A 114,311-nucleotide genomic window follows, 5' to 3' on the forward strand; every position below is an offset into this window, starting at 1 on the left:
CTGAAGGTTTCGGCCTTCGTTTTCATCATCATTTTGGGCGCGGTCTTAAGGCGCATCGGCTTTTTTAAGGAAAGTGACTACAGGCTCATTGCGCAGATCGTTTTTAAAGTGATGCTGCCGTGCGCCGTGATTTCTTTCTTTTCAAAGATCACGGTGGACCGGTGAATGTCAAGTGAGCTTTCGCCGATTTTGTTCTTAAAAAGTAGGTTGTAGTCTGAGCTCAGTGAGGGCTTTGCCCTCTCCGCCTTCGGCGGATTCACCCAGAGTTTTTTGGCCCGTAGAAAAACCTTTGATGCAGCTGTGCAGCACCGTTCGCGCGAGAGGTCGGCAGGCCGGTAGAATGAGCCTCTTCATGCAGGAGGAGTCCGAGCCTGAGGCCCGCGGGAAACCGCCGAACGCCCTGTTGCAGCAACAGCGGGGCGTTTGTTCAAGCTGCCTTGGCATGCTTTTCCTCCAACTGCCCATTTTCGGGGTTAAGCCACACCTCTTTGATCGGCGTACAGTTCAGCACTCTCCCGGTGATCCAGCGCTCCGGATGGCGTCTGCGAGCCTCCAGCATCGTCTCCCTGCGTCGGCGCAGCACCTCCGCGTCCTCGCCGCGTTGGCGCTGCCCCGGCGTTAACATGCGGATGCCGCGGTGTCTGTGGCGCTCGTTGTAGTGGTCTACAAAGCCCTGCACCCATTGCTCAGCTTCCTCAGCATTGTCGAAGCCGTCACGGGGGTACAGGTAATCGCCGCTGTACTTGAGCGACCAGCTTGCTCTCTGGCAATCTTGAGCCAGTACGAGATCGTTGATTTGCCGATCGAGTACTGCTCCACGGCTTCAGAGATACTGAGCTCCTTGCTCAGCAGGCACGCTACGACGTTGTCTTTGAACTCCTGCGAATATCGCATGTTTTACCACTCCATGAAAAGTTGAAGGGGTGGCGAAAGGTAGTATGACATCTAATGGATCCCGAGCGGTTCTAGACAAGTCTTCGAGAGCATGTGAAGCCGCACGCAAAATGGCCGTGCGGCTGTGCCGTTTTTTCGGAATCCGTAAGAAGGAAAACCGTTAGTCCGCTTAAGGACTTGTTTATGAGCAATTTCTTCGTGGCCGTTGGGTGCGGATCTTTTGCCCAGAAGCTTCGAGGTGCGCATGCGTGCGGACTTGCACTGCGATTAAGCATTGAAAATGCCGTTCTTGAACAGCTGCAGCCGTGCATTCGCGCCGCGATGACGCAATTGTTTGCCGCATGACAGGCGACAATGCTGGGGCCTACGATCAACAAATGTTTCACTTGCTTCGTATTTTGCGTTAAGCGAAAAATAGTTTTGCACTTTATGCATTGACAAATTGTCTCAATGCGCGCAAAGTGCTCCGGAATGTCCGCGCGACTGGCATTGTTCGGGTTGCTGTACAGACAGATGCCATCATTTTGGAGAGAGAAAACAAGTTATGAAGAAATTTGCTCTTGGCCTTTTGGCCGCTGCCTGCGCGTCCGCTCTGTGGGCCTCAGATACGGTACGCGATGAATTTTTCTGGCTTGGCGAAATGAACAAAGCCACGACCGTCATCAACACCGATGAGAAGCTGCTCGACAAGGCTGTTGTCAAAAAGGTTGCGCATGGTCTGCAGACCGTGATTGCAAACGGCAATAAGCAAGGCGGTCCGCGCCCGAAGGAAGTCATCAAATTTGAGCCCTTCCTCATTAAGGAAGCCGGCATGGACGTCACCATGCTGCATATCGGCCGTTCCAGCCAGGACATGCACGCAACGTATCGCTCTGCCATCATGCGCGACAATGTGCTTGCTCTTTCCGAGAAGCTGGCAGAAGTGATGAGCGTCATCAACGACATTGCTCGCAAAAACCAGACGACGATTGTGCCCAACTACACCAACGGAGTAGCCGCTCAGCCCAACAGCTACGCGCACTACCTCATGGGGTATCAGGCTTCGTTTGAACGTACCCAGCAGCAGCTCAGGGATTTCTACGAAAGGCTCAACTGGTGTTCGATGGGAACCACCGTTCTCAATGGCACGAGCTGGCCGCTTAATCGTGAGCGCATGGCCAAGTATTTGGGCTTTAACGGCCCTGTTCCCAACGCATATGATGCGAGCCAGATGAAGTCTGTCGATGAACCGATCGAGCTGGCCGGCATCATTACCGGGATGGCAGTGCGAGTCAGTTCCTTCATTGAAGATGTCTTCGTGCAGTATGCTCAGCCGCGTCCCTGGATTCTCCTTGTTGAGGGAGGCGAAAACACATACGTTTCTTCAGCCATGCCGCAAAAGCGCAATCCCGGCATTATGGTGAACACGCGCAAGGCTGCCAGCAAGGCCATTGCGCAGGCTCAGTCTACCGTGTGGCTTGCGCACAATATTCAGCCTGGCATGTCTGACAATAAGAGCGTTGCAGACAACAACAAGATGGCTCAGGCAGCCATCGAGATGCTCGATAAGTTCGAGCGCGTCCTGAAGGCTCTCAAGATCAATCCGGAGCGCGCGCTCGAAGAGCTCAACAATGACTGGACGGCAAGTCAGGAAGTGGCCGACGTGCTCATGCGCGAATACAAGCTTCCATTCCGTGTTGGACACCATGTTGCCAGCGGCATGGTTTCTTATGCGCGCGCCAACAACATCCAGCCTCTTGACTTCCCTTACGCTCAAATGCAGCGCATCTATGCTGAAGTGATTGCCAAGGAATATCCGCAGGGACCGGCACAGTGTCCGATGAGCGAAGAGCTCTTCAAGAAGACTCTCGATCCTCGAGCCATTGTGGCAAACCGCAAGACTGCAGGTGGTCCGCAGCCCAAGGAACTTGCAAAGGCTGTCAAGGCAATGGACAAATCGATTGCCGGTCAGCGCGAATGGGTTCAGGAAAAGCGCGAACATATCGACAAGTCGCTCAAGAAGCTCGATCGCGATTTTCAAAAGCTTCTCTAAAGAAGTCCCTGTGACGCTGAGCCGGTAGTTTTTCGATTGCCGCCGGCAGCGACGAATTGCCCGCAGGCACGCTTTTGCCTGCGGGCAAATTTCATGAAGCTTCAGCACCTGCTTTGCGCCGATCGATTGTGCTTCGGCACTTCTTGCTTTGGGATTCGAAGTGCAGTCAGCAGGCCGGCAATGATTTGGTTGATCAGTTGCCGGAAAAGCCGGCAGGAAAGTTCTCTAAAGGAAGCTGTGATAGATCTCGCGTCCATTAGATGTCATACTAACTTTCGCACAGACGAGCGACGGCATCAAAAAGGCGGGATGGCAGATTAAGTCCGAACGCTTTAAAGGCTAGAATGACCGCAGTAACGGAGACAATCCCCGTTTCTGCGGTTTTTTCTGTCGGTCGGGCAAAAGGAGTGAGGCGTGTTTACATTTTTTGAGTCGGCGGCACACCGCCGCCTGATCGTCTCGCGTGTGCGGCGCCTGATGCGCTTTGCCCGGGACCGGGTCGCGGAAATCGATATTGCCGAAGTCGCCTCATCCATGGCGCTTGCCACGCTCCTTGCGATTGTGCCGGTGCTCGCGCTCTCGCTTGCGTTATTTGCCGCTTTCCCGAGTTTTGCCGATTCCCGCAAGGCGCTTGAGGACTTCATTGTGTCGGGGTTTCTGCCGGCGCAGTACAGTGAGCTTCTGATTAATTATCTGAGAGACTTCGCTACTCACGCAGCGGGCCTTACGACCTTTGGTCTTGCGGGTTTGGCCGTGACGGCACTTCTGCTGATTGACAAACTTTTTGTGACGGTGAACCGCATCTTTAAGGTCCGCGTGATGCGCCCCTGGGTGCAGAGAACCCTCATCTACTGGGCGCTCATGACCGTGGGGCCCGTTGCGGTTGCCTTAAGCGTGACGCTGACGGGCCGGGCCGCGGCCGCCGCTTTGTCCGGCATTGACAGCGAAACGGGCGGATTTCTTTTCAGCCTCGGGCAGATTCTGCTGCAGGGGTTCGGCTTTGCCGTGCTCTATAAGTACATTCCGAACTGCCGCGTTCCTGCGGCGCATGCCTTGATCGGCGGCTTTACCGCGGCGCTTGCCGGGTTTGTCGTGAAGTTCGGCTTTGAGTATTACGTCACGGCCGGGACCCTCACGAATATCTACGGTGCCTTTGTCGCGCTGCCCGTTCTCATTCTCTGGATTTACGTCGCGTGGTTTCTCTTTTTTGCGGGAGCCGCCGTCACGGCCACCATTCCGAAACTCACGGCCGGACGCTACATGGACAGCTACCGCACCGGCAACGACTTTCTCACGGCGCTTTTAATCCTGAAGCTTTTTGCCAAAAGGTGGACGATGAGTGAACGGCCCGTGATCGGTTTGGCTGAACTCTGTGATGCCGCGGACACCTATCCGGAAAGCTGTGACCGGGTGCTCTCGCGTCTGGCGCACATCGGGTTTGTGGCCCCGATGGCTGAAGACAAGCACCAGAGCTGGGTGCTCACGGTGGATCCGGCGCGTGCCGTGCTGCAGCCCGTTTTTGAAGAGTTCTGCGCCGACCCCAAGGTGAGCCTCGTGAACGCCGGGCCCGCGGCGGGCGGGGAGAGCGCAGGGGCGCTTAAGGGCTTTTGGAGCCGCATGACGGAAAGTACCGTGCTCATAATGCCCTTAAGAGACGCGCTCGCTGACTGAGATTATTTCTTAAGAAGATTCGTAATAAGCCCGCCGATCTGCTCAACGGTTTCGCGGCTCACGTTCCCGATATTAACTGTTGGCAGCAGGTTGAGCGTCTTCGATTTGATTTCTTCCGTGAGAAGTTCCTGCGCGAGCGCCACAGCCGTGTTCTGAAGCCCTGTCTTGGGTTCGTTGATCATCAGCTGCGCAAAGGGCTTTGCGCAGGCGCCGGTCGTGAGGTTTGTGACGAGTTTCTTCGCCTTGTCTTCCACGGCCTTGGTTTTGGCGGCCGGTATGGCCTGCACTTTTTTGGCGGCGTCCGTTTTCCCGAGCGTCACGTAGGCCCACTGCGTCAGTGTGTCGCGGTCTGAGGCAGAGGTGTTGGTGAGAATGCACTGCGCCATGGCATCGGCATACTGACCGGCCTGAACGCCAGTGCTGAGGGCCGCGGCGAGGGCGGCAAAAAGAAGGGCTTTCGTACGCATTGTATGTTTGATTATTGTTGTTTTTGAGGGTGGGGATTTTAAGCGGATTCGGGTTTGCCTCGGTCCCGCTTCGTTACAATTCCTGCCGAACGGGCGCTTTCGGGTGCTCATGATTGGTTAGGGATTTTGCAAAGAACAATGACGCAGACGGAACACGCGGCCGCTACCGGCCTCATCCTTGCCGTGGATACGGCAGCCGACAGTGTGTCGGCCGCCCTGATTGACGCCGCGGGCGGGGTGCTTGAGCTCGTTGAGCGGGAAAAGAACAAACACACCGAACGGCTGTTGCCTTTGGTGGACGCCGTTTTAAAAGAAAGAAGTGTCACGGTCGCTGACTGCGCGGCCGTTGCCTTCGGCGCCGGGCCCGGGGCCTTCACGGGGATCCGGACAGCCTGCGCAGCCGCCCAGGGCCTGGCGTGGGCCGTTGACAGACCTGTCATCTGTGTGCCGACGCTTACTGCCGCTGCTGTTCTTTTTTTCCGTGAACAACCGGACGTCAGGCGCGTTCTGATTGCTCTGGACGCCCGCATGCACGAGTGTTACGTTCAGGCCTTTGAAGCGGGGCATCCGGATGCCCCGGCGGCACTCAGTGAGCCCGCGGCCGTCAAGCCCTCAGAAATCGGAAACCTCGTCCGTGAATTTAACTGCGGCGCAGCGGCTGGTTCTGCCTTTGCCGTCTATCCGGAAGCAACGGAGTCTGCGGGATGCCCCGTTTTTGCGGGACTTGAAGTGACGTCCCGCGGCGTGGCGCTTCTGGCGCGCACCATGTTCATGAAGGGCGAAGTGGTCACGGCGTCGCTTGCCTCTCCGATTTATGTCCGCAACCGCGTGGCGCTCACCATTAAAGAGCGTCAGGCGGGCGAAAAACTCTGAGGAAGGCGGTATGCAGCGCGTCACGATTTCGCTTGATGATGATTTGGCCCAAGCCTTTGACCGGCTCATTGAGGAAAGGGGCTACAGCAACCGCTCCGAAGCCGTGCGGGACCTTGTGCGCAATGAACTCGCGCGCCGGGAAGTCAGTGACGATGCGGGGAGCTGCGTGGCGGTTGTGAGTTACGCCTTTGACCACCATGAGCGGCAGCTTTCCAAACGTATGGCCGAGCATCAGCATGCGCACACGCATCTCGTGATTTCCACCATGCACGTGCATATCGATGAAAAGCGCTGTGCCGAGGCCGTTGTCATGCGCGGCAGACTCTCTGAAGTAAAACCCCTTGCGGAAGCGCTCACCGCGGAAACCGGGGTCGAGCACGGGGCCGTGAATTACATTCCGCTCAGCAAAACCTCTGAGCACGACCACCATCATCATGAATGATCTCAGTTTCCGCCCCATGGCAACGGCCGATATCGAAAGCGTTGCGGCGCTCTCCAAGCGCGCTGATCCCTTCGGCTGGACGGTTGCCAACTTTCAGTCGGCTCTCGCCGCAGGCTACGACTGTGTGGTCGCACTTGCCGCAGGCAAGATTGCGGGCTACCGCATCGTCATGCAGGTTTTTGATGAGACAGAACTCCTGGAAATCGCGGTGGATCCCGAGTTTCAGGGCAGGGGGTTCGGCCGGGCGCTGCTCATGAATGCCATGACAGACGCCCGAAAGCGCGCCGGGCGCCTCATGCGGCTTGAGGTGAGAATCGGCAACACCCGGGCACTCCGGCTTTATGAATCAGCCGGTTTTAAGCGTGTGGGTGTGAGACGCGGCTACTATCCGGCCGAAAAAGGCAGGGAAGACGCGGTGCTCATGGACTGCGGGCTCACGGAATTTCCTGCGGGAAGCCACGGCCTTTAAGCTGTGGAGGAATGCGGGCTTTCGATTTTTTTAAATTTTGGCTGTACCGCAACTAAACCATGTACATAGTTTTCGCTTAAGGTATATTCAGCCGCTATGAAATCGCGCACACCGTCCTTTGTCATCGAGCTGGGCCTGAAAACCGGAGAGGATCCGGAAAGCGCGCTGGAGACCTGCTTCTCCGATGCACGCCAGCTCTTCAATGCTGTTCTTGGAACGGCAAAGAAACGCGTGCGCGCCATGAAAGCTTCGGAAGAGTGGAAGCTGACGGCCGCGATGCCCAAAGGCAAAGACCGTAACAAGCGGTTTAAGGAAATTCAGAAGTCCGCCCGCCTTTCCGAGTATGCCCTGCATGATGTCGTAAAAGAGCACCGTGCCAAGGGCGGCTTTACAAAGCGCATCGGCATCAACGAAGCGCAGAAAATTGCCACACGTCTCTGGCAGGGCATTGAGCGCTGGCTGCTTCATCAGGGCGGTCAGCCGCGGTTTAAGCGTGCTAAACGGGGCTTGCACAGCGTTGAGGGAAAATCAAACAAAACAAGGCTGCGTTGGAAGGCCAAGACGTGGACGCTCGAGGTTCTGGATCTGGTGATAAAGGCTGAAGCGCCGGATGCCTGGCAGAAAGAAGCTCTTCTTTCAGCAACAGATCCGTCCGGCTTTAAGCGTGTCAAATACTGCCGTCTTCTCTGGCGGATGATCCGCGGCCGTATGCGCTACTTTGTTCAGCTCATTGTCGAAGGCGTACCGCCCGTCAAGCACGTTTATGCTCCCAAGGATCTCAAGGTGGCTGTTGACCCGGGCCCGAGGACCATGACTTTTTACAGCCCCGAGTGGCAGCAGAAGATTTTGGTGAGCGCGGGCACTGTCTCTCAGGAAAAGGAGATTGCGCGTCTTTTACGTGCCATGGACCGCGATGTCGCGGCCGCCATGAACCTGTATTTTGCGGATCCCGCCACTGACAGCTACGATCTGAAGGCTGAGCAATCAGCGCTTGCGAGGCTCAAACAAGTCTCAGGGAACGCCGGATCGATAGTGCAGTACAAACCAGCGAATCGGCAAGACGAAGCAGACCTTCGCCGGAACCGACGGATCGAGCTGATGAAGCCCGTACCCGTAGAGCGGTTGCGTTTTAATTGTTCCTGTGGTGCAGGAGACGCCTGGGCAGACGAGGCCTTAAAACCTTTGCCTGTTGCGGGAAAGCCTGCACCGTGTCAGGAAACCCCGCGCCTTAGACGCGGGTTGTTTAGTGCCGCGGTAAACTAAGCGGACTCAAGCTCACAATCAAACCATGGCTCTTACCCGCGAACAAAGCTTACTGTGGCAGGCAATGGATATCGGACCGCAGTGGCTGCTGCGCTCGTCCGAGGATCCGCTGCTCGCTTCTGAAGCGCCTCAAACCGGCGTAAAGGCACAGGCGGCAGTGCCGGTCGCACGCGCTCAGCCGAGGACAGCGCCTACGGCAACACTGAAACCGGCTGCGAAACCCGCGCCTTTTGCGCGGCGTGTGCCGGCCGCTTCCGAAGTTTCCACTGAGCCCAAGAAAGTGATTGCGGTGCAGGATGCCGCGCTTGCTGCGGCCGCCAAGACCGCGGGCTGGGACGAATTAAAGGGGCTGATTGCCCGGTGTCACGCCTGTGCCATGGCCGAGCACCGCATGCAGACCGTACCCTCTGACGGAGCGCCCGGCTGTCCTTTGGTCATTATCGGTGAAGCCCCGGGGCGCGATGAGGATTTGGAAGGCATTCCCTTTGTCGGTAAAAGCGGACAGCTTTTAACGGCCATTCTCAAGGCGAGCGGCATTGAGCGCGGCAAAGATGCCGCGGTCATCAATGTGCTTAAATGTCGGCCGCCCGGAAACCGTGATCCGCTGCCGGAAGAAGCCGCAGCCTGCCGTGTGTTTTTAGACAGGCAGCTTGAGCTTTTGCAGCCCAAGGCGCTGCTTTTGATGGGGAAATGCGCGGTGGCGGCGATGATGCCCGAGGTTGCTCAGACTTCAATCAGCCGCTTACGGGGCTCGGTGCATGAAGTGATGTGCGCCGGCCGCACTGTGAAGGCTGTTGTGTCTTATCACCCGTCGTACCTTTTGAGAAACCCGGCAGCCAAAGAAGTGAGCTGGCACGATATTCTCACAGCGAAGAGCCTCTTGGCTAAGGATTGAGCACGAATTAACCTGGAAGAATTTTCTGATGGACTTTGAACTTTGGTATCTCGCGGCTGTGCCGCTTTTGTTCGGTGCGGGCTGGTGGCTCAGAGGCGTAGACGGCCGGCAGCGCAAGGAAGAAACGCACGGCCTGGACGACAACTACTTTAAGGGCCTGTCGCTTCTGTTGTCCGACAAACCCGATAAGGCAATCGACCACTTTATGGAAGTGGTGCGCCTTGACCCCGAAACCGTGGATCTGCACCACGCTTTGGGTAACCTCTTTCGTTTCCGTGGACAGTTTGATCAGGCAATCCGCATTCACGAAAACCTCGTTAAGCGCGGGGAACTCTCCGAAAGCGAAAGGATGCTTGCCTTGTCTGAACTTGCCCAGGACTTTCTCAAGGCCGGGATGTACGACCGCGCCCAGGCTGCCTACGAGATGCTTGCGCAGAGTAAAGACCGCAAACTCGAAGCGCTTGACGCGCTGATGCACATCTTCTGCACGGAGCGCGATTGGGTCAAGGCCGCGGAAACGGCCGAGACGCTTGAGAAAGACTTCGGGCGTGACCTTTCGCACGAAATCTCACACTACTGGTGTGAGCGCGCGGAACTCGCGCGTAAATCCGGAGACATTGCCCGCGCCCGCGAGTTTCTCAAGAATGCCCTTACGGTTAAGGCCGACAACGTCCGTGCGCTGGCGCTTACCGCGGACGTAGCGCTTTCTGAAGGAAAGACCGACGAAGCGCTTGCCGCGTGGAAGCGGATCGAAGACGACAATCCCCGCTACCTCTCGCTTATTGCCGCCAAAAAAGCCGATGTTCTGGCGGTCCGAAACCGCGGGGAGGCCCTGGCGTTTCTGAAGAAAGCGTTTGCCGAAACCGGAAGCGTTGATATTCTCGCCGCAACCGTGAACCGCCTGGATAACTGGGAGGGCCCCGCGGCCGCCGGCGCCTTTGCAGTGGCTGCCTTAAAGCAAAAGCCTTCGCTTTCGGCGTTCAGTGTCCTTTGCGCCATGCGCCGCAAGGAAAATCCGGAAAGCGAGGAGGCCGCGCTTTTAGCCGACATCACCGCCAAACAAGCCAAAAAGCTCGGGCGCTATCAGTGCCGCCACTGCGGCTTTTTGGCGCATACCTTCCTGTGGCAGTGCCCGGGGTGCGAAACCTGGGACGCGTTCCCGCCGCAGCGTATTGAAGAGTCTTAAGAAAACGGCCCGTCAGAGAAAACTTCCGGCGGGCCGAACTGTCAGCGCTTTGAAAGAACCTTACTTTTTCCAGAAGCCCTTTCTCAGTACAACGCGGTAGCCGTCGGGGTCCTCGAAGCAGGCCGAAGCCCCGTCGTTATAGAGTTCCGGAACCGGAACCTGGGTAAAGCCCGCATCAAAGAGGGCCTTAAGACGCCGCTCCCAGTGCTCGGCCTCAGGGAGCGAAAAAACGAGGAAGTGGTTGACGGTGGCGTTTCTCGGTACCGGATCAGTCCCTCTCTTTTGCGAGATCTCAATCTGATAAGGCCAGTCTCTGTGGCCGAAGATCACGCCGTCCCATCCCTGCTGCTCGGTGTAGCGGTCCAGAATTTCAAACCCGAGACCGTCGCGGTAAAAGAAAATGCTGCGCTCCAGATTGTCGGTGGGATGCGCAAATCTGAGCTTCGGGATGTTTTCCATAGTGTTCCTCTTTTGGCGAAAAACCGAATCGGCCGGGGGAGACTGGTTCAATACAGATCTCACATCAGCCATTCATGGATTATGGCACTGCGGGCGGCAAATTCAAGATGCCGCAGAAAGCCGGGACGGGCGGCAAAGTGCAATGGTTGGCAACAAAGCCGGTTTTTCGCTCGCCGCGGGCTCTAAAATGCCCGGCAACAAACATCGGGCCGCTGTCCCAGTCGGTCCCGGCAAAAAGGAAATTAAAAAATGAAGACGGAAGTTCAGACAACGGCAGCCTCAAAAGTTAAAGGTGCCGCACTCATCGTGGGTGTGTACGAAGGCAAAACCGCAAAGACCGTCACCTGGACGGCCGCAGGCGAAAACGCCGCTGCAAAACTCACGAATGCCGCAGCGCTTATTAAGGCGGGCGACATCAGCACCACGCCCGGTAAAACAACGGTCCTGCTGCAGCCCGCGGGCCTTGGCGTCAGCCGCCTTGTGATTGTCGGGCTCGGCAAAGCGGGCGCGATGACGCAGGATGACTATGTTGCTGCCGTTAAGGCTGCCGTCAAAGCCGCGGGCACCAGCGAAGTAATTCTTGCTGCCGAGGACTGGACCGTCACCGACAGAGATGAAGCCTGGAAGGCGCTTACCGCAGCCCGCACGGCGTTTTGTACACTCGCACCCAAAATTACCCTGAAGAGCGCGCACACCGAAGGCGCTGTGCTTGAAAAGCTCGTGTGGGTTTCCGATAAAAAAACCAAGGCCGTGGCCGACGCGCTTGAAGCCGGCCGCATTGAAGCCGAAAACATTCACTGGGCGCGGCACCTCGCGGAACTCCCGCCCAATATCTGCACGCCGCACTATATTGCGCAGACCGTAAAGGAACTCACCCGCAAGCGCGGTACGGGCCTCAGCGTCAAGATCCTGGACCGTAAGGCGATTGAAAAAGCAAAGATGGGCGGCGTCCTGGGCGTTTCCAAAGGCTCTGCCGTTGAACCCGCCTTTATCGAATTTTCGTATAACGGCGCCGGTAAAGCCGCACCCGTGGTGCTCGTGGGCAAGGGGATCACGTTTGACGCAGGCGGTATTTCTCTGAAGCCCGCGCGCGGCATGGATGAGATGAAGTTTGACATGTGCGGCGCAGCCGTGATGCTCGCGGCAGTCAAAGCCGCGGCTGAACTTAAGCTCCCCGTGAACGTCACGGCCCTTGTCGCTGCCTGCGAAAACATGCCTTCGGGGACGGCACTGAAACCCTCTGACGTCATCACGATGTCCGACGGCAAGACCGTGGAGATTTTAAATACCGATGCCGAAGGGCGCCTCATTCTTGCCGACGCCCTCGTGCGTGCCGCAGCCTTTAAGCCGGCGGCAGTCGTGGACGCCGCTACGCTCACGGGCCACATCATTGTGGCGCTCGGAAGCGCACACTCCGGCCTTTTTGCCAATGATTCGCGTCTGGCGGCAGAGCTTAAGGCTGCGGGCGACACCGCCTGCGACAGCGTCTGGCGCATGCCGCTCGGAAAAGACTACACGGAGGCCCTGAAGTCCGATGTGGCCGACATGGCCAATATCGGTGCAGCCGCAGGCCCGGGCGCAAGCATCGCGGCGGCTTTTCTAGAAGCGTTTGCTCCGAAGTGCCCCTGGGCGCACCTGGATGTCGCAGGTACCGCCAACACCCACAGCGGCCAGAAAAAAGCGACGGGCCGGCCGCTGCCGCTTCTTTTGGCTTGGCTCAGAAGCCGTACCGCAGGGGAATTTAAGGATGCGGTCCCCGCTGAGAAAGCTCAAAAAACTTCTGCCCGCAAAGGCAGAAAGGCAGCCAAATGAGCGCCTTAAAGCTTGGGGTGGTCACCGCTGCCGCAGCGCTCATGCTGGCGGGCTGCGGCAAGGGTGACGTGGCGGACGTCTCGCTCGGGATCTTTACCTTCAAGGACATCACCGTGAACGCCTTTGTCGATCCCGAAGTGCCGGGCGTCACCTGCCACGTCGCTTCCATTGAGTCTCCGTTAAGCCTTACGGACCCTTCCGAGAGCGCGGTTTCCTGCCGACAGACCGGGGAGATCACACCCGCGATGATTGAGCGCATCAAAACCTCAGGCAGCGACGGCGACGTGATTTTCTCCAAGAGTAAAAGCGTCTTTTTAAAGCGCCTGAAGATCCGCCGGATCTTTGATGCCAAAAATCAGACGCTTATTTACATCTCGTACGCCACGAAGGAAACCACCGGAAGCTTTGAGCACAGCATCTCCACGATTCCGCTCTGGGGAACGGCGGCGTACGTAAAGCCTGTTTCTGCCGCAGGGGAAAGCGGGGGAGCTCAAAGCCGCTTTTAGTTTTCAGGCCGAGTCGTTAAGATGACGGGATCATGGAACAGATCGACTTTCACTTCGGCGTTGCCAACCGCTCGCTTTATGCCTGCCGCCTTATTAAAAAGGTGCAGGGCATGGGGCTTTCTGTTGCCGTCTGGAGCCGCGATCCCGTTCTTTTAAAGCGTGTCTACGATGATCTCTGGCGTTTTGAGGATCTCACCTTTATCCCGCACAGCTGGGCCAAGGACGCCTATGCCTCAGAATGCAGCGTGCATTTCAGTTCGGTCTTTTCCGACCTGCCGCACGACAAGGTGCTGATTCTTTTAGACGAAGCGGTGCCTGAAAACTGGCAGGACGCGTTAAAACCGTTTGAGCGTGTGGTTGACATCGTCACAAGCAACGCGGCGGAACTCACCGCCGCCCGTGCACGCTACCGTATTTACCGGGCTGCGGGCGTTGTGCTCAAAGCCTATGACAGGAGCAAATCCAAGTGAACCCGACTTTTTCTTCGCCTGTGCTGCAGGAACGTGTGACGTACACCTGGGAAGACCTTCAGAAGGCAGCGGCCGGCGTTTTCACGGATACGCTCACAAACGAGAAGGCACGGCTTGAGTCGCTCGCGCAAAAAGGGATTCCGCTGCAGGATATGCCGCCCGCAGAGCCCGCTGCCCCCGTGACGCCAACCGATCAGCCGCGGACACCGGTTTTTGAAGAGCCTGAGGCAGCCCGGCCTGCGGGCGAGCCCCAGGTGCAGGCCGCTTGTGCGGTGCCCGATGCCGCTGCGCCCCGGACACAGGCCCCTGCTGCGCCTGCGTCCGCCTGCATGCATGCGGGTTTCCGTATGGCCAAAAATGCGCAGGCCGTGGAGTCCGCCCCGCGCGCGAAGGCCTCTGAAACACCGGCAGCCGCAATGCAGGGGGCATCACCCGCAAAGACCGTTGACGAGCACATGATTGAAGAAATGACCCATGAGGTCACCGCACAGCTTTGTGAGCGCCTTGCAGGCAACATCGACATCATCGTGGAAATGGCGCTGCAGACCGCCGCGGGCCGCATCCGAAAGGACCTCGGAAAGGCCGTGGAAGTCGCTGTGGAGCAGACCGTGCGGCAGACGCTCGGCAAACTCTGAGAGCAAAGAAAAGCCGCCCGCAGGACGTTTCCCGGGCGGCCTTGACGTAAAAATCCGTCTGCTTTTAAGCCGTCGCCCCGCTGACGGCTTTTTTCATGCTCGCAATTGCTTCGGCGTAACCGGCTTTGGTTTTCTTGCCGTAGACGGCGCTTCCCGCGACAAATACGTCGGCACCGGCGAGGGCACACTGAGCGATGTTTTCGGGCTTGATGCCGCCGTCCACCTCAATGAGAATCCTCCGGCCGCTTTCTTTTTCGTACTGATCAAGCATCGTGCGCGCGGCGCGGATCTTTGTAAGAGCCGAGGCAATGAACTTTTGGCCGCCGAAACCGGGATTGACGCTCATCAGAAGAATCACGGCCACCTTGTCCATGACATAGGTGAGGTAATCGAGGGGCGTTGCCGGATTAAAGACAAGGCCCGCGAGACACCCGTTGTCGTGAATAAGGCTTAACGTGCGGTCAATGTGCCGGCTTGCCTCACAGTGAAAGGTGATGATGTCGGCACCGGCCTTGGCAAACATCGGTACGAGCGCATCAACGGGCTCGACCATCAGATGCACGTCAATCGGAACCGAGCTGTGAGGGCGCACGGCTGAACACACCAGGGGCCCCACCGTGAGGTTGGGCACATAATGGTTGTCCATCACGTCAAAGTGAATCCAGTCGGCTCCGGCATCGATGACGTCACGGATTTCTTCGCCGAGACGGGCAAAGTCCGCGGAAAGAATAGAGGGGGCGATGAAACACGCGCCTTTTTCAGGAAATTGTGTGACCGGCATAGCGGGTGGGGTTCTGTCAGGAATTGATGGTGATGAGCACGGTGAAAACGACTTCCGGGCTCGTTGCCGGTCATTGTAATGAGATTGGGCTCAGCCTTCGATGAATTCACGCACAACGCGGTCTTTAACCGAGAGACGTTCGGCAAAAGCGGGCGGGAAAAAGCCGCACCGCAGTTTGCCCCGTGAGCTCACAAGCGTGATGTTGCCGCGGTGAGCCAGCTGGGCGTTCGTGGAAAACTGATGGTAGGCGTCCGTGGCGTTTAAGACGCGGCACGTCTTTTTTCCGGTTCATTCAGAAGCGACACGGGGCCGATGAGGCACCAGGGCTGTGAATGAAACGTCACGAGCACGGCATTGCCTTTGGCTGCAGCGTTCGCATACATCGAAAAATTGTGCAGGACAACGGTAGCGGTTGCACGGATCATGGTTAAAACTTCCTCCTAACGGGCGGGCTGAAACGCCTCGATTTCTTCCTGTTTCAGGGCATATGTCCGGGACAGATCAGCACCACCGAGACAAGGCATTGTAGTCAAAAGTTACTCAGTAAAAACCCTAGATTACCCCAAAACGTAAAGATTTCTAATGGGAGTTCTAAAAAACTTTACCTATCCGACGTATTGCCTAAGTTTTTTCTCTCCTGCTGCTTGTCAGTTGTCAAGATACCGAGAGGTTTATGGGCAAAAACGTGTCTCACGGGTCCGAAACGGGCCCCTTTCTGACAAAATCAGAAACGATTTCACAGACCGCGGCAGCGCTGAAGCTATCAGCTCTGCCGCACCGACAAACTCACTCAGAATTAGGCCGAGCTATATGGCAATAATCGTTCACAAGTACGGCGGAACGTCCATGGGCAGCGTGGAGCGCATTAAAAATGTCGCGCGGCGCGTCGCCAAATGGCACAAAGCCGGATATCAGATGGTGGTTGTGGTTTCGGCCATGAGCGGAGAAACGAACCGCTTGATCGGGCTTGCCAAGGAAATCATGCCCAATCCCGATCCCCGGGAACTCGATGTGATCGCCAGCACCGGCGAGCAGGTCTCCATCGGGCTGCTTGCGATGGCGCTTAAATCAATCGGCGTGGATGCCGTGAGCTTTAACGGCTCGCAGGTGGCGGTTCACACCGACAGCGCCTTTACCAAGGCGCGCATCGAAAGCATTGACTGCGAACCGGTAAAGCGTGAGCTTGACGCCGGCAAAGTCGTGATCGTTGCGGGCTTTCAGGGCAGAGACACCGCCGGCAACGTCACCACGCTCGGCCGCGGCGGGTCCGATACCTCGGGCGTCGCGATGGCCGTTGCCTTAAAGGCGCAGGAATGCCTCATCTTTACGGACGTGGACGGCGTCTATACGACGGACCCCCGTATTGAGCGCAAGGCCCGCAGGCTTGACGCGATCAGCTTTGAGGAAATGCTCGAGCTTGCGAGCCTCGGATCCAAGGTTCTGCAGATCCGCAGCGTCGAATTTGCCGGCAAATACAAGGTTCCCCTGCGTGTTTTGTCGAGCCTGACTGATCCGGATATCCCGGTTGAAAAAGAAGCCGTAAGCGGCACATTGATTTCGTTTGAGGAAGATCCCAAGATGGAAAAAGCCCTTGTCACCGGTATTGCCTGCACCCGCGATGAATCGCAGGTCACCCTTTCTCATGTGCCCAATACCCCGGGCATCGCTTATAAGATCCTGGGACCGGTTGCGAGCAACAATATTGATGTTGACATGATCGTGCAGAACACCGGTAAGGACACGACGGACTTTACGTTCACGGTCCCCAAGGGCGACCTTGAAAAGACAGTGAAGGTATTAAAGAGCGGAGTGCTGCCCGTCACAGGCCCCTGCGACATCACGACGTCCTCGAACATCGCCAAGGTGAGCGTTGTGGGCGTTGGCATGCGCACCCACGCCGGTGTTGCCTGCAAGATGTTTGAAACGCTTGCCAAAGAGGGCATCAACATTCTCATGATCGGCACCTCGGAAATTAAGGTGAGCCTTGTGATCGAAGAGAAGTACATGGAGCTTGCCGTGCGGGCGCTGCATGACGCCTTCGGCCTGGATAAGGCACCTGCGACGGAACTTTAAACAACCGTCAGGCACAAAAAAAGCGGCCCGGAAAAAATCAGACGGCCGCTTTTTTGTATCCGTAAAACCTCAGGCTTTGATTTCGCCGTAGACCGCGTCGATTGCGTCTGCAAAGCGTGCCTTGATCGGGCCGCGCTTTAATTTAAGCGTGGGGGTTAAAAGCCCGTTATCAATCGTCCAGGGCTCAAGCATAAGTTTGACGGAGCGGGGCACGGCGTAGTTGGGAAAGCGCTTAGCCGCGGCCTTCACGCGCTTTAAGACAGCCTGGCGTGCAGCACGGTCGTTAAGTGAAGCGGGATCGTCGGCATTGAGCTTAAGCTCAGTTGCAAGTTCCTTCCAGCGCTCGGGGTTTAAGACCACAAGCGCCCCGATAAAGGGCTTATTTTCACCGAAAACCATCGCCTGACTGATGAGATGGTCATTTTCAAGCGCCTGCTCAAGGTCCGCGGGCGGCACCTTCTCTCCGGTACTCGTCACAATGATTTCCTTGATGCGGCCCTTGATCCGGACGTGACCGTCGGCGTAGATGTCGGCCTGATCGCCCGTCTTAAGCCAGCCGTCATCGGTAAAGACGGCCTTGGTGTCGGCGGGGCGGTTCCAGTAGCCGAGCATCACGGAGGGGCCGCGCACCTGCAGCTCATCGTTTTCGCCCAGACGGATTTCAACGTTGGGAAGCGCTACGCCAACCGTTGCCGGGTGATTGAAGCCCTCTTTGTTGACGGCAATGATGGGGCTTGTTTCCGTCATACCGTAGCCCTGCATGATGTTCACGCCGAGCCCCAAAAACGTTTTACTCACCTGGGGGTTAAAGGCTGCGCCCCCGGCAATAAAAATATGCGGACGGCCGCCGAAGACGGAGCGGATACCGGCGCCGACCTTTTTATCCAGGAATCCCGCAAAGAGGGGATCAAGGAGCGCGAGAAGGCCGCCCGACTCAACGGGCAGCCCGTTTTCACGGCAAAAGCGCCGGTAGCCGCAGTCCACGGCCCACTGAAACAGAAACTGAATGAATTTCGGCTTTTTGGCGAGCTGATCCTGGATTTTCTCGTAAATCTTTTCGTAAATCCGCGGCACGCTCATCATCACGGTCGGACGGATCTGCTTTAAATCATCCTGAATGAGACTGATGTTGCGGTTAAAGGCAACGCGGTTGCCGCAGCCCAGGGCCGTGTAGTACGTGGTCGTGCGCTCAAAGGTGTGCGAAAGCGGCAGGAACGAAAACCAGACGTCTTCGGGTTCCGGGCAGACGTTTTGCAGCACTCCGGTCACGTTGGCAAGAATTGCGCGGTGCGTGAGCATCACGCCCTTGGGTTTGCCGGTCGTTCCCGAGGTGTAGACAAGCGCCGCAAGATCCGTGGGTTCGGGTCCGGCGGGAAGTTCTGCCCCTGCGCCGCCCGCAAGCCACGCTTCAACCCCCACGACGCGGATTCCGTCTTCCTTGTGATCTTGCACTTCATCGTCCGTGATCACCACGGTCTTTAAGAAGGAATGGGGTTCGGTATCGCGGATCGCTTCCCACTTCGCCTTTTTGGCGGTCACCAGGACGCGCGCCTGGCTGTCGTTCATGATGTAGGAGGAAGACCCCGCCGTATCCACGGCGTGAAGCGGCACAGGCGTCAAAGCACAGGCAAGCGCAGCCTGGTCAAAGACGACGGCCGTGAAACAGTTGGGCAGCAGCATTGCCACGCGCTCGCCCCGGTTTAAGCCTTCGGCGGCAAGCGCATGACGCCAGACATTGACCCGATCAACGGTCTCTTTGACCGAATAGGTTTTCCAGGCCTTTTCTTTGGCCGACCACTGGGTGTAAATCGGCATGTCGGCACGCTTTTCGAGGTGATGCGTGAGCAGTTCGGGCAGCGTTCTTAAAAGATCAAGCTCACGGCGGCGTTCCAGAGCGGCTGCTGATAGCGGTTTATTCATCGTTTTTTTCGTATTCGTCAGCGCAGTCTCTCATCCGTTTGAGTGACTGCAGTGCCCGTCGGGCAGGTGATCCCGTAACTCTAACGCATAAGGGCTTTTTCGAGGGCGTCAAGGGGCAAAAACTCATCCGTACGGATGATGAGGGTGGGACGCTACCGTGTCGGATAATGTTCGGCCTCCGCGGGAAACGTGTCCCGCGGAGGCCGAAAGAGCGCACCGGCCGGCAGTTACGCCAGGGCGTTTAAGCGCGAGAGGGCGATCTGCGCGATGAGTGTGGCCGCAGCGGGCAGCACCTCATCGTTAAAGTCAAAGGCCTGGCTGTGCAGCGTTGCCGTATGGTTGGTGTCACGCACGCCCACGCGCATGATGGCGCCCGGAATTCTGGCCTGGTATTCGGAGAAGTCTTCCGAACTCATAAAGGGCGTCATTTCCGGCACGACGTGCTCGGGACCGTAGAGTTTTGTGGCGGCGTCAATGCCGGCACGCGTCTGCTCTTCGGCATTAATAACGGCCGAGCACTGATGCACGTAGTTGATGTCAGCCGTACAGTCATTGGCCTGCGCGGTAAGCGTCACGATCTTCTTGAGTTTTTCCTCAAACATTGCGCGGACTTCCGGCAGGAATGTGCGCACCGTACCGCTTAAGGTGAGTTGGTGGGGAATGACGTTGGCGGTCTCAAAGCGCCCGGCGTTTACTGAGCAGATCGAGACAACACCGGTTTCCACGGGGTTAAGCCTGCGGCTCACAAGCGTCTGCAGCTGCGAGATGATGGCTGCGCCCACCGGAATCGGGTCCACACCCAGATGCGGACGGCCGCCGTGGGTACCGACGCCGTGAACGGTCACCCAGAAGCTGTCGGAAGAGGCCTGCAGCGGCCCCACGCGGAACCCGAACACGCCCTTATCGAGCATCGGTTCGGTGTGCGCGCCGTAGATTTCAGCAATGCCGTACTTTTCAAGCACACCCGCTTTAATCACGGCCAAAGCGCCCTGGGCAAGCTCTTCGGCGGGCTGGAAAATACCGATCACGCGGCCCGGGAAGTCGCGCTTGAGGTTGAGGTAACGCAGCGCTGCCATCAGCCACGTCTGATGACCGTCATGGCCGCAGGCGTGAGCGCGGGCTTCAATCGTGCTCTTCCAGCTGTTCTCGGAGCAGTCATTCATCGGGAGCGCATCAATGTCGGCACGCAAAGCCACGGTCTTACCCGGACGGTTGCCGTCGATTTCAACAATGACGCCGCCCTTGACAATGTCGGTATCAATCTTTTCGATGCCCCATTTTTTGAGAAGCGTCACGATGCGGCTGACGGTCACCGCCGTATCAAAACCGAGTTCCGGATGACTGTGAATCTCACGGCGGATTGCGGTGAGTTCATCACCCCAGGCGGCGATTTCAGGAAAAACCTTATCGGCTAAAACGATGGACATGATGTCTCCATGCTTTGAGAATTTCTGTGCTTCGAGATTCTATGCCTTTCGCGCAGAAGGTCTCAGCCGAACCGCTAAAATGAGGCCGCATTCAACCAACCGTCAACCCGAGCACGCACTTTCATGCAGACCGTTGCCATTACTTCGGCGGCCAACGACCGCTACCGCCGCTGGAAAAAGATCATGGAAAGCCCCCGCGCAGCGCGCAAAACGGGCTTTACGCTCGCCGAAGGCGCGCACCTCGCGGGCGTCATCCTCGAGCGGGACTTTCCGGTGGAAAGCATCCTTCTGAGAGACGGGGGTGTTTCGGCCGAAGCCATGGGCTACGCTCAGGCGATTGCCAAGCGGGGGAGCGTGCGCACGTTTGTGGTTGCGCCCGCGCTTTACGACGCGGTTTCGCCCGTGGAGCACGGCTCGGGCCTTACGCTTGAAATCCCGGTTCCGGCGTTTGACCGGCCGCATAAACCGCTTGCCGCGGACGCGCTGTACCTTGACGGCGTGCAGGATGCGGGAAACGCCGGGACACTCATTCGTACGGCGCTTGCAAGCGGCGTCACCCATATCGTGAGTTCTCCGGGTACGGCGGGGCTTTGGTCTCCGAAAGTCCTCCGGGCCGGCATGGGCGCCCACTTCAGTGCGGTGATTTACGAAAACGTGCCCTCAGAAGAACTCCCCGGCCTTTTTGCGGCAAGGCGGCTTGCGGCCGATGCCCGCGGAGGCGCGGATCTTTTCCGCAGTCAAGGGTGGGAGCAGGGGCACACCGTCTGGATGATGGGCGCTGAAGGCCCGGGGCTCTCCGACGCAGCTTTAAGCGTTGCGGACGCCCGTTACCTCATTCCGATTGAAGACAAGTGTGAGTCCCTTAACGTCGGCGCAGCCGCCGCAGTCTGCCTTTTTGAGCAGAGACGGCGCCGGCTTATAAACCGCGCCTGAACAAAAAACGGTCTGACGCGCAATCAGACCGTTTGTATTTACGCCCGGTTTTCTTACAGACCGGTAACGAGCACAATGAGAATGAGAACCGGGGCTCCGATCGCGAGAAGTCCCCGGAAGGCGGCAAGTTCCCAGGCCGGACGCACACGTCCGACGTTGAGTTCCTCGCGCACGGACTTCCAGGCCACAAGCCCCGCTAAAGCACAGACAACGAGCCCGCCCACGGGAAGGCTCAGGTTACTCGTGAAGTAATCGAAGTTATCGAAAATCGTGCGGCCCGCGATTTTAAAGTCCGCCAGGGGGCCGAAGGAAAGCCCGCAGAAGCTTCCCACAACAAGCATTACGAAGGTCACAAGCGTCACCGCCCAGAAGCGCTTCATGCCGAGTTCGTCAATAAAGTAGGCTGCGACAAGCTCCAGCAGCGACACGGAACTTGTGATCGCCGCAAGCACCAGGCACGCGTAAAAGACAACCGCAAAGAACTGTCCGAAGGGGAGCTGCGCAAAAACGACGGGCATCGTGAGAAACGTGAGCCCGGGGCCGGCCGTGGGATCAAGCCCGAAGGCAAACACCGAGGGCATGATCATGAGGCCCCCGAGAACGGAAGCGGCCGTCGCAAGAAACGTAATCCACGCGCAGCCCGACACAAGGTCCGTATCTTTGGCTAGGTAGGAGCCGTAGGTGAGCATGCAGCCGCAGCCCACGCAGAGGCTGAAAAACGTAAAGCCCATCGCCGCGAGAAGGCTCTTCCAGGTAAAGGCATCGCTGTTCCAGCTGAAAAGGTAGGAGAGGCCCGCTGAAGCCCCGGGCAGCGTCACACCGCGGATGATGACGATGAGAACGAGCACCAGCAGAAGCGGCATCAGAATTTTGGAAAGCCGCTCAATCCCCTTGGCAACGTCAAAGACAACGACCCAGGCGGTAAACATCAGAAACGCCGCCTGAAAGCCGATCGAAACCATGGGGTTTGCCACGAGCGCTCCAAAGTGCGCTTCAAGCGCGCTTTTATCGGCCACGATGCTGTTACCCAACAGGGCATCGACGAGATAGGAAATCGTCCAGCCGCCGATCACGGAATAAAAACACAGCACACAAAAGCCCGTGAGAATGCCGAGGTAGCCGAAAACGGCCCACTTTTTGCCGCCGATCGCGCGGTAGGCGGTGACGATGCCGCCTTTACCGAGCCGCCCCAGCGCAATTTCGGCCAACAGCAGAACAAGCCCGATCGTGAAGGAGAGAATCACGTAGGGAAAGAGAAAGGCGCTGCCGCCGTTACTGCCCGCGAGATACGGAAACTTCCAGATGGCCCCGAGGCCCACGGCCGCTCCGGCGCTCGCGAGAATAAAGCCCAGGCGGCTTGTCCAGTTGATGCGTTCAGACATAATGTTGTCGCAATAAAAGAATTCGTGGTGCGCCCGAGTGTACCGAGGATTCGGGCCGGTAGGAAAAACGGTGTCCCGAAAAATAGTCCGGAACACCGTTTGCGTCAGACGCTTTAGAGACTTTCGCTCAGAGACCGGTGGCAACCACAACGATTACCAGCAGCGGCGCCAAAAACCGCAGGGAAAACTTCAGAAATATGTTGAGCGCCGCCGGATACTGATGCACGGCGTTGATCTGCGCCTTAAAGACGGGCCAGGCCTTCCAGCCTGCCAAAAGCGCGATCGAGAGGCCCCCCAGGGGCATCATGACGTTGGAGCAGACGTAGTCCAGAAGCTCAAAGACGTTTTTGCCGCCCACCGTAAAGCCCGAAAGCGGTCCGAAACTTAAGGCTGAAACGCAGCCGAGCACCGCAAGGGCAACGTAGCAGAGTGTCACCGCGCGGCGGCGGGTCATATGCCATTCACTTGTGAGGTAAGCGGTGCAGACTTCCAGAAGAGACACCGAGGAGGTGAGCGCCGCCACTAAAAGGCACACGTAAAAGAGAAGGGCAAAGATGCCTCCCATCGGAAGCTGCGAGAAAACGAGCGGCATCGTCACAAAGACAAGGCCCGGACCGGCGTTGGGATCCTGGCCGAGCGCAAAGACGGCCGGCATGATCATCAAACCCGCCAGAATTGCCGTCTGCACCGAAAGCCAGGCAATCCAAAGGGATGAGTTGGGCAGGTCCGTGCTTTCCTTGACGTAGCAGCCGTAGGTCACAAGGATGCCGCAGCCGAGCGAAAGCGAAAAGAACGTAAAGCCCATGGCGTTTAAAAGCCCTTCAAGCGTCACGGCAGAGGGATCAAACTTAAAGAGAAAGGCAACGCCTTCCATCGCGCCGGGCAGCGTGAGCGACCGGGCAATGAGAAAAATCATCAGCACGAAAAGGGTGGGTAGAAGGTACTTTGAAAGCCTTTCAATGCCCTGCATGACCCCAGCGGCAATCACGCCGCAGGTCAGCGTCAGAAAGAGAATATGCCAGGCGCAGTTCACCGGGCCGTTACCGACGAGTGACCGGAAGTTGTCGGTCAGAAGCCGGGCGTTGTCGGTCACAAGGTGCCCGGTGAGAGCGTCAAAAAGGTACTTCACGCACCAGCCGCCCACAACCGAGTAGTAGGACAGAATCACAAAGCTCGTTAAAACCGCGATGCCCCCTAAAACCGTAAAGACGGGGCCGCCGGTTTTTCTGAGGGCATTTAAGGCGCTGCCGCGGCCGGCGCGGCCGATTGCGAGTTCCCCCAGAAGCAGCGCAATACCGATCGTGAAGGTAAAGAGAATGAAGGGGATGATGAAGTTGGCGCCGCCGTAGGTGCCCGCCCAGTAAGGGAACTTCCAGATCGCCCCGAGGCCGATCGCAGAACCGGCGCTTGCGAGAATAAAACCGAAACGGGACCCCCACTGGGTCCCGGAATGCTGCTGCGACATAAATCAAAAACTGAAGCAAATACAAAAAACGCATCCCCGCGGCGGCACCGGTGAGGAGGGCTGCGCGTTGTCCTTAAGACACACGGGCGGGGAATTATTAGGCTGTGTATTTTAAGGGAATAATCGTAGGAGATTGGCTAAAACGCAAAAGGCATCACTGAGAGAGAGGTGAAGCTTGGTTTTGGGCTGAATCAGAAGCGCCTTTCGTGTAATGTACCCCAAGACTGTCGCCCGGCGTCTGACCTCAGAGGCCTTCACGTCAACCACGGCGTGCGGCAGACCGACAGAGGGGCTTCTTGCCGGAGGCGCTCTCCGAAGGGTCGGAGATCGAAAACAAGAAGCGGACCGGCGGCTGTTGACCGCGGCCGTCCGGACCGAACGGGTTTACGTGAGGGGATTCCTCCGTAAGGCTGTTATCCCGATCGTCTCCCGCGGGAAATGATTAAGGATCACGCGTACCACTATGCAGACAACTGTGACAGCGGCGGATGAATCCGCCAAAGTTATGTCAGGCGCCGAAATCGTCATCGAGGCGCTTCATGCCGAAGGTGTAAAACACGTCTTCGGTTATCCGGGCGGGGCAGTGCTTCCCGTCTATGACGAAATCTACAAGCAGAAGTATTTCCGCCACATTCTCGTGCGCCACGAGCAGGCGGCGCTGCATGCCGCAGACGCCTATGCCCGCTCAACCGGCGAAGTGGGCGTTGCGCTTCTCACATCGGGCCCCGGCGCGACAAACGGCGTCACCGGTATCGCCACGGCCTACGCCGACTCAGTTCCCCTCGTTGTCTTCACGGGCCAGGTTGCCACAAGCCTCATCGGCACCGATGCTTTCCAAGAATGCGACACCGTGGGCATTACGCGCCCCTGCGTCAAACACAATTACCTTGTCAAAGACGTCCGGGACCTCGCGCGCACCATTAAAGAAGCCTTTTACATTGCCAGAAGCGGCCGTCCCGGCCCCGTGCTGATTGACCTTCCGAAGGACGTTCAGGTCAATAAGTGCCCGTTTGTGTGGCCTTTAAAGATTGATATTCCGAGCTACCGCCCGGTCTTAAAGGGCCACCCCGGCCAGATCCGCAGGGCACTGCAGGTACTGCTCACAGCCAAGCGTCCGCTCATTTACGCGGGCGGCGGCGTTGTGATTTCCGGCGCCTCGGCGCTTTTAAACCGCATCGCCTCGCTTTTGGGCTACCCCGTTGTGACAACCCTGATGGGCATCGGCGGGTTTGACGCCAAAGACAGCAAGTGTCTCGGCATGGTCGGCATGCACGGTACCTACGAAGCCAACATGGCGATGCAGGGCTGTGACGTTGTCTTTGCCGTGGGGGCGCGCTTTGATGACCGTGTGATCGGAAATCCCGCCGACTGGCAGAAAAATGAGCGCACCGTCATTCAGGTTGACGTTGATCCGAGTTCGATTGCCAAAAACGTCAGAACCGACATTCCGATCGTGGGCGACGTGCGCGAGGTTCTCGCAGAGCTTCTCTCTCAGCTTGAAGCCACGCAGACACGCACGGACGCCGAGGCGCTCGCCGCCTGGATGAACCGCATTGACACCTGGAAGGCCAAGAAGTGCCTGCACTATAAGGTTGACGCCGCCAAGCCCATCCTGCCGCAGGCCGTTATTGAGCGCGTCGCGGCCGCAGCGGGCGAAAACGCCTATTTTTCGACAGACGTGGGCGAACATCAGATGTGGGCCGCGCAGTATCTGAAATTCAGAGAGCCGCGCCACTGGCTTACCTCGGGCGGCCTCGGCACGATGGGCTACGGACTGCCGGCCGCCCTGGGCGTTCAGGTTGCGCACCCCGATGCGGTAAGCGTCCTTTTCACCGGTGACGGCTCGATTCAGATGAACATTCAGGAATTGGGAACGGCCAAGCAGTACGGCCTTCACCCCAAGATTTTCCTTTTAAATAACGGCTATCTCGGGATGGTCGCGCTCTGGCAGCGAGCCTACTATCAGGGCCACTGCTCGGAGTCCGTGATGGACGTGCAGCCGGACTTTGTAAAGCTTGCCGAGTGCTACGGCCACATTGGTCTGAGAGCCACGACTTACGCGGAACTCGATAAGGCGATTGACCTTGCCTTCAATAAGTACAAGGACGAACTTGTCTTTATTGACGTGCACATCGCCCCCGAAGAGCCGGTTTTACCGATGGTGGGTCCGGGACAGGGCCTCACGGACATGGTTTTGCCCGAGGAGAATTAAACAATGAAAGAACGGCATATTTTGTCTGTGCTCATTGAAAACGCAGCCGGCGCCGTCTCCCGCGTGGTGGGCCTTTTTGCCGCCCGCGGCTACAACATTGAGTCTCTGACGGCGGCCCCCACCGAAGTTCCGACGATTTCGCGGCTGACGATCGTCAGCCGCGGCGACTCGGCAACCATTGAACGGATCACAAAGCACTTAAACCGCCTCATTGAGGTGATTAAGGTCGTGGATCTGATGGAAAACGAGTATGTCGAGCGTGAACTGATGCTCGTCAAGGTCCGTGCCGTGGGCCGTGACCGCGACGAGCTCATGCGCATGGTGGAAATTTTCCGTGCCCGCGTGATTGACGTCACCGACAAGACATTCACCATCGAAATCACCGGTAACGTTGAAAAGAGCGACGCCTTTTTAAAGGCGATCGACAAGTCAATCATTCTCGAAACCGTCCGCACGGGCGCAAGCGGGATCGCGCGCGGTGAACGGGTTTTGAGAGCTTAAGTTTTTTCTGTTTGTTTTGACCGGGAGTCAAGCCCCATGGCTCCCAACACTAAAAAGGGAAGTAAAAAAATGAAGGTTTACTACGATAAGGACGCTGATCTCTCGCTCATCAAGGCTAAGAAAGTGGCGATCATCGGCTACGGCAGTCAGGGCCATGCGCATGCCCTCAACCTGCACGATTCCGGTGTTGACGTCACGGTCGGCGTCCGTAAGGACGGCGCAAGCTGGAAGAAGGCTTCCGCAGCCGGTCTTAAGGTCGCAACCGTTGAAGATGCGGTGCGAGCGGCCGACGTCGTCATGATGCTCATTCCTGACGAAAACATCGCTCAGGTCTACCGCGACCAGGTGCTCCCCAACATCAAGCAGGGAGCGACGCTCGCGTTTGCCCACGGCTTTAACGTGCACTACGGTCAGGTTGAGCCGCGCGCCGACCTTGACGTCATCATGATTGCTCCGAAGGCCCCGGGCCACACGGTGCGCTCCACCTATGTTGCAGGCCAGGGCGTTCCGCAGCTCATTGCCGTCTACCAGGACGTCTCCGGCACCGCCCACGACGTGGCGCTTTCTTACGCCGCCGCCAACGGCGCAGGCAAAGCCGGTATCATCGAAACGACCTTCCGCGCGGAAACCGAAACCGACCTCTTCGGCGAACAGGCCGTGCTCTGCGGCGGCTTGGTGCAGCTCATCAAGACCGGTTTTGAAACCCTCGTTGAAGCCGGTTACGCCCCCGAAATGGCTTACTTTGAGTGCTGCCACGAAATGAAGCTCATCGTGGACCTCATCTACGAAGGCGGCATCGCCACGATGGATTACTCCATCTCCAACAATGCCGAATACGGCCAGTACTACACGGGCCCGAAGGTTGTGAACGAGGAAAGCCGCAAGGCGATGCGCGAATGCCTGCGCCAGATTCAAAACGGTGAGTACGCCAAGAGCTTCCTCGCCGAATGCCAGTTGGGCTACCCGCAGCTTCGCAGCGAACGGCGCCTCACCGCTGAGCATCCGCTTGAAGTGACCGGCCAGAAACTGCGTCAGATGATGCCCTTTATCACCGCCAACCGCCTGGTTGACAAGAGCAAGAACTAACTGACACATCCCGGCTTTATGCCGGAATAACAGTTACTTAGCCCGCCTGTTGGTTTTGCCTCGGGCGGGTTTGTTTTCACCTTTAAACGGGAAGCGTACCGTGGCGGATAAGCCAGGTGTAAAGAAAGGGAAGGACCTTACGGTCGTTGGGCATATTAAGCATTGCGCTGAGACCGGACAAAGGCACGAGGCTCACGGCCTGACTTTCCCAGCCGGCGTCTCGGGGTGTACCGGCTGTGCGGCGCGCAATGTAGTAGCGGGTGATGCTTTTGGTACGGCGGATGTCTGCGAGCCACGCCACGGGTTCAACCCAAAGGCCCGATTCTTCAAAAGTTTCCTTGACGGCGTTAACGGCCAACGTGAGCCCCGGCTCAAGCCGCCCCTTGGGAAATGTGGTTTTGATCCCTGCGAAGGCGTTACTCGGATGCACGAGCCAGACACGATCATCGGGCTCAAGAATGACGCAGCCTGAGGTAAGAAAAAGCCCGTGGGTTTCGGGATAGTCAGGTTCCTCACATTGAATGCGGTCGTTGAGTTTTTTCCAGTCAGCAACCGATGCCGGCGTCTGAGGGCGTCGGGAAAAAGCAACGTTATAAAGCGAGGCGGGCAGCTCTCCCGCGTCCGTGACGGAGAGCGTTGCGTCCGAGGAGGGCGTCAGCCACGTGGAAAGCGCGGTTGAAACCGAAGGCGAGGCGAGTGTGAGAGGCTGCCCGTTTTCATCTGGCTGCGGATGGAAAATATGTGCTCCCGGGACGATAGCCATATGCCCGAAAGAACCGCTTCCTTCGGGCTTTGGTTTAAGCCTAGAAGCGCTTTATGGCAGATTCGTGACAGACGGCATCAGCCGTAAGCGTCAGAGGCCTTCGGTCAGAAGGTGTACTTCCCGTCAAGTGTGACCGCATGATTGCGGCGGTCGTTTTCCCCGAGGTCAAGCCGGTAGGTCAGGCCGAGGCTCCCTTTTTCGCCCTGAGCAGCCACACCGAAGGCCATTCTCCAGCAGCGGGTGTCGGCAAAACGCATGCTGTGGGTCACACCCTGAAGGTGCGTCACGGTCTCTCTGTCGCCCGCGGTGGACACAAAGGAGATGTCGGCAAGAGGTTTTACCGTAAAGCCCGCCGCATCAAATTCTGAGGCAACCGTCACGCCCACCGGGAATTCCCAGTAAAGGGCGTTGTCGGGCTGCACGGAAACCGCCGCGTCACTGAAATTGTCGGGATTGATCTTCGTGGCTTTTGCGTCCGCATGCGCAAGGACTTTTACAGCGCCTTCGGTGATGAGAAAGTCGCCGCCCGCCTCAGCCGTGAAAATATCCGCGTCCGTGTTGCGTGATTCGCCCGTGGTCGTATCGGTGCCGCCCTTAGCCTTCAGCCAGCTTAAAGCCCCTCGCACGCCGAGAGGCCCCCAGGTCTTTTCGCCGAAAATCCGCACGCCGAAAAATTCCGTCTCACCGTCGAGATTCTTTGTAAGCCCCGTCGTGTCAATGTCGCCTCTGCCGTAAGAGTAGGCAACGCCGAAGAGGGCTGTTCCGGTTTTGATATCCGCGCCGAGATGGAGGGCACCGAGGTGGCTCTTATAGCCCGCGTCATCCCCCATGACCTTACTTTCAGAGACCGCCCCGTTTAAATCGAACCAGACGCTTCCCCCGTCATGACGCGTAAAGAGGCGCGTTTCCCGCACGCGTGCGTCGGTTGCGTCACGCGTGAGGTCAACGGCGTCTTTTTGCGCTGCGGTCACCGCCGCAAAGGCGTGGTGCGTGTCGGCAAAGGACGGGACCGAAGCCAAAGCGCAACAAAGAGATGCGGAGCAAGCGAGAATGGATTTCACGGGAAGAGTCATTTAAAAGGCGTTAACAGCAACTGCAACGGACAAATTTTAGCGGCACCGCGACGATAACGCGGGCCGCTGATTATGACGCCATTGGCTTAGAAAATTCTGAAATCTGTCCTTACGCAGCCTCAGAGTTTCTTAAGTGACAATGTAAACGTACCGCTCGGATCGATTTCCGGGAGCCGTTCGCGGTAGGTTTTGAGAATCGCGCTTTCCGGATCGGTATCGGTAAAAGCCTCCGGATAGAAGACCTTCGCAAGAAACTGCGTCATGCGCCAGTCCGTGATGGATCGGAGGCTGCCGTGATCCACCCCGTAAAAGTCGTTGGTTTTCACAGCCCTGAGGTTCTCCCACAAGGGACGCCGTTTAAAGCCCTCAAGGCGCCTCACGGCATCTTCGCGCGCCACGGTAAAGCCCATCCGCATCTGATCGGCATGGTCGTTACCCCAGATGCTTCCCCCGATAATGACGATTTCCGGGTTTTTACTGAGCACAAATTCGCGGGTCAGGGCCCCGTAGGGTTCAGGCATCGTTTCGGCAATCCCTGCGGCATTGAGCCGCTTGATGATCGCCCCCCAGAGAATGGTGCTGTTGTAGGAATTGCCGTACTGACCGGGCCCGAGGTTGCCGAGTTCCATATAAACCGTCCGGTGCTTGCGCCCGTCCGGCAGAAGCGCAATACGGCGGGTGATTTCGCTGAGACCCGTGATGCATTCGTCAATGAGGCTATCGGCCACAGCATCCCGCTCAAGAAGTCGCCCGAGAATACGGGTGGAAAGGACGTGGTTTTCCAGTTTCATTGCGTGGTAGTCGATGACGATCACGGCAACACCCACGCGCTCTAAAAGGGCAATACGCTGATTGTTGGCCGCAAACTGCGAGCGGCCGATCAGAATCACATCGGGCTTTAACGCGAGAATCCGCTCGGTATTCAAAATGTCATCGTGGTAGCCGCCGATACTCGGAATCGCAGTGATGGTGGGAAAGGCCTTCGTAAACACCCGGTATTCACCCATGCGCGTACTTTCCCAGTGATCCTGCGTGAGGCCCACGACCTTTGTGAGAGCCCCTGCGCCGCCCACCAGAAGATAGTTGGCGATGTAGTTGGCCACAACGATGCGCTGCGGTGCCTTTTTCACAGTGACGCTGCGGCCGGCCACGTCCTTGAAGGTAAGCGGCCAGGTCCCCGCGGGCGGAAGGCTGTCGGTTTGCGCAAAGAGAGCCCCGGCGGGCAAAAGCCCCAGAAAGGCTGCGGCAGAAGAAAATGCAAGCAGTGAACGGCGGTTTGTCATGACGGAGGGTCTCCCTTACAACGGTTTTTGGGCAAGAACAAGAAAATCGGTAATCAGTGTGCGGGGCGCTCCGGAGGTGGGATCCGTCACGGTGAGGCACTGCGGCTCAAGCACCGTCACGCGGCCAAAACCGGCCGCAAGCAACGTTTCCGTATCCCAGCCCGGGCGCGAAACACGGGTAAGCGGCAATGTTTTTGCAATCGCTTCCATGGGCGAAGTATCCACGCCGAGCACGAACTGCTTTGCGTGCCCGTAGGAGTGATCGGCTTTTTCTTTGGCCGCAAGCCACAGGGGATCGTCCAGATAGCGGTAGTGGTTGCCGTCGGCGTAAAGGAGTTTTCCGCCGGGCTTGAGAATCCGAAACCACTCCCGAAGAGCGGCCTCAGGCGCGGGCAGATTCCAGACGGCGTTACGGGAAAGCACCGCGTCAAACGACCTGTCAGGACAATGCGTCTGCGTAATGTCGACCTTTTGAAAGCGAACCGTCAGTCTGAGCGCCTCCGCATTGGCGCGTGCTTCTTCAAGCATTCCTTCTGACGCGTCAAAGCCGGTGGACGTAAGCCCCGCGCGTGCGGCGGCAAGCGCGAGAAACCCAGCACCGCACCCCATATCTGCAACAGCAGAACCCGCGGGCAGCGTGAGAAGCTCTTTTATGCGCTTAACCCAGGCTTCCCCCTTCGGGGATTTGATTTCATCAATGGTTCTGAGACTGTAGCCTTCGGCGCGGGTATCCCAGTACCCCGCAATATCTTTTTGAATCGTCATGGTGTCTTTGATTAGTGATGATGCCCGGTGTCAACATCGAGCGGTTTCTGAGGAATGACAACCACACAGTCTTCACGGGTTTTATCGACTGCCGCCTCGATGCGGTAGATATCGCGCATCTCTTCGGGCGTCAGAACGTTTTGGGGCGTGTCATAGCGCCTTACGCCGCCATCACAGATCATCAGCAGTTTTGAGGAAAAGCGGCTTGCAAGCATCAGGTCGTGCACAACCGCAAGCGCCACGGCCCCGGTTCTTTTCACGTAATCCACTGCAGCCTGCATGACAATGAGCTGATGGCGCATATCAAGGGCGCTCGTGGGCTCATCCAGAAGAAGCACCTTGGGTCCGGAGACAAAAGCCTGCGCCATAAAGACGAGCTGTTTTTGCCCGCCCGAGAGAGAGGCGACCGGTTTATCCGCGAGGGGACTGATCTGCATGGCGTGAAGCGTCTGATCAACCTTTTCAAAGACGTCCGGCGTCACGCGCCAGGAGAGGCTTCTTCCGAGACCGAGCATCACAATCTCAAAGACCGTAAGGCGGCTTGTAACCTGGGTGAGCTGCGGAAGATACGCAACGGTGCGGGAAGAGAAGGTCTCACTGCCGTCAGTAAGCGTAACGGCCCCTGTATGCGGCGTCATGCCCGCGATGGCCTTTAAAAGGGTGGTTTTGCCGGCGGCGTTTCGGCCCGCCACGCACACAAGTGTCCCGCCCTCGATGTCAAAGGTAACGTGTTTGAGAATCGGGCGGCCGCAGTAGGCAACACCGAGGTCCTTAACGGAAAGCCTGAGTGTCATCAGAAGTCCCTCCGGCTCTTTAAAAGAAGTACAAGCAGAAACGGGACACCCGCAATTGACGTCACAATCCCGATCGGAAGCATTGCCCCGGCGGAGAGCCATTTGGCAACAAGCGAGGAAAGCAGCATGATGAAGCCCCCGAAAAGGATGCTTCCGGGAATGAGCCAGCGCTGATCGTCCCCTAAAAGAAGTTTCGCGCAGTGGGGAGCAACCAGCCCCACAAAGGCAATGGTGCCGATGAAGGAAACGGAAGCCGCAACCAGTACGGACGCAGCAGAAAAGACAATGACGCGCAGGCGGGCGACCGGAACGCCCAAACTTTTGGCACGCTCTTCTCCCACGGAAAGGCTCGTAAGCTGCCAGGCGCAGGGCACCAGAAAAATGAGCCCGAGAAGAAGTGCCGCGCCGGCGGCAGCGGTGGAAAGCCACCCCGCGCGCTCGAGATTACCGAAGGTCCAGCCGTTGATGAGCTGGGCGGTTTCGGGGGAGGCAAGGTAAATCAGAAGCTGCTGCAGCGCCACAAAGAAGAAATTCATGATGATGCCCGCGAGAATCAGTGTGGCGGGCGACATCCCTTTGAGCCTTCCGAGAAAAAGAATGAGAAGGCAGATCACAAGAGCCGCAATAAAGGCCGCAGTGATGGTACCGGCCCAGAGCTCGCCGAAAAGCGTGAGTCCTCCGGTGATCGCGATGGCGGCTCCAAAACTTGCGCCCGAAGTGATCCCGAGCGTAGAGGGGCTCGCAAGCGCATTGGCCGTAATCGTCTGAATGGAAAGACCGGCCAGTGATAAAGAAGCACCGACCAACAAAGCCGTGAGCGCCATCGGCAGACGCAGTGACCAGACAATAACGGCGTTGGGTTCAGTGGAAGCCGGCCCCGCGGCAACCGCCGCAATCACGTCTTTGGCGCTCATGCCGGAACTGCCTGTTGTAAGATCAGCCACAAGCAGGGCCGCAAGAGCAGCTGCCGCAAGAAGAGTAAGGAGCAGCCTGCTTCGCTGGCGTTCACGGTAATGAATATGGCAGGACATTGAATCAGCCGGTGTATGAAGAAATTTTAAAAGATCATACCAAACTAACGCCGCAAGCACACACGCCGAAAGTAGAGGAAAAGTGCCAAATTGCCTCAAACGAAGGCCGAAGTTTGTCTTTGAGTGGTTTCTAACGATGTCCCGAACAATTGCGTTAATACTTTTTACCGTCGCCCTTGCGGCGCTCGGCGCTGAAATTGCCGTCAACGTCCGAGATGCGGACATTGTCCGTAACGGTTATGCCGAAATTGACCTCCGGTTAAAGGACGCAGCTCCTAGGTGGGGCGGTGACTTGGTTAGGGATGTAAGGTTTTTTGTGTCCAGACGACAATAGCGCTCCCGTAGGGCGCGAAAGGAATCACCGTGGCACACCGTACGCCCAAAATAAACGGAGCCTGATTTCCGTCAAGCATTGCCGTTGTCAGCTGGGAAATGATTTACGGCGTCAGTCGGAAGTCGTACTCCGCAAAGAATTCTTTTTACCTGAAAAACTCGGAGGAACTTGGCTAAACTGCTTAGCGGTATTCATGGAAAGTAATAACGGTTTATCCTGATGGCAAGGGAAATTAACGGTGAGAATAATTCTCAATAACGCCCCCTCAGGGGCATTTTGTGCGGGAGTTAATTCCTTGTAGGGAAGTCCTCTCGCGCTTTAAGAGAGGTGATTCATCATGACAGAACTTACTCGTCGTTCTTTCCTTGCCGGCGCGGCTGCCGTGGCGACGGCCCCCGTCGTCGGAACGGCCCACGCCAAAGACACCAAGTTGCCCCGTCCCGACGTGAAGGCGGACTATCCCGCTGCGGGAAAAACGCAGGCCTTGTTTGACCGCGTACCGGACGTTGAACCCGATGTTGCGAACAGCGGTACTTTTGATTTCGGGGTTTCGAACTTAAACGAAGGCGAAACCATCACCGCCACCCGCTGGGGTATTGTGCGCCCGGTCGTGAAAGGCGGTCGTGTCGTGGAATTGAAACCCTTTGAATACGACTACGCGCCGAGCCCCAACATTCAGGGCCTTGCGGAAATTCCGTACTGCGAAGCCCGCATCCGCTACCCGATGGTGCGCGAAAGCTATTTGAAGTCCGGTCCCAAGAGTAAGGAAAAGCGCGGTGAAGACAAGTTCGTGCGAGTTTCCTGGGATAAGGCGCTTGAACTCGTCGCCAAAGAACTGACCCGCATGTACGACACCTACGGGCCTTCGTCCGTTTACGGTTCCAGCTACGGCTGGAAATCCACGGGGAGCGTGAACGATCCTTGCGCGCTGCAGTACCGTCTGCTGAATTTTATGGGCGGCTTTACCGCAAAGCGCAATTCCTATTCTTCCGCGGCCGTGAATACCATCCTTCCCTACGTGGTGGGGTCGGGAAACCCGCGCTGCACGGCGTGGGACAACGTGATCGAGCACAGCGAACGCATCGTATTTTGGGGCTGCAACCCTTTGGTGACGAACGACATCGACTGGTACACGACGCTGCATAACTACGCGGGCTACATGCGTGCCCTTAAAAAGAAGGGTACGAAGACCTACTCCGTCAACCCGGTTTACAACGACACCGCGGAATACATGAAGAGCGAATGGGTGGCCGTCAATCCCGGTACCGATACCGCCGTTATGGCCGCCATGATTTACGAACTCGAAGTGACGGGCGAAGCCGATCACGCGTTCCTCGATAAGTACACGGCGGGGTGGAAGGAATTCCGCGCCTATCTGATGGGCGACGAAGACGGCGTCAAGAAAACCCCGGAATGGGCTGCAAAGATTTCCGGCATCAAGGCCGAAACCATCAAGGCCCTTGCGCACGACTTGAAGGCCCACCGCACGATGCTCATGATCGGCTGGGGTATCCAGCGTATTGATTACGGCGAACAGTTCCACTGGATGCTCGTCACTCTGGCGGCGGCCTTGGGGCAGATCGGTCTTCCCGGCGGCGGCTTCGGTACGAGCTATCACTACTCTTCAGGCGGCGCGCCTCTTGCAAACGGCCCCTTCGTGGGCGGCATTCCGAGTAAGGTCGCCCCGGTCCGTCCCGTGAAGCCCTGGCAGGGCAGCAAGGTGCTGCACGTCGCGGCCATTACGGATGCGCTCGAACACCCGGGCGCCGTGCGCGACTTTGACGGCAAGAAGGAAACGTACCCGCACTTCCGCATGATTATGTGGGCGGGCGGTAATCCCTTCGTGCATCACCCCGACACGTTCCGCTTGGAACGCGCGTGGAAAAAGCCCGATACGGTCGTCGTCACCGACGTGGTTTGGACGGCGACGGCGCGCCATGCCGACATCGTGCTCCCGGCGTGCACATTCTTGGAACACAACGATATTTCGGTCATCGGCACCAATTCCTGCGACGGCGTGGTGGCGATGCACCAGGCGATTAAGCCGCAGTACGAAAGCCGCAGCGACTATTGGATCTACAGCCAGCTGGCGAAGAAACTCGGGTTTGAAAAGGAATTCACCGAAGGCCGTACCGAAATGCAGTGGATCGAAAAGATCTACAACGATGCCCGCGGCATGAGCGACGTGTACGACATCACGATGCCCGACTTCAAGACCTTCTGGGAAAAGGGTTTCCTTCTCTATGACGTGCCGGAAGAAGCACGCCGGTACGTGTCCTTTGCAGAATTCCGTGCCGATCCCCAGGCGAATAAGCTCAATACCGAATCCGGCCTTATCCAGCTTTACAGTCCGAAGATTGCCGGGTACAAGTACGACGACTGCCGCGGGCACGCGATGTACTTTAAGCCCGCCGAGGGGACGGCCTCGGCGACGAAGGACTTTCCGCTTGCTCTGATGGCTCCGAAGGGTCGCTACCGTATGCACAGCCAGTTGGACTGCGTCAACAATCGTCAGCGCGGCAAGATCGAAGACCGCGAACCCGTGTGGATCAATCCGAAGGATGCCGCATCCCGCAAGATCGTGAGCGGCGACGTCGTTTTGGTAAAGAGTCGCCGCGGTGCGATGTTGGCGGGTGCGATCGTCACCGAACGCGTCAAGCCCGGCGTCATCGTCGTGCAGCACGGCGCGTGGTTTGATCCGAGGAAAACCCCGAAGGGACGCATCGACGTGGAAGGCAATTCCAACTCTCTCACGATTGATAAGCCGACGTCGAAATTGGCGCGCGGCAACGTTTCTTCCACGGGTAACGTCGAAGTGACGAAGTGGACGGACGAATTGCCGCCGGTGACGGTTTTCGTGCAGCCGCGCCGCAAGCTCTAAAAAAGGGGCCAAGATGCCCGTTTAATGGGTGTCATTGACTGAAACGGAGTTGCCGGAGGGGAGACCTTCCGCACTCCGTTTTTTGTACTTTTCAAGCAATGAACTACCAATCTTTAGCCAAGCTGGAAAAGAAACTCGCCGGCTACCCGCAGAAAGCGCGTGATTTTCTCTTTGCGGTCGTATCGGATCCGTGGCAGGTGAAGCGTGACAATCTTCGGCAGTTGGCTCGATCGTTCGGAATGACGTTGTTGCAGGGGCAGGATATTCTCGTTAAGTTGCATGCCGACGGTTTCATCACGGAAGGTTCCGTTGAGATTGCGTCGGAGTACTGCGGCAGTTGGCGTCTGAAAATAGCGCCCGAAGCGATGTTTGCCGCCCTCAAGGCCATGCGGCCCTCGGATGTGACGACGTGCCGCTGTAAACAACACCCCGTCTGAAGACGGGGGCTTTATTGTAACCGCATCACACGGCCCAACATAAGGCTGGTTTACATCAGCCCCTGTGCTGACAGCTGTCGGCACAGACCCTGCAGGTTGCGGCTCGCATTCAAGTCGCTGTGCGCAAGGTGACCACATTGGCTGCATCGGAACCCGTGCTTATGGCGTTTGCCCGGTGCCCCGCACTGTGAGCATGTCTGGCTTGTATAGCGCGGATCCAGGAAAACACACCGGATTCCAGCGGCTGCCGCTTTGTAAACAATCATCTCCTGCAACTCACGGAAAGACCAGCGGTGCAGTCGGCTTCTGATGCGTTTCCCGGCCTTGATGTGATCCCGGATATGCGTCAGGTCTTCCAGGGCGATTAACTTGATACCCCGCTTTGCGGCTTCCTGCACAATCTCTTTGCTTACAACGTTATTGACATGCGTCACATGGCGTCTTTCTCGGCCTGAGGCTTTTTTCAGGTGCTGTCTGGCACTCTGAGAGCCGTTGCGCTGAAGACGCTTTCTCTGACTCATATATCGGTCTCTTTTATCCTTTAATGCTCCTGCTTTCCAAATACGGCCCGTGCTGACGGCCGCAATATTGTTCTCGCCGACATCAATACCCATGATCTCGTCGGCTTTCAGATTCTTTAAATGCTCTTCGCCCGAACAACCTTGGGACTCCACAGCGATGTGAAGCTCCCAAAACGCTTCTTTCCGGCCTCTCCGGGGATGCAGAACAAGGTTGCACTCCTTACGCTTTCCCGAAGCCAGCAACTCTTTTTGAAAAGGGCCGGGGCACAGACGTGCCCGAATCCGACCGCTGATGGTTGAAATTGAAACAGTGCCGTCAGGGAAAAATGTCAGCGTGTTCTTGTCGACGTGAACCGAGGGGTGCCTGAACACCAGCGTCTTGAGCTTCTTGTCCTCACTTTTGAGCTGTGCCGGATGCTTGGCAAGCTCCGTCTTGTAGGCTGCCGACACCGAGCGGATGACGTTACAGGCATACTGGCTGCCGAGATCCGGAAATTTTGCCTTGATTTTGTCATAAACTGCGTGATGCAGTGTGAAACGCTGCCAGAGCCTCTTAGTGCGGTCCGCCGCTACTGTCGGAACTACAAAGTTACACACCTGCGCATAGAGTCTCTGTGTCGCTGCGAGCTTTTCGTGTGCTGCCGGATCGAGTAGTTCCAGCCGAACGCAGGCTGTGCGGACACACTTGCCGCTCCCCTCAACGCGTCTAACGCCGTCCGCGGATGTGTTCAGTCCTTTCGATGTAGCTTTTGATCGTTTCTGCACTGACACTGCCTGCTGTTCCGACGTAGTAAGAAGGCGACCAAAGATGGCCTGCCCAAAGTTCATTTTTGAGTTCCGGATGCCGCATCAGCAGCATCCTTGCACTGGCACCCTTCAATACTCTCACCGCGTCGGCAATGCTGACGGACGGCGGAAAACTGACAAACAGGTGCAGGTGATCCAGCTGAATCTCCAAAGAAAGTATCTCATACTTTCTTTCAGCGCATATGCTTTCAAGCAACTCACGCAGAGACTGCGCAACACCACCCCTGAGAACGGATTTCCTGTACTGGGGGCACCATACCATATGGTAAGCTGTCTGATAGACGCAGTTTCTGCTGTGAACGATGTTTAGCATAGTGCGTATGGTACCAATTTTTTAAAATAAAAACAGCCGCGATTCCTCCTGCGGCTCAAGCCGCAGGTTTCCTCGCGGAAATTCTATGAAAAACGAAAGTTCCTCGACGCCTTCAAAAAAGCTGGGAATCTGCCGAAAGAAGCCGAACCGATGCTCACCACGATTTTGGAGCGCCTCTCGATGCGCAAGCCCGTGATGAGCGAACTGCTGAAAAATTCGGAAGCCCTCGCAAAACAAAAGGGCGACAGCCGGATTACGCTGCAGATTTCGCCCGCGGGCGACGGTTTTGCCGTGCGTGCGGTGGTGCGGCCGGCGGCTGGGGCTGCGGTGGTCTGTGAATCGGGAAAGGGCCTCGAATATCTGGCGGTCAACGTCGAAGGAAAACCCGTGCAGGTTGCGCGCAGCCTCAAAAAGGAAAAGGCGGCCTTTGCGTCGCTCATGGAGAAACTCTCGTTCTTGGACGACAGTCGGGATGATGAGACGCGTTGGCGGGTGACGACCGAAGGGTGCCTTGAACTCTTAAACGTCGTTTTTGGTCTGAAGGACGTAACGGTAGAGTGGCCAGAAGGCGTCAAATTCCGCGTGACGCATGCCGCGTTGGTGTTTGCAGACCTGCAGCTTTCCGTCAACCGCATGGGAAATTGGTTCGAGGTTTCAGGGGCCGTCGCCTTGGACGGCAAAACGAAATTGAAGGTGGCGGAACTCTTGCGTCTTGTGCGTGAAGCGAAGGGCAATTTCATCGAACTCGGCAAGGGGGATTTCGTCGCACTTACCGAAAGCCTCAAAAAGCAGCTCGCGGCGTTGGACCGCGTCGCAGGCGGCTCCGGCACCAAAACGCCTCAGGTGTCTGTTTTCAATACGGGACTTTTGGGCGAACTCGAGAAGAACGGGGCGGAAATTAAGGCGGACAAGGCGTTCCGAGATCTTCAGGAGCGGGTAAACGAGGCAGCGGACGTTGACGTGCCGGTGCCTGCGGGACTCACGGCGGAACTTCGCGACTATCAAGAAGACGGTTTCCGCTGGATGTCGCGTTTGGCGGCCTGGGGGGCGGGGGCGGTACTCGCCGACGACATGGGGCTCGGGAAAACCGTGCAGACGATTGCGGCGCAGGGGCCGCAGTTGGTGGTAGTACCCGCGTCGGTACTTTTAAATTGGCGCGATGAGTTGACGCGTTTTGCGCCGAGCCTGAAGCAGGTGATTTTGAACCACGCGGGCGACCGCGCCGACGTTCTAAAAAAAGCGAAGGCGGGAACGGTGGTCGTTACGACTTACGGGCTTCTCACGAGTGAAGTGGAGACGTTGGCCGAAAAGACGTGGACGACCGTGGTTTTTGACGAAGCGCACAACGTTAAGAACAAAGAAACGAAATCCTTTAAGGCGGCGGCCGAAGTGAAGGCCGATTTCCGCATCATGCTTACCGGGACGCCGCTGCAGAACCACTTGGCGGAAATCTGGGCGCTCTTTGAAATTGCGGTGCCGGGCTTATTGGGAAGCTTCAATCGCTTCACTGATCGCTTCGTGCTCCCCATTGAACGCGATAAAGACCGCGAGCAGCAACGCCTTTTAAAGCGCCTTGTGTCGCCTTTTATTTTGCGCCGCACGAAGACCGACGTGTTGAACGAACTTCCTGAAAAAACGGAGATGACCGTCAAAGTCGAACTCGCGGCGGAAGAAAAGGCGCTTTACGAGGAACTGCGGGAAGAAACGCAGGTGAGTCTTGAAAACGGGGAAATCAATGCCATGCAGGCGTTGACGTCCCTGATGCGTCTGCGGCAGGCGGCATGTTCGGCCGAACTCATTGATCCGGCGCTCACGATTCCGTCTTCCAAGACGCAGGCCTTCCTGAAGTTGGCGGACGAATTGATTGAAAACCGGCACCGTGCCTTGGTCTTCAGTCAGTTTACGAGCCATTTGGCGTTGATCCGCCGAGCATTGGATGAAAAGGGCATCAAGTATTTGTACCTTGACGGCTCGATGTCGCCCGCGCAGCGTATGAAGCTCGTGGAAGCCTTTGAAAACGGGGAGATGCCCTTGTTCCTCATCAGCCTGAAGGCAGGGGGCACCGGGTTGAATTTGACGGCGGCGGACTACGTCATTCACATGGATCCGTGGTGGAACCCCGCGATTGAGAATCAGGCGAGCGACCGCGCTTACCGCATCGGACAGGAACGCCCTGTGACAATTTACCGCTTGATTGCCGCGGGGACGGTGGAAGAAAAGATTCTGAAACTTCACGCGACGAAAAAATCGTTGGCGGACGCCCTTCTTGAAGGCACGGAAATGTCGAGCCGCCTCGGACGCGAAGAGATTATGGAACTCCTTTCTTTGGCGAAGTAATCATGGCGGAAACCAATCGAGAAGGCCGCACGGCCTATGCCGCGGCCCGGCATCTGATAGTGGACATTGAGACGCTGGGGCTCACGGTTCCGGCGCCGGTACTGTCGATCGGCGCGGTATTTTTGGATTGTTCTGCGGGGCTTCCGGCTTCGATGCGGACGTGGCAAGTGAAGGTCGATCCCAAAAAGTGCATCGGTGAGTCCGATCCGAAGACCCTGGACTGGTGGTCCAAACAAAGCGAAGAAGCTCGACGGGAAGCGTTTGAGGCGACGCCCGACGCGAACCCCTTCGGAAAATTCCTGGGATTCGTGCGGGAAGTGAAGCCCACGTATTTCTGGGGCAAGAGCCACGACTTTGATTTCGGGCACCTCGGGGCACAGATTGAAGCGCTGGGGATTCGGCCGCCCTGGACGTATTGGCGGCTGCGGGACATTCGGACGATTGAGGGACTGGGACTGCATTACGACGGGGACGATGCGCTACTCACCGAACTTCGCGACCGCAATGCGTCGGCACTGCAGCATTCGGCAATTTCGGATGCCTTGGTTGAAACCGAGCTTCTTTACGAAGCGATTTTGGCAACGGCGACGGGCGGCCGTTAAGGCGCCTCGTCACGCAGTCTGTTCGCTTCGGAACTGCCCGGGCGTCATGCCGAATAGACGGTGGAACCGCCGGATGAAGGCAGACGGGGTTTCGTAGTCGGCGTTCCACGCGGTTTCTTCGACGGTTTCTCCGTTTGTGAGGTCGTTTACGGCGCCCAAAAGTCGGATCGAGAGAATCCAGTCCGCAAGCGACAGCCCCGTTTCTCTCTTCACAGGCCGCGTAAGCGTGCGTTCGCTCATCGCTTCCTTCCCCTCTCTGTCAAAATACTTCCTAATCGCTAATCAGGAGGGCACAGAGAAGATAAATGGGCACCCCATATCCGCTCGAAAAGAAAAATCAAATCCTCGGGAGAATCCTTTCCAAGGAGATTACGGTTGAACAGGCGCACCGCGAATATAGTATCGCGACAAGCTGCGTGTATCGTTGGTTGCGGCAACTGAAAGCTGATGGTCGGTCTGGCGGGCAAGGCACTCAGGCCATCCCCTTACCTCAAGGCATGAACTTTCGTGCCGCGCTTGTCGCCGAAGGGTATTGCCAAGAAGTCGGCTTTGAGTCCCCGGCGGCCTGCAAGTTCTGCCGCACCAAAGGCGTCACCCTGGACGAAATCAAGCGCTTCAGCACCTGGCTTGCACAGCATGACGATGATGTTGTACTCTGGACCAGTGCGCGTGCTCGCGAGCAAGAACTCATCAACAAGGTAACGGCGCTAAGCGAAGAACAAAAGCAGCAGAACCGCGAGTTGCAACGCAAGGAAAAGGCCCTGGCGGAAGCCGCGGCTTTGTTGGTGTTGACAAAAAAGCGCAGGCGATCTGGGGAGTAAAGGAAAGCTGATCAGTGCCCAAGATCGCCTCAGATACACCGAACTGATCGAGGAAGGCATCGCCAAGGGATTGTTTCAGGAGCAAGCCTGTGAGGCTGTTGGCCTGACGGGCAGGACGTACCGCAACTGGAAACACGCGCCCGACGGAGACGGGCGGCTTAATCTCCGGAACTTCACAAGCCCGCGCCGTATCGCTGATGAGGTGCGCAGCACGATCGTGGAACAGTTCTGCCGACTGGACGTGGCCGACCTGAGCCTGCCGCAGGCGTTTTACAAGCTGCTCGATGAGAAGCAGGAGTACTGGTGCTCCCTGTCGACGCTGTATCGCATCTTCCGCGAGCAGGATCTCTTGGGTAAACGCACGCCCACGCGAAAGGGGGCAGGTACGCTCCAAGCCTACAAGCTATGCAGTACACAAACCCAATGAGGTCTGGACGTGGGACATCACATACTTCCGAACCAGCCATTACACGGGGGTCTTTTACTACGCCTACGTGATCGTGGACGTCTACAGCCGCTACGTCATCAGCGCTCGGGTTTTTGAAGCAGACAACGCAGACTATGCCGCCCAGTTCCTGCAGGACGCCTTTCATGAGTACGGCATCGTGCCGGGGCAGTTGGTCGTGCACTCGGACAACGGCGCGAGCATGAAGGCGGCTAAGACGCAGGGCGTGCTCACTCACCACGGCGTGAAGCTCTCCCACAGCCGCCCGCGAGTGAGCAACGACAATCCCTACTCGGAATCGTTCTTCCGCACGCTGAAGTACAACGGCGACTATCTGTACCCGCGCGATGGCTTTGAAAGCCTTGAGCACGCTCAGAAGTGGCTTGATGACTTCATAAAGCATTACAACGAAAAGCACCGCCACTGCGGCATCCGTATGGTGACGCCGGGGGCGCGCTTTCGAGGTGAGGACGTTGAGATCCTGCGCCGCCGCAGGGAGACGATGTTGCGTGCTCGCCAACAGGGCCCGGAGCGGTGGATTAAGCCTGAGGCGCTGCTCAACTGTGAGCCCGTAGGCAAGGTGTGGCTAAACCCCGAGAACGGGCAGTTGCGTGAGGCTCAGCCGGTCGCGCATGCGTAAACGGCGCACTGTAGCAAGTCCACCGCGCGCCGTACCTAACATCTTCGCGGTCATACGGAGTCGGACCTTTCCTATCCGTGCCAGCGCATTGTAGAGACGTCATATGCGGTGTTGTAGCCCACATCTTTGTGGTCCCCAAAAAACTCGGGGGAAACCGCCGAAGGCGGAGGGGGCAGAGCCCCTCAGAACTCACACATATAAAAATTTGTAAATTAGCGGAAAGAAGACTTGACATCTACCGGTCCTTCCATGAGAGATAAAGCACAGTACGGAGCAATTCCAAGAATTAAAGGTGACTGATTGAACCGATAACACGACTTTCCCACCGCTTTCCCGGCCTACAGCCCACTTAGTAGGGTGAGCGGCCGGGAGAGCCGTGGAAAAGTCTGCGCTGTCCATACGCCGTCGTCCTGCGTTCCTCCAATAAAAAAGCGCCGAAGCTTAACTCGCTCGGCGCCGTAACGGACTGTCCCAATGTTTGAGAAAGGGGGTGTCCCAATGTTCGATATACACCGTCCCAATGTGTATGAAATTCCACAGACGACGGGCATGAGCGCCGATATTCTCAACAGCACGCTTCTGCTGGCTTCGGTCGGGTTGATCGTGCTCTCGACGGTCTTCCTGAGCCTGGAAATCCGACTTTCCCTGAAGGCCATCAAGGTGGTCGTCTCGAAGCTTCCGCCGGTTGCCGCCGCTTTCGACGATGCGGCTGCAGTGCGCGCCTCTCAGGCTCTTGAGGCTCGCCATCAGTCTCATGTGCTTAACGCGGCTCGACATGCGGCTGAAGCGGCGCCGCACGAAGTCAGGAAGGTCGAGGACAACGCTAAGTAAGTCCTTGGGCCCAGGCCTGAAAATGCAAATTCCCGATGAATTGAGCCGTCGGGCAAACGAATGCCCGGAAAACTTGATGGCTTTCCGGGCTGGTTGATGCAGATTGTCGATTGAGGCCCGTCTTGCGGCGGGCTTTAATCAGCTGTCAAGCGGTTATTTGACGATGCGGACGAGGTCGAAGCCGCCCTTCTTCTGGCCGTCGATTTCGCCGAAGAGCCAGAGGTCGGTGTTGACGCCTTCGAAGCCGTACTTGGCGGCTTCGTCAGACGGGAAGGTGAGGACCAGGTCCTTCACGCCGTCGCCGTTGACGTCCTTGAGAGCCATCTTCGTCGCCTTGGCGCGCTTCAGGTTCACGTCGACGTTCGGGTCAGGATAGGTGATGCCGAAGACGAAGCTTTCCTTCTTGGCCTTGGAGAGATCGAGGCCCTTTTCGCCGAAGACGACCACGTCAACCATGTCCTTCTTGGAGAGGGAGAGCGTGTCGGCGAGAATTTCGATCTTGAGTGGCTTCATGTTCTGGAAGGCGTCTTCAAGAAGCGCGATCGAGACGTTGTAGGCTTCGGCCGCATACTGATGGAGGTATGCCTTGGCCTTGTCCTGCGAGACGTTCTTTTCAAGATACTGGGCGGTCTTGAGAACGGAATCGCCTTCCGCAAGCCACTTGGCCTGCTGGGCGTCGATAACCTTGCGGAGGTCGGTGCGGGCGCCGTCATCAAGATAGTCGACCAGGTTCTGGGTCTTCAGAGCCGTGTAGAGACCGAAGTCGGCCTTGAAGTCGAAGCGATCCGGCGTGGCATGGAAGTGCTCGGCCGTTGCAACTTCAGGCGTCATGAAGGACTGGGCTTCGGCAGGCTTGGCGAGCGGGAAGAACGGAACGTACGGGGTCTGGCACGGACGGGCGGACGTGCGCCAGCCGCGCGTGAGCAGCGGTTCGGAGTTCATTTCGTAAACCACGGATTCGAACGTGCCGACGTTGCAGATGTCGCGCATCGACTGATGGAAGAAGCCGCTCGTGCGGGCTTCGCGCTTCCAGTGGCCGGAGACGATCTTCTGGACGTCCGAGACCGTGAGCTTCTTGGTCGGCTTCACGGAGTACGGGAAGGCTTCCTGGTCCATCGTTTCCTTGCCCATCAGCATTTCCCAAGCAGTCTGGGCGCGGTCCTTGTTCCAGTCGGCGGAACGGCGTTCAATCGGTTGATAGGCCTTGCGGAAGGAGAAGTCGGAGTAGTCGCCGGCCTTGGCGGGCTTGTAGTGGCCGGTCTTGATCGCATGTTCGATCAGGTCGGGCGACATGATGACGTCCTTGGAGTTGACGTCGACCTTGTCAAAGGCGAAGGCGTTGGCGATGTACGTGACTTCGTCGTTCTGAACCTTGCGGGCGATGTAGCGATGGCCCTTGAGAAGCATGATCTGCCAGGCTTCGTTGCGGTCGGCGACGGTGTAGGTGCGGCCGCCAGTAATGTAGCCGTACTTCGTGACGAGGTCGATGGCGATGTCGACGGCGTCGCGGGCCGTCTTGGCGCGTTCGGCGAGCAGGCGGCGGATGCCGTAGCCGACGCCGCCGTCAACAACCGGGTTCTTTTCTTCGAACGTGTTGTTGCAGTTGTTCGTCACGATGGCGACGCCGTTTTCATTGACGAAGCCGTCGGAGAATGAATACCCGTCCGGATGCAGGGTCTGCGTCCAATAGAAGCCGTACGTATGGGCAACCTGAGGAATCTTGGCGGTCGTCTGTTCGTATGTGATGAGTTCGCCGGCCTTGTGGTCGGCAGCCGGAACCCAGTACTGGCTCGTGACGATGCGGAGGTCATTGTCCTCGTTGTGACCGATCATGATCTGGCCGGTGGCGGAAACGTCCTTGCCGACCACGACCGTGGAGCAGGCGTAGGCGTTCATGGCGATTGATCCGAGAGCCATCGAGAAAGCCGCTGCCAGCAAAAGATTGGTCTTTTTCATGATTCATTCCTCCTGAGGAATTAAAACAAACGTGCCGTGTATCCTAACCTGAATTTTGCATGAGCGCTGAAAAAACAGCGCTCTTTTTAGTGCGCTCGGCATGAGCGCGTTCTAACGGGTGAAAGTCCCGAGTGCAGGGGGTAGCACCAAGCACATAGCCAAGAGCAAGGGTGTCCGCCGCGAGGCGGGATCTGAAGGAAGCTGGAGGCAAACCACTGACCTGACGTACAGAAACTGCATAAGGCATTTGAAGATGGGTAAGTCTGCCAAACAAGATGAAGCCCGAAGCTACACGGAATCCGAGGTGTAAATGCAGCAGGCACATGGTGGGAAAGAACGCGTTCTTACCCGAGGAGGACTCACGGACTTCAATGCAACAGCATTGTCGGAGTAAAGCTTGCCGTGAGTAGTCAGCAACGGTCATAGTAAGCAGGGCAGTACCTGACGAAGGGCCAAATTTATAGGAGTACGGTGCCGTAGACACAAAGTCGCATGGCGCAGAAAACATAAGAAACCTGTCTGAGTTTTGGTACCCACGGAATGGGAAGAGGAACTCAGGAGGGCGCAACGACCGTGATGAACATGGAAAACACCGCACATACCCCGCCTGCTTTCACGGGGATCACACTTGAAGCGATACTGAGCACTGAAAACCTTACATCCTCGCTTCAGCAACCTGATTCACAACCTCCGGCTTAACTTGTTGAGCTTCCGACTCATCGAAGACTGGCTTAATGCCCCCGATCAAGCCGTAATTCTGGTTAACGCCCCAGCACAACAGGAACTGTTTTCCACTGGGTGATTACTTGGACAGCAGAGCCTATATTCGGGCGCCATCCTCCCTCCGAGCCACTGTTCTCACCCCCAACCGCCGAACTTACGAGTCCCGGGGGAAAGGGGGTGTTATTCCCTTTTTAGACACTGGCTGGAGCCCTGAAAGTATTACGAAAGCAAAACTAGCCCTCCAAAATAGACCTGAAGTTTTCAATGAAAACTTTTACTTAAAAATCAATATATGCTCGTAATTCTATAGCAGAGTCTATTTTGGACAGCAGTGACAAAATACTTAGAAAAACTACTACTAATGGGGGTTAAATAACCATCAATCGATTTAGTAGTATTACGAAATAAAAATTCCTCATACGGTTTTAGATGTTTCCAGGAGGTTGCAGACATGTACACTCTGATTGACTCGCAACGTCGCCGCATCGTTTTAGCAACGGGTCTAGCTCTTATGCCGACGTTTCTTTTGGGAGCATCGCAAGCTCATGCTGCTTCAGGCGAGGTCAATGTCTTCCGTACAGTCAAGGACCTGCATGGTCGGACCGTTAAGGTTCCTTCCGAAGTAAAGCGCTTTGTCTGCACCGGCAGCGGAGCGTTACGAGTAGCTTCCTATCTTGGAGCATTGGATAGGCTCGTCGGCATCGAATCGTCCGATCTGCGCTACAAAAACGATCCCAAGCGCGACTACGCGTATGCTCACCACGATCGCTTCAAGTCCTTGCCTGTGATCGGAAAAGGAGGCGGCACGGGTTACACGGCCAACCCCGAAGCTATTTTGGCGCTTGAGCCTGATGTGATTCTGACTGGATATGCGCCGGAAGCGGCCGAACAACTGGCCAGAGAGACCAGCATCCCGGTGATTTCCGTCTATTACCTCAGTCAGGGCCTTGTCAACGACAGTTTCCTCAAAGCCGTTCAATTGGCAGGCACCGTGCTGGGGCGCGAAGAACGCGCCAAGGCCATTGTCGACTTCATTGAAAACGTCCAAGCCGATTTGCAGCGCCGTGTTCAGAACAGAGGCGGCGACACGGGGCCGACCGTTTATCCGGGCGCGGTGACTTTTTCCGGAGCGCACGGCTTTGCCGGCACATACAGCCGATTCGGACCGCTTGCGGTCTTGGGGGCGCGCAGCATTTCCGACCGACCCGACAGAGAAGGCTTCTACGAAACCGATCTCGAGTTCGTGTTGCAACAGGATCCGGATTTGATTTTTCTGGATCCGGGCAATTTGTCGATCGTAGCGGAAGAAGCCAAGAGCAAGCGTGACTACTTTGCGTCGCTCAAGGCCGTCAAAACGGGCAACGTCTACGCGATGCCGTCCTACAACCAATATTCAACCAACATCGCCTACAGTCTAGCCAACGCCTACTACGCCGGAACGGTTCTTTTCCGGAAGCAGTTTGCAGACGTTGACTTTGCCGTTCGATTCAATGAAATCGTGACTTTCTTTAACGGCCGCGGTTGGTATGACCGTATGGCTGCATTGGGGCAGCCCTACGGAAAGATCGCCTTTCCGGGACTTTAAATGACAAAGAACGCCGCACTGACAGCTGAATATGCAGGCGAGAAGACCTTTGCGGCGCTTCGTAAGGAGCGTCTCTTTGCCGAACGCCTGCGTCCGCTCGTCTTTGTCGCGGCTTTCGTTTGTGTTTTCTACCTTGCTTTGACCGCAAGCATCAAGGGGATCGAATGGACGGTGCCGATTGATGTGCTTTTGGGGCAGGCTTCCAAGGCTTCCGAAGTGATTTGCTACAACGTGCGCCTGCCGCGTACGGCCACGGCCACGGTAGTCGGTGCGGCGCTTGCTCTGGCCGGCGCCGTGATGCAAAACGTGCTACGCAATCCGCTGGCCTCGGCTTCTACGCTCGGTGTGAGCCAAGGGGCGGCGTTCGGTGCGGCGCTGGCCATCACCTTCTTTCATGCGGGGATCGGTACCGACGGCAATCTCGGCGCCGCGCTTACCGTGACGTCACCGGCCGTTGTGACGGTGTTTGCTTTTGTATTCGGGGTGGCAAGCGGCGCGGTGATTCTGGCGCTTTCGCTTGTCACGCGCATTTCCTCGGCCACGATGATTTTGAGCGGCATCGCGCTGGGAGCGATGTTCACCGGCGGCACGGCCATCATCCAGTACTTTGCTGACGACATCAAAGTTGCCTCGATCGTCTACTGGACGTTCGGCGATCTGGGCCGAACAGGTTGGACACAGATCGGGGCGATGGCGGCGGCCTTGGCGGTTGCCTTTGTGTACTTCTACCGCAATGCCTGGAACTACAACGCGCTTGCCAACGGCACTTATACGGCAAAGAGTCTGGGCGTTCCGGTGAACGTCGTTCTGATCGTCGGAATGCTTGTCTCGTGCCTTCTGAGTTCCCTTGCGGTGGCCTTTGTCGGAACGATCGGATTTGTGGGGCTCATTGCGCCGCATCTTGCCCGCCGCTTTACGGGAAGCAACCATAGGTATCTTTTGATTTCAAGCGTGTTTTGCGGTGCCGTGCTTCTTATGGGAGCGGAAGTTCTCTCGCGCTTTATTGTGCCGCCAGCGGTTTTGCCCATCGGCGCCATCACGTCGTTTCTCGGCGCCCCGGTGTTTCTCTACATGATCTTTAAGGCCGACGGATGGGTCAAATGAACGGCGACACCGATACTTTGCTTCAGATCCGCAATCTGAGTTTTGCCTTCGGCAAACGACAGCTCTGGGCGAACGTCGGCTTTGATGTGCCGGCGGGTTCGGTGACGGCTATTCTGGGCAACAACGGTACGGGCAAGAGCACACTGTTGAATTGCATCGGCGGTATTTTGCAACCGCATTCGGGAAATGTTTTTTTGAAAGGTGAGGACCTTCTGAAGCTTCCGAGACGCGAACGAGCCAGACGCGTTGGATACGTCGCACAGCACTTTGAAACATCGGGCGCAAGCGTTTATGACACGGTTTTGCTGGGGCGACTGCCGTATTTCTATTCCGGGCCTTCACTGGAGGATCACGAGGCGGTCGAGCGCGTCCTGCACGATCTGGGAATTGCTTCCTGGGCTGATCGCAGTGCCAAGACGCTGAGCGGCGGCGAAGCGCAAAAGGTGATGCTCGCGCGAGCCATTGTGCAGCAAACCGACGTTTTGCTTTTGGATGAGCCGACGGCAAGTCTGGACCTCGGAAACCAAGTCGAGACGCTCTCTTACGTCTCACGCTACGCGCGAGAGCGCGGCACAATCGTCTTGATGGTGAGCCACGACATCAACGCCGCATTGCGGTTTTGCTCCCGGTTCGTTTTGATTGACCGCGGGGGCGTCGTGACAAGCGTGATTGCCGACGAACTGTCCGAGGAACATTTGCATCGGACGTATGGCATAGAAATTCGCCTGTGTGACGTCGACGAGCAGCGTTTGGCTCTTGTGGGAAACAGCAGGTCTTTTGTGCGATGAAAGGAGACAAGGGATGAGACAAGGGGAATCGATTGTCAAGGCGAGCGAAATCAACACGCGCGGTTACGGTCATCGCGAACTTTGGAATGCCGAAGCCGAGCGCTATTCACGAGCTCCGACCGCACGGTTTGAAGACGACGGTTTTTTGAGAATTCTTGTCGCTTCCGGCGTTCTTTCGCCCGAAGTCCGGTTGTTGGATTTGGGCTGCGGCCCCGGCATTTATTCCGTTGCGATGGCCGCCCGCGTGCACGACGTCGTCGGTTTCGATGTTTCCGAGGAGATGATCGAGCGTGCCCAGCAACGAGCTCTTGCAGAAAATTGCCCGAACTGCAGGTTTTCCGTCGTTGATTGGTCGAAGGCGGACATTGAAACGTCGGGCTTACAAAGCTCCTTTGACGTGGCGGTGGCGCGCCTGACGCCCGCAATTGATTCTTTGCAAAACCTGGAAAAACTGATCGGCTGCGCCACTCAACGGGTTTTCGTTGAAAACTTCATCGACCGAAAGCACCGTTGGATGAAACTCGCCTTTGACATTGCTGGCGCCGGCGCTACATGGAACGACGCCCGTATGTTTGATGCTGTCGGCTATTTACTCAAAACCGGCCGCAGACCGTACTTGCACTATCGCGATGCACAGTGGGGCGAAGCGCAGCGCCCCTGGCAACAGGTTGCCGATTTTTGTTTACGTCGCTTGGCGTTGCGTATCCGTCTCACGGACGAACTGTGTCAAGAAATTCGGGGCGCCTTTGAAAAGCGGAGTACGGACGGCACGCTGGATACCCGGGAATCGCTTACGCTGATGACAATTGAGATTCCTATCGAAAATAGAGTCCTCGGAAAGGAGTCCGAACGGTGGTAAGCGTGAAATACTTAACTTCGGAAATTTACGTCGAAAAAACGCGCCACTCCCATTGAACGCAGACAATATTTTCATGCGCCGATTGCTCGCGAAGACGCCACATCAGTCACTCGTGATGCAAATGTCCAGCGGTACCTTTTCATTCCACCTGATACTGATGGAGCAACCCGCATGTATCTTGTTGCCATCGTGAGAGTGTTCCAGGCCATGATGGCTTCTTCCGGGTAACCGAAAGCCGATACCCTACCCAACATTGTCACGGCAAAAGCCTTTGCCCAGACTGCGGCAAATAGTATGCCTTTGGCACATCAAGGCCAATAAGTATTTTCTGCGGCATCTGCACTCAGTAATCGACGAGAAGCACTGCGAAGACATTTGCCGTCCTCTGGATGACGCGCCTCTGTCGCCCGACACAAACGCCGTGGAGTACTGCATCCGCACTGTTTCGGTAGGCCATTGGAGCCCATTCTCTAATTGGAAGCATTCATGAAGCTGCACACTTGCCTTCACAGAATTTCCCGCAGGAAGCCCGGGGCTTGAGCCCCGGGAGGAATGCGGGCTTTCGAAATTTTTTTAATCTTGGCCCAAACGCAGCCAAACCATGCACATAGTTTTCGCTTAAGGTATATTCAGCCGCTATGAAATCGCGCACCCCGTCCTTTGTCATTGAGCTGGGCCTGAAAACCGGAGAGGATCAGGAAAGTGCGCTGGAGACCTACTTCTCCGATGCACGCCAGCTCTTCAATGCTGTTCTCGGAACGGCAAAGAAACGCGTGCGCGCCATGAAAAGCACTGAAGCATGGAAGCTGACGGCCGCGATGCCCAAGGGCAAAGACCGTAACAAGCGGTTTAAGGAAATTCAGAAGTCCGCCCTCCTTTCCCAGTATGCCCTGCATGATGTCGTGAAAGAGCACCGTGCCAAGGGCGGCTTTACAAAGCGCATCGGCATCAACGAAGCGCAGAAAATTGCCACACGTGTCTGGCAGGGCATTGAGCGCTGGCTGCTTCATCAGGGCGGTCAGCCGCGGTTTAAGAGTGCTAAACGGGGCTTGCACAGCGTTGAGGGAAAATTAAACAAAACAGGGTTGCGTTGGAAGGCTAAGACATGGACGCTCGAGGTTCTGGATCTGGTGATAAAGGCTGAAGCCCCGGATGCCTGGCAGAAAGAAGCTCTTCTTTCAGCAACAGATCCGTCCGGCTTTAAGCGTGTCAAATACTGCCGTCTTCTCTGGCGGATGATCCGCGGCCGTATGCGCTACTTTGTTCAGCTCATTGTCGAAGGCGTACCGCCCGTCAAGCACGTTTACGCTCCCAAGGATCTCAAGGTGGCTGTTGACCCGGGCCCGAGGACCATGACGTTTTACAGCCCCGAGTGGCAGCAAAAGATTTTGGTGAGCGCGGGTACTGTCTCTCAGGAAAAGGAGATTGCGCGTCTTTTACGTGCCATGGACCGCTCCCGCAGAGACACGAATCGGGAGTGCNCGGGTCCAAAGCAATGAAGCGATTTCAGCCAAATTTTTCATTGAGTTTATTGCCCTGATCATCCGCAACCGGTTCTACATCCTGCTCAAAGAGGAAATGCTCAGAACCGAGAAAAGAAAGAATTTTCTGACAGTGCCTGCGGCCCTGAAAGAGCTGGAAAAAATTGAACTTGTGAGACGGCAAAGCGGACTTTATGGGCTGGACCACGCCGTAACAAGAACGCAGAAAATTATCCTCAGTTGCTTTGGCATGAATGAAGATGATGTCCGCAGGGGTGCAGCATCGATAGCAGCGTCACTGGCCGCAGCGGCCGCCAATCAAAAAGACAACAATGAACCCGAAGAGGACGATGATGCCGAGAATGAAATCTGTGACGTCGATTGAAGCGAAAATTGCGTTGGCGCANTGTACCGTAAGAAGGCTCTTTGGGAGAGAAGTCATCAGTTGGGAGACACGGACTGGTACATGGACCGCGACCTTGCGGCAGCCATGAACCTGTATTTTGCGGATCCCGCCACTGACAGCTACGATCTGAAGGCTGAGCAATCAGCGCTTGCGAGGCTCAAACAAGTCTCAGGGAACGCCGGATCGATAGTGCAGTACAAACCAGCGAATCGGCAAGACGAAGCAGTCCTTCGCCGGAACCGACGGATCGAGCTGATGAAGCCCGTGCCCGTAGAGCGGTTGCGTTTTAAATGTTCCTGTGGTGCAGGGGACGCCCGGGCAGACAAGGCCTCAAAAACCTTGCCTGTTACGGGAAAGCCTGCACCGTGTCAGGAAACCCCGCGCTTTCAAGCGCGGGTTGTTTAGGCACAGAGGAAAAAACTCGCCAAATCCGGAAATTTTTACTGGCCAAATTTCTTTAACGGACGCCAAATATGACTCATTTGCTATAATATCGCATATCCTTTTTATTTTAACTGCAATGAACTTTGCTACTCACACCTCCGCCATGGTCTTTTACAGAAAGGAGCATGGCCTGTCGCAAACTGAAGTTGCCCGAGCAATGGCCACGACCCAATCGGCGGTTGCGCGTCTCGAAAAACGTCTGCTTACAGGAGCTGACGTCACTTTATCTGCTCTCCAGCGGTATGCGGGAGCAATCGGATTGAGCATTGAATTGACACTTAAGCCAGTCAAGAAACGGTACGGAATTTTTCCCAGTGCTGAAGCTGCCATTGCGGCCGCTGTCCATACATCGGCATGCGAAGGCCGAACGGTTCCTGCTAATGAAGTTGAAGATCTGTGGAAAATGGTTCGAGGCGATATTTCCAGACAAGATCTGATCAAGAAATATGTCGCCGAAGCTCTCGCAAAGCAGGAGGCGCGCGACCGTGTCTGATGAGTACGATTACAAATACGATTCTTTGGAGGATCCTTATGTCTATCCTGGCACCCAAATATTGCGAAACAAATTCGGGATCAAACATCAGGACCTGCTATCCGAATTAGAGAGTCAAATCACAGACTCTAAGTTTGTTAAATCGAAGCAAAGTGACGACGATATTCCGACTGGGAATTTCGATCTTAAGCACCTTCAAGCTGTCCATAAGTATCTTTTTGGCGAGCTTTACGATTGGGCTGGAGAGATTCGCAAACAAGGGTTCATCAGTAAGGGGCAATCCGTCTTCTGCTTTGCCCCTATGATTGAGTCGTATGCCCGCGGAATCTTTGGCAAAATGCAACGAGAGAATTTCTCCGAAATGGATGTTAAGCGATGCGCCTGCAGATTAGCCTACTACCTGTCGGAAGTTAACGCACTGCACCCATTTCGTGAGGGCAACGGGCGATCTACACGCCTGTTCTTCCAGATCTTTGCCGACAAACACGGATGGAACTTGTCTTTTGAAAAGATTTCCCATGTTGCGTTGGTCGAAGCGATGATCGAAAGCATGAACGGATCCTTGGTTCCGTTAAGCGAGCTACTGGAGAAATGTCTGTCGCGACAAGCAAGTACATAACTATCGGCGGCTTTGCGATGTCATTGGAGCCGATCTGAACCAGAGCTAGCTCCTTCCATGGGCTATCACGTTTGTGAATCGAAATAGTTAAGGTGGGTTCTCACTGCTGTCCAAAATAGACTCTGCTATAGAGTTTCGAGCATATACCTGGACTTCCCAACAACGTTGCACTCAAGCCTTCGGATCTGCATTTCTTTCTTGAATTTCTTCAAAAATTTGTTGCATTTTCGAGTTTTTTATTTATTATTGAGTGTAGCGATTGCACTCGATGATAAGTCAGAAAAATGGCTGAAAGAAAGGTTCCGATTCCCGTGATTGCCGGGAAAATTACAAAGGCGAAACGCAAGGCCGGGGTCTACGTCTTATACGAGCTTGAGCGTGTGTATGACGCCAAGAAAAGATACAACGTGCCCAAGCGAGTCACCATCGGGAAGGTGTGTCCCGGTGATGACAAGATGATGGTGCCCAACGAGAATTACCAGAAGTACTTCCCCACGGCAGCCATACCCGAAGAGCATGCTGAAGTTGATCGCAGTTGCTGCCTGAAAATTGGCCCGCATCTTGTCTTTGACAAGATTTTGGAGGAGTACAGGCTCAAGCCGATGCTGAGTAAGCACTTCGGTGAGAGCACAGGGCTTCTTCTGGACTTGGTGAGCTATCTGATCGTCAACGAAGACAACGCCGGGCAGTACTACCCGGACTTCGCCTTTTCGCATCCGTTGTTTACCAAAAACCAGAAAATCAAAAGCGACTCCACGGTTTCCCGGTTCTTTTCATCCGTCACCAAGGATCAGATTTTTGGTTTCCTTGATGACTGGAATGCGCAGAGAGACCATAGAAACCGCATCTACGTTTCATACGACTCGACCAACAAGAATCTGCAGGCGGGCGACATCGACTACGCCGAGTTCGGCAACGCAAAAGTAGACAAGGGAGTCCCCGTCATTAATGTCGCTGTCGCCTTTGACAAAACCAACAGAGAGCCTCTTTTCTACGAGGAGTATCCCGGTTCGATCAACGATGTCAGTCAGCTACGGTTTCTTATCGACAAAATTAAGGCCTACGGCTACAAGGATTTAGGACTCATTCTCGACCGAGGTTATTTCAGCCGCGACAACATCGAGTACCTGGATGCCTGCGGCTACTCCTTCATCATGATGGTGAAAGGCTGTAAGGCATTGGTTGACACCGTCATTGAAGAGAAGCGCCACACATTCGAATCCACCCGCAAGGCAAAGATCGGCCCTACCGGAGTCTACGGCGTTACCGTTGCGAAACACCTTTTCTCCGGAGATAAGCACAAGCGTTATTTCCACCTGTATTTCAGTCCGTCAAAGATGGCCGCTGAGCGAGACCGGGTAGAAAAGAAAATAGCCGGAATGGCTGCAACGCTGAAATCCCTGGAAGGCCAAAAAGTCGAGCTGCCAAAAGAGTATCTCAACTACTTTCACTGCCACTTTATGAAAGGCAAGACCAAGGATGAGGCAAAGACGTTCCTGTACGCCGAGGAGAAAGAGTCGGTTGTGCAGCGTGAACTCGATCTGTGCGGTTACTTTGCCATCATCACCTCAGAGACCATGTCTGCTGAGCAGGCCTACATCNACTCCTGGCGGCGGAAGCTCGATACAACGCATGGGCTGAAAAGTTGCTTGCCCTGCAGAAAGAAAAGGAAGAGGTGCAGGCAGCCAACATCGCCGCGGCTCTCAGAACCAGCCGGAAGACCTATCAGGAGCTGATGACCTTTTTGGGGAAATAATCACCCGTGCCGGTGTTTGAGTGCAAATTTTTTGGGAAGTTCAGGGGATAGCGCCGCGAGAGCGGCAGGGATCTGCGGCGTCAAGCCAAGAAACTCTGATGGCGTGCCAGCGTTCTGTAGTGGCAGGGAAAGACAATCATCCTGTGTTGATTTTTAGCACTCGGAGTGTGTCACAGAAAAGCGGGGCAGCCGATGCAGATTTAAGCGCACTTTGTGTGGCAGAAATTCGCGCAACAAAGTAGCAAAAAAAGAAGGACGAAATGAGTCAAAAATTAATTTCGGGTGTGTCAGATTCTTAACGCACTTCTGTATCAGATCTATACGCTACATGACAACGGTTTTCCGAAGTCCATCACGCTTGTCGGCCAAAAATATTGGTACAAGCCCACAGTGGATATGTACGTCCAGAATTGGATCAACAACGCACTGCGGGCCGCCAAACTCGTTCAGGTACCCTTTACCGAATTTCAGAAGTCCGTGTCGCTGAGACCGATCGAGCCGACAGGCGGACAAGGACTTCGCAGGCTTTCGCCATAATGACGTTGGCGTACTCATCCATGAGGGGCCGGCGTTGTTCGAGCAGGTCGGAGCGCTGATAAGCCTCGCGGACCGCGTTGCCGGTACTGTGCATGAGTGATTTTTCCGTGAGCGTCACGTCTTTTCCGGTTTCTGCACACCAATCCGAAAAACTTGACCGGCACCCGTGCATGGTGACATTGCGCTTGATGTAATGCCGGATAATGACTCTCGGCGTCCCGTAATGAATATGCGGCTGACGCGTCCCTTCAAAAATCCACCCGTTAGTACTCCGGGGTACCTTCCTCAAAACCTTCACAGCCCAGGGACTTAACGGCACCCTGTGCGGATAGGGTTTGCCGTCCTTACGCCGTTCAGGCGGAATACTCCAGATTCGGTTTTCAAAGTTGATTTCCTCCCACCGGGCTCCGCAAAATTCCTGGCAGCGCGTCGCCGTTAGGATTCCGAAGAGCGTGCAGAGTGTGCTGCGGGAGCCGGTACGGTAGAGCTCGATAGCAGCGGCCTGTAATTCCGGGATGGTCGGTGCTTCATGATGGGATTTCACCGTGATTTTTTCAGGATTCGGGAGGTCAAACTCCAGGTATCCGGACCACTTGGCCGGATTCTCGGTCTTTCGCCACCCGCGACGGGCTGCGTAGTCAAAGACGATTTCCATGCGGCCTCTGACACGCTTGGCAGTCTCTGTCTTTTCTTTCCAGATGGGTTTTAAGACGGAGAGCACATCGTCGCGCGTAATCTCGGCCACATCCTTTTTACCGAGTTTCGGAAAGACATAAGTCTTCAGCGTACTCGTCCATTGCATTTCATGCTTCGCGTTACGCCACTGACGCACTTCAGCACAGACGCGAATGGCTTCGTCGGCCACATCCTCAAATCGGTGCACCAGCTGTTCCGGGGCCTTTTCTTTTTCCGCCGCCGTACTTTTTGATCTGCGGACAGGCTCTTCAGCCGGCAGAGGCGCTTCGGCCGGCAGATCGGCTGACGCCGGAGCCGGAGAGGCGGCTGGTCTGGGGTCGTAACCGCTCGCGACCAATCCCCGGTATTGGTCGGCTTTAACCTGGGCAGCTTTCAGTGACAGGGTTTTTGCCGCACCCAGGCCAAACTCATAACGACGGCCGCCGTGGCACAGCCGAAGAATCCAGCTGCGGGATTTCCCGTTGTTCTTTACGACAAGCTGCAGTCCGCGGCCGCAACCGTGTCTTCCGTCCGGTAATAAAAAAACATCCTGCTGTCTCATACGCTCTTCCTTTATGAGGGAAAGAAGATCCGGGGATTTTCAGAGTGGCCGCCTGTGACGGCGTTCTTTCCCCCATTTCTTCCCCCCTTGTTTTGAAACACCGTGAAATAGAGGTTAAAAGGAAGGCTGTTTAAAAAAGGCGTTTAACTTCGGCGAAATGCCGAAATTGGTTTATGAAACAGTGGATTACGAGCCAAAGATAACAAAAAACCTCACAAGATCAATATCTTGCGAGGTTAATCAATGGCGGAAGGGGAGGGATTCGAACCCTCGGTGCCCTATTGGACACGCCGCCTTTCCAGGGCGGTACATTCAACCACTCTGCCACCCTTCCGCGAAGCACTTCACCGCTTTCTCTGAGTTCTGGGACCGTGGTTTACAGCCCGAAACAACCCTCATGGGGCCGGCGAAGAATGCGCATTATATACAGAACTTTCCCGGTTGTGTTGCTTCAAACGCACTGTTTCTGCGAGTTCACGGCTAGTGTTCTGTAGTAAAAGGAAAAAAATCAGCCGGCCACCAGCGAGTACAGCAGCCACAGGGCGCAGAGCCAGAAAGCGATGCCTGAAATTCTGTTGATCCAGATGCAGTTTTTCTGAGTCATAAAGCGCTCTGCGGCTTTGTGCCCCATCCAGCCGTAACAGGAATGAATGATCCAGACAAGCAGTGTGTAGGAAAGCGACAGAAACACGAACTGCGGCCAGTAGGGCTTGTTGTCGTCAATGCACTGCGGAAAAAGCGACAGATAAAAAATGATGAGCTGCGGGTTGGAGAGCTGCAGGACAATACCTTCTCCGAAAAGCCGCAGCGGACCGGCCTCGGGCGCGCCCTGTTCTTTTCGGCCGGTGTAATTGACAACCCTGAGGAAATTCGGATTTGCATTAAAGCGCTTCCAGCCCAGGTAGAGCATAAAGACCATCCCCGCGAGCTTAATGACATTGTAGGCCGTAGGCGAAGCCGCAAGGATGACGCCCAAGCCCGTCGCTGACAGGGCGGCAATCATCAATGTGCCGAGCGCTACGCCGATAATGCCCGGCGTGGCACGGGGCACTCCGAGGCGAATGCTGTTTGTAAGCGACATTAAAACGCCGGGCCCCGGAGTGAGCACCGTCGGAACGGCAATTCCCAGAAAGAGAAGATAAAGCGTCGGGTTGACCATACAACAACGTCCTGCGGTCAGTTAAGTCGGGGGTTTCTCACACGAATGATGCCGGCCGTAAGCCCTGCGGCAAACACAACGGCAATGCCGATAAAGGTCACGGTATCGGGTTTTTCGCCGAAAACGAGCGCTCCTAAAATCAGCGCAAAGACAATGCCTGAAAACTGAAAAACGGTGTTTACAAGGGGCTGCCCCTTTTGCCAGGCACGTGTGAGCGTGAGCTGAGCGGCAGTCCCGGCAACGCCGACCATAAGCAGCGGCACGATACTTTCCGCCGAATGACTGTGAAAGCCTTCGGGGGTAAAGAGCGTGATGACGGCACCGAAAACAGTGCCCGTGAGCGTGAAGTAAAAGACTATGCGCTCGTTGGGTTCCTTATGCAGCGACAAATCGCGGATACCCCAGTCGCCGCCCGCACCCGTCATGCCGGCGCAAAGCCCGAGAATTACGGCCATAAATTCAACCGAGGAAAAGTCCGGACGCAGGATGAGGACAGCCCCGACGAAACCAACGGCCACGGCGGCAAGAAGCGGCCAGTCCATGGCCTTACCTGCGCGGCGCGCTGCGATCACGATGAAAAGCGAGAAGAAAAGCGGACTTGTATACGCAAGCGTCTGCGCGGTTCCGAGCGGCAGAACCCCCAGTACGTAGACACCCAGGGAAATACTGAGCGTTCCCACCAGGCACCGGGCAATGTGGTGACTCACAAAGTGCGGTCTGAAGCTGATGTGTCTTGCGGCCATCTGCGCACCGACAAAAAGAACGCCGAGCACCGAGCGGTAAAAAATGATCTCCATTACGCCGTAATAGGCCGTGGAGAGCTTCGCAAAAAGCGCCATCAGCGCAAACAGAAAGGCTGAAACCAGCATCCAGCATGACTCTCTGACTGACATACGGACACCACTCCTTCTGTTTGCCTTTAACGTCCCGATGTTCTGATTTTGTCGCCTTAACCGGCGGTTGGAAAGCCGCTGCAACAATCTCAGGCTGTCTCCGCCGGTTTTGCCGGAAAGATCTGACGTGCCGTTTTTTCTCTTCCTGCTTTGTCTTGTTAGTATTCTAAGTGCTTTTGTGTAGCTTCAGTTCCCTGGGAGAGAACATGCCGACAAATGACGAATTTAAGGTATACCATGAGGCACTTGCTGCAGAACTTCAGCCCGCGATGGGCTGCACGGAGCCGATTGCGCTAGCTTATGCCGCAGCCGAAGTCGGCAAGCGCCTCGGCGGCTACCCGGAAGCTATCGATGTGGAGGTCTCCCGCAACATCGTTAAAAACGTCAAAAGCGTCATTGTGCCCAATACCGGAGGGCTCTCGGGCATTGAAGCGGCGGTCGCAGCGGGGTTCGTTTGCCGCCGTCCTGAAGCAAGACTTCAGGTGTTGGCGGACGTGAGCAACACGGAACGCGCTGAAATCCGCGAACGTGCCAAATTACCTATGACAGTACGGCAGTCCCATGAGCCGGACGTCTTTTTCATCAAGGTGACGGGGAGCCTCGGCGGGAAAACCGCGGCAGTGACAATACGCACATACCACACCAACATCACCCGGATCGAAGAAAACGGCGTGACGATACTTTCAAAAGACGATGTCTGCGCTGACGCTCAAGCTGACGGCGAAGCTTGGTCAATTCCGGAACTTATCAAAGCGGCACGCGTCATGCCGCTTATGGAAGCCGAGACGCTCCTCATTCGGCAGATCGACTGCAACAGCGCCATTGCCGCAGAAGGCCTTAAAGACAATTGGGGCGCCACGATCGGAAAGATTCTTCTAGCGAGAAACCCCGAAGATCCGGCCACGCAGGCCCGCGCCTGGGCAGCCGCTGGGTCTGACGCCCGCATGAACGGCTGCGAACTGCCGGTCATCATTGTCTCCGGCAGCGGCAACCAGGGCATTACCGCAAGCGTCCCGGTTCTGATTTTTGCCCGGGCACTTAAAATAGACCGGGAAACGACACTGAGGGCCGTGCTTTTAAGCGATCTTGTGACAATTGCTCTTAAACAGGGGATTGGAAAACTTTCGGCCTACTGCGGGGCGGTGAGCGCGGGCTGCGGCAGCGGCGCGGGGATTGGTTTTCTTGAAGGACTCACAGACAATGCAATTTTGGGCGTCATCCGCAACGCCCTTGCGATTACCTCCGGTATTCTCTGCGACGGCGCAAAGTCCTCATGCGCCGCCAAAATCTCAATGGCGGTGGAGGGAGCGCTTTTGGCGCTTGACATGGTGAAAAACCATCAGACCTTTAAAGCCGGCGACGGCATCGTGCAGAGCACAACGGACTCAACGGCCCGTGCCGTGGGCCGCATCGCCAGCCGCGGCATGGTCTCCACCGACCGCGAAATTATCGACGTGATGCTACAGTGTTGAAATAAAAACAGCCGGATTTGCGGCCCCGGCTGTTTTTATTGGACGACAGCAAATCAAAGCGCTTTGACGCGTTCGACCTGCTTGCCGGGATCAACGACAATCGCCTTCATGCCGCGGGCTTGGATCGCCTTTTGACCGCGCTCGGTGCAGATCACCGTTGCGCCCTTGGCAACGACCTTGCCGTCCCAGAGGACCTTGCGGCCCGCAACAAAGGAGGCCTTGGGCTCCTGGGTCGCGTAGTCATAAACCGTCATATCGGCGTCTGCGCCGACCGAGAGGTGTCCCTTATTTTTAAGCCGCAGCATCCGGGCCGGATTAAGCGACGTTTTCTGGGCAAATTCCGTGAGTGTGAGCACATCAAGCTTCACAAGGGACAGCCCCTGCGAGAGGATGACGTTGCGCGGAATGCAGCCGCCGTCCGTGGAAATCGCGTCCACAACAAAGCTGCCGTCATCGCGCTTGACTTCGGCAAGCATGATTCTCGGAATCGGGGGATTGACGTTGAAACTGCCGCCCACGTCGGTCCCGGCGGCTTCCCAGCGCTTTAAGGCTTCCTCACCGGTCATCAGATCGGAATAGCCGCCCGCGTCATAGACCACAAAGGCTTTGCCGGCCAAAAGGGCTTTTCTAACGCCGTCAGCGTCCTCGGTAAAGCCGAAGCGCCGCAGACATTTTCCCGTCACTTTGGACTGGATTTTTCCGTCCGGGAAGCAGGTAAGACGCGTCCCGTTTTTGGGCGAAATGTAGCTTTCACAGAAGATGTTCGGGTTTTTCTTCAGCAGATCAATCGCCTGCAGCGTCTCTTCAAGTTCCGGGCGGATTGCACCCCGGCAGTAGGCGTTGATGTGCGCAAGGTGCAGGGGGTAGCCGTCTGCCATTTCCACGGCTTCCTTCATGCCTTCGATGTTGGAGCCGTGTTCGCTCGTGCCCGCATGCCAGGCCACATAGGTGCGGCGCTCCAGCGCGGTCTTAATGAGAAGCGAGGAAACCTCCGGTTTAAGCGGATAGTGTCCGCCCAAAAGCTTGACGCCGAGAGCGCCGTCGTCAAGGCTCTTGTCAATGAGTTCCACCATCTCGGTCTTTGTCGGATGGTCATTTTTAAAAGTAAAGGGCGGAGACGCAAACTGCAGAATCGCCATGTTGATCCCGGCGCCGTACTCGGGAACGTTGTTGAGGATGTCGTCCAGGGGACCTGCCATATCAAGGCACGTCGTCACCCCCTTCATCGCGAGCATCCGCGGACCGTAGGGAGAACCCCACATGGAGCCCAAATGAACGTGACTATCGATGATGCCCGGCTGCAGCACGAGTCCCGTGAGGTCAACGGTTTCTTTTGCTTCCCCGGTGAGTTCTCTGCCAACGGCAGCGATTTTGCCGTCAGTGACCGCCACGTCGGCGATGCCGTTCACGTGATTCAACGGATCCACGACATGTGCGTTACGCAGCAACAGATCGTACATGGTTTTCTCCTCAAACTTCGAACTGACTCAGACGATACTCCTCTCGAAGGAGACAGTGTCGCTTTGTTACGCCATCGGCTCCCGGAGGCCCGTTTCTCTGAGAGCCGATTTTCTTTTGCGCATCGAAATCATCCAGAGCGCGAGCACCAAAACAGCCGAAAAGGACATCACGGCGCTGTACTTCCAGGCGCTTCCCATCACCAGAGGCACCCACAGGGCGGTACTCACTGAAAAGCCCGCCGTCACAAAAAACTGCTGAATGGACGCCGCCATCCCGCGGTTGTCCGGAAAGTAGTCGAGGTTCATGGCCATCATCACCGGCCGGCAAAGCGCCATGCCAAACTGATAGAGCATGGGGCCGATCAAAATCAACGGAAACCCCCAGCCCAAACTGTAGTCGGCAAGGGTTGATGCCGCACCTGCCGCAATCATGAAGCCGATCGTTGCGTAAAGCATCCGCACGGGACCGAAGGCCTGCGCCCAGCGCGCGGCATACCAAGACCCCACCAGTGACGTTCCGATCAATGGGAAGGTGAGATACGCAAAGTCGTCCACCCCGAGATGCATGATGCGGATCACAAAGTCAGCGGCGCCGGCCGAGTAGAGGATCCCGCCCATAAAGCAGCAACCGTGTGCGGCAACACCTGCCATAAACGCGGTGTTTGTGAAACCTCTGCGGTAGTCCGTCAGAAGCTGCATAAGGCCGAATGCCCTGCGCTTAGCCGCCGGGAGCGTCTCCGGGATAAAAAGAGCAGTAAAAAGCGCGATGAGCCCGGCGTAGACAATGAGAAACACAAAGACCGCGTGCCAGGAAAACCGCACAATGAGTGCGCCGCCCACAACGGGAGCGAGTGCCGGCGACACGGCAAAAAACATGGCAACCAAAGCATTCATGCGGGCCGCACCGAGCCCGGCCCAGCGGTCACGGACAACGGCCTGCGTCACCACCTGACCGGCAGCGGCGGTCAAACCCTGCACAAAGCGCCAAAAGTAAAAGACTTCGATGGTGGTCGCAAGAGCTGCTCCGAGGCTTGCCGCCATAAAAAGCAGCATCCCGGCGATGATCACGGGCTTGCGGCCGAGGCTGTCGGAAACCGCCCCCACAAAAAGGCTGGCCACGGCATAGGTTGCAAGGTAGACGGTGAGCGAGAGCTGCACGGCGATGAAGGAAACTCCCATGTCGGCGGCCATTGCGTGAAACCCGGGGACGTTGGCGTTTACGGCAAAAGGCCCGAGACTTGAAATAAAGCCTAGAAGCGCGGCGTCGGCGATCGTCGGCGCTTTCTCCCGCGAAGAGGAGGGGTTCGTGTTTTTCTCTCTCAAAGCCATAGCGGAACTAAAGCGGTTTTGCAGCACCTTAGGGGTTTATCCTCATAGGTATGCTACAATAAGGGGATGCTGAAATGAATTGAATATATTGGGAAAGTTTGCCAATGCAGGGATTTTTTTTACAAGTTGTTTACCTCATCGTCCTGTTGCTCATCAGCGCCTTTTTCTCCTTTGCCGAAATCGCTCTCGCAGCCTCAAGCCGTACAAGGCTTCAGATCGCTTCCGAGAAAGGAGACAAGCGTGCAGACCTTGTGATGCGTCTGCAGGACAAACCCGGTCCTTTCTTTGCGGTGATTCAGATCGGGCTTAACGCTGTTGCCATTTTAGGCGGCGTTGTGGGTGACACGGTTTTTTCGCCTTTCTTTGAGATGCTGCTTGTGAGGATTATGCCCGCGCATGCGGCGTCGACAACGGCCTTTGTGCTCTCGTTTCTCATCGTGACAATGGCCTTTGTGGTGCTTGCTGACCTTTTGCCCAAACGCCTCACCTTTAATAATCCCGAGCGAAGTGCCATGGCCGCGGCCCCCGTGATGGCACTTTTAATCAAGCTTCTTGCGCCCATGGTTGTGATCCTTGACTGGATCAGCGCGCAGCTTGTGAAGATGATGGGCGGAAGCCCTGAGCGAAACAACAAGATCACGCCGGACGATATTTTGGCCTCAGTCTCCGCGGGCGCTGCGGCGGGCGTGGTGGCCCCCGCGGAACTCTCCGTCATTGAAAACGTCTTTGACCTCGAGCACCGCACGATTACGACCGCGATGACGCCCCGAGAGAGCGTGGATCACTTCTTCACGGACGACACCGAGGAAACGATCCGCCGGCGTCTCTCCAAAAACCCGCACAGCCGGTACCTGGTCTGTGACGGGGACATCGACCATGTCGCAGGGTGCATTACCAGTAAAGAGATTTTGAGAAGGCTTCTTGACAACAAGCCCATTTCCTTGAAGGAAGAGGGGATTATTCAGCCGGTGCAGTTTGTGCCCGATACGCTGAGCCTTGCGGAAATCCTCGAAGTCTTTCAGCGCTCGAGAACGGACTTTGCGGTGATTCTGAACGAATACGCGATTGTCGTGGGCGTTGTGACGCTTAACGACGTGATGAGCACGGTGATGGGTGATATGGTTTTAACGCCTGAGGAGTCGCAGATCGTCAAGCGTGACGATGAAAGCTGGCTCGTGGACGGCTCCACCCCCACGATTGATCTTGCGTGGGCGCTTGACATCGACATTCCCACGGCGGACAAACCCTACGAAACCGCAGCGGGCTTCATCATGTATCAGCTCAGAAAAATCCCGAAGCGCACGGACTTTATTAATTTCCGCGGCTACCGCTTTGAGGTTCTGGACGTCGACAGCAACCGCATCGACCAGATTCTCGTGACACGCATTAAAAAGGCGCCCGTTAAGAGCGCCGTCTAAGCCGACTTTATTTTTGGGAGAACTCCAGGTGAAAAACTTTCTGAAGGAATTTCAGGCCTTTATTTCCAAGGGTAACGTCATGGATCTTGCGGTCGCCGTCATTATCGGCGCTGCGTTTTCCGCGATCGTAAACAGCCTGGTCAAGGACGTTGTGAACCCCATTTTGGGTTTTGTGGCGGGTAAACCCGACTTCACCAATCTCTTTATCGTCTTAAAGGATGCCCCGAACTACACGGGCCCTCAGACCTATGAAGCGCTCACCAAGGCCGGTGCAACGGTTCTGGGCTACGGCGCGTTTCTCACAGCCGTCGTGCAGTTTCTGCTCCTTGCGTTTGTGATCTTCTGGCTTGTGCGCGTTGTGACCACCGTCCGTAAGCACATCGAAGCACAGGCCGCCCGTCTCTTGGAAGACAAGAAAGCCCAGGAAGCCGCCAAGCCCGCGGCTCCCGCACCCACGCCCGAAGACGTGGCGCTGCTGCGGGAAATCCGCGACCTTTTAAAAGCGCAGCAGAATCAAAACAAATAACTACACGACCGGAAAACTTCCGGCCGGCGCAAACCCGATCGTCATTTCGCAGGGTTTGCAGTGAAAGCGGGCTATAAGCCTGTGACCCTTACTATCGGTGAGATAGAGGGGTTCGGGTTTCAGATGCCCGCCGTTTCTTTCCTTAAAGCGGGCCTTGGCTTCTTCGTCACCCTTTAAAAGCCGCGGGCATAAGCCGAGCGCCATACGGATGCAGTGACGGGTGTGCATCAGGTTTTCGGCGTCCTTTAAAACCGCAGGATCCGTTTCGGCCGCAGGGGCAATCGCAATGACGCCCTGCTTTCGCCAGAAGGTTTCGGCAAAGCTGTTGGCGGCATTGGCGGTAAAGTCAAGCGCCGCGTCCTTAAATGACGCATTGTCAAGGGGCTCATGCCTCAATTGTGGTTTGGGGTGCGAGGCCGCAACAGCATCCTGCAGTTTGGTGAGTGCCTCACGCCTGAGGTTATTCAAAGCTGAGACCGGCACAAAAGGCAGATGGCTGCCCGCGGGCGCCTCAATCTGAACATCCGCTGCATCAAAAAGCGTTCCGCCGGTCTTTTTAAGGGCATTGATGATCCCTGTGCGGGCCCGTTCCTGATCGCGCGCCGCCTGACAGTCAAAGGGCATCCGGGCTTCACCAGTCGCACCGCAGGCCTGTGCCGTTACCCGCAGTTCTTTGTCAGCAAAGGCAAAAGTAAGCGTGGCGTCAATCGCGCGGCGGGACGTGTCGCCCGCGAGGGTTTTCGCAAACACATGGTCTTTATTGCGGTTAAGCGTGACGCCGGGCTTTAAGGCCGGGTGTGCAGTGAGCCTATCACGGATAAACAGCCGCACAGTCCCGTTTTGAAGATCTTCAGCGCGGTTGACCGCAAGGCCCCGGAGTTCCTCATGGTCGTCAAGGTAAACGAGGCCGTCGCCGTTAGCGATCTCAGCTTCGGTTTTGATGTCAACCGTATCGGGGTTGTGATTGAGTCTTACCACGCGGCCGATGCGCTCTCCGGTGCTTTTCGGAGTATCGAGTTCCGCGATCACGCGCCTGCGGCCGTTGACAAAATAATCAGTCTCTCCGCGGTGAAAGGTGCGTGCCGGATCGGGCGTAAAGGTAAAGGTGCAGTGCCCGAGCGAAGCGGCCCGCCAGGCGTCATTCGTGTGCGCGGCAATGAGTTTGTCGAGCTTTTCGCGGTAGTAGGCCGTGATGTTTTTAACGTAAGCCGCGTCTTTGAGCCGCCCCTCGATCTTAAAGCTTGTGACACCCGCCTCAATGAGCTTTTCAAGGTTGGCGCTCTGATCGTTATCCATCAGGCTCAGGACATGTTTGTTTCTCGCGAGAAGCCGGCCCGTGCCATCGTAGACGGTGTAGGGAAGGCGGCATGGTTGCGCGCATTCGCCGCGGTTGGCGGACCTCCCGCACTCGGCGCAGGAAAGGTAGCAGCGCCCGGAATAGGAAACGCAGAGCGCGCCGTGCACGAAAAACTCGATGCGGGCGCGGTCAACGGCCTCATGGCACCGGGCGACTTCAGCCAAGGTGAGCTCGCGCGCCAAGACCATCTGGTTAAACCCGAGGCTGTCGAGAAACCGGGCTTTTTCGGGCGTCCGGATATCGCACTGGGTGGAAGCGTGCAGTTCTACGGGGGGCAGATCCAGTTCCAGGAGCCCCAGATCCTGAATAATGAGCGCATCCACGCCCGCACGGTAAGCGTCCCAGGCAAGCTGCCGGGCTTCTTCAATTTCGTTTTGAAAAAGGACGGTATTAAGCGTCAGGTAGATTCTCGCGTGGTAATTTTTAGCCCAGGCCGCAAACGACTCAATGGAAGCGAGGGAATTTCCCGCCGAAGCGCGGGCCCCGAAGCCGGGACCGCCGATATAAACGGCGTCGGCACCATGATCAATCGCGGCACGGGCCACATCCGTGTCGCGCGCGGGCGCAAGAAGCTCCAGGGGAAAGCGACGGGCGGCGTCAGCTGGAATCATAGAAATTCCGCGAGGAAACCCGCGTCTTCAGACGCGGGAGGAATCGCGGCCCTCCTTTCTTAGTTCAGTTAAAAACATCTTTCGCTTCTCAAGAAGCGAAAGTTTCTTGTAGTAAATACCGGCAGAAATCTTTGTACCGTCCAGTCGGCTGCTTGGTTTCGCCCGTCGGCACCGTCAGTTGAATCACAAAGGGCGTTCGGCGCACAGCCACGGCCTTGCCGGCCCGAAGGAGCTTACGCGCCTTGGGCGGGGAGCACGGCATGAGCGGTTGCCCGCGCATATTCAACACAAATACTTTCAAAGTGTTCTCCATTGACGGATACCTCACGGGCTCCGTCTGCTCGACCTTGCGGTCGGTGGTGATCCTTCGCCAATGTTGGAAGGGGTTTGTTGTCTGAAGCACCGCTCCTACCTCTCAGAGCTTTTAACTGCAGACCGCAGAGCGCGGGACTAGGATCGACATCCCGCGGTGCCTGTTTGCGTCCCGTCTTGCGACGGAACGGATTCCCAACCAACGGAGTCCGTCCGAAAACGGACTGAGGCTAGTCAACCAAGACTTGTTGCCAAGCCTCTGACTTCAGTCAGGGGTAGTTGACCCTGGGCTGGTTGCTGATGGTCGGCAGTTCCGTCTGAAAGGGTCTCGCGGCGGGCCTCACGCACTTTTCAACCGCAAGGTACTTCGCGAGGTCCTCATCCCCCATGCGGCGTGCGGCGTCCGCAGGCGACTCCCCGCGGTCAGTGCAGAGGTCCCGGAACGCCCCGTTTTTGAGAAGCTCCATCACAACTTTGCGCGAAGGCATGCGCGCTGCCATATAAAGCGGCGTCACCCCCGCACGGGTCTGAACGTTGATGTCCGCCCCCTGAGCAATCAGCATCTGCACGAATTCCAGGCGCCCGGCTGCGGCGGCGTAGTGCAGTGCCGTCCAGCCTGAAGGTTTATTGACCTTTGCGCCGCGCGCTAAAAGCGTGTTAAAGAGCTCTTTGTCGCCCTTAAAGGCTGCAAGCATCAGCGCGTCTTCTCCGAGACGGCTTTGGGTATTGACGTCAATGCCGGGCGCTGCAAGGAGCAGCTTAATCACCGGCTGATTATCCATGCGGATCGCGCGCACGAGGGCCGGATCACCGTCCTCCACAAGCGTATTGGGGCTTACGCCCTGCGCGAGGAGCTCTTTGACAACATCCGCGCGATTTCGTTCGACGGCTCCTGCAAACTCTGCCCAGGTTTCTTCGGGGCCCGCCTTTTTGACAGTGACCGCGGCATTTTCCACAATGCCGAATTCATTCACCTTGGGAGCGGAGGAGCAACCCGCAAGAAACGCGACAGCCGCAATGACCAAAAGTGTCTTTTTCATGGCAATTTAAGAATCTTAAAGTTTGAAAAACCGGCGGGCGTTGGCGGTTGTGGCGGCCGCAACCTCTTCAAGCGGCAACCCCTTGAGTTCAGCCATCTTGCGGGCCACTTCAACGACGTAGGCCGGTTCGTTGCGTTTGCCGCGGTAGGGAACCGGGGCCATGTACGGACAGTCCGTCTCAATCATGAGGTTGGTAAGGGGCATTTTCCGTACGGTTTCCTGTAGTGCCGCCGCGTTTTTAAAGGTGAGCAGTCCTGTGACGGAAACCATCCCGCCGTTATCGGCCGCCTTTAAGGCGCATTCGGTTGATCCGGCAAAGCAGTGAAGGACAAATCCGACGTCCCCGGCTTTTTCCTCAATCAGAATCTTGAGGGCGTCGTCTTCGGCCTCACGCGCGTGCACGATCAAAGGTTTCCCGAGGATTTTTGCCGCTTCAATGTGCCGCCGGAAACGGTTTTTCTGCCAGGTAAGATCGCCCTTACACCAGTGGTAATCAAGCCCTGTTTCACCCACCGCCTTCATTTCGGGCTGAGAGCAGATATGAAGGATGCGCTCAAGGCTCACTTCGGGACGCTCGGGGCTTACCTCAAACTCCGGGTGCAGCGCCCAGGCGCCGTAAAGGTACCCGGGATAGCGACGCACGAGCGCAACCACCGCGTCAATCTCGCTTTCTTCGCAGGCAATGACCATCCCGCCCGCCAAATGCGCGGCCTTCATGCGTTCGACCACCTGGTCACGGTCAGCATCAAACTGCGGGGCATTGATGTGCCCGTGCGAATCAAAAAATTCAACTGTCATCTGGCCGCAGCCTGGTGCCCGGAGTAGAGGGCATCGATTTCGGAGGCAAAGCGCTCGGCAATGGGCTTGCGCCTGAGTTTCAGGGTGGGCGTGAGAAGCCCGTTGTCAATTGTCCAGGCTTCCGGCAGGATCGCCACGTTTCTGGGCTGCCCGTAGCGCGGGAAATCACGCGTCACGGTCTTAATCCGCTTTAAAACGGCGGTGCGCACGTCTCTGCGGCCCATGGTCGCCGGATCCATGGGATCGAGCTGCATTTCGGCGCACAGCGCCTGCCAGCGGGCCTTATTTAAAACCGTAAGCACCGAGACGTAGGGCCGGTTTTCACCGACGGCCATCACCTGTTCAAAGAGGGGATCCTCCTGAATGGCAAATTCCAGGTCCACCGGGCTGATCTTTTCGCCGGTACTGGTCACGAGAATCTCTTTGATGCGGCCCTTGATGCGGATGCGCCCGCCGTCACTTAAATCGGCCTGATCGCCCGTTTTGAACCACCCGTCTTCGGTAAAGGCGGCACGGGTGTCGGCCTCCCGGTTAAAGTAACCCTGCATGACCTGGGGGCCCTTCACCTGCAGCTCGTCGTTTTCGCCGGTCCTCACTTGGGTGTCAGAAAGCGGAAAACCGACGGTGGCGGGGTGATTTGACCCCTTGGCGCACATCGAAATCATGGGGGAGGTTTCAGTGAGCCCGTAAACCTGCATCAGGGGCAGCCCCATCCCGCAGAAAAACCGTGCGACGGAACTGTTAAGCGATGCGCCGCCCGAGAGCATCACGCGCATGCGGCCGCCGAAGACGTCTCTGACGCTCATCGCAATCTTACGTTCCAGATACGGCCACATGAAGCTGTCGATGAAGCGCCGCGCGCTTTTTTCCTGCGGCAGATCGTTTTCGCGGCAGAATCGCCGCCAGCCAACTTCCCGGGCCCAGTCAAAGAAGTACCCCTTTTTGGTGGGCATCTTCGCACGCATTGCCATCAGGTGGTTGTAGAAGCGCTCGTAAATGCGGGGCACCGAACTCATCACCGTGGGACGGACGTCTGCGAGATCGTCGCGCAATTGCGACACACCCCGGGAAAACGCAAGGCACGCGCCGAAGGCCACACCCGTGTAGGCGCCGGCCGTCCGCTCAAAGGTGTGCGAAAGGGGCAGATAGGAAAGAATCACGTCGTCTTCGGTGATCTGCGTGACGTTCCACATCTGACGCACGTTATTCACAATATTGCTGTGCGACATCATCACGCCCTTGGGGCGGCCGGTGGTGCCCGAGGTGTACACAAGGCTTGAGAGGTCGGAGGCCTTGGGCCCCTCGGGAAGCTCGGCGACGTCGTTACCGGTTGCCAGCCACGCTTCAAGCCCGCCGTAAACAATGTGCCCGCAGCTTGTGCCTTCATCGGTATCGTTTGTGAAAACAACGCGGGTGAGGTTGGGGAGGTCTTCGTCGTTTTCAACGAGCGAATGCCAGCGGGCGAGCGACACCGTCACGAGAAAGCGCGAACCACTGTCAGCAAGAATGTAACGCGAGGAACCCGCGGTGTCGCTTGCGTGAAGCGGCACGGTCACCAGGCCGTTGGCGAGCGCCGCCTGATCAAAGGTAACCGCATCGAGGGAATTAGGCAGCAGCATTGCCACACGGTCGCCCTTCGTAAGGCCCATCTTTGCAAAGGCCTTGCGCCAGCGCAGCACGCGCTTGGAAAACTCACGCCAGGTAATCGAGATCCATTCGTTGGTGGCAAAGTCATACCACCGGTAGGCCTCACGGTCGGGCCAGATCCGTACGGTGCGGTCCAGAAAATCCGGAATGACGCGGGCTTCTTCAGGGAAACGCGGCAAAGCAGTGCTCCTTATAGTCAACCGATCAATTTTACTCGGCGCAGAGAGTGGTTTAGCCGGCCGCATACACCCTGTTGCGAAAAATTGCGGGAGCCCAAAGGAAAACGGGACCTGCCGTTTATCTTGGCAGATCCCATAAGAAAACTGCAGTTCCCGGCAGTTGTCAGTGATCGGACTTTACCGTTAAAACCGGAATACCGGCTTTATCAAGCGCAATCCAGCCGAAGCGGTGCGCCTTTTCGCCGTCAAGGGACCAATCCGGAATCACCCAGCGGGGAACCGGTTCCTCAAGGTGCACGGAGGGTCTGTGGGTGTGCCCGTGAATAACGCAGCAGCAGGCGGTGCTTCGCGCGGAGACTGCGACGGCATCGGTCACAACGTCCATGACAGCCAACGATTTGGCCTTTTTCTCAGTCTTTGAGCGCTTGCGTGCCTTTAAGGCCCAGAGCACGCGCTTAAGAACCGGCATATTGAGGGCCTCGGCCTGCCAGGCGGGGTCCCGCACCATTTTGCGGAACGCCTGATAGTCGGTGTCCAGAAGGCACCACTCGTCACCGTGAGAAAGGAGAATTCTCGGGCCCCCGGTCTGCTGCACCACGGTCTGCGGTTTTAAAAGCTCCCCGCCGCAAAGCCTTGCGTAATCTTCCCCCAAAAGCACATCGCGGTTACCCTGCATGAAGTAAAGCCTGCCGCCCGAGGCGGCGTACTTCTGAAAGGCGCGGGTGACGGGATACGCAATCCACGCGGCATCGTCTCCGAGCCAGAATTCAAAAAGGTCGCCTAAAACGAAAAGCTCCCGGTAGTGCGGTGCGGTTTCCCGCATAAACTGCAGGAAAGCCCGCACCGATTTGGGCTTTGCGGGCGAAAGATGCAGATCGGCGATAAAAACGGGCTTTGTGAGTTCGGGCACCGTCCGGGTGCCCGCCAAAGCCGGCAGAGTCGCAGCAGTCATCCAAAAGTTACTACCTTGAAGTTTTTACGCGGCAGGCGCCGCGCAAAAACAACCAATCAAAGTCAGATGATTTCGGCCTTTTCAATGACGACGTCTTCCTTGGGAACGTCCTGGAAACCGCGGCTTGAGCCGGTCTTCACCTTGGCGATGCGGTCAATGACGTCAAAACCCTCCACCACATGACCGAAAACGGCGTAGCCCCAGCCCTGACCGGACGGAACCGTGTGGTTGAGAAAGTCGTTGTCGGAAACGTTGATGAAGAACTGGCTCGTCGCGGAGTGGGGGTCGCTCGTGCGGGCCATCGCGATCGTGTACTTGTCGTTTTTGAGCCCGTTCATCGCTTCGTTTTCAATCGGCGCGTGCCCTTCTTTGTGCTGCATGCCGGCTTCAAAGCCGCCGCCCTGAATCATGAAGCCGTCGATCACGCGGTGAAAGAGAGTGCCGTTGTAAAAGCCTTCCTTCACATAGCGCTCAAAGTTTGCGACGGTTTTCGGAGCAGCCTTGGCGTCGAGCTCCAGATCAAAGGAACCGAGATTGGTGGTAAAGCGGATCATGTTGACTTTTCCTCAATTACTTGACGATTTTGACGGAGCGGATTGTAACGGTCTTCACCGGCACATCACTCATGCCGGCCTTGCGCCCCGTTTTAGCCTGCGCGATTTTATCGACAACATCCATGCCGCGGGTTACGCGGCCGAAAACGGCGTAACCCCAGCCGTCCTGCGCTTCACGGGCGTCGAGGAAGGTGTTGTCCTCCACATTGATGAAAAACTGGCTTGTGGCGGAATGGGGCTCCGAGGTGCGGGCCATGGCAATCGTGCCTCTGCGGTTACTCAAGCCGTTGCGGGCTTCGTTCACGATCGCTATGTCCGTCGCCTTTTGCCGCATATCGGCCGTGAAGCCGCCGCCCTGAATCATGAAGCCGTCAATCACACGGTGAAAGATCGTGTTGTCGTAAAACCCTTTTTCGGCGTAAGCGAGGAAGTTTTTAACGGTCTCGGGGCTTTTTACCGGGTCAAGTCTCAGGGCAATCACGCCTTCGGTGGTGCTGATTTCGACGTTGACGGCATCGGCGGCTGCAAAAACGGCGGCGGGCACAAGCGTTGCGGCAAGACCGGCCGTAGCCAGAGTAAGACGGATACGGGAGGAGAAACGGTTCATGGTGTTATTTATTCAATGAGTTTGGAAAGTGTTGAAATGCGTTCGGCCAGGGCCGGTTCAGCCTTTTGTTCCTGGGCTTCCTTGTAATTGGTGAGAGCCCGCACAAGATAGAGGTTTGCGAGGTTAATCCTTGCGTTACGGAAGGCGGGCCTTAACCGCAGCGCCGTTTTTAAAAGCTCCTCGGCCTTTTCGAGGTTTCCGGCATTGCTTTCAATGGCGGCCAGATTGTTGTAGGGCTCGGGGATTTCCGGGTACATCGCCGTAAATCGGTTTAATTCCCGGCGGGCGGCCTCTGTGTCCCCGGACTTTTCCAGCACGACGCAGCGCTGAAAACGAAGCTGCACGGACTTGGGATTTTTGGCAAGGGCCTTCGCGATAATATCCAAAGCCCCTTCGTAGTCGCCTTTGGCGGCACGGGCGTCCACCGCATCACTGTACTGATCAACGGAGAGCGCCTTAAACGGCACCTCGGCAAGATCCGGGGGATCGAAGCGCCCGGCAGCGGCTGTCTGCGCGGCAAGCAGGGCTGCCGCCGCCCAAAGAGCCATCTTTACGGTGCGTAAAAAACGGTTTTTCTTCACGGTCACTTCCGGGAAAATTCAGAATCCGGCTTCGGGTAAAGGGCTGAGGCGCGGTAAAAAGCCGCCCCGCGGGCTTATACTCCGAAATTGCCTGCGCGGAATTTTAATAAAGCCTGAGCGCATGACGCTTAAGGCCGCACCGCGCGAAATGCTTCAGAATTTTTCAAAGATCTCGTTATGGCTCTTTCCATTTATTCAACGCTTGCGCGTCAGGTCGTTCCCTTTACACCGCTTGTGGCCGGCAAAGTCGGCATGTACGTCTGCGGCGTCACCGTTTACGACTACTGCCATATCGGCCACGCTCGCACGTTTGTGGCCTTTGACGTGATCCGCCGCTGGCTTGATGCCTCGGGCTACGCCGTCACTTTTGTCCGTAACGTCACCGATGTCGATGACAAGATCATCCGCCGCGCCGCGGAAAAAGGGATTTCCACCAAGGAACTCACCGACACCTACACGCGCGCGATGCAGGAGGATATGGAAAACCTCGGGTGCCTTGCACCCACTTATGAGCCCCGCGCCACGGAATTTATTCCGCAGATGTTAAGTCTCGTGAAAAAGCTCGAGGAAAAGGGGCTTGCCTATAAGGCTGCTGACGGCGACGTCGACTTTGCCGTGCGTAAGTTCGCGGGGTACGGCAAGCTCTCGGGCCGCACGCTTGACGAACTGCAGGCAGGCGCCCGTGTGGACGTCGCGCAGGGTAAGCGCGATCCGCTCGACTTCGTGCTCTGGAAGCACGCCAAGCCCGGTGAACCCCAGTGGGATTCGCCCTGGGGCCCGGGCCGGCCCGGCTGGCACATTGAGTGCTCGGCGATGAGCTGCCGCTATCTCGGGGAAACCTTTGATATTCACGGGGGCGGTCCGGACCTTATCTTCCCGCACCACGAAAACGAAATTGCCCAGAGCGAGGGCGCAAACGGCAAGACGTTTGCGCGCTATTGGCTCCACAGCGGGCCCCTGCGCGTGAAAAGCGCCGACGGCAAAGAAGAGAAGATGAGTAAGTCGCTCGGCAACTTCTGGACGATCCGCGATGCGCTCAAGGAAACCAATGCCCGGTTTGGCGACGGTAACGGCGCGGAAGTGCTGCGCTTTTTCCTTTTGAGAAGCCAGTACAGAAGCTCGATTACCTTTAACCCGGACCTGATTCTGGACGCCCACAAGGGCCTGATGCGCCTTTATACGGCTTTAGCCGACACGCCGGCCGCCGATGTTGACGTTGACTGGAACACAGAGGCCGCCGTGCGCTTTAAGGCGGCGATGGACGATGACTTCAATACGCCGGAAGCCGTGAGCAGCCTTTTTGAGCTCGCAAATGCCGTCAACCGCACGCATGATGCGAAACTGGCGGGGGAACTCAAGGCCCTGGCCAAAATTCTCAACATCCTGCAGCGCGATCCGCAGACATTCATTAAGGGCGCGGCCTCTGACGTTGATGCCGCGCACGTTGGAGCGCAGATTGCTGCCAGAGCCGCCGCAAAAAAGGCTAAGAACTGGGCCGAAGCCGACCGCATCCGAAAAGAGCTTCTTGAGGCCGGCATCGTCCTTGAAGACGGCCCGCAGGGCACGACCTGGAAAAAGGCGTAAACGGTCAACTACCCCTGACAGAAGTCAGAGGCTTGGCAACAAGTCTTGGTTGACTAGCCTCAGTCCGTTTTCGGACGGACTCCGTTGGTTGGGAATCCGTTCCGTCGCAAGACGGGACGCAAACAGGCACCGCGGGATGTCGATCCTAGTCCCGCGCTCTGCGGTCTGAGGTTAAAAGCTCTGAGAGGTAGGAGCGGTGCTTCAGACAACAAACCCCTTCCAACATTGGCGAAGGATCACCACCGACCGCAAGGTCGAGCAGACGGAGCCCGTGAGGTATCCGTCAATGGAGAACACTTTGAAAGTTTTTGTGTTGAATATGCGCGGGCAACCGCTCATGCCGTGCTCCCCGCCCAAGGCGCGTAAGCTGCTTCGGGCCGGAAAGGCCGTGCCTGTGCACCGAACGCCCTTTGTGATTCAACTGACGGTGCCGACGGGCGAAACCAAGCAGCCGATCACCTTGGGTGTGGATGCGGGCTACAAGCACGTCGGCCTGAGCGCAACGACCGCCAAGGAAGAGTTGTTGGCTTCCGAGGTCGAACTGCGGCAGGACGTGACGGGCTTGCTCTCGGATCGCTTGGCACTTCGCCGCGCCCGACGCAACCGCAAGACGCGCCACCGCGCACCACGCTTTGCCAACCGCGTTCGATCGAAGCACAAGGGCTGGCTTGCGCCGTCCGTGGAGAACCGCATTCAGGCGCACATATCGCGCATTGAAGCGGTTTGCCGAGTGCTTCCGATCACCAAAATCGTGATTGAAACCGCATCCTTCGACATTCAGAAGATCAAGAATCCCGAAGTCGAAGGCACGGACTATCTGCAGGGCGAGCAGCTTGGCTTTTGGAACGTGCGCGAATATGTGCTGTTCCGCGACGGTCACGTTTGCCAAGCCTGCAAAGGCAGATCGAAAGATCTGATTCTCAACGTGCATCACATTGAGAGTCGGAAAACGGGAGGCGACGCGCCGGGCAACCTCATCACGCTGTGCGAGACGTGCCACAAGGCGTATCACGCAGGCAAGTTGAAGCAGTTCAGTCCCCGGCGCGGCGCTTCTTTCAGGGCAGAGACTTTCATGGGCATCATGCGTTGGACGGTGTTCAACCGCCTGCGCGAGCGCCATCCCGAATTGCCTGTCACAAATACCTACGGGTATCTGACCAAACACAAGCGCATCGTCGCGGGCTTGCCGAAGACGCATTGCGCGGACGCTTTCTGCATTGCTGGCGTCCTCGACGCAAAACGTCGGGGCGAATACCTGTTTCAGAAACAGACGCGCCGCCACAATCGCCAGATCCACAAGCTGACGATTCTCAAAGGCGGTGTGCGCAAGCGCCATCAGGCTCCGTACCTAGTGCACGGCTTCAGGCTCTTTGACAAGGTGCTGTGCAAAGGGGAAGTCGGCTTTATTTTTGGCAGACGCTCCTCGGGTGCATTCGATGTGCGCCGTCTGAACGGTACAAAGATTTCTGCCGGTATTTCCTACAAGAAACTTTCGCTTCTTGAGAAGCGAAAGATGTTTTTAACTGAACTGAGAAAGGAGGGCCGCGATTCCTCCCGCGTCTGAAGACGCGGGTTTCCTCGCGGAATTTCTATGATCGTTGCCTGGTGGGCTGATGCGTTAAGAGTCGTCGCGCGCGACCCCGTGCTGCAGAGCGTGATTGAATCCTGCCGCGAAGAGGCGTTGCAGGAAACCGATGACCTGATGCGCTCGATGGTGCGTGCCGTCTGCGGTCAGCAGGTGCATAACAGCGCCGCTAAAGCCGCGCAGAGCCGGGTGCTTGCGTTTGCGGGCAATACGGCAGGCGCAGAACTTGCGCGCGCTCTTGTTGCCGCGGACGAAACGGCGCTCGCGGCGTTGGGGCTCACCAAAACCAAAGTGAAGGCTTTAAGGGCTCTGGCAGGGGGCTTCATGACCGGGCAACTGACGCCCGAAGCGCTTAACCCCTTAACCGACGCCGAGATTCTTGCAAGGCTCGATGACCTTCCGGGCGTGGGCCCGTGGACCGCGCACATGGTGATGATTTTCGGGCTTAACCGCCCGGACGTTTTCCCCGTGGACGATTTCGGCGTTAAAAAAGCGGCCGAAGCCCTTTACGGGTCGGTTGAAAAGGCCCGGGAGCTCTCAGAAGCTTGGAAACCCTACAGGACGGCCGCCACGTGGCTTTTGTGGCGGAGCCGCACTCAAACGCCCGTACAGTACTGATTACATTGACCCGGAAAGCCCCGCTTTCCGCGAAAAACGAACGGATAAACCTTATGTCGAAGAAAGTTTTCCTTGAATTTGAAAAAGCGTTGGGTGAAATCGACGCACAGATCGAAAAACTCGAAAACGACGCTCTGGAAAACGGCACGGAGCACCAAAGCGAAATTGCGCGGCTTGAGCGCGAAATGACGCAAAAGACCGCGGAAATCTACCGGGAGCTCACGCCCTGGCAGACGGCTTTGGTCGCCCGCCATCCCAACCGCCCGTACACGCTTGACTACGTGGATGCCGTTTTTGAAGACTTTCATGAACTCCACGGTGACCGTACCTTTGCCGATGATCAGTCGATCGTCGGGGGCCTGGCCCGTTTGGGCGAACACCCCGTGATGGTGATCGGGCACCAGAAGGGGCGCGACACCCGTGAGCGCACGAAGCGCAACTTCGGCATGAGCCGCCCGGAAGGCTACCGCAAGGCTCTGAGGCTCATGAAACTAGCTGAAAAGTTCGGACTTCCCGTCTTTACGTTTGTGGACACTCCCGGGGCCTATCCGGGAATCGGCGCCGAAGAACGCAACCAATCCGAAGCCATCGGCCGCAACATTCTTGAGATGAGTAAGCTCACCGTTCCCGTGATTGCCACGATTATCGGGGAAGGGGGCTCGGGCGGAGCGCTTGCCATTGCCGTTGCCGACGTCGTTTTGATGCTGCAGTATGCGACTTATTCCGTGATCAGCCCCGAAGGCTGCGCCTCCATTCTCTGGAAGTCCGTGGACAAGGCGCCGCAGGCCGCGGAAGCCCTGTCGCTTACCTCAGACAAACTCTTAACGCTCGGGCTTGTGGATAAAGTGATCCCTGAACCCCTGGGCGGCGCGCACCGTGATCCGAAGCTCATGGCAGCGGCACTTAAAAAGACCCTGATTGATGAACTGCGCAAAGTCATGAGCCTTTCATCGGATGAACTGCGTGAGCGGCGTCTTGCGCGCATCATGAGTTACGGGCGCTTTGAAACGGTTCAAACCCCTGAAGCCGAAGCAAGGAAAACGGCGGAAACCCTGAAAGCCGCAGCGCTCACAGCCGTGGACGCCGTGGAAGCCAAGGCCGAAGATAAAACCGAAGCCGAGCCGGCCGCCAAAAAGCCCGCAGCCCGCAAGCCCCGCGCCAAAAAGGCGGATGAGGGCGACGCCGGGGCCGCAGCCGAGCCCGTTAAAAAGGCAGCGGCAAAGAAGTCGCCCGCCAAACCCCGTACCGCTAACAAAGCCGTAAAGACCGATGCCCAAGGCTGAGAATAAGAAGGCGGCAGCAAAGCGCGGACCGACCCCGGCACAACACTTAACGGAGCTCGTGAAGGCCGCGGTTGACGCCGTGGCCGAGCGCCGTGCGGCAAGCCCCGCGGAAGTGTTTTGTCTGAGACCCGTGAATCCGGTACGGATTGTGGCGGCGTTTTCGGGCGGCCGTGACTCAACGGCCCTCGTGGATATTTTGGCGAAGCTCTACCATAAACCGCATCAGACGCAGATCGCTGAAATCACGGTGGTGCACGTGCACCACGGGCTCTCCGTGAACGCCGACGCCTGGGCCGAGCACGCCAAAGCCATGTGCGAAAAGTGGCGTCTGCCTCTGAGGATCGAAAAGGTTTATGTGAACCGCCAGTCGCCCGCCGGCATCGAAGCCGCCGCGCGTGAGGCCCGTTATCAGACCTTGAAGCGCATTGCGCACGAAACGAATTCCGATGTGATCATGACGGGGCATCACCTCGACGACCGCATCGAAACCTTCTTCATTCAGTGGATGAGAGGCGCCGGTCCCGAAGGGCTTTCCGCCATGAGTCCCGTGCGCACGATGGAAAGCGCGGCTTTAACCGAGCGCCTCGTGCTGTCGCGGCCCTGGCTTGATGTGGCGCGCTCAGAAATCGAGAGCTACGTCAAAAAGGCGCGGCTCTCGTTTGTCGAGGACGACAGTAACGCCGACAACCGTTTTTTACGTAACCTCATCCGCAACAAAGTCTTTCCGGAACTGGATGCCGTAAGACCCGGCTGGCGCGCGGCTGCCGCGCGAAGCGTCACGCTTGTGGCGCAGGCCGCGGACGTCATGAAAAGCGTCGGAAGCGATGATGTGGCGCTGTGCCGTGCCGCTGACGGCCATTCGCTCGTCATTGCCAAGCTTCTGATGCTGCCGGTCGCGCGCCAGGCTCTGTGTCTGAGAAGCTGGCTTGCCGCTGAAGGCGTGCGCCCCCCGTCCAAAGTCCGGCTTTTTGAGGCACTGCGGCAGGTGAGGGAAACGCACAACGACAGCCGCCTTACGATCCGCTGTGACGGCCGCGAAATCCGCCGCTGGGGCGCGGACCTCGTTTTGCGTGACTGCGATCCTGTAAACCGCGATGTCTCCCGCGACATGGATCTTGTCTGGAAGGGCGAATCCGAGATAAGCCTGGGACTCTGGGGCGGGGTACTGCGGTTTATACCGTGCGAAGAAGGCGAAGCCGGCTTTGATGCTCAAAAATTAAAAGAGGGGCCTTTGTTTGTGCGGTCCAGACGTGGCGGCGAAAAACTCAAGATCTGGGCTTTGCGGCCGAGCCGCAATCTCAAGCACCTTTATCAGGCTTTAAAAATCCCGAGTTTTGAAAGGGGGTCCTTACCCCTTCTTTGGCTCGGAGGCCGCCTCATTTTTGCCGCGGGGCTCGGAGGGGACGTACGGTACATCGCCGACCCCGAACTCATCCGGGAGCGCATCAAGCTTGAATGGGTGCCGGATAAACCGCTTCTGGGAGTCTGAGGATGGCAAAAAAGGCTGTGGCGTCCCGCATGGACGACCTCTTTAACGACATGATGCTCGTTGACTCGGGCGACCTCATCGCGGGGGTGGATGAGGCGGGCAGAGGCCCCTTAGCCGGGGCTGTCTACGCCGCAGCCGTGATTTTGAATCCCGATGAACCGATCGAAGGCCTCAGAGACAGCAAAAAGCTCACAGCCAAGCGCCGCGATGAACTCGCTGAAGAAATCAAAGCCAAGGCCCTCTGCTGGTGTGTGGCGGATGCCTCGGTCGAAGAAATCGAGGAAATGAATATCCTTAAAGCCACCATGCTCGCGATGCGCCGTGCGGTGCTGGGCTTAAGAATTGAACCCAAACTGGTGCTTGTGGACGGCAACCGCCTCCCGGAAGTTCCGTACCCGGCAAACGCCATCGTAAAGGGCGACGACAAGGTGGCTGCGATTTCCGCCGCAAGCATTCTTGCCAAGACAACGCGTGACCACCGCATGGATGAGCTCGATCTCCGCTATCCCGGTTACGGCTTTGCCAAACATAAGGGCTACGGCGTTAAAGAACACATCGACGCGATTAAGCGCCTAGGCGTGTGCCCTGAGCACCGCAAAACCTTTGAGCCGATTGCGTCGATCCTGGGCGTTGCTTCAGCCAAGGAAAAGCGCAAGGCCAAAAAAGGAGAAAGGCCCGCCTTTGAATTAAGCTGAAACCCAGTATTTATGCGGCCCGGAAATCCTGAGAGATCCGGGCTTTTTGTTGCTTAAAAACAACAAATGAAAACCAGTTCTTTATTTTTGGAAATGAGCCGTCAACCACATTCCGTCAGAGAAGGGCATTGACTAATTCTTTAATCAAATCAATAGAGTAATATCAATTCCCAAAAGATTATATCGGCTGGAAAAGAGTTTTACCGTCTGATTTAACAGTAAAAACACGGTTAATACCTCAAATAAGACAAACAGATTATTTGCGCTTGCCGGAAAAAATCCAATATAGTGGCACTAACGGTGAGCCGACTCAGGCATCGAAAGGCTTGGGCGGCTGAATCCGCTAATTAAAGGAGAGAATTCCAAATGCAGAAGAAGTTGATTGCTGTTGCTGTGCTCGGCGCCTGTGTTGCAGGTTCCGCTTTTGCAGCGAACGTGGATGTGTACGGCCGTATTGATACGGGCCTTTCTTATGTTCATTACGATGAAACCGGGTTGTCTGATGCCGTGGATACCCTTTCGCTCGATTCCGGTCTTTCCAGCGGTAGCCGCTGGGGCCTGAAAGGTTCTGAGGACCTTGGTAACGGCTACCAGGTAGGGTTCGTACTGGAAAGCGGCTTCAGCTCCGACACCGGTAAAATGAGCAAGGATGGCCTCTTTAACCGTGAAGCGACGCTTCGTGTGTCCGGCCCCTTCGGCAGCATCTACGCCGGTCGTATGGGTCGTATCGGTTCTGATGCCGGCTCTGTCGGTTTCTACGCGGGTAGCGTGAGCCCCTTTGGTTCGGGCTGGGGCGAGATGCCCGGTCACTTTGCCGTTACGGCCAACTACGATACCCGCTACAGCAACGCCTTAGCCTATGTTTCCCCGAAGGTTGGTCCGGTCACGGTTTACGCTCAGTACACCATGGGTAATGCTACTGAAAACGAATCTGGCGATGATCGTCTCTTCTCTCTCGGCGCTCAGGCTGACTTCGGTGCCCTCCAGGTGCTCGGTTTGGTTGAATACCTGAACAAGAAGAGTGTTGCCGGCACGACCGTGTACGATGACAGCCAGTACGATGATTCCTACACCATCAATCTCGGCGGTTCTTATGATTTCGGCGTTGCCAAAGTGTTCCTCGCTGGTCAGTATTTCAAGGCGGCTCCTGACTTTGCCGGCATGAAGGATAACTACTCTGCTGGGTTTGACGAAGAGTTTGTCGATGCAATTGCATGGCACTTTTCCTTTGATGGTTTCGGTGTGAACGTTGGTGCCACGGCCCCGATCGGTGCCGGTGAGTTCCTCGTCAGTGCCGGTTACGGTAAGGGCGATTTGAACTTCGACACGAAAGATGCCAAGATTTCTGCTGACGCCTACATCATCCAGGTCGGCTACACCTATCCGTTCTCCAAGCGTACGAACCTTTACGCTGGTGCCGGTTACATGCAGACCAGCATGGAAGACGGCTTCACCAACACTGACGGCACGTACAGTGATAAGGACTTCAAGACCACCCAGGTTATGTTCGGTCTTCTCCACAAGTTCTAATCCTTTGATTAGACTTGCGTAGTCTTTAGCCCTAAACCCCTTCTTGGTTTCGGCCGAGGAGGGGTTTTCTGTATCCCATAAACGTGAGGCTTTCATCCATGGAATTTACATCCGTCATTGCCGTCATTCCTGCCGCGGGCGTGGGCAGCCGGATGAAAGCTGATCATCCCAAGCAGTACCTGTCGATCGCCGGTGACTCAACGCCAACGGTGCTTCAGGCGTGCATTGCTTCGCTTTCTGCTGTCAGTCAGATTAACCGCATCGTGGTGGGCGTGAGTCCCGCCGACGGCTATGCCGCGGATCTTGACCTAGGCAAAGCCGAAGTCTTCCGCACGGGCGGCGCCACGCGCAGTGAAACGGTTTTAAATACGCTCAAAGCAATCGGAACGGAGACACTCAAAGATGCGCTCGTCCTGGTGCACGATGCCGCAAGGCCCCTCGTGGATCCCGACGACGTCACAGAGCTCATTGATAAAGCCAAAACCGATATCCTTAAACACGGACCTTTAGCCGGCGCTGTGCTGGCGGTCCCTGTGTCCGATACCGTTAAGCGCACCGATGCTGCCGACATCATCACTGAGGACATTTCCCGCGAGCATCTCTGGCGCATTGCGACGCCTCAGGCCTTTGCCGGGCTTGCGCTTTTAAATGCACTTGAGAAACACCCCGACGTCACGGATGAGTCAAGCGCCGTTCGGGCCGCGGGCGGCCGCGTAAGCGTTGTTGCAGCGCAGCCCTCGGTCTTTAAAATAACAAGACCCGCTGATTTAACTTTGGCCCGCATGATGTTTGAAAACTCTCAGAAGCCGATGCTCCCCGAAATCCGTACCGGCATCGGTTATGACTCCCACCGTCTGGTCGAAGGGCGTCCTTTGATTCTTGGCGGCGTCACGATTCCCCACACGAAGGGTCTTGACGGTCACAGTGACGCGGATGTGCTGCTGCATGCCGTCACGGACGCCGTATTGGGCGCCGCCAACCTGGGCAACATCGGGATTTTGTTCCCTGACACCGATCCCGCCTACAAGGGTGCTGACAGCGGCGTTTTACTCAAAGACGCTTTCGCGCGTGTGCGCGCCGCAGGCTGGGAACTCGTGAACCTCGACGCGGTTCTCATTGCCCAAAAGCCCAAGATCAACCCACATCTCACAGCCATCCGCGAAAGCATTGCCCGCATTATGTCTGTGGATGTCAGCCGCATTTCCGTCAAACCCAAGACCAACGAAAAACTCGGGTTTGAAGGCCGGGAAGAGGGGATGAGTGCTTTCGTCACCGTCCTTTTGGCCCGCATCTAGATTATTAACCAAAGGTTTTGTTATGCCTGAAGTCAACCGCAAAAAAGTCCGTGCCATGGCCACAGAACTCGCCCAGGCCCCCGAAGGCGAGATTCTTGAGCGCTTTAAGTCATCAATGACCACCAGTGAATTTGAGGCCCTGCAGCGCGTCTGCCGCGACAGAGGCATTGCCGTTCCCGCCGAGCACGGCGAAATCACGCCCGAACCCGACCTTCCGCAGCGCATCATCAGCGCCGAGGAGCTCGCAGGCGTTGACGTAGCACAGGTAAAAAAAGCCACGTCCTTCGGCTGGAGTGAGGGCATTTCGCTTCTTGCCGGTGTCGGCATGGCAATCGGCCTCTGGAAGGGCGACATCTGGATTGCGCTTTTCTACGGCGTCGTGACGGCGGTTGTTCTCTACCTGGTGCTCCGTTATGCCCGTAAGACCTGGCTTGAGCTCGGCGAAGCCGCGATCACAGGCAAAGTCCCCGAAGGGAAGAAAAAGAAGTAACAGCCGTTTGTCTGCCGGAGACCAACAGCGGCTTACCCCCTTGGGTTTATGCCGCTTTTTTGTCGCGTCCCGCGTTTTCTTCAAGTTTGCTTTTTGCTGTGTTGAGACAAAATTCCTTCTAACTTGACACAACACGTCAAAACTAAGTAAAACACCCTAACAACATTCGCTTTTAACCCCCTACATTCAGTCTTGAGGACAGAGGATTTTTCCCGTTGTATCAGTATCCTCTGCCGCTTCCAAACAACTTGCGGAAGGAGAGAGACGAATGATGATTCGTAAGGGTCAGCTCACAGCGCTTGCGGCAGCCATGTTGCTGTGCGCCTGTGCTTCCACCAATCAGAGCGGCATGAAGGACGGCACCTACACCGAAGTCGTCCCGGGCCACAACGCCCCGATGACCGTCAAGGTCACGATTAAAGACAACCGCATCACCGCGATTGACACCAGTAAAAACCTCGAAACGATCGGCGTGGGCAAAGTCGCCTTAAAGCTCATGACAGACAAGATTCTGAAGAATCAGTCCCTGGGTGTTGATGCAATTACCGGCGCTTCGCTTTCCTCGATGTCGCTTAAAGCCGCCGTAGGCGCCTGCATTGAAAAAGCGGGCGGCGACCTCAAGGCCTGGCAGAAAAACGTCGAAAAACACGCAACGGCCCCTGTGACGCTTCAGGGTGACGTGGTGGTGATCGGCGGTGGCGGCGCAGGGCTGGCTGCAGCGATTTCCGCGAACCAAAACGGCGCCAAGGTCGTGATTTTGGAAAAGATGGGCTTTTTGGGCGGCTCCACCAACGTTTCTGAAGGCGCCTTAAATGCGCCGGATCCCCAGCGCCAGGGGCCTCAGGGGATTGTTGACTCCGTGCAGAAGTTCTATGACCAGACGATGAAGGGCGGCCACAACGTGGGCGATCCCAAGCTTGTGCACTATCTGACGGATAATGCCCTTGGGTCGGTTCACTGGATGGAAAAGCTCGGCGTTCAGTTCAAAAAAGAAGTCGGCACTGCCACGGGTGCTCTCTGGCAGAGAAGCCACTATCCGACAACACCGTCCGGAAACTCCTACATCCGTGTGTTTGAGAAGTACCTTGCCGAACACAAGGACTCGATTACGGTTCTGACCGACACGGCTGCCAAAAAGCTCGTATACAAAGACGGCCGCGTCACGGCGGTGATTGCCGACAATAAGGGGCGGCCTGTGACCGTGAACGCTAAAAACGCCGTGATTCTTGCGACCGGCGGGTTCGGCGCCAACATTAAGCTCAGGCAGGAAGTCAACACGGGCGTCTGGAAAGAAGTGAAGCTTGACAGCTCCATCGGCTGCACAAACCTCGCCAAGGCCGCGCAGGGGGACGGCATTGTCATGGGGAAGGCTGTCGGCGCTGACGTCATCGGCATGTCCGACATTCAGATTCACCCCTGCGGCACGCCGGGTACCGGTTTGATGGAAAACATCCGTACCTCGGGCAGAAACCGCCTGTTCGTCAACCTTGACGGCAACCGCTTCGTGAACGAAGGTGCAGCGCGCGATACGCTTGCCAAGGCCATTTTCGCGCAGAAGGACTCCACCTACTGGGTCCTTGTGAACCATCTGCGTTATCCGAGCCGCACGTTTGTCGACGCCAACGGCGCCACGATTGAAAACATGGTCGCGCAGGGCGCCGTGGTGGAGGCAAATACCCTTGACGAACTTGCCGCCAAGACCGGCATGAACGCCAAGAACCTCAAGGCCGCTGTCGCCGGCTACAACGCCGTGGTCACCAAGGGCGCCAAGGATAAGTACGGTTTTGTCGCCAACAACAAGGCCGACCGTGCGATGACCGAAGGCCCATGGTACGCCTGTAAGAAGGTTCCGACCGTGCACCACACGATGGGGGGACTCCACATCAACACGGAGGCCCAGGTGATTGACACCGAGGGCAAGGTGATCAAGGGGCTTTACGCCGCGGGTGAAGTCACCGGCGGCATCCACGGCTCCAACCGCTTGGGCGGCAACGCCATCGCCGACGTCATGACCTTCGGCCGTACGGCGGGCGCCAACGCGGCCAAAGGGCTCTGATCCGTATAAAGTCTTGACTGACGCGTAAGCGGATCGGGCGGCAGGGTTTTACTGGACCTTGCCGCCTTTTTATCGGCCGCCGGCCCGGGCACAGAAAATGAACGGCCCGCACTTTCTCAAAAGAAGGCGGGCCGCTTGACGCGGGAAGAACCGGCACAGCCGGCTCTTAACTTACTTGGCAGAGCCCCAGACGTCACCCCAGGTACCGGTTAAAGCACCCTGCGCGTAGTCCACGACACGGTTTTCAAAGAAGTTCGTGTGCGTGACCCCGAGCATTGCGTCAACCCAGGGCAGGGGATTCTTTTCACTCTTAAAGATGGGCTTCATCCCGAGGCCCATGAGACGGCGGTCTGCGATGTAGCGGATATAGTCCTCGACGTCCTTCTTGGTCAAGCGCTTCATTTCGCTTACGCCGAACGCCAGAGCAATGAACTGGTCTTCGAGGTCCACCATCGTTTCCGCAATGGAATAGATCCGCTTTTTGAGCCGATCATTCCAGAGCTTCGGATTTTCCTTGATGTACTCACGGAAAAGTTTCGTCATCGAGTCGGTGTGCAGCGTCTCATCGGCAATCGACCAGCTGATGATCTGGCCCATGCCCTTCATCGCGCCGTTGCGGGTGAAGTTTAAGAGCATCACAAAGCTCGAAAAGAGCTGCATGCCTTCGGTGAAGGCCGAGAAAGCGGCAATCTGCGCCGCAAGCTCGTTTTCGTCGTTTAAGCACTCTTCAAAGAAGTGGTGCTTGGCAGCCATCGCTTCGTACTGCAGGAATTCGTTGTAAACGGTCTCGGGCATCCCGAGCGTTTCAATGAGGTGCGAGTAGGCGGCGATATGCACGGCTTCGCGGCCCGCAAAGCTTGAGAGCATCATGCGGATTTCGGGCTGCGGAAACTGCGGCAGATACGTTTTCACGTAGGCCCCTGAAACATCAATGTCGCCCTGCGTGAAAAAGCGCAGAATCTTGGTGAGAAAGTCGCGCTCACTGTCGGTGAGCTTGAGGGTATAGTCCTTGACGTCCTCAATCATCGGCACTTCCGTCCAGAGCCAGTGCATCTGTTCGCTCTGCACAAAAGCGTCGTAGGCCCAGGGGTAGGAGAAGGGCTTGTAGTAATTGCGGGATGTGGTGAGCATTTTCGTTCAATCCTTTCTTCGGTTACCCTTCACAGGCAAGGCAGGTCGTGTCATCGGCGACGCTCTTCATGTCGATTTCGTCTTCGATGCGCTTACGCACGGCCACCTGTCCCACGCGGTCGGCTTTTCTCAGCTTATCGCTGCGGCAGTAGTAGAGGGACTTGAGGCCCTTTTTCCATGCCATGAAGTGGCAGGCGTGCAGGTACGGAATCGCGACGTCAGCGGGGAAGAAGAGGTTCACACTCTGGCCCTGATCGATGAACTTCTGGCGGTCGGCGGCCAATTCAATAATCCAGCGCTGATCGATTTCCTGGGCGGTCTTATAAACGGCCTTGATGTTGTCCGGAATATCGGTGCGGTGCTGAATACTGCCGTCGTGCGCCGTGAGATCCGCCCAGACTTCATCGGTGTCCAGGCCCCGGCGGGCGAGTTCAGCCTTGAGGAACCGGTTCTTCACAATGTAGGCGCCCGAAATCGTGTCCTGACGGTAGACGTTGGCGCGGTACGGTTCAATCGAGGGGCTCGTGCCGCCCATGATGAGGGAACTCGAGGCGTTCGGGGCCACGGCCATCGTGAGAGAAAAGCGGCGTGCAACACCGGAGTCGGCGGCATCGGGATTGGGCCCGCGCTTTTCGCAGAGCTTTTTGTCCGCAGCCATCACGTTTTCCTGGATGCGGGCAAACATTTCACGGTTCACGACTTTCGCAATCACGCTTTCAAAGGCAATGTTGTTTTTCTGCAGGTAGGCATGAAACCCCATGGCTCCCAGGCCCACGCTTCGTTCACGCAGGGCCGAATAACGGGCGCGCTCAATGGTGGAGGGCGCATGGTCGATGAAGTACTGCAGGACGTTATCGAGAAGCTCCATCACATCGTCGAAAAAGCCCGGGACGTTCTTCCACTCGTCGTAGTACTCGAGGTTGACGGACGACAAGCAGCACACGGCCGTGCGCTTGGGGTTCGTCGGCAGGAAAATTTCCGTGCAGAGGTTGGAGCCGTGAATCCTGAGGCCCTTATCCTTAAGCCATGAGGGCAGCGCCTTGTTCGCCGTATCGATAAAGACGAGGTAGGGCTCACCGGTGTGCATGCGCATTTCAAGAATACGCTGCCACAATTCACGCGCGCTCACGGTCTGAATGACCTTGCCGCTTGCGGGGTCTTTCAGTTCCCAGGAGTCGTCCGCATCCGGATCACGCATGCTCGCTTCAATCTTTTCCATGAAGGCGTCGGTGATGTTCACGCCATGGTGAAGGTTGAGCGCCTTGAGGTTGGGGTCACCCGTGGGCTTACGCATCTCAATAAACTGAATCACATCGGGGTGATCAATGTTGAGAAATGCGGCGTAGGAGCCGCGGCGGGTGGAACCCTGGCGGTACGCAAGGCACGCGGCATCGTAGACGCGCAGATGCGGCATCACGCCCACGCTCTTATCGTCGGCGCTGCGGATGTCGACGTGAATGCCGACGCCGCCCCCGAGCATCGAAAGCCAGTTGACCTCGGAGAGCGTGTCCACAAGCCCCTCAGCACTGTCGGCCATGTAGCTTAAGTAGCAGGAAACGGGCAGGCCCTTCTTGCTACGGCCGAACGACAGAATAGGCGTCGAGAAACTCAGCCACTGGCGGCTTGCGTAGTCGTAGATGCGCTGGGCGTGCTCGGGATTGCTGGCAAAGGTTTCCGCAACGAAGGCCAGGCGCTCCTGAGGACTTTTTTCCTCCGGACGCATGTAGCTTTCACGCAGGCGGATCAGACCGAGCTCATCAAAGCGCTCATCACGGCTTAAATCGATGGTGACCGACATGGATTTCCCTTAGCGATAACGAATAACTGGAAAACAACAGCTTGTGGTTATTCTTCATATTGACTACAGCATGCTGTTGTTTGACTGAATTTGAGGGGGCCATCTTAAACGTTCGGAGGCTTCTCTTCAATCGTGCGGCACCTATCACGCCGCAATAAATTTTCTTATGAATCAGTCCCATTCGGGATATCCCTGACGGGAGAAAAGGCTATGACTGACATTTCTGTCAGAGGGTGTTTTACGTCCTGAAGGATTGTTTTCGCAGGGTTTCGCCGGTTGCGGCCTGCGAAGTTCGGGACGCACAGGTCTGATTCGAAATTTTTGCCTGAACATGCTGAAAGACTAGTTGTTTTTGCCTAGGTGGAGTAATCTAGCAGTCGGCGTGAACGCACATCCCCACCGCGTTCATTCCGCGAGACTTTGGCGGTCACCGGCTCACTTCCCCGAGACGGTAGTGCAGGCGTACTCCCTGCTGCCGACCGCTTTCCGACACTTGCCACACGAGGAAATGTCAAAATGAAACCCATGAAGTTCGCAGCCGTTGCCCTGGCAGCCGCTCTTGCCTGGGGCAGCGCCCTGGCGTGCACCACTGTCGTTGTCGGCTCTCAGGCGAGCGCCGACGGGTCGCTTCTTATTGCCCGCAGTGCCGACAGCTCGGCACTGAAAGCCCAGCACCTTCTGATTCACCCGGCCACTACAAACGCCAAAGGCATGTACCGCTCCGCGGACCACAACGGCGCGAACAAGTTCGAGTATCCGGTCGCGGAAAACGGCCTGCGCTACACGACGGTTCCCAACTGGAAGACGCAGATTCACGGCGCCACAGGCTTTAATGAAGCAGGCGTCGGCTTTTCCGGTACCGAATCCATTTTTGCCCGTGATGATGCCCTGAAGCTCGATCCCTATAACGAAGAAACCGGCATCACCGAAGACGACATCCCGGAAGTGATCCTGCCGCGCGCAAAGACCGCTCGTGAAGGCGTTGAGATTCTCGGGAAAATCGTTGAAACGATCGGGGCCGGCGAAGGCTTCGGCGTTGTTTTAATCGACAACAACGAATCCTGGTACTTTGAAACCGGCACGGGACATCAGTGGCTCGCGCAGCGCACCCCGAAGGACAAGTACTTTGCCTCCGGCAACCAGGGGCGCCTGCAGCAGTACGACCCGAAGAGCCCGGACTTTATGGCCTCGAAGACCTTGGTGCAGTGGGCCACTAAAAACGGCTTTTACGATCCGAAGAAAGACGGCGAATTTAATTTCTCCAAGGCCTATACGCGCGACGACTACCGCGACCGCGACTACAACGACCCGCGCGTCTGGGAAGTGCAGCGCATTCTGACGCCGAGCCTCAAGCAAAACGTCGAAGCCGGCCGCACGTTCCCGGTGTGGGTTAAGCCCGATCAGAAGATCACGGTCTCGGACCTCACCGCGATCATGCGCAACCACTACGCTTCAGGGCCCCTTGCAAGCCACGACCCGTACACCAATGGGCTCAAGGGCGACAAGGAACCCTACCGTCCGATCAGCGTTTTTCGTACGTATGAATCGCACGTCATGCAGGTAAGACCGTGGCTGCCGAAGGCAATCGGTCAGGTCACCTACCTCGCGATGGGCATGGCGGACCTTTCCGTTTATGTGCCGGTGTATTCGGGCATGTCCGCTTACCCGAAGCACTGGGGTATGGGCACGGACAAGGCCGACAGCAAGAGCCTTTACTGGAAGTTCCGTAAGCTCCAGACGCTGGTGATGACGGACTATCCGAAGCTCGCACCGATCGTCAAGAAGGCTTATGGCGCCTTTGAAGCCGACCTTGCCAAGCGCCAGGCCGCGTTCGAAAAGGACTACGTGAAGACCGTGAAAACAAATCCCAAGGCCGCTCAGAAGGCACTGGACGCCTTCAGCATTAAGGCCATGACGGACGCTGAAAACCTCACCGAAGATCTGATGAACCAGCTCTTTACGGTGCGCACGGAAGACATCCAGAAAGTCAATTTCTTCGCGAACCGCTCAAAGAAGGACTGATGTTCTGAGTCTCTGTAAATAAGGCCCGCTTTTTAAGGCGGGCCGCCAAGCAAAAACGCCTGAGCGGACAAACCGATCAGGCGTTTTTTATAGGGCCCGTCCCGGCGGGAACGAGGCCCGTGTGCGTCACATCAGACAGATCAGAACTTGTAGACCATCTGCACGCCGAGGAGATAGGCGTCGAGCGTATCAAAACGGCCGGCCTTCACGCCGCCCTCACACTTATAATTTGTGTAAAGGTCACGTTCGCCGATACCGTGCAGCCACGCGGCAGAAACGTCCAACTGGAAGTCTTTGGCAACCTTAAAGGACGAACCCAGGGCGAGCCACAGACGGTCAGCATCCGGAATGATGGCCGTGCGGTACTGTGCCTCATCCACGGCCGAGGTTTCGTAACCGATACCGGCACGCATCGTCCACCAGTCGTAGAAGCGCATGTCGGCGCCCAAGGAGACGAGGTAGGTGTCCTTCCAGGCGTTATGCACATTATTTGTCTTTGTCACCTGGCCGACAGAGTAGCTAATGTCAAGATCCTTGAAGGACGACCAATCCGTCCAGCGGAAAGTGGCATAGAGGCTCAGAAGGTCGTTCACATCCCACGCGGCGGTGGCCATCAGCCAAGCCGGGGTGGAAAGAGAGGCCGCGGCATCATATTTTGTTGTGGGGCCGGTAATTGCCATATCTCCCAGGCGAAAGTTGTTGACCGTGAAATCGCCCTTGGCATGATGATTCACCTTAGAGCGGTAAGACAAGCCAAAACGCAGATTATCCACCGGCGTCCACATCATGCCGACGTTAAAGCCCCAGGCCCAGCTGTCGGCATTAATTTCACCGTCTACGGTCAGCCTATTGTTGGGTGGATCGGCCTGATCCTTCATCTTCAGATCAGCAGACGCGTACTGAACGGACATACCGGCGCCGAGGCTCACCTTCTCAGAAAGCTTCCAGGCAACGTTGGGGTTGAAGTCAAAGGTGAGAACCTGAGCGGAAATACCGCGTTTGGCAAGAAACCAGTTGTCGTCGTATTCCGTGCCCATGCCGAAGGGAACGGTCATGGCAAGGCCCACCCAGACGTTGTCTGTCGCCTGATGGCTGATGTAGCCGAAGGGAATGGGCTGGGTGTTGGCGCGCCCGTTTTCGGTCGTGCCGTTGTTACCCTTGTAGTCCAGGTCAAGGCCGATCGCGACAAAGCCTGCCTGAATCTGCGTGCCCGGATGCAGGGTCATCGTGGCGGGGTTGTAGAAAACGCCGGAAATATCGGTGCCGTCAACGCCGGCGCCCGCGTAGGCGCGGCCAAGGGACGATGCCGACTGCTCAGTCAGCATAAAGCCGGCAGCGTAGGTGGAAGAGGCCATTGCAATCAGTCCGGCAACGGCGACGGATTTCATCATTGTTTTCATTTTGTACTGGGATCAACCAACAGTCAGAAAAAATTCGAATCGGATTCTAGAGACCGAAAGAGCAGCTGAAAGCCCAAAAAATCAGGGGTTAACGCATAAAGTACCGTGTGCGGATTAGTCCGTTTTTTTAAAAATTAAGGTAAACGGATGAATGCCTTAAGATGAAATCAGTACCGCATGACACCTGAAGAGAATCAGGCAGATTTTCGAAAGAAGCAGAGGGCGCCGCGGCCTTTTGAAATCCTACAATGCCCGCACATCCCGTTTCGGGAACTTGGTTTCAGGAGTAAGACATGCAGGACTTTGACCTTTATCTGCCTACCCACATTGTTTTCGGCAAGGGGCGCGTTGCCGAGCTCGGAAAACTTACCACAGGGCGCGGTGAGCGCGTGCTCATCACAGAATTTCCCGCAGGAAGCCCGGGGCTTGAGCCCCGGGAGGAATGCGGGCTTTCGAAATTATTTTAATCTTGGCCCAAACGCAGCCAAACCATGCACATAGTTTTCGCTTAAGGTATATTCAGCCGCTATGAAATCGCGCACCCCGTCCTTTGTCATCGAGCTGGGCCTGAAAACCGGAGAGGATCAGGAAAGTGCACTGGAGACCTACTTCTCCGATGCACGCCAGCTCTTCAATGCTGTTCTCGGAACGGCAAAGAAACGTGTGCGCGCCATGAAAAGCACTGAAGCATGGAAGCTGACGGCCGCGATGCCCAAGGGCAAAGACCGCAACAAGCGGTTTAAGGAAATTCAGAAGTCCGCCCACCTTTCCGAGTATGCCCTGCATGATGTCGTGAAAGAGCACCGTGCCAAGGGCGGCTTTACAAAGCGCATCGGCATCAACGAAGCGCAGAAAATTGCCACACGTGTCTGGCAGGGCATTGAGCGCTGGCTGCTTCATCAGGGAGGTCAGCCGCGGTTTAAGAGTGCTAAACGGGGCTTGCACAGCGTTGAGGGAAAATCAAACAAAACAGGGTTGCGTTGGAAGGCCAAGACGTGGACGCTCGAGGTTTTGGATCTGGTGATAAAGGCTGAAGCGCCGGATGCCTGGCAGAAAGAAGCTCTTCTTTCAGCAACAGATCCGTCCGGCTTTAAGCGTGTCAAATACTGCCGTCTTGTCCGGCGGATGATCCGCGGCCGTATGCGCTACTTTGTTCAGCTCATTGTCGAAGGCGTACCGCCCGTCAAGCACGTTTATGCTCCCAAGGATCTCAAGGTGGCTGTTGACCCGGGCCCGAGGACCATGACTTTTTACAGCCCCGAGTGGCAGCAGAAGATTTTGGTGAGCGCGGGCACTGTCTCTCAGGAAAAGGAGATTGCGCGTCTTTTACGTGCCATGGACCGCTCCCGCAGAGACACGAATCGGGAGTGCTACAACGCGGACGGCACCGTTAAAGCCGCCGGAAAAAAGATTGTCTGGAAGGAATCCAAGACCTATAAGGCAACAAAGGCAAAACTTGCGGATCTGTACCGCCGCCAGGCGGAAACCCGCCGTTGCCTGCACGGCGAAGTGATTAACCAGGTGTTCGGCAGGGCCGGCACCGTCATTGTGGAGAAGAACTCATACAAAGCATTTCAGAGAGCCGGATACGGCAAGAGTTTGGGCAAAAGCGGTATTGCAGGATTGATAACCCGGATGACAAGTAAGGCTGAAAGCGCCGGCTGTTGTGTGGTGGAAGTCAGTCCCCGGAAACTGTGCCCGAGTCAGCACGATCCCGAAACGGGAACGTACCGTAAGAAGGCTCTTTGGGAGAGAAGTCATCAGTTGGGAGATACGGACTGGTACATGGACCGCGATGTCGCGGCCGCCATGAACCTGTATTTTGCGGATCCCGCCACTGACAGCTACGATCTGAAGGCTGAGCAATCAGCGCTTGCGAGGCTCAAACAAGTCTCAGGGAACGCCGGATCAGTAGTGCAGTACAAACCAGCGAATCGGCAAGACGAAGCAGTCCTTCGCCGGAACCGACGGATCGAGCTGATGAAGCCCGTACCCGTAGAGCGGTTGCGTTTTAAATGTTCCTGTGGTGCAGGGGACGCCCGGGCAGACAAGGCCTCAAAAACCTTGGCTGTTACGGGAAAGCCTGCACCGTGTCAGGAAACCCCGCGCTTTCAAGCGCGGGTTGTTTAGGTTCGGCGGCATTGAACCCAATCCCAAGATCGGAACGATAAAAAAGGCAATTGAGCTCTGCCGCAAGGAAAATATCGACTTCATCGTGGCCGTGGGCGGCGGAAGCGTCATTGACGCCACCAAGTGCATCGCGGCCGGCACTTTCTACGAGGGTGACGCCTGGAATCTGATGTACGACTCCGCGAAAATCGGTCGGACGCTTCCGTTTTTCGCAGTTCTCACGCTTGCCGCCACCGGTAGCGAATACGATAACTCGGGCGTTATTTCCAATCCCGACACGGACGAAAAGCTCTTTCTCGCGGCTCCGAACCTTTTCCCGGTGGCTTCCATCATGGATCCGACGTACACCTTTACGGTCCCTGCGCGGCACACCGCAGCCGGCGCCGCCGACATCATGTCGCACACCTTTGAGCAGTACTTTGTCGCCGAAGGCAACGAACTCACCGACGGCATGTGCGAAGCAATGTTAAGAACCGTCATCAAGTACGCGCCCGCGGCACTGAAAAACCCCGAGGACTACGAAGCCCGGGCACAGCTGATGATGGCGAGTTCCTTTGGCTGCTGCGGGATTCTTTCAATCGGGCGCTCGGCCTCGGCCTGGCCCTGCCACGGGATTGAACACGAGATTTCGGCCTATACCGACATCACCCACGGCGCGGGGCTTGCGGTCATCACTCCCCGCTGGATGCGGCACACCTTAAACGAAAAGACGGCGCCGCGCTTTGCGCAGTACGGCGTCAGAGTGTGGGGACTTGACGCAAAGGCCGATATCATGGAAACGGCCCGCAAGGCCATTGACCGCACGGCCGAATTCTTTACGTCGCTCGGACTTCCTTCAAGGCTCTCCGAAATGGGCGTTACTGACGAGCACTTTGAAGCGATGGCAGAGCACGTGCTTAAACACTGGTTCCCGCTCGAGACGGCCTTTACGCCGCTTGATAAAGCCGCTGTCATCGCCATTTTGAAGGCCTCCCTCTGACCGGCCATATAGAAACGCCTGAGAATCCCGCTTCGGAACGCTCAGGCGTTTTTCTATTTCGCTCGGTTGTTACCGCATCCAGGGGCAAAGGAGCTTTTGCGCAATTCCGATTGCGCCGTAGAAAAGGAGCCCCAGCACGCACATACCGAGAATTCCGGTAAACATCCGCCCCATGTCGGCTAAGCCCCAGGCGTCCATGATGAGCCAGCCCAGGCCCGAGTCGGTCGCAAAGCTCTCCGCCAGAAAAAGCACCGCAAGCGCTGTTCCGAGACTCACTTTAAGCGAGGTGATGAGGGCGGGGAGCGCCGCCGGGAGGTAGGCGTGCCGGAAACGCTCGCCTGCCGTCGCGCCCATGCTTCTTAACGACATTTCGTACGAGGGGTCAAGCGCCAGAGCGCTTTCTCTCACAATCACGAGAATCTGATAGCCCGTGGCCAGAGCAATCAAAAGAACGCGCGAGGCGTCTCCTAACCCCAGCACCGTAAAAAAGACGGGCAACAGAACGATTTTGGGCAGAGGCAGCGTAATAAAGGTTAAGGGGGCTCCCAGCCAGTCAGCCTTTTTGCTGTGCCCGAACCAAAGCCCCAGACTAAAGCCCGTGACGACGGCAACCGCGAGGGCGCCGATCAACCGCACAAGGCTCACGCCGATGTGCCCCAGAAAACCGGGATCGCCCAGAGACACCGCAAAAAGCACGAGCGAGGCCAGGGGATCGGGAAGAATTTCCGGGCCCAGCGCCCGGCTTCCGGCTTCCCAAAGAGCAAGCAAAACGACGCTGCCCGTCACATAACGCAGAATGAGTGACTTCATCTTGAATTGCCTCCTGCGTTTCTTAACGTAGCGTGGACATGCCGCACCGCATCAAAAAAGGTGTCGCTTTCGCGGTCGGCGCACTGTGTTTGCCGATTAAAGGCGGGATTTTCACAGAGTTCGAGCACCCGCGGAGGGTTGGCCGCAAGAAGCAGAACGTGGGAAGCCAGAAACACGGCTTCGGCGATATCGTGTGTCACAAAGATCATCGTGACGGGCCGCGTAACGCGCATGCCGGCCAAAAAGTCCTGCAGCCGTTCGCGCCTTAAAGCGTCAAGCGCCGAGAAGGGCTCATCCATGAAAAGCACATCAGGTTCGGCAATGAGGGCGCGCCCGAGCGCCAGACGCTGCCGCTGGCCGCCCGAGAGTTCTGAGGGCCAGCGCTTTTCAAGGCCCGTGAGACCCAATTCCTCAATCATCGCCGAGGCCCGCAAAGCGCCTTCTGTTGCTGAGACCGGGGAGTTTTTAAGCTCAAAGGGAAGACGCAGGTTTCCTTCCACCGTCTTCCACGGGAAGAGTCCGAGGTTTTGCCAGACAAAGCTTGAGCGCACCTGGGAAACCGGGGCCCCGGCCGCATCCGTCCAGGTGAGCGTCCCTGCCGCGGGCTTTAAAAGCCCGGCGACTGTTGTGAGCAGCGTCGTTTTTCCGCAACCCGACTCTCCGACAATAGCTAAAGACGCTCCCGCCGGAAGCGTAAAGGCGACGTTATCCAATACCGTGCGGCTGCCGTAGGCAACCGTGAGGTTTTTCACCGCCAGGCCCGCGGCCGTTCTCTGTTTTTCCTGTGTCATAGCCCGCACTTTACCTGCAAACGACGGCCTTTACATCGGGCGCCGATTTAATGAGCCCCTTTTTAAGAAGCCAGTCGGCCGCTTCTTTTACGTCAGCGTCTGAGGGCAGCGGCGGCAGACCGTCCGCCGTCTCAAAGCCCCCGAACTTCGGAAACCGGTAGGTTTTTTCGAACCCCTTCGGAATGAGCCCCTTTTTCACGAGAAGCGAGCGGTACTTTTCAGGATCAGCGTCAAGCCTCTTGGCGGCTTCAGACAACGCCCGGCGGAAAGCACCGACAAAATGAGGCGTCTGATAGGGTGCGCGCACCGAAATCATCGAAAGGGGTTTCACAAGTTTTCGGTCATCCCAGACCACGCGGCCGCCTTTTTGTTCGATGAGCGTTAAAAGCGGCTCGTAAAAAAGTGCCGTCTCAAGGCGTCCGACGTTAAGCATCTGAAGCCGGATCGGAATCTGCGCGACTTCGACGTCCTTAAAGACCTCCGGGCCCACCTTGGCGTCAGCGATCATGACGTCGAGCATCCGGTCGGTGATCGTGCCGGAGCTTTTCGCGGTCGTCACGCCTTTTTGTGCCTTCAGAACCTCAAGACTTGTGATGCGGTCCGCGGCCTTCGGAGACACCGCAAGGCCGAAGGCCCGGTTGTTTGCGCAGGTGTGCCAGGTGGTGGCGATTACCTTGGCGTCGATGCCGTTCACACGCTGGGTGATCGTGGTCATCAGGTTCGTGTAGTGCCCCGCAATTTTTCCGGCGCGCATGGCGGCGGTGAGTTCGAGAGCACTCTTAAAGGGCACGATCTCAACGTTGAGTCCTTCTTTGGCATAGAGGCCGTCAGCTTCGGCCGCATACAACAGCGCCGCGTCAATCGCGGGCAGCGCCGCAATCCGGGCGGGTGCCTCGGCCGCGGCAGCCTCTGTCGTCCCGAACGTCAATGCTGCGGCCGCTGCAAAGGCCGTGGTAAGCAGTTTACGGCGGGCAATAGTGAGTATCGTCATGAAGTAAAACTCCCTGTCATGTATTTTTACGGTGCTGACATACTGACAGGGAAGGGGGGCATGGCGCCCACGGCCGGATCAAGGTATTACCGGCTCGGGAACCGCTTCCAAGGTAATGCGTCAAGTCTTCAGCGTTTGCCCGCTTCTTTTTCGAGCTTTTCGGCTTCAGGAAAGCGCATTTCAGCGTAGGGCACAAAGCGGCCGCCGAGCACCAACCGGTAGCCGATCCAGACACCCGCAAAGATAAAGATTCCGATGTAGGTCGCAAGAATCCCCTGCCAGTCAACGGGGTCCTTTAAAAACGCCTCATAGTTTTGCCCGAGCGTGACGGTCAGGCAGATTACAAACGCCAGGGCCGTCCCCAGGGGAAAGAATTTTGCGCGGTAGGGAAGAATCGACGTGTCAAACCCGTGGTAGGCGAGCCCCCGGCGAAAACGCCAGTGACAGACGGCAATCCCGAGCCAACACAAGAATCCGCCCATGCCGGAGGTGTTGATAAGCCACAGATAGACCGTGTCTTTGCCGTAGATGCTTGTTAAAAAGCAGAGCGCCGCAATCGCCGTGACGGCAATCAGGGCGCGCCGCGGAACGCCCGAAGCCGAAAGACGCGCGAAAAAGCGGGGAGCCTTGCCCTCCGTTGCGAGAACATAGAGCATGCGCGTTGCGGCATACAACCCGGAATTGCCCGCGGACAAAACGGTTGTGAGCACGACGGCGTTCATGATGGCGGCAGCGGACAAGAGACCCGCGCGCTCAAACACAAGCGTAAAGGGACTCACGCTGATGTCGGTAAGCTCGTTTTTAAGCAGCCGCGGGTCCGTATACGGGATGATGAGGCTGATCACCAGAATGGAGAGGATATAAAAAAGGAGAATGCGCCAGAAGATTTGGTGCGCGGCCTTGGGAATGTTCTTGCCCGGTTTTTCGCTTTCACCGGCGGCAATTCCCATGAGTTCGGTCCCCTGAAACGAGAACCCCACCACCATCGCGGTCATAAAAAGTGTGTGCCAGCCGCCCGCAAAGGGGGCGTCGCCGACGGTCCAGTTCGCCCATCCCGCGGGAGCGTCGCCCGCGAAGATCCCCCAGATCATGAGTAACCCCACGACGCTAAAGATGATGATGGTCGCAACCTTAACAAAGGCAAACCAGAATTCAGATTCGCCGAAACTCTTTGCGGACCCCCAGTTGATGAAAAAAAGAAGGGCAAGAAAAAGCGCGCTCCAGTACCAGCCCGGGATGTCCGGAAACCAGTAGTTGATCACAATCTGCGCGGCAACGAGGTCAACGGCAATCGTCACGGCCCAGTTGTAGACGTAATTGACGGCCAGGGCGTACCCAAAGCCCGGATCCACAAACCGTTCGCCGTAGGCGGCAAAGGCGCCGCTCACAGGAGAAAAGGCGGCAAGTTCGCCCAACGCCGTCATCAGAAAGTACACCATCACGCCGATCACGAGGTAGGCCGCAAGCGCCCCGCCCGGTCCCGCCTGACTGATCGCGGCGCCGGAGGCCACAAAAAGCCCGGTACCGATCGAGCCCCCGAGCGCGAGCATCGTCAGATGCCGGGGCTTCAGGATGCGTTTGAGCTGATGGTTGGTTGCGTCAGTGTTGGTCGTACAGCGGATTTTGTGCTTAGCGTTGTCTCAACGGCGACACTTGGGGGGATCCTTGGGGCGAACCATAGCCCGAAAGATCGAAAAATTTCCATAAATGTCGGATAATGAGGTGTAGGCGTTTATGCGTAAGGACTTCGTCTCAAGGCACAAGCGCTGGTTTTTCGTACGTCAGAAATACGAAAATACAATAAAAACAAAGACCGGCTTGAAACCAAACAACCGGCCTGACATGGTGGCTGCGCGGGGGAGCAATTCCCCGCGCAGTTTCTTCTTATATGGGGGAAAGACAAGCCCCGACATCAGAGAAAGGCAGTTTCGGCCGTCAATGACGCAGCCACTTCCTCTGCCGTCGTGGTGAGAAGCCGGAGATCGGTTTTCTCGGCGGTCACAACGGTGAGAAGCGTCTTTTCCGTGAGTTCCTCAGAAAACACCGCTGCCTTTTGTCCTTCATGCGTTTTGACGGCGAGTTCTTCTTCGTCAGTGACAAAAACCCCGGGAAGCTTCACCGCGCACTCGTTCATGCCCCAGGCTTCATAAAAAGCGCGTACCGGGTTATCCCGTACCTTTTCAAAACGCCGCTCGCCGTAAAGCCGTTTGTAAAGCGTTGCCACGGGTCTGTCTGCATCTATCACTTCAAGGTCAATCGCCGCGGGGGTGTCGGCCACCGCCACGCCGACCAAAGTCTTTGTGTGCGAGATCGTGGCATAAAGGGGCATTCTGACGCCGCTATCCCGGGCAACGATCAGGGGGGAAAAGGGCGGACGCTCTTTAAGAACCGCCTCGCGGCCGAAAAAGCGCATCAGAAGGACTCTCATCATCAGCCGCACCCAAAGGTAGTCAGCACGGCGCTTGACGCTTGCAAAGGACGCGGCGCGCACCAGAGCCGGCTCCGTGAGCCACCCGCGCGTGAGGTTTTCAGGCGGCAGCTCCGCAATCCGGGGCATCGTGAGAACGTAACAGGCAGGGGCGGATGTGGTCATGGTTCAAAATAAAAGCGGGCATCAGATAAGCGGGATTGTAGACGCAGGCCTCACGCACGTGCGCAACACGGGCCGGCCGGAAAGTCCGGCTTTCGTGCGGAAAAATAGCCAATGCGCAACGACCTTTCCGGGATTGCCGGATCAGCCAAAAACTAAAGCCTGCCTTCGGTTTTTCTATGATAAGAACTTTCAGACTGCTCTGACTCCGTCTCAAAGCCCCGCCTCGTCTACAATGCCGCTGAAACATCCGTCAGACCTAGGCCGGGCGGCGTAGATAATTACGCGCATCCAATAACTTTTCTCTGACATATAGTTTTAAAGCTATAAAAGACCGTTGTAATACGTCCTGCGGACAATCCTTATCAGAGGAGGGGCATCACAAGCGCCCTGAAAGCGCTTACTGAGGCCCGAAACCACATGACCCCCAGAAAATTACTTTACGGCGTCTGGAACGGCGTCCGGTATGACAATACCCACGGCGGCGACGCGGCTCCGGCCGACCTGCCGCTCTCAGCGCTCACGAACTTTAATCCGGGCAATCCCATTGACGCCTTAGTCGGAAGCGCGGGCTTTCTTGTTTTTGACGATAAGGTGCCGTTGGCCGGAATACTTCTGAAGTACTACCGTACGGCGCGTCAGAATTCCTGCGGGCGCTGCACGCCCTGCCGCACGGGGTCGATTCTCATTGAACTTGCGCTCGAGGATACCGTCAACGGCCGCGGCGACCGCGTGGACTGGGCCCATATTTTGGATTCAGCCGAGCAGATGTATCAGACAAGCCTCTGCGGGATCGGCCTCACAACACCCGTGGCGATCATCGGGGCCTTAAGGCACTTTAAGGGGCGGCTCCTTGACAACCCCTGCGAACTGATGGGCGACATGTACACGACGGTCACCGCCAAATGTATTGAAGCCTGCCCCGCGCACGTCAACATTCCGCGCTACATCGACTATGTCCGTGACGGCAACACCGACCTTGCAGCGGGCGTCCTTTTGCATCACTATCCGCTTGTTGCGACCTGCGGGCGCGTGTGCGTGCGTCCCTGTGAGGGGGCCTGCCGGCGCAACTACGTCGATACCGCGGTTGCCATCCGCGACATCAAGCGCTTTGTGTCGGATAACGCCGGCGCGTCGGTCGCTGAAATGTTTGAGGGCGCCAAGCCGCAGCTTGACGCCACCAAAGCCAAAGTGGCGGTCGTGGGTGCCGGGCCCGCGGGGCTTAACTGCGCCTACCATCTTCTGATGAAGGGCTACCCCGTTGACGTCTTTGACAAAGACGAGCAGGCGGGCGGCATGGCGCTTCGCGGGATTCCGCCCTACCGCCTCCCCAAGGGGGTGCTGCAGAGCGAAACGGACGCCGTGAAAAAGCTCGGCGGCGTTTTCCATTACGGCGAACGGCTCGGCCGGGACATCACCGTTAACGGCCTTTTTGACGCGGGCTACGCCGCGGTCTTTCTCGGAATCGGCTGCGCGCAGGGCGCCTACCTCGGGCTTGCGGACGAAGACAGGACGCTTGAAGGCTACCGCAACGGCATTGATTTTCTGCTGCAGTGCGAAAAGGGTGTTGCCAAAAACGCGCCCCCGGTCTTTGAGGGGGACGTCGTGATCGTGGGCTGCGGGAACGTCGCGATGGACTGCTGCCGCACGGCCCGGCGAACCGCAACCGGCAAGGTCCACGTCGTTTACCGCCGCACGATCAAAGAGGCAAGCGCCGACATGGAAGAAATTGAGGCCGCTCAAGCCGAAGGGGTCGAATTTCACTTCCTCACCAACCCCGTCGCGATCGTGAGCGAAGACGGCAAAGTCACCGGCGTTAAGGTGACCCGCATGGAACTCACTGAAAAAGACGCCCGCGGCAGACGGGGCGTGAGACCCGTCGATGGCAGTGAATTTGTGATTCCCTGCTCAACACTTATTGCCGCGATCGGCCAAAAGATGGAAAAAGATGTTTTGACCGACGCCGACGGCGTGCTCCTGGACCGCCGCGGCAACATCGCGGTCACCGAAGCCCTCGCAACCTCCCGCCCCGGCGTTTTTGCGGGCGGAGACTGTGCAACGGGGCCCACAACGCTTATTGACGGCCTGGCTCACGGGCAGCGCGCCGCCGACAGTATCGATGAATACCTCTCCCGCGGCTCCGTGGGCTTTGTGCCGCGCGCCCGTATGGGCCGCATCATCCGCGACTGCCGCCTGCTTGAAGACGGCGCACCGCGCCTGCCGCAGCCCAAACTCACCCGTAACCCGTGTCCGCACATTCCGATTGCCGAACGCGAAAAGAATTTCCGCGAGGTCGATCTCACGATGAGCCCGGCCGAGGCGCGCAACGAGTCGCTGCGCTGCATGCGCTGCTACCGGCTTTTTGCCGTTGTCACACCGCGCCCGATTCCGGGTAACGACATGGTCCGGGGCGCCGACATCACACGCACGGGGGTTTAAAAAATGAAAGCATTCATCAACGGGCGTGAATTTACCTTCACCGAAGGCGAAACGATTCTGAAGGCCGCCAAGCGCTTGGGGATTTTCATTCCGACGCTCTGCGCCTATCTGCCCCTGGAACATACCCCGGGCACCTGCCGTCTCTGCCTTGTGGAAACCGAGGTCGACGGCAAAAAGCAGATCGTCACAAGCTGCACAACGCCCTTAAAGGACGGCATGCGCATCGAAACCCGCACGCCGAAAGTCCGTGAAATGCAGCGCATGCAGATGGCCTGGGTCTTTGCCGACCACAACCAGGACTGCGCAAGCTGCGCGCGTCACGGTAACTGTGAGCTCCAGGACCTCGCGCTTTACGTGGGTCTGCAGCATAACGGCTGCAACGGGCGCTTTACCGCCAAGCGCCCCGCCGACTGGAGCGCCAACGGTCTCATCCGCGACGCGGACAAATGCATCCGCTGCGCGCGCTGCGTGGAAGTCTGCCGTACGATTCAGGGCGACAAGGTCTCGGCCTTAACGATTAACGACATCGGCACGATGTGCGGCGTAGGGATCACCGGCGCCGAGCGCTGGGCCGACAGCCCCACGTGCGTGCAGTGCGGACAGTGTGCGCTCGTGTGCCCGACGGGCGCCCTGGGCGAAAAAGACGAAACCGAGCAGGCGATTGACTGGCTTGCCGATCCCGAAATCAAGACGATCGTGGCGTTTGCCCCGGCGGTGCGCGTCACGCTCGGGGAAAACTTCGGTGTCGAGTCCGGCGTCAATCTTGAGGGCAAAATCATCACGGCCTTAAAGATGATGGGCGCGGACTACGTCTGCGACATCAACTGGGGGGCCGACGTCACCATCATGGAAGAGGGGAGCGAACTGCTGGAGCGCCTCACGAAGAAAGGTACTTTGCCCATGATGACAAGCTGCTGCCCGGGCTGGGTGAACTTCGTGGAAAAGATTCATCCGGAGATGATCCCCAATCTCTCGACAACACGCTCGCCTCAGGGCATTTTCGGGTCGTTGGCGAAAACCTGGTTTGCCAAGGAGCACGGCATTGCCCCCAAGAAGCTGCGTTTCATCTCCATCATGCCCTGTACGGCCAAAAAGGATGAAATCAAGCGTCCGCAGCTCATGAAGGGCTATGAGCAGGACACGGACCTCGTTTTGACGGTGCGTGAATTCACGCGTCTTCTGCAGCGCCAGGGCATCAACCCCGCCAAACTCGAGGAAAGCACCTTTGATTCGCCCTTTATGAGTGAAAACACCGGCGCGGGCGTCATTTTCGGCGCGACCGGCGGCGTGATGGAAGCGGCATTGAGAACCGTTTACTTTAAGGCGACCGGCCGGGAATTGGGCCCCGTTGACTACGAACCCGCGCGCGGCATGGCTTGGATTAAGAGTGCGGAAGTCGACCTCGAGAAACTCGGCAAAGTCAAAATTGCCGTGGTCCACGGGCTAGCGAACGCCGAAAAAGTGTGCGCCGACATCGCCGCGGGCAAATGCGCCTTTGACTTCATTGAAGTCATGGCGTGCCCCGGCGGTTGCATCGGCGGGGGCGGCAACATGCGCGTCAAGAATAACTACATGAATCTCGCGGAAAAACGCATCGCCGGGATTTATGCGGTGGATAAGACGCGCCAGATCCGCCAGAGCCACAACAACCCCGATGTGATTCGGCTTTACAAGGAGTTTTTGGTCAAGCCCCTGTCGCACACCGCCGAAGACCTCCTGCACACGCACTACACGGACCGTAAGAAGGGGCCGCAGGAGCTCTCCATCCGCAACATCTGGCAACGCGTCAAGCTCGGGTAATCCCGCGGCCCGCTGTCAGCCCGGCCTGTCCGTTTCGTTTCGAAGCGGGCAGGCTTTTTAGTGAACGTAAATTCATAATTTGTGCAACGCATTTTCATCCGGCCTGAAAATATAATATTTGAATTGTGTCAACCCACTCCGGAAGTGTTTATGCGCGTGGCGCCTTTTGCCGTTGCGGCTCTCATCTGCTTATTCCTGGCCGGCCCCGCGGCCGCTCAGTACGACCCGCTGCCTGCCGGAATGCGTGCGGATGCCCCTGCCGGTGACGCTTCCGTTACCGCCCGCCCGGTTCTGAAAGTTGCACTTTTATCCTATTCGCCGCCCTGGTACGACGCGTCCTTTACCGACGAAACCATCCGGTTTATCGCGTGGAAAATGCCGCAGTACCGCTTTGAGGCAACCTGGCTTGAGGCGGAAAACTTCAATAAAACCCTCGCCAAGGGCGAAGCCGACATCGTGGCCGCACCCACGGCGCTTTTACAGCTTCAGACCGCGGGCCGCTACCGCGACCTCGTGACGCTCGTCTCTAACGACGCCGACACCAATAACGCTCATGCCGCGGCCGTCATCACCAAGACCGGCCGAAGTGACATCACCGCCCTTAAAGACCTCACCGACAAGCGGGTGGCCTCCGTCACAAGCGAGCTTTCGCCCGGGATTCTTGAGGTCGCCCAGGAACTTGTGAGCCGCGGCATCAACGCGGAAACCTTTTATAAGCGCCTTATCCGTGTTGAGCCTCTGCGCATGCGCAAAGTCGTGGAGATGGTACAGAAAGGCGAGGTTGATGCCGGAATCGTCCGGGCCTGTTTTTTGGAAGACCTTACGCGCGCGGGAAGCGGCGACATCACCGCAGGGCTTAAGGTGATTGAGGAGCGCACCGGTGACGGTCTCACCTGCCGTCACACAACGCGCACCTACCCGGGCTGGGTGCTTGCGGTCGAAAGGCGAATGAACGAAACCGCCGCCCGCGACATCACGGCGGTGCTTCTGACCAAACCCGCCAACGCCTGGGGCCAGTACTGGAGCATTGTCACGGACTACGGCGCGGTTGACGCGCTTCTCAAGGACTTAAAGCTCGGGCCCTACAAAAACCTGGGTGAAGTCAGTTTCACCGAGCTCACCAAAAAATACTGGCCTTTGGCGGTTCTGATTCTCATTGCGCTCACGGGCCTTCTGGCGCACGGCATTATTCTCGAAAAACTCGTGCGGCACCGTACCCGGGAACTCGAAAACGCCAACGCCGAGCAAAAAAGGGCCGAGCGCGAGGCCTTTGAAACCCATGAGCAGCTCGATGCCCTTCAGAGAGCCGGAGCCGTCGGGCAGATCTCCAGCCTTGTCGCGCACGAGATCAAGCAGCCTTTGGCGGGCATTCAGAACCTCTCGCGCGGCGTTTTGAGGCGGCTCGAAGACAGCGACAACCCTGACGAGGAGCTCTGCAAAGCCGTGGATGCGATCGGCGCCGAGGCCGCGCGTGCGGGCGAAATCATTGACCGCGTCCGCTCCTACAGTAAGGGTAAAAACGAGCGGCGCAACATTTCAGTGAAAAGCGAAATTCTCAGAATCACTCAGCGCTTCTGCCTTTCCGGCAAAGCCGCGGGCGTTCAGATTCTTTTGGGGCACCTCGAAGACGCCGCGGTCTACATCGACCCCATTGACTTTGAGCTCATCATTGTGAATCTCCTTACGAACGCCTCTCAGGCCGTGCAGGGCGAAGCCAAAGCCAAGGTTGAGGTCTCAAGCACCGTCACAGGCGGCCGCATTGAAGTTCGGATCCGTGATAACGGCCCGGGCGTCGACGCTGAAACACTCACCAAACTCGGCCGCAGCGTGATGGCCTCAAGTAAAGCCGGCAGTCTCGGCATGGGGTTAACCCTCGTGCACCGGCTCTGTGAAAACTGCGTGGGGCAGTTAAGTTTCACGCTTAATACCCCGGAAAAGGGCCTCACGGCACACGTGCTGCTGCCCGCGGCCCCCGCTTGCGACACACCGCGGCACAAACCCGACGGAGTCGACCCATGATGCCGGGCGAAAATGAAAATATCCTCATCCGCGTGGTGGACGACGATGCCCATATGCGGGGCTCTCTGGAATACATGCTCACCGCAGAAGGCTTTGCGGTTAAAACGTACCCGAGCGCGCAGGCCTTTTTAACCGACGATGCGCCCTCGCGCCCCGGGTGCCTCATCCTGGACGTCAAAATGGACGGGATGACCGGGCTTGAACTTCAGGAAGAGATGATCCGGCGCGGCATCCGCCTTCCCGTTGTCTTTTTGTCCGCCCACGGCGACATTGATATGGCGGTGGACACGATGCAGAGAGGTGCCGTCGCCTTTGTGCAGAAAACCGCAGATCCGTCGCGCCTGATGGAAGCCGTGTATAAGGCCGTTGCGCAGACCCAAGCGAACAAACCCGATCCGGGCGAGGCCGTTGCCCGCTGGAACACGTTGACGCCCAAGGAAAAAGACGTCGCCAAGCTTCTCGCCAAAGGGCTTTTAAACCGTGAGGTGGGAATCCGCCTTGGGGGCATCTCAGTGAAAACCGTGCAGGTGCACCGCTCTGAAATCAACCGCAAATTAGGCGTTAAGGGCGTGGTGGAACTCACAGAGGCCGTTAACCGCATCCGTTCGCTTTTGGGAGACACTGCCGCATGAGTGAAACGCTTTCGCGCCGCGCGGTCCTCACCGGGGCCGTCCGCGGAACTCTCCCCGAAGAAGAAACCTTTGACGTCGTTGTGGTGGGGTCCGGTGCCGCAGGGCTTGCGGCCGCCCTGGAAGCCCGTAAGGCAGGGGCCGAAGTCATCGTGCTGGAAAAAATGGGCAGTATCGGCGGCAACTCCGTCATCAGTCAGGGCCTTGCGGCCGTCCCCGGCACCCCACAGCAAAGCGAAGCCGGCATCGGAGACAACCCCGAACTCATGTTCAACGACCTTATGAAGGTCACAAAAATCAGTCACCCGCACAGAATTGCGCTGCTCACGGAAAACGCCCTTGCCACCTGGCAGTGGACAATCGATGAGCTCGGCGTTCACTGGAGCCGGGGCGTGGAATACGACTACGGCCACTCGGTCAGGCGCTGCGTGGCGCTTGCCAATCAGGGTGAGGGCCTTATGAACCCCCTCGCAGAGCGCGTTTCGGCCTTGGGCGTCTCAGTCCGTCTTAATACCCGCGTCACCGGCTTTCTCACCGATGACACAGGACGCGTCACGGGCGTTACGGCACTTGTGACCGACGCCGCGGGCCTTCACCCCGTTACCATTAAGGCACGGAAAGCGGTCGTGGCGGCTGCCGGAGGCTTTGGCGCGGACATCGCGATGCGGCAGATGCAGAGCTGGCGGCTCGGCCCCGGCATCAGCACGACAACCCAGCCCGGAAGCACGAGCGAAGTGATCAGGGCTCTCTCAGATATCGGCGCCTGGGTGATCCACATGCAGTACATCCACTGCGTGCCGGAAGCCTGCGCTGACGAAAAAGGGTGGGGGAGCGCCTGGAAGTTCAATCAGTACTGTGCGGCATCGCAGGGCCTCTGGGTCGTGCAGGAAACCGGACGGCGCTTTGTGAATGAAACCGCGGACAACACTACGCGCACCAACGCCGTCCTCGGTGTGATCAGTGCCGGGGAGCATTGCCTTGCGGTTGCCGACGCCCGCGCCGCGGCGCATCCGAGGTCGGCCCTGTTTAAAAAGAGTGACGTGGAGGCGCTTGTGCAGCACGGCTTTGTACTGAAATACGCGACGCTCTCCGAACTCGCCTCAGACCTTGGCGTTCCTCTGATACCGCTTCAGGACGAAATCAGCCGCATCAATGAAACGCTTGCCGCCAACGATCCCGACGACTACCTCGGCCGGGTTTTAAGCCCCACCAATGAACTGATCGGCGAGGGGCCCTGGTACGCCTGCCGGTTTGCCGCCAAAGTCCAGCTTTGCGGCGGGGGTGTTGCAATTGATTCTCAAGCCCGGGTCTTAAGCGTCACCGATGACGCGCCGGTGCCCGGGCTTTTTGCCGCGGGCGAAATCACAGGAGGCTTAAACGGGGAGGCGCGCCTTTCCTCCTGCGGCCTTATTGACGCCTTAACCGTCGGGCGCATTGCCGGGCGCAACGCCGCGGCGGCCTGATATTTTTGCGGGTATGAAAAAAGCGGCCTGAATCCGCAAAGACACAAACCGCTTCCTTCCAATGCCGGCAGGATGAGGATTTCCCTGCCGGCAGTCTTACCGACTGAGTCTGAATCAGAGGGCCTTGGCAGCGCTCTGACCAGCGATACGGCCGTTGACGAGGCAGTCAAGAATAGCGCAGGAGCCCAGACGCACGGCGCCGTGCACGCCGGAGGTGGATTCGCCGGCAGCGTAGAGGCCCTTCACGGGCTTGTTGTCGACAACGTCCAAAACGCGGCACTGCATATCGGTCACAAGCCCGCCCATGCAGTGGTGAACCTTCGGGCTCATTTCGCAGGCGTACCACGCGTCGCCTTCGAGCGGCACCTGTTCGTTGTTGATGTAACGGCCAAAGAGGGGATCGTTCTTCGCCTTCACAGCCTTGTTGAATTCATCAACGGTCTTGGCGAGCTGATCGGCCGGAATCTTCCAGTCGGCGGCAATGTCCTTCAGGGACTTGTATTGCTTCAACATTCCGCCTTCCAGGAGCTTTTCAAGCATGCCGGGACGGGCTTCCTTAAAGGCCTTGAGGTTGGCAGCCGTGCAGATGGCGACCGCCTTAAAGCCGTTGGTGTGCTCAACCATAATGGCGTCGGCACGGACCTTGCGGTTGGCAAGTTCATTCACGAAGCGCTTGCCGGAGGTAGAAACCCACAGGCCGTATTCAGCGGCACCGGACTGAGAGAAGGTCCAGCCGATACCCATGCCCTTTTCCTTGGGGTTGTTCCACGGCGTGCACTGAATCCAGTCGTTCTGGACCTGAGCGCAGCCAATGCGGCTCGTTTCACGCCAGAGTTCAGCGGTAGCGCCGGGCTGGTTCGTGGAGTCGAGGTTTGCGGCAAGTTTCGGATCCTGCATCGTGCGGTAGGCAACGTCACGGGAGAAGCCGCCGTAGCAGAGCACAACACCCTTCTTTGCGCGGATAAACTGCACGCGGCCGGAACCGGCCTTCGGGAAGCGGTAGCCCTTGCGGATCTGCAAGCCAAGAACAGCACCCTTTTCATCACGGATGATGTGTTCAACGTAGGTGCGGGTTTCGACCTTGACGCCAAGCTTTGCAACCTTTTCGAGTTCCTTGGAAACGATGCCGGAGCCCGAACCGTTCTTCGTAAAGACATAACGCGGGACGCTGTGGCCGCCTTCCTGACCGATTGCATCGGGGTTGTATTCAACGCCCAGTTCCTTCACGGTCCATTCGTAGTTGGACAGGGCAGAGTCGGCAACCAACTTCACCTTTTCGGGGTTATTCATGTAAAGGCCGGCAACGAGCATGTCCTTGGCAAGGAGTTCCGGAGAATCCTTAATCCCGTGCTTGAGCTGCTGGGGGCAGCCGGTAGCGGTCAGAATACCGCCGTTAATAATGGAGTTGCCGCCGGCGGTGGGCATCTTTTCCAGAACCACGCAGGAAGCACCGGCTTTCTTGGCTTCAATCGCGGCAGCCAAACCTGCAAAGCCCGACCCCACGACGACAACGTCATAGGTGGCATCCCACTTTGAGGGAACCTTGGCCTGGGTGCTCGCCTCAGCCGCACCGATAAAGCCGGCGGCGCCGAGCGCCAAAGAACCCTGAATCAAAGAACGACGGCTCATATCTGTCATTTTCTTACTTCTCCGTAATACCAAGTCCCTGTTGCCGGGGGCTTTGTTTGGAATTGTCAGGCGCGAGGCCTTGCGGCATTCGCCCGTCTTTTGACAATCCGCATTATCTGTTCGTCAACCTCCTAGGAGGTCTGCCTTAAAGCACTGTGTTGTCACAGGAGGGACTATTTCTACGGGTTATCCCTTGGTTTAGATGCTTTCTCCGTTGAAAGACGGTGGGTTTAGGGCGGGAAATGCGCACTGTCAGAAGAAAAACAACACTTCCTCGGGAAAGTATGTCCGTTGAACTTATTGTCTGGCTCGTGTTGGGCGCTGCCGCCGGGGGCTTTATTAACAGTCTGGCCGGTTTCGGCAGGCGCTCATGTCTTTGGGCGTGTGGCTGCAAGTGATGCCGCCCTGGCAGGCTGTGGCGGTCGTGGCCGCAATGTCGGCTGCAAGCGGCGTTCAGAGCCTCTGGCTTATCCGCAGGGGGCTTGAGCCCGGCATGAAGAACCTCAAAAACTTCTTTACCGCCGCCTGAGGCTCTAAAATCGGGCTGATAAGAGCAGGGGATCTGATTTCCCCGATAAAACAGCGAGCGGACGGCGATGCAGGTTGCAATGGACTATGAAAGACGTTTCGGCGGCGTGGCGCGCCTTTACGGACACGAAGGGGCGGAGGCGATCGCCAAAGCACACTTTGTGGTTGTAGGCGTGGGCGGCGTCGGCAGCTGGGCTGCGGAAGCCCTGATCCGGACGGCCGCAGCCGACATCACGCTCATTGACCTCGATAACGTCGCCGAGAGTAACGTGAACCGCCAAATTCAGGCAATGGACGGCAATTTCGGCAAAGCCAAGATTGATGTTTTAAGAGACCGCGCGGCGCTCATTAACCCAAACTGCCGCCTGACACTCATTGAAGACTTTGTCAATGAGGAAAATGTCTCGGAACTTGTGGGATCCGGGGCTGTCGTTCTTGACTGCATTGACCAGGTACGGGCAAAAGCCGCTTTGATCGCGCACTGTAAGCGTGCCGGCAACTTCGTTGTGGCAAGCGGCGCAGCGGGCGGCCGCGTCAATCCCTCTCTCATTAAGATCGGAGACCTCGGGCAAATCAAGGGCGATCCCTTGCTCTCGGGCGTCCGTTACCGCCTGAGAAAAGAGTACGGTTTTCCGAAGGCGGACAGTAAGGGGAGTCCGAAACCCTTTAAGGTAACGGCCGTCTATTCGGATGAAGAAGTCAAACGCCCCTTGGGGAAAGAGGCCTGCGACATGGCCTCTCAGGGACTTGCGTGTTCCGGCTACGGTTCAGGCGTTGTGGTGACGGCAACGATCGGGATGCAGATGGCAGCGGTGGCGATCAACCGCGTCGTCAGAGGCGCCTAAAGTTTGTTGACATTGTCAAGCAGAAAGTCTTTAGCGTGCGTTGAGGTCGTTATCGAGTTCGAGCGTGATGATCTGATCGGCCTGCACACCGGTCTGCAGCAGATAGTCCCGGAAAAGGACACCGAGCAGGTAGGATTTGCCGCAGCGCCGGATACCGGTGATGATTTTGATCTGACCGTTACCGCGGTTGGAAATCAAGCGGTTGAGGCTTCGTGTTCGTTCAATGCGCATTTGGCTATCCAACAAAAGGGACCGGTTCGTGAGGAGGTTTTTAACA

Annotated in this window: 102 protein-coding genes, 1 tRNA gene and 1 pseudogene (1 of these 104 only partly in view); 60 read left to right on the forward strand and 44 right to left on the reverse strand. The window is 57.0% G+C overall.

What is annotated here, in order from left to right; translation table 11 throughout:
* Positions 1–165, forward strand: the 3' portion of a protein-coding gene (locus BQ7486_RS06635; RefSeq protein ID WP_074009426.1) for a hypothetical protein. Its footprint begins 15 nt before the window's first position; the window shows 165 of its 180 coding nt (coding positions 16–180); its start codon lies beyond the left edge, outside the window; its stop codon occupies positions 163–165.
* 262 nt (positions 166–427) lie between these two features.
* Here BQ7486_RS06635 and BQ7486_RS11690 read toward each other — a convergent pair whose 3' ends face one another.
* Positions 428–796 (reverse strand): integrase core domain-containing protein, encoded by a 369-nt coding sequence (locus BQ7486_RS11690; protein WP_143183081.1) that lies wholly within the window; start codon positions 794–796, stop codon positions 428–430.
* 281 nt (positions 797–1,077) lie between these two features.
* Here BQ7486_RS11690 and BQ7486_RS11925 point away from each other — a divergent pair, with 281 nt between their 5' ends.
* From BQ7486_RS11925 to BQ7486_RS06660, 3 genes are all read left to right on the forward strand, one after another.
* Entirely contained in the window at positions 1,078–1,239 is a 162-nt protein-coding gene (locus BQ7486_RS11925) for a hypothetical protein (protein ID WP_154666313.1), read from the forward strand.
* 199 nt (positions 1,240–1,438) lie between these two features.
* Positions 1,439–2,926, forward strand: coding sequence for a lyase family protein (locus BQ7486_RS06655; RefSeq protein WP_074009430.1), 1,488 nt, complete (start codon positions 1,439–1,441; stop codon positions 2,924–2,926).
* Between the two features lie 414 nt (positions 2,927–3,340).
* Positions 3,341–4,597, forward strand: coding sequence for a YihY family inner membrane protein (locus BQ7486_RS06660; RefSeq protein WP_022373094.1), 1,257 nt, complete (start codon positions 3,341–3,343; stop codon positions 4,595–4,597).
* Positions 4,598–4,599: 2 nt separating this feature from the next.
* Here the strand turns inward: BQ7486_RS06660 and BQ7486_RS06665 are convergent, their stop codons facing one another.
* Complete coding sequence (locus BQ7486_RS06665) at positions 4,600–5,064, reverse strand: hypothetical protein (protein ID WP_074009431.1); 465 nt, start codon at positions 5,062–5,064, stop codon at positions 4,600–4,602.
* A 138-nt stretch (positions 5,065–5,202) separates the two neighbouring features.
* Between BQ7486_RS06665 and tsaB the strand changes: the two genes are divergently transcribed.
* From tsaB to BQ7486_RS06695, 6 genes are all read left to right on the forward strand, one after another.
* Complete coding sequence (tsaB, locus tag BQ7486_RS06670; protein ID WP_074009432.1) at positions 5,203–5,937, forward strand: tRNA (adenosine(37)-N6)-threonylcarbamoyltransferase complex dimerization subunit type 1 TsaB; 735 nt, start codon at positions 5,203–5,205, stop codon at positions 5,935–5,937.
* Positions 5,938–5,947: 10 nt separating this feature from the next.
* The gene (gene nikR, locus BQ7486_RS06675) at positions 5,948–6,379 is read left to right on the forward strand and encodes a nickel-responsive transcriptional regulator NikR (protein ID WP_074009433.1); all 432 of its coding nucleotides are present in this window, start codon (positions 5,948–5,950) and stop codon (positions 6,377–6,379) included.
* Positions 6,372–6,848, forward strand: coding sequence for a ribosomal protein S18-alanine N-acetyltransferase (gene rimI / locus BQ7486_RS06680; RefSeq protein ID WP_074009434.1), 477 nt, complete (start codon positions 6,372–6,374; stop codon positions 6,846–6,848). The genes nikR and rimI overlap by 8 nt, the downstream gene beginning before the upstream one ends.
* A 96-nt stretch (positions 6,849–6,944) precedes the next feature.
* The gene (locus tag BQ7486_RS06685) at positions 6,945–8,111 is read left to right on the forward strand and encodes a hypothetical protein (RefSeq protein WP_074009435.1); all 1,167 of its coding nucleotides are present in this window, start codon (positions 6,945–6,947) and stop codon (positions 8,109–8,111) included.
* A gap of 25 nt (positions 8,112–8,136) precedes the next feature.
* The gene (locus BQ7486_RS06690; RefSeq protein ID WP_074009436.1) at positions 8,137–9,006 is read left to right on the forward strand and encodes a uracil-DNA glycosylase; all 870 of its coding nucleotides are present in this window, start codon (positions 8,137–8,139) and stop codon (positions 9,004–9,006) included.
* Between the two features lie 28 nt (positions 9,007–9,034).
* Positions 9,035–10,192, forward strand: a complete 1,158-nt coding sequence (locus BQ7486_RS06695; RefSeq protein ID WP_022373235.1) for a lipopolysaccharide assembly protein LapB — start codon at positions 9,035–9,037, stop codon at positions 10,190–10,192.
* 60 nt (positions 10,193–10,252) lie between these two features.
* Here BQ7486_RS06695 and BQ7486_RS06700 read toward each other — a convergent pair whose 3' ends face one another.
* Complete coding sequence (locus tag BQ7486_RS06700; protein ID WP_074009437.1) at positions 10,253–10,651, reverse strand: VOC family protein; 399 nt, start codon at positions 10,649–10,651, stop codon at positions 10,253–10,255.
* Between BQ7486_RS06700 and BQ7486_RS11695 the strand changes: the two genes are divergently transcribed.
* From BQ7486_RS11695 to BQ7486_RS06725, 5 genes are read left to right on the forward strand one after another with little or no spacing between them, the layout of a single operon-like run.
* Positions 10,641–10,904 carry a hypothetical protein gene (locus tag BQ7486_RS11695; protein WP_162272246.1) on the forward strand — a complete coding sequence of 88 codons (264 nt, stop codon included), beginning with the start codon at positions 10,641–10,643 and terminating at the stop codon, positions 10,902–10,904. The genes BQ7486_RS06700 and BQ7486_RS11695 overlap by 11 nt on opposite strands.
* Complete coding sequence (locus BQ7486_RS06710; RefSeq protein ID WP_074009439.1) at positions 10,901–12,463, forward strand: leucyl aminopeptidase; 1,563 nt, start codon at positions 10,901–10,903, stop codon at positions 12,461–12,463. Before BQ7486_RS11695 ends, BQ7486_RS06710 begins: the two co-directional genes overlap by 4 nt.
* Positions 12,460–12,969, forward strand: coding sequence for a CreA family protein (locus BQ7486_RS06715; protein WP_074009440.1), 510 nt, complete (start codon positions 12,460–12,462; stop codon positions 12,967–12,969). The genes BQ7486_RS06710 and BQ7486_RS06715 overlap by 4 nt, the downstream gene beginning before the upstream one ends.
* Positions 12,970–13,001: 32 nt before the next feature.
* Positions 13,002–13,439: a DNA polymerase III subunit chi gene (locus BQ7486_RS06720; RefSeq protein WP_022373239.1), complete on the forward strand. Its 438-nt coding sequence runs from the start codon at positions 13,002–13,004 to the stop codon at positions 13,437–13,439.
* Positions 13,436–14,074 carry a flagellar biosynthesis protein FlhF gene (locus BQ7486_RS06725; RefSeq protein WP_143183083.1) on the forward strand — a complete coding sequence of 213 codons (639 nt, stop codon included), beginning with the start codon at positions 13,436–13,438 and terminating at the stop codon, positions 14,072–14,074. Before BQ7486_RS06720 ends, BQ7486_RS06725 begins: the two co-directional genes overlap by 4 nt.
* A gap of 64 nt (positions 14,075–14,138) precedes the next feature.
* Here BQ7486_RS06725 and rpe read toward each other — a convergent pair whose 3' ends face one another.
* Together rpe and BQ7486_RS11930 are read right to left on the reverse strand one after the other, a co-directional pair.
* Entirely contained in the window at positions 14,139–14,855 is a 717-nt protein-coding gene (gene rpe, locus BQ7486_RS06730) for a ribulose-phosphate 3-epimerase (RefSeq protein ID WP_074009442.1), read from the reverse strand.
* 260 nt (positions 14,856–15,115) lie between these two features.
* Positions 15,116–15,280, reverse strand: a complete 165-nt coding sequence (locus tag BQ7486_RS11930; protein ID WP_154666314.1) for a hypothetical protein — start codon at positions 15,278–15,280, stop codon at positions 15,116–15,118.
* Between the two features lie 385 nt (positions 15,281–15,665).
* On the opposite strand from BQ7486_RS11930, the gene BQ7486_RS06735 reads away from it, so the two are divergent.
* On the forward strand, positions 15,666–16,928 hold the full coding sequence (locus BQ7486_RS06735; protein WP_074009443.1) for an aspartate kinase: 1,263 nt from the start codon (positions 15,666–15,668) through the stop codon (positions 16,926–16,928).
* 69 nt (positions 16,929–16,997) lie between these two features.
* On the opposite strand, the gene BQ7486_RS06740 is transcribed toward BQ7486_RS06735, so the two are convergent.
* Both BQ7486_RS06740 and BQ7486_RS06745 read right to left on the reverse strand, forming a co-directional pair.
* Complete coding sequence (locus BQ7486_RS06740; protein WP_074009444.1) at positions 16,998–18,848, reverse strand: AMP-dependent synthetase/ligase; 1,851 nt, start codon at positions 18,846–18,848, stop codon at positions 16,998–17,000.
* 227 nt (positions 18,849–19,075) lie between these two features.
* Positions 19,076–20,275, reverse strand: coding sequence for a M20 metallopeptidase family protein (locus BQ7486_RS06745; protein WP_074009445.1), 1,200 nt, complete (start codon positions 20,273–20,275; stop codon positions 19,076–19,078).
* A gap of 123 nt (positions 20,276–20,398) precedes the next feature.
* On the opposite strand from BQ7486_RS06745, the gene BQ7486_RS06750 reads away from it, so the two are divergent.
* Positions 20,399–21,208, forward strand: coding sequence for a TrmH family RNA methyltransferase (locus BQ7486_RS06750; RefSeq protein ID WP_074009446.1), 810 nt, complete (start codon positions 20,399–20,401; stop codon positions 21,206–21,208).
* Positions 21,209–21,261: 53 nt separating this feature from the next.
* Here BQ7486_RS06750 and BQ7486_RS06755 read toward each other — a convergent pair whose 3' ends face one another.
* Positions 21,262–22,590, reverse strand: a complete 1,329-nt coding sequence (locus BQ7486_RS06755; protein ID WP_074009447.1) for a sodium-dependent transporter — start codon at positions 22,588–22,590, stop codon at positions 21,262–21,264.
* Between the two features lie 127 nt (positions 22,591–22,717).
* On the reverse strand, positions 22,718–24,055 hold the full coding sequence (locus tag BQ7486_RS06760) for a sodium-dependent transporter (protein ID WP_074009448.1): 1,338 nt from the start codon (positions 24,053–24,055) through the stop codon (positions 22,718–22,720).
* Positions 24,056–24,518: 463 nt separating this feature from the next.
* Here BQ7486_RS06760 and ilvB point away from each other — a divergent pair, with 463 nt between their 5' ends.
* The 3 genes from ilvB to ilvC all read left to right on the forward strand — a co-directional run bounded on the left by ilvB (position 24,519) and on the right by ilvC (position 27,854).
* On the forward strand, positions 24,519–26,267 hold the full coding sequence (ilvB, locus tag BQ7486_RS06770; RefSeq protein WP_022372492.1) for a biosynthetic-type acetolactate synthase large subunit: 1,749 nt from the start codon (positions 24,519–24,521) through the stop codon (positions 26,265–26,267).
* A gap of 3 nt (positions 26,268–26,270) precedes the next feature.
* The gene (gene ilvN / locus BQ7486_RS06775; RefSeq protein WP_022372491.1) at positions 26,271–26,768 is read left to right on the forward strand and encodes an acetolactate synthase small subunit; all 498 of its coding nucleotides are present in this window, start codon (positions 26,271–26,273) and stop codon (positions 26,766–26,768) included.
* Positions 26,769–26,837: 69 nt separating this feature from the next.
* Positions 26,838–27,854 (forward strand): ketol-acid reductoisomerase, encoded by a 1,017-nt coding sequence (gene ilvC, locus BQ7486_RS06780; RefSeq protein ID WP_074009567.1) that lies wholly within the window; start codon positions 26,838–26,840, stop codon positions 27,852–27,854.
* A gap of 82 nt (positions 27,855–27,936) precedes the next feature.
* Here ilvC and BQ7486_RS06785 read toward each other — a convergent pair whose 3' ends face one another.
* The 6 genes from BQ7486_RS06785 to BQ7486_RS06810 form a co-directional block, all read right to left on the reverse strand.
* A complete protein-coding gene (locus BQ7486_RS06785; RefSeq protein WP_074009450.1) occupies positions 27,937–28,617 on the reverse strand; it encodes an NUDIX hydrolase in 681 nt (226 codons plus the stop codon).
* 104 nt (positions 28,618–28,721) lie between these two features.
* On the reverse strand, positions 28,722–29,678 hold the full coding sequence (locus BQ7486_RS06790; protein WP_162272247.1) for an autotransporter domain-containing protein: 957 nt from the start codon (positions 29,676–29,678) through the stop codon (positions 28,722–28,724).
* A gap of 131 nt (positions 29,679–29,809) precedes the next feature.
* Positions 29,810–30,973: an ABC transporter substrate-binding protein gene (locus tag BQ7486_RS06795; RefSeq protein WP_074009452.1), complete on the reverse strand. Its 1,164-nt coding sequence runs from the start codon at positions 30,971–30,973 to the stop codon at positions 29,810–29,812.
* Positions 30,974–30,988: 15 nt separating this feature from the next.
* Positions 30,989–31,738, reverse strand: coding sequence for a class I SAM-dependent methyltransferase (locus BQ7486_RS06800; RefSeq protein WP_074009453.1), 750 nt, complete (start codon positions 31,736–31,738; stop codon positions 30,989–30,991).
* A gap of 11 nt (positions 31,739–31,749) precedes the next feature.
* The gene (locus BQ7486_RS06805; RefSeq protein ID WP_074009454.1) at positions 31,750–32,532 is read right to left on the reverse strand and encodes an ABC transporter ATP-binding protein; all 783 of its coding nucleotides are present in this window, start codon (positions 32,530–32,532) and stop codon (positions 31,750–31,752) included.
* Positions 32,532–33,563: a FecCD family ABC transporter permease gene (locus tag BQ7486_RS06810; protein ID WP_074009455.1), complete on the reverse strand. Its 1,032-nt coding sequence runs from the start codon at positions 33,561–33,563 to the stop codon at positions 32,532–32,534. The genes BQ7486_RS06805 and BQ7486_RS06810 overlap by 1 nt, the downstream gene beginning before the upstream one ends.
* Before the next feature lie 671 nt (positions 33,564–34,234).
* Between BQ7486_RS06810 and BQ7486_RS06820 the strand changes: the two genes are divergently transcribed.
* Together BQ7486_RS06820 and BQ7486_RS06825 are read left to right on the forward strand one after the other, a co-directional pair.
* Positions 34,235–36,778 carry a molybdopterin-dependent oxidoreductase gene (locus BQ7486_RS06820; RefSeq protein WP_074009457.1) on the forward strand — a complete coding sequence of 848 codons (2,544 nt, stop codon included), beginning with the start codon at positions 34,235–34,237 and terminating at the stop codon, positions 36,776–36,778.
* A 98-nt stretch (positions 36,779–36,876) separates the two neighbouring features.
* Positions 36,877–37,215: a hypothetical protein gene (locus tag BQ7486_RS06825; protein WP_074009458.1), complete on the forward strand. Its 339-nt coding sequence runs from the start codon at positions 36,877–36,879 to the stop codon at positions 37,213–37,215.
* A 50-nt stretch (positions 37,216–37,265) separates the two neighbouring features.
* Here BQ7486_RS06825 and BQ7486_RS06830 read toward each other — a convergent pair whose 3' ends face one another.
* Positions 37,266–38,333, reverse strand: coding sequence for an RNA-guided endonuclease InsQ/TnpB family protein (locus tag BQ7486_RS06830; RefSeq protein WP_235836729.1), 1,068 nt, complete (start codon positions 38,331–38,333; stop codon positions 37,266–37,268).
* Positions 38,334–38,442: 109 nt separating this feature from the next.
* On the reverse strand, positions 38,443–38,856 hold the full coding sequence (tnpA, locus tag BQ7486_RS06835; protein WP_074009459.1) for an IS200/IS605 family transposase: 414 nt from the start codon (positions 38,854–38,856) through the stop codon (positions 38,443–38,445).
* Between the two features lie 150 nt (positions 38,857–39,006).
* Between tnpA and BQ7486_RS06840 the strand changes: the two genes are divergently transcribed.
* The gene (locus BQ7486_RS06840; RefSeq protein ID WP_084765759.1) at positions 39,007–41,193 is read left to right on the forward strand and encodes a DEAD/DEAH box helicase; all 2,187 of its coding nucleotides are present in this window, start codon (positions 39,007–39,009) and stop codon (positions 41,191–41,193) included.
* Positions 41,194–41,195: 2 nt separating this feature from the next.
* Positions 41,196–41,795, forward strand: coding sequence for a 3'-5' exonuclease (locus BQ7486_RS06845; protein WP_074009461.1), 600 nt, complete (start codon positions 41,196–41,198; stop codon positions 41,793–41,795).
* A 9-nt stretch (positions 41,796–41,804) separates the two neighbouring features.
* Here the strand turns inward: BQ7486_RS06845 and BQ7486_RS06850 are convergent, their stop codons facing one another.
* The gene (locus BQ7486_RS06850) at positions 41,805–42,035 is read right to left on the reverse strand and encodes a helix-turn-helix transcriptional regulator (RefSeq protein WP_074009462.1); all 231 of its coding nucleotides are present in this window, start codon (positions 42,033–42,035) and stop codon (positions 41,805–41,807) included.
* 65 nt (positions 42,036–42,100) lie between these two features.
* Between BQ7486_RS06850 and BQ7486_RS11700 the strand changes: the two genes are divergently transcribed.
* The 4 genes from BQ7486_RS11700 to BQ7486_RS06865 all read left to right on the forward strand — a co-directional run bounded on the left by BQ7486_RS11700 (position 42,101) and on the right by BQ7486_RS06865 (position 44,532).
* Positions 42,101–42,616, forward strand: coding sequence for a hypothetical protein (locus BQ7486_RS11700; RefSeq protein ID WP_074009463.1), 516 nt, complete (start codon positions 42,101–42,103; stop codon positions 42,614–42,616).
* A gap of 70 nt (positions 42,617–42,686) precedes the next feature.
* On the forward strand, positions 42,687–43,043 hold the full coding sequence (locus BQ7486_RS12235) for a COG3415 family protein (RefSeq protein WP_235836770.1): 357 nt from the start codon (positions 42,687–42,689) through the stop codon (positions 43,041–43,043).
* A 16-nt stretch (positions 43,044–43,059) separates the two neighbouring features.
* Positions 43,060–43,701, forward strand: coding sequence for a DDE-type integrase/transposase/recombinase (locus BQ7486_RS06860; RefSeq protein ID WP_235836765.1), 642 nt, complete (start codon positions 43,060–43,062; stop codon positions 43,699–43,701).
* A 498-nt stretch (positions 43,702–44,199) separates the two neighbouring features.
* Positions 44,200–44,532 carry a hypothetical protein gene (locus BQ7486_RS06865; protein ID WP_143183084.1) on the forward strand — a complete coding sequence of 111 codons (333 nt, stop codon included), beginning with the start codon at positions 44,200–44,202 and terminating at the stop codon, positions 44,530–44,532.
* A 153-nt stretch (positions 44,533–44,685) separates the two neighbouring features.
* On the opposite strand, the gene BQ7486_RS06870 is transcribed toward BQ7486_RS06865, so the two are convergent.
* A complete protein-coding gene (locus BQ7486_RS06870) occupies positions 44,686–46,488 on the reverse strand; it encodes a C69 family dipeptidase (protein ID WP_074009465.1) in 1,803 nt (600 codons plus the stop codon).
* 1,174 nt (positions 46,489–47,662) lie between these two features.
* On the opposite strand from BQ7486_RS06870, the gene BQ7486_RS06875 reads away from it, so the two are divergent.
* The 8 genes from BQ7486_RS06875 to BQ7486_RS06920 all read left to right on the forward strand — a co-directional run bounded on the left by BQ7486_RS06875 (position 47,663) and on the right by BQ7486_RS06920 (position 56,726).
* Positions 47,663–48,796: an ABC transporter substrate-binding protein gene (locus tag BQ7486_RS06875; protein WP_074009466.1), complete on the forward strand. Its 1,134-nt coding sequence runs from the start codon at positions 47,663–47,665 to the stop codon at positions 48,794–48,796.
* Positions 48,797–49,900, forward strand: a complete 1,104-nt coding sequence (locus BQ7486_RS06880; protein ID WP_074009467.1) for a FecCD family ABC transporter permease — start codon at positions 48,797–48,799, stop codon at positions 49,898–49,900.
* Complete coding sequence (locus tag BQ7486_RS06885) at positions 49,897–50,688, forward strand: ABC transporter ATP-binding protein (protein ID WP_074009468.1); 792 nt, start codon at positions 49,897–49,899, stop codon at positions 50,686–50,688. The genes BQ7486_RS06880 and BQ7486_RS06885 overlap by 4 nt, the downstream gene beginning before the upstream one ends.
* A gap of 13 nt (positions 50,689–50,701) precedes the next feature.
* A complete protein-coding gene (locus tag BQ7486_RS06890; protein WP_074009469.1) occupies positions 50,702–51,547 on the forward strand; it encodes a class I SAM-dependent methyltransferase in 846 nt (281 codons plus the stop codon).
* A 1,926-nt stretch (positions 51,548–53,473) separates the two neighbouring features.
* The gene (locus tag BQ7486_RS06905) at positions 53,474–53,839 is read left to right on the forward strand and encodes a hypothetical protein (protein WP_074009472.1); all 366 of its coding nucleotides are present in this window, start codon (positions 53,474–53,476) and stop codon (positions 53,837–53,839) included.
* Entirely contained in the window at positions 53,832–54,371 is a 540-nt protein-coding gene (locus BQ7486_RS06910) for a helix-turn-helix domain-containing protein (protein WP_235836751.1), read from the forward strand. Before BQ7486_RS06905 ends, BQ7486_RS06910 begins: the two co-directional genes overlap by 8 nt.
* Positions 54,364–54,990 (forward strand): Fic/DOC family protein, encoded by a 627-nt coding sequence (locus BQ7486_RS06915; protein WP_074009474.1) that lies wholly within the window; start codon positions 54,364–54,366, stop codon positions 54,988–54,990. The genes BQ7486_RS06910 and BQ7486_RS06915 overlap by 8 nt, the downstream gene beginning before the upstream one ends.
* A 458-nt stretch (positions 54,991–55,448) precedes the next feature.
* On the forward strand, positions 55,449–56,726 hold the full coding sequence (locus tag BQ7486_RS06920; RefSeq protein ID WP_477174920.1) for an IS1634 family transposase: 1,278 nt from the start codon (positions 55,449–55,451) through the stop codon (positions 56,724–56,726).
* A gap of 477 nt (positions 56,727–57,203) precedes the next feature.
* Here BQ7486_RS06920 and BQ7486_RS06925 read toward each other — a convergent pair whose 3' ends face one another.
* From BQ7486_RS06925 to BQ7486_RS06940, 4 genes are all read right to left on the reverse strand, one after another.
* On the reverse strand, positions 57,204–58,520 hold the full coding sequence (locus tag BQ7486_RS06925) for a tyrosine-type recombinase/integrase (RefSeq protein ID WP_074009476.1): 1,317 nt from the start codon (positions 58,518–58,520) through the stop codon (positions 57,204–57,206).
* A gap of 244 nt (positions 58,521–58,764) precedes the next feature.
* Positions 58,765–58,854: transfer RNA gene (locus BQ7486_RS06930), tRNA-Ser, on the reverse strand.
* 174 nt (positions 58,855–59,028) lie between these two features.
* Entirely contained in the window at positions 59,029–59,679 is a 651-nt protein-coding gene (locus BQ7486_RS06935) for a LysE family translocator (RefSeq protein WP_074009477.1), read from the reverse strand.
* A 17-nt stretch (positions 59,680–59,696) separates the two neighbouring features.
* The gene (locus tag BQ7486_RS06940) at positions 59,697–60,548 is read right to left on the reverse strand and encodes a DMT family transporter (RefSeq protein WP_162272248.1); all 852 of its coding nucleotides are present in this window, start codon (positions 60,546–60,548) and stop codon (positions 59,697–59,699) included.
* Between the two features lie 230 nt (positions 60,549–60,778).
* On the opposite strand from BQ7486_RS06940, the gene BQ7486_RS06945 reads away from it, so the two are divergent.
* On the forward strand, positions 60,779–62,044 hold the full coding sequence (locus BQ7486_RS06945; RefSeq protein WP_074009479.1) for an L-cysteine desulfidase family protein: 1,266 nt from the start codon (positions 60,779–60,781) through the stop codon (positions 62,042–62,044).
* A gap of 53 nt (positions 62,045–62,097) precedes the next feature.
* Here the strand turns inward: BQ7486_RS06945 and BQ7486_RS06950 are convergent, their stop codons facing one another.
* Together BQ7486_RS06950 and BQ7486_RS06955 are read right to left on the reverse strand one after the other, a co-directional pair.
* Positions 62,098–63,504, reverse strand: a complete 1,407-nt coding sequence (locus BQ7486_RS06950) for an amidohydrolase family protein (RefSeq protein ID WP_074009480.1) — start codon at positions 63,502–63,504, stop codon at positions 62,098–62,100.
* A 66-nt stretch (positions 63,505–63,570) separates the two neighbouring features.
* Positions 63,571–64,833: a multidrug effflux MFS transporter gene (locus tag BQ7486_RS06955; protein WP_074009481.1), complete on the reverse strand. Its 1,263-nt coding sequence runs from the start codon at positions 64,831–64,833 to the stop codon at positions 63,571–63,573.
* 104 nt (positions 64,834–64,937) lie between these two features.
* Between BQ7486_RS06955 and paeA the strand changes: the two genes are divergently transcribed.
* Entirely contained in the window at positions 64,938–66,251 is a 1,314-nt protein-coding gene (paeA, locus tag BQ7486_RS06960) for a polyamine export protein PaeA (protein WP_074009482.1), read from the forward strand.
* A 28-nt stretch (positions 66,252–66,279) separates the two neighbouring features.
* On the forward strand, positions 66,280–66,777 hold the full coding sequence (gene mscL, locus BQ7486_RS06965; protein ID WP_074009483.1) for a large conductance mechanosensitive channel protein MscL: 498 nt from the start codon (positions 66,280–66,282) through the stop codon (positions 66,775–66,777).
* On the opposite strand, the gene BQ7486_RS06970 is transcribed toward mscL, so the two are convergent.
* From BQ7486_RS06970 to BQ7486_RS07010, 9 genes are all read right to left on the reverse strand, one after another.
* Positions 66,778–68,745: a peptidase U32 family protein gene (locus BQ7486_RS06970; protein WP_074009484.1), complete on the reverse strand. Its 1,968-nt coding sequence runs from the start codon at positions 68,743–68,745 to the stop codon at positions 66,778–66,780.
* 88 nt (positions 68,746–68,833) lie between these two features.
* Positions 68,834–69,058, reverse strand: a complete 225-nt coding sequence (locus BQ7486_RS06975) for an RRXRR domain-containing protein (protein WP_084765802.1) — start codon at positions 69,056–69,058, stop codon at positions 68,834–68,836.
* Positions 69,059–69,326: 268 nt separating this feature from the next.
* Positions 69,327–70,097, reverse strand: coding sequence for an ankyrin repeat domain-containing protein (locus BQ7486_RS06980; protein ID WP_022372581.1), 771 nt, complete (start codon positions 70,095–70,097; stop codon positions 69,327–69,329).
* 15 nt (positions 70,098–70,112) lie between these two features.
* The gene (locus BQ7486_RS06985) at positions 70,113–70,895 is read right to left on the reverse strand and encodes a TatD family hydrolase (protein WP_074009486.1); all 783 of its coding nucleotides are present in this window, start codon (positions 70,893–70,895) and stop codon (positions 70,113–70,115) included.
* Positions 70,892–72,721 carry an AMP-dependent synthetase/ligase gene (locus BQ7486_RS06990; protein WP_074009487.1) on the reverse strand — a complete coding sequence of 610 codons (1,830 nt, stop codon included), beginning with the start codon at positions 72,719–72,721 and terminating at the stop codon, positions 70,892–70,894. Before BQ7486_RS06990 ends, BQ7486_RS06985 begins: the two co-directional genes overlap by 4 nt.
* Positions 72,722–72,884: 163 nt before the next feature.
* Positions 72,885–73,673, reverse strand: coding sequence for a UDP-2,3-diacylglucosamine diphosphatase (locus BQ7486_RS06995; protein ID WP_074009488.1), 789 nt, complete (start codon positions 73,671–73,673; stop codon positions 72,885–72,887).
* Between the two features lie 62 nt (positions 73,674–73,735).
* Positions 73,736–74,227 carry a peptidylprolyl isomerase gene (locus BQ7486_RS07000; protein ID WP_022372297.1) on the reverse strand — a complete coding sequence of 164 codons (492 nt, stop codon included), beginning with the start codon at positions 74,225–74,227 and terminating at the stop codon, positions 73,736–73,738.
* A gap of 16 nt (positions 74,228–74,243) precedes the next feature.
* Positions 74,244–74,834 carry a peptidylprolyl isomerase gene (locus tag BQ7486_RS07005; RefSeq protein WP_084765765.1) on the reverse strand — a complete coding sequence of 197 codons (591 nt, stop codon included), beginning with the start codon at positions 74,832–74,834 and terminating at the stop codon, positions 74,244–74,246.
* A gap of 8 nt (positions 74,835–74,842) precedes the next feature.
* Entirely contained in the window at positions 74,843–75,415 is a 573-nt protein-coding gene (locus BQ7486_RS07010; protein ID WP_143183087.1) for a tetratricopeptide repeat protein, read from the reverse strand.
* 177 nt (positions 75,416–75,592) lie between these two features.
* Between BQ7486_RS07010 and cysS the strand changes: the two genes are divergently transcribed.
* From cysS to BQ7486_RS07060, 10 genes and pseudogenes are all read left to right on the forward strand, one after another.
* Positions 75,593–76,999, forward strand: coding sequence for a cysteine--tRNA ligase (gene cysS, locus BQ7486_RS07015; RefSeq protein ID WP_074009490.1), 1,407 nt, complete (start codon positions 75,593–75,595; stop codon positions 76,997–76,999).
* Between the two features lie 286 nt (positions 77,000–77,285).
* Positions 77,286–78,563, forward strand: a complete 1,278-nt coding sequence (gene iscB, locus BQ7486_RS07020) for an RNA-guided endonuclease IscB (RefSeq protein ID WP_235836752.1) — start codon at positions 77,286–77,288, stop codon at positions 78,561–78,563.
* Between the two features lie 27 nt (positions 78,564–78,590).
* Positions 78,591–79,202, forward strand: a complete 612-nt coding sequence (locus tag BQ7486_RS07025; protein WP_074009492.1) for a DNA-3-methyladenine glycosylase family protein — start codon at positions 78,591–78,593, stop codon at positions 79,200–79,202.
* 53 nt (positions 79,203–79,255) lie between these two features.
* A pseudogene (locus tag BQ7486_RS07030) lies at positions 79,256–80,218 on the forward strand (acetyl-CoA carboxylase carboxyltransferase subunit alpha); the annotation flags it as partial.
* 253 nt (positions 80,219–80,471) lie between these two features.
* On the forward strand, positions 80,472–81,974 hold the full coding sequence (gene tilS, locus BQ7486_RS07035) for a tRNA lysidine(34) synthetase TilS (protein WP_074009494.1): 1,503 nt from the start codon (positions 80,472–80,474) through the stop codon (positions 81,972–81,974).
* 29 nt (positions 81,975–82,003) lie between these two features.
* Positions 82,004–82,669: a ribonuclease HII gene (rnhB, locus tag BQ7486_RS07040; protein WP_204207006.1), complete on the forward strand. Its 666-nt coding sequence runs from the start codon at positions 82,004–82,006 to the stop codon at positions 82,667–82,669.
* A gap of 366 nt (positions 82,670–83,035) precedes the next feature.
* Positions 83,036–84,199 carry a porin gene (locus BQ7486_RS07045; protein ID WP_022372450.1) on the forward strand — a complete coding sequence of 388 codons (1,164 nt, stop codon included), beginning with the start codon at positions 83,036–83,038 and terminating at the stop codon, positions 84,197–84,199.
* 98 nt (positions 84,200–84,297) lie between these two features.
* Positions 84,298–85,494, forward strand: coding sequence for a bifunctional 2-C-methyl-D-erythritol 4-phosphate cytidylyltransferase/2-C-methyl-D-erythritol 2,4-cyclodiphosphate synthase (locus BQ7486_RS07050; protein WP_074009496.1), 1,197 nt, complete (start codon positions 84,298–84,300; stop codon positions 85,492–85,494).
* Between the two features lie 22 nt (positions 85,495–85,516).
* Positions 85,517–85,984 (forward strand): hypothetical protein, encoded by a 468-nt coding sequence (locus BQ7486_RS07055; RefSeq protein ID WP_022372452.1) that lies wholly within the window; start codon positions 85,517–85,519, stop codon positions 85,982–85,984.
* Between the two features lie 268 nt (positions 85,985–86,252).
* A complete protein-coding gene (locus BQ7486_RS07060; protein ID WP_074009497.1) occupies positions 86,253–88,040 on the forward strand; it encodes a flavocytochrome c in 1,788 nt (595 codons plus the stop codon).
* Positions 88,041–88,211: 171 nt separating this feature from the next.
* Here BQ7486_RS07060 and BQ7486_RS07065 read toward each other — a convergent pair whose 3' ends face one another.
* Positions 88,212–89,171, reverse strand: coding sequence for a ribonucleotide-diphosphate reductase subunit beta (locus tag BQ7486_RS07065; protein WP_022372454.1), 960 nt, complete (start codon positions 89,169–89,171; stop codon positions 88,212–88,214).
* 22 nt (positions 89,172–89,193) lie between these two features.
* Positions 89,194–90,969, reverse strand: a complete 1,776-nt coding sequence (locus BQ7486_RS07070; protein ID WP_074009498.1) for a ribonucleoside-diphosphate reductase subunit alpha — start codon at positions 90,967–90,969, stop codon at positions 89,194–89,196.
* Positions 90,970–91,485: 516 nt separating this feature from the next.
* Between BQ7486_RS07070 and BQ7486_RS07075 the strand changes: the two genes are divergently transcribed.
* The gene (locus BQ7486_RS07075; protein WP_074009499.1) at positions 91,486–92,991 is read left to right on the forward strand and encodes a C69 family dipeptidase; all 1,506 of its coding nucleotides are present in this window, start codon (positions 91,486–91,488) and stop codon (positions 92,989–92,991) included.
* 140 nt (positions 92,992–93,131) lie between these two features.
* Here BQ7486_RS07075 and BQ7486_RS07080 read toward each other — a convergent pair whose 3' ends face one another.
* Positions 93,132–94,382, reverse strand: a complete 1,251-nt coding sequence (locus BQ7486_RS07080) for an OmpP1/FadL family transporter (protein ID WP_235836753.1) — start codon at positions 94,380–94,382, stop codon at positions 93,132–93,134.
* Positions 94,383–94,684: 302 nt separating this feature from the next.
* Here BQ7486_RS07080 and BQ7486_RS11715 point away from each other — a divergent pair, with 302 nt between their 5' ends.
* The 3 genes from BQ7486_RS11715 to BQ7486_RS07090 all read left to right on the forward strand — a co-directional run bounded on the left by BQ7486_RS11715 (position 94,685) and on the right by BQ7486_RS07090 (position 97,500).
* Positions 94,685–94,858: an iron-containing alcohol dehydrogenase gene (locus BQ7486_RS11715; RefSeq protein ID WP_143183088.1), complete on the forward strand. Its 174-nt coding sequence runs from the start codon at positions 94,685–94,687 to the stop codon at positions 94,856–94,858.
* Positions 94,859–94,919: 61 nt separating this feature from the next.
* Positions 94,920–96,521, forward strand: coding sequence for a hypothetical protein (locus tag BQ7486_RS07085; RefSeq protein WP_074009501.1), 1,602 nt, complete (start codon positions 94,920–94,922; stop codon positions 96,519–96,521).
* Positions 96,514–97,500 carry an iron-containing alcohol dehydrogenase gene (locus BQ7486_RS07090; protein WP_074009502.1) on the forward strand — a complete coding sequence of 329 codons (987 nt, stop codon included), beginning with the start codon at positions 96,514–96,516 and terminating at the stop codon, positions 97,498–97,500. The genes BQ7486_RS07085 and BQ7486_RS07090 overlap by 8 nt, the downstream gene beginning before the upstream one ends.
* Positions 97,501–97,569: 69 nt before the next feature.
* Here the strand turns inward: BQ7486_RS07090 and BQ7486_RS07095 are convergent, their stop codons facing one another.
* The 5 genes from BQ7486_RS07095 to BQ7486_RS07115 all read right to left on the reverse strand — a co-directional run bounded on the left by BQ7486_RS07095 (position 97,570) and on the right by BQ7486_RS07115 (position 102,685).
* The gene (locus BQ7486_RS07095) at positions 97,570–98,310 is read right to left on the reverse strand and encodes an ABC transporter permease (protein ID WP_074009503.1); all 741 of its coding nucleotides are present in this window, start codon (positions 98,308–98,310) and stop codon (positions 97,570–97,572) included.
* Positions 98,307–99,101 (reverse strand): ABC transporter ATP-binding protein, encoded by a 795-nt coding sequence (locus tag BQ7486_RS07100; protein ID WP_074009504.1) that lies wholly within the window; start codon positions 99,099–99,101, stop codon positions 98,307–98,309. Before BQ7486_RS07100 ends, BQ7486_RS07095 begins: the two co-directional genes overlap by 4 nt.
* A gap of 10 nt (positions 99,102–99,111) precedes the next feature.
* On the reverse strand, positions 99,112–100,092 hold the full coding sequence (locus BQ7486_RS07105; protein ID WP_074009505.1) for an ABC transporter substrate-binding protein: 981 nt from the start codon (positions 100,090–100,092) through the stop codon (positions 99,112–99,114).
* Between the two features lie 128 nt (positions 100,093–100,220).
* The gene (locus BQ7486_RS07110; protein WP_074009506.1) at positions 100,221–101,714 is read right to left on the reverse strand and encodes an amino acid permease; all 1,494 of its coding nucleotides are present in this window, start codon (positions 101,712–101,714) and stop codon (positions 100,221–100,223) included.
* 290 nt (positions 101,715–102,004) lie between these two features.
* On the reverse strand, positions 102,005–102,685 hold the full coding sequence (locus BQ7486_RS07115) for a 4'-phosphopantetheinyl transferase family protein (RefSeq protein WP_074009507.1): 681 nt from the start codon (positions 102,683–102,685) through the stop codon (positions 102,005–102,007).
* 417 nt (positions 102,686–103,102) lie between these two features.
* Between BQ7486_RS07115 and BQ7486_RS07120 the strand changes: the two genes are divergently transcribed.
* The 5 genes from BQ7486_RS07120 (at position 103,103) to BQ7486_RS07140 (ending at position 111,032) form a co-directional block, all read left to right on the forward strand.
* On the forward strand, positions 103,103–105,121 hold the full coding sequence (locus tag BQ7486_RS07120; RefSeq protein WP_074009508.1) for an FAD-dependent oxidoreductase: 2,019 nt from the start codon (positions 103,103–103,105) through the stop codon (positions 105,119–105,121).
* A 3-nt stretch (positions 105,122–105,124) separates the two neighbouring features.
* The gene (locus tag BQ7486_RS07125) at positions 105,125–106,921 is read left to right on the forward strand and encodes a [FeFe] hydrogenase, group A (protein ID WP_074009509.1); all 1,797 of its coding nucleotides are present in this window, start codon (positions 105,125–105,127) and stop codon (positions 106,919–106,921) included.
* Between the two features lie 150 nt (positions 106,922–107,071).
* Positions 107,072–108,940 (forward strand): sensor histidine kinase, encoded by a 1,869-nt coding sequence (locus BQ7486_RS07130; RefSeq protein WP_074009510.1) that lies wholly within the window; start codon positions 107,072–107,074, stop codon positions 108,938–108,940.
* Positions 108,937–109,572, forward strand: a complete 636-nt coding sequence (locus tag BQ7486_RS07135; RefSeq protein WP_084765769.1) for a response regulator transcription factor — start codon at positions 108,937–108,939, stop codon at positions 109,570–109,572. Before BQ7486_RS07130 ends, BQ7486_RS07135 begins: the two co-directional genes overlap by 4 nt.
* Complete coding sequence (locus BQ7486_RS07140) at positions 109,569–111,032, forward strand: FAD-dependent oxidoreductase (protein WP_074009511.1); 1,464 nt, start codon at positions 109,569–109,571, stop codon at positions 111,030–111,032. The genes BQ7486_RS07135 and BQ7486_RS07140 overlap by 4 nt, the downstream gene beginning before the upstream one ends.
* A 114-nt stretch (positions 111,033–111,146) precedes the next feature.
* Here the strand turns inward: BQ7486_RS07140 and BQ7486_RS07145 are convergent, their stop codons facing one another.
* Complete coding sequence (locus BQ7486_RS07145) at positions 111,147–112,670, reverse strand: flavocytochrome c (RefSeq protein WP_074009512.1); 1,524 nt, start codon at positions 112,668–112,670, stop codon at positions 111,147–111,149.
* Positions 112,671–113,031: 361 nt separating this feature from the next.
* On the opposite strand from BQ7486_RS07145, the gene BQ7486_RS11935 reads away from it, so the two are divergent.
* Together BQ7486_RS11935 and BQ7486_RS07150 are read left to right on the forward strand one after the other, a co-directional pair.
* On the forward strand, positions 113,032–113,190 hold the full coding sequence (locus BQ7486_RS11935; RefSeq protein ID WP_154666315.1) for a hypothetical protein: 159 nt from the start codon (positions 113,032–113,034) through the stop codon (positions 113,188–113,190).
* A 67-nt stretch (positions 113,191–113,257) separates the two neighbouring features.
* Positions 113,258–114,034 (forward strand): tRNA threonylcarbamoyladenosine dehydratase, encoded by a 777-nt coding sequence (locus tag BQ7486_RS07150; RefSeq protein WP_022372414.1) that lies wholly within the window; start codon positions 113,258–113,260, stop codon positions 114,032–114,034.
* Between the two features lie 30 nt (positions 114,035–114,064).
* Here BQ7486_RS07150 and BQ7486_RS07155 read toward each other — a convergent pair whose 3' ends face one another.
* Positions 114,065–114,265, reverse strand: coding sequence for an AAA family ATPase (locus BQ7486_RS07155; RefSeq protein WP_084765771.1), 201 nt, complete (start codon positions 114,263–114,265; stop codon positions 114,065–114,067).
* Between the last annotated feature and the right edge of the window lie 46 nt (positions 114,266–114,311).

It is taken from the genome of Duodenibacillus massiliensis (assembly GCF_900128485.1).
In the GTDB taxonomy this organism is placed as follows: Bacteria; Pseudomonadota; Gammaproteobacteria; order Burkholderiales; family Burkholderiaceae_F; genus Duodenibacillus; species Duodenibacillus massiliensis.

Excerpts from the sequence above, each read along its gene's own strand:
- BQ7486_RS11925 (WP_154666313.1), top strand. The coding sequence starts at position 1,078 with ATGAGCAATTTCTTCGTGGCCGTTGGGTGCGGATCTTTTGCCCAGAAG.
- BQ7486_RS06655 (WP_074009430.1), top strand. The coding sequence starts at position 1,439 with ATGAAGAAATTTGCTCTTGGCCTTTTGGCCGCTGCCTGCGCGTCCGCT.
- BQ7486_RS06665 (WP_074009431.1), bottom strand. The coding sequence starts at position 5,064 with ATGCGTACGAAAGCCCTTCTTTTTGCCGCCCTCGCCGCGGCCCTCAGC.
- tsaB (WP_074009432.1), top strand. The coding sequence starts at position 5,203 with ATGACGCAGACGGAACACGCGGCCGCTACCGGCCTCATCCTTGCCGTG.
- nikR (WP_074009433.1), top strand. The coding sequence starts at position 5,948 with ATGCAGCGCGTCACGATTTCGCTTGATGATGATTTGGCCCAAGCCTTT.
- rimI (WP_074009434.1), top strand. The coding sequence starts at position 6,372 with ATGAATGATCTCAGTTTCCGCCCCATGGCAACGGCCGATATCGAAAGC.
- BQ7486_RS06685 (WP_074009435.1), top strand. The coding sequence starts at position 6,945 with ATGAAATCGCGCACACCGTCCTTTGTCATCGAGCTGGGCCTGAAAACC.
- BQ7486_RS06690 (WP_074009436.1), top strand. The coding sequence starts at position 8,137 with ATGGCTCTTACCCGCGAACAAAGCTTACTGTGGCAGGCAATGGATATC.
- BQ7486_RS06695 (WP_022373235.1), top strand. The coding sequence starts at position 9,035 with ATGGACTTTGAACTTTGGTATCTCGCGGCTGTGCCGCTTTTGTTCGGT.
- BQ7486_RS11695 (WP_162272246.1), top strand. The coding sequence starts at position 10,641 with ATGTTTTCCATAGTGTTCCTCTTTTGGCGAAAAACCGAATCGGCCGGG.
- BQ7486_RS06700 (WP_074009437.1), bottom strand. The coding sequence starts at position 10,651 with ATGGAAAACATCCCGAAGCTCAGATTTGCGCATCCCACCGACAATCTG.
- BQ7486_RS06710 (WP_074009439.1), top strand. The coding sequence starts at position 10,901 with ATGAAGACGGAAGTTCAGACAACGGCAGCCTCAAAAGTTAAAGGTGCC.
- BQ7486_RS06715 (WP_074009440.1), top strand. The coding sequence starts at position 12,460 with ATGAGCGCCTTAAAGCTTGGGGTGGTCACCGCTGCCGCAGCGCTCATG.
- BQ7486_RS06720 (WP_022373239.1), top strand. The coding sequence starts at position 13,002 with ATGGAACAGATCGACTTTCACTTCGGCGTTGCCAACCGCTCGCTTTAT.
- rpe (WP_074009442.1), bottom strand. The coding sequence starts at position 14,855 with ATGCCGGTCACACAATTTCCTGAAAAAGGCGCGTGTTTCATCGCCCCC.
- BQ7486_RS11930 (WP_154666314.1), bottom strand. The coding sequence starts at position 15,280 with ATGATCCGTGCAACCGCTACCGTTGTCCTGCACAATTTTTCGATGTAT.
- BQ7486_RS06735 (WP_074009443.1), top strand. The coding sequence starts at position 15,666 with ATGGCAATAATCGTTCACAAGTACGGCGGAACGTCCATGGGCAGCGTG.
- BQ7486_RS06740 (WP_074009444.1), bottom strand. The coding sequence starts at position 18,848 with ATGAATAAACCGCTATCAGCAGCCGCTCTGGAACGCCGCCGTGAGCTT.
- BQ7486_RS06745 (WP_074009445.1), bottom strand. The coding sequence starts at position 20,275 with ATGTCCATCGTTTTAGCCGATAAGGTTTTTCCTGAAATCGCCGCCTGG.
- BQ7486_RS06750 (WP_074009446.1), top strand. The coding sequence starts at position 20,399 with ATGCAGACCGTTGCCATTACTTCGGCGGCCAACGACCGCTACCGCCGC.
- BQ7486_RS06755 (WP_074009447.1), bottom strand. The coding sequence starts at position 22,590 with ATGTCTGAACGCATCAACTGGACAAGCCGCCTGGGCTTTATTCTCGCG.
- BQ7486_RS06760 (WP_074009448.1), bottom strand. The coding sequence starts at position 24,055 with ATGTCGCAGCAGCATTCCGGGACCCAGTGGGGGTCCCGTTTCGGTTTT.
- ilvB (WP_022372492.1), top strand. The coding sequence starts at position 24,519 with ATGCAGACAACTGTGACAGCGGCGGATGAATCCGCCAAAGTTATGTCA.
- ilvN (WP_022372491.1), top strand. The coding sequence starts at position 26,271 with ATGAAAGAACGGCATATTTTGTCTGTGCTCATTGAAAACGCAGCCGGC.
- ilvC (WP_074009567.1), top strand. The coding sequence starts at position 26,838 with ATGAAGGTTTACTACGATAAGGACGCTGATCTCTCGCTCATCAAGGCT.
- BQ7486_RS06785 (WP_074009450.1), bottom strand. The coding sequence starts at position 28,617 with ATGGCTATCGTCCCGGGAGCACATATTTTCCATCCGCAGCCAGATGAA.
- BQ7486_RS06795 (WP_074009452.1), bottom strand. The coding sequence starts at position 30,973 with ATGACAAACCGCCGTTCACTGCTTGCATTTTCTTCTGCCGCAGCCTTT.
- BQ7486_RS06800 (WP_074009453.1), bottom strand. The coding sequence starts at position 31,738 with ATGACGATTCAAAAAGATATTGCGGGGTACTGGGATACCCGCGCCGAA.
- BQ7486_RS06805 (WP_074009454.1), bottom strand. The coding sequence starts at position 32,532 with ATGACACTCAGGCTTTCCGTTAAGGACCTCGGTGTTGCCTACTGCGGC.
- BQ7486_RS06810 (WP_074009455.1), bottom strand. The coding sequence starts at position 33,563 with ATGTCCTGCCATATTCATTACCGTGAACGCCAGCGAAGCAGGCTGCTC.
- BQ7486_RS06820 (WP_074009457.1), top strand. The coding sequence starts at position 34,235 with ATGACAGAACTTACTCGTCGTTCTTTCCTTGCCGGCGCGGCTGCCGTG.
- BQ7486_RS06825 (WP_074009458.1), top strand. The coding sequence starts at position 36,877 with ATGAACTACCAATCTTTAGCCAAGCTGGAAAAGAAACTCGCCGGCTAC.
- tnpA (WP_074009459.1), bottom strand. The coding sequence starts at position 38,856 with ATGCTAAACATCGTTCACAGCAGAAACTGCGTCTATCAGACAGCTTAC.
- BQ7486_RS06840 (WP_084765759.1), top strand. The coding sequence starts at position 39,007 with ATGCTCACCACGATTTTGGAGCGCCTCTCGATGCGCAAGCCCGTGATG.
- BQ7486_RS06845 (WP_074009461.1), top strand. The coding sequence starts at position 41,196 with ATGGCGGAAACCAATCGAGAAGGCCGCACGGCCTATGCCGCGGCCCGG.
- BQ7486_RS06850 (WP_074009462.1), bottom strand. The coding sequence starts at position 42,035 with ATGAGCGAACGCACGCTTACGCGGCCTGTGAAGAGAGAAACGGGGCTG.
- BQ7486_RS11700 (WP_074009463.1), top strand. The coding sequence starts at position 42,101 with ATGGGCACCCCATATCCGCTCGAAAAGAAAAATCAAATCCTCGGGAGA.
- BQ7486_RS06865 (WP_143183084.1), top strand. The coding sequence starts at position 44,200 with ATGTTCGATATACACCGTCCCAATGTGTATGAAATTCCACAGACGACG.
- BQ7486_RS06870 (WP_074009465.1), bottom strand. The coding sequence starts at position 46,488 with ATGAAAAAGACCAATCTTTTGCTGGCAGCGGCTTTCTCGATGGCTCTC.
- BQ7486_RS06875 (WP_074009466.1), top strand. The coding sequence starts at position 47,663 with ATGTACACTCTGATTGACTCGCAACGTCGCCGCATCGTTTTAGCAACG.
- BQ7486_RS06880 (WP_074009467.1), top strand. The coding sequence starts at position 48,797 with ATGACAAAGAACGCCGCACTGACAGCTGAATATGCAGGCGAGAAGACC.
- BQ7486_RS06885 (WP_074009468.1), top strand. The coding sequence starts at position 49,897 with ATGAACGGCGACACCGATACTTTGCTTCAGATCCGCAATCTGAGTTTT.
- BQ7486_RS06890 (WP_074009469.1), top strand. The coding sequence starts at position 50,702 with ATGAGACAAGGGGAATCGATTGTCAAGGCGAGCGAAATCAACACGCGC.
- BQ7486_RS06925 (WP_074009476.1), bottom strand. The coding sequence starts at position 58,520 with ATGAGACAGCAGGATGTTTTTTTATTACCGGACGGAAGACACGGTTGC.
- BQ7486_RS06935 (WP_074009477.1), bottom strand. The coding sequence starts at position 59,679 with ATGGTCAACCCGACGCTTTATCTTCTCTTTCTGGGAATTGCCGTTCCG.
- BQ7486_RS06940 (WP_162272248.1), bottom strand. The coding sequence starts at position 60,548 with ATGCTGGTTTCAGCCTTTCTGTTTGCGCTGATGGCGCTTTTTGCGAAG.
- BQ7486_RS06945 (WP_074009479.1), top strand. The coding sequence starts at position 60,779 with ATGCCGACAAATGACGAATTTAAGGTATACCATGAGGCACTTGCTGCA.
- BQ7486_RS06950 (WP_074009480.1), bottom strand. The coding sequence starts at position 63,504 with ATGTACGATCTGTTGCTGCGTAACGCACATGTCGTGGATCCGTTGAAT.
- BQ7486_RS06955 (WP_074009481.1), bottom strand. The coding sequence starts at position 64,833 with ATGGCTTTGAGAGAGAAAAACACGAACCCCTCCTCTTCGCGGGAGAAA.
- paeA (WP_074009482.1), top strand. The coding sequence starts at position 64,938 with ATGCAGGGATTTTTTTTACAAGTTGTTTACCTCATCGTCCTGTTGCTC.
- BQ7486_RS06970 (WP_074009484.1), bottom strand. The coding sequence starts at position 68,745 with ATGATTCCAGCTGACGCCGCCCGTCGCTTTCCCCTGGAGCTTCTTGCG.
- BQ7486_RS06975 (WP_084765802.1), bottom strand. The coding sequence starts at position 69,058 with ATGGAGAACACTTTGAAAGTATTTGTGTTGAATATGCGCGGGCAACCG.
- BQ7486_RS06980 (WP_022372581.1), bottom strand. The coding sequence starts at position 70,097 with ATGAAAAAGACACTTTTGGTCATTGCGGCTGTCGCGTTTCTTGCGGGT.
- BQ7486_RS06985 (WP_074009486.1), bottom strand. The coding sequence starts at position 70,895 with ATGACAGTTGAATTTTTTGATTCGCACGGGCACATCAATGCCCCGCAG.
- BQ7486_RS06995 (WP_074009488.1), bottom strand. The coding sequence starts at position 73,673 with ATGACTGCTGCGACTCTGCCGGCTTTGGCGGGCACCCGGACGGTGCCC.
- BQ7486_RS07000 (WP_022372297.1), bottom strand. The coding sequence starts at position 74,227 with ATGATCCGCTTTACCACCAATCTCGGTTCCTTTGATCTGGAGCTCGAC.
- BQ7486_RS07005 (WP_084765765.1), bottom strand. The coding sequence starts at position 74,834 with ATGAACCGTTTCTCCTCCCGTATCCGTCTTACTCTGGCTACGGCCGGT.
- cysS (WP_074009490.1), top strand. The coding sequence starts at position 75,593 with ATGGCTCTTTCCATTTATTCAACGCTTGCGCGTCAGGTCGTTCCCTTT.
- iscB (WP_235836752.1), top strand. The coding sequence starts at position 77,286 with ATGGAGAACACTTTGAAAGTTTTTGTGTTGAATATGCGCGGGCAACCG.
- BQ7486_RS07025 (WP_074009492.1), top strand. The coding sequence starts at position 78,591 with ATGATCGTTGCCTGGTGGGCTGATGCGTTAAGAGTCGTCGCGCGCGAC.
- tilS (WP_074009494.1), top strand. The coding sequence starts at position 80,472 with ATGCCCAAGGCTGAGAATAAGAAGGCGGCAGCAAAGCGCGGACCGACC.
- rnhB (WP_204207006.1), top strand. The coding sequence starts at position 82,004 with ATGGACGACCTCTTTAACGACATGATGCTCGTTGACTCGGGCGACCTC.
- BQ7486_RS07045 (WP_022372450.1), top strand. The coding sequence starts at position 83,036 with ATGCAGAAGAAGTTGATTGCTGTTGCTGTGCTCGGCGCCTGTGTTGCA.
- BQ7486_RS07050 (WP_074009496.1), top strand. The coding sequence starts at position 84,298 with ATGGAATTTACATCCGTCATTGCCGTCATTCCTGCCGCGGGCGTGGGC.
- BQ7486_RS07055 (WP_022372452.1), top strand. The coding sequence starts at position 85,517 with ATGCCTGAAGTCAACCGCAAAAAAGTCCGTGCCATGGCCACAGAACTC.
- BQ7486_RS07060 (WP_074009497.1), top strand. The coding sequence starts at position 86,253 with ATGATGATTCGTAAGGGTCAGCTCACAGCGCTTGCGGCAGCCATGTTG.
- BQ7486_RS07065 (WP_022372454.1), bottom strand. The coding sequence starts at position 89,171 with ATGCTCACCACATCCCGCAATTACTACAAGCCCTTCTCCTACCCCTGG.
- BQ7486_RS07070 (WP_074009498.1), bottom strand. The coding sequence starts at position 90,969 with ATGTCGGTCACCATCGATTTAAGCCGTGATGAGCGCTTTGATGAGCTC.
- BQ7486_RS07075 (WP_074009499.1), top strand. The coding sequence starts at position 91,486 with ATGAAACCCATGAAGTTCGCAGCCGTTGCCCTGGCAGCCGCTCTTGCC.
- BQ7486_RS07080 (WP_235836753.1), bottom strand. The coding sequence starts at position 94,382 with ATGATGAAATCCGTCGCCGTTGCCGGACTGATTGCAATGGCCTCTTCC.
- BQ7486_RS11715 (WP_143183088.1), top strand. The coding sequence starts at position 94,685 with ATGCAGGACTTTGACCTTTATCTGCCTACCCACATTGTTTTCGGCAAG.
- BQ7486_RS07085 (WP_074009501.1), top strand. The coding sequence starts at position 94,920 with ATGAAATCGCGCACCCCGTCCTTTGTCATCGAGCTGGGCCTGAAAACC.
- BQ7486_RS07095 (WP_074009503.1), bottom strand. The coding sequence starts at position 98,310 with ATGAAGTCACTCATTCTGCGTTATGTGACGGGCAGCGTCGTTTTGCTT.
- BQ7486_RS07100 (WP_074009504.1), bottom strand. The coding sequence starts at position 99,101 with ATGACACAGGAAAAACAGAGAACGGCCGCGGGCCTGGCGGTGAAAAAC.
- BQ7486_RS07105 (WP_074009505.1), bottom strand. The coding sequence starts at position 100,092 with ATGACGATACTCACTATTGCCCGCCGTAAACTGCTTACCACGGCCTTT.
- BQ7486_RS07115 (WP_074009507.1), bottom strand. The coding sequence starts at position 102,685 with ATGACCACATCCGCCCCTGCCTGTTACGTTCTCACGATGCCCCGGATT.
- BQ7486_RS07120 (WP_074009508.1), top strand. The coding sequence starts at position 103,103 with ATGACCCCCAGAAAATTACTTTACGGCGTCTGGAACGGCGTCCGGTAT.
- BQ7486_RS07125 (WP_074009509.1), top strand. The coding sequence starts at position 105,125 with ATGAAAGCATTCATCAACGGGCGTGAATTTACCTTCACCGAAGGCGAA.
- BQ7486_RS07130 (WP_074009510.1), top strand. The coding sequence starts at position 107,072 with ATGCGCGTGGCGCCTTTTGCCGTTGCGGCTCTCATCTGCTTATTCCTG.
- BQ7486_RS07135 (WP_084765769.1), top strand. The coding sequence starts at position 108,937 with ATGATGCCGGGCGAAAATGAAAATATCCTCATCCGCGTGGTGGACGAC.
- BQ7486_RS07140 (WP_074009511.1), top strand. The coding sequence starts at position 109,569 with ATGAGTGAAACGCTTTCGCGCCGCGCGGTCCTCACCGGGGCCGTCCGC.
- BQ7486_RS07145 (WP_074009512.1), bottom strand. The coding sequence starts at position 112,670 with ATGACAGATATGAGCCGTCGTTCTTTGATTCAGGGTTCTTTGGCGCTC.
- BQ7486_RS11935 (WP_154666315.1), top strand. The coding sequence starts at position 113,032 with ATGTCTTTGGGCGTGTGGCTGCAAGTGATGCCGCCCTGGCAGGCTGTG.
- BQ7486_RS07150 (WP_022372414.1), top strand. The coding sequence starts at position 113,258 with ATGCAGGTTGCAATGGACTATGAAAGACGTTTCGGCGGCGTGGCGCGC.
- BQ7486_RS07155 (WP_084765771.1), bottom strand. The coding sequence starts at position 114,265 with ATGCGCATTGAACGAACACGAAGCCTCAACCGCTTGATTTCCAACCGC.